This is a genomic window from Brucella anthropi, from assembly GCF_046630315.1.
GTDB classification, from domain to species: Bacteria; Pseudomonadota; Alphaproteobacteria; order Rhizobiales; family Rhizobiaceae; genus Brucella; species Brucella anthropi_A.
In genome coordinates this window covers 1-113,686 of the sequence record NZ_LQBD01000037.1, presented here as the reverse complement: position 1 = coordinate 113,686, position 113,686 = coordinate 1, and the positions used below count along the sequence as shown (strand labels likewise).

Below are 113,686 nucleotides of genomic sequence, written 5' to 3'. Positions count from 1 at the left end.
CGCGGTTTCGAGCGCACTCCAGAGCCAGCGTGCCGTTGGCCCGCCAAGCGCCAGGTCCGGGCAAAGGCGCGCGATCTCCATATTGCGTGTGAAGCGTGCGGGGTCGCTGGTCAGCGGGTTGCCTGCAAAGGGACGCGAAGCCAGCCTGCGCCCGCCGGAGGCATAAATTCGCCCGAGGCCGAGCCACCGAAAGGCAGAAGCGATGCGGCGCACATTGTCGTCGCTGAGTTTTTGCCCATCCAGCCCCATGAAGGGCGCACAAAGCACCATGCGGCTGATGCGCGATGTCAGCCGGCCCATCGATGCAAGCGCGACCAGCGCACCGGCGGAATGGCCGAGAATGTAAAAGGGCGGCGGGCAGTCGGGAAGCGCGATCTGCTTGAGGATAAGGTCAAGGTCATCGGAATAGTCGTCGAAACTGCGCACATAGCCGCGCTGACGATCCTTCAGCAGCCGGTGTGAGCCACCCTGTCCGCGCCAGTCGAAAGTCACGACCGCAAAGCCGCGTGCGGTCAGCTCGGTCATGGTTTCAAAGTATTTTTCAATGAATTCGTTGCGCCCCTGAAGCAGGATCACCGTTCCCCGTGTCGGCCCCGTTTCGGGTTTCAGGATGGCATAGCGCAGGGTCTTGCCGTTCATCGCTTCCAGCAGCCCGGCTTCTATTGCGTGCGGAACGGGGTTCGCATCGGTTTCGAAAAGCAGTTCCGACATCCGATTGCGTGGCCTTTCTGTTTCAGATTGTCATGAGCGCTGTCAGCATAATGCGGCAATTGATGATAAAAAGTAACCGGAAGTTCGATTGCGAACTTCCGGTTCAGAGAACAGCCGTGCAAGGGACGTTACGCCGGCTGGTCTGTTGGGAAAGGGTGCTTAATAACCGCCGGGACGACGCTCGCCGACGATGCGGCCCGAATAGGCATCGACCATGAGGATGACACGGCGACCGCTGGGGCGCGTGGCGCGCACGAAATAGGTATCGCGGTTCAGGCGCATATCGCCGACATCATAGCCGCGGCGTTCCAGCGAGCGGGCGATGCGGCGCGGCCCCATGACGTCGCGGCGGGCATAGCCGTCACCCCAGCCGGGCCTGTGATCGGGGCCGCCATCCCAGCCGGGGCGGGGGCCTGGATAGGGACGCGGCGGGCGGTAGCCATCGTCGTCATAATATTGAATCTGAACGCGCAGGCCGCTATCGGCTGCAAGGGTTGGTGTCGCAAGGCCGGTCGCGACGGTGGCAAGTGCGGCAAAAGCCAGAACAGCTTTTTTCATAACCGTGATCCTTCATTGAACCCGCTTTGCAGCGGACATGGGGGGACATTAGCCCCAAGCGGCTGAACGCTTGCCAAAGATGATGTTCATTTTGGGTTCATTGTGCGGCCTGTCCCCAAAATGTAGGCCGCTACTGATCAGGAGTTGTTACGCGGCGTGACAGCGCGTGTTTTTCACTCTTCGCCGCCAGCGGGCTTGAAATAAAAACGCTCCATTCCCAAATGAGTTTTGCGGTCGCCTGAAAGGGGCCGTCGGCATCAAGGAATTCGCCAGAAGGGAATTTCGCCGCCGTGTATGGTCCCGAAAGCGCCCGGCGCTCTTCGAAAAAGACCATGCTGAAACAAGCATCATGTCGCTCTAAAGGAGGGCTAATACATGCGTCACGTCGATTTTTCCCCGCTCTATCGTTCCACGGTCGGTTTCGATCGGCTTTTCACCATGCTTGATACGCTCGCTTCGCCGGAGGGCAACCAGTCCTATCCGCCGTATAATATCGAGCGCACGGGTGAGAACACCTATCGCATCACCATGGCGGTCGCGGGTTTTTCCGAAAGCGAACTCGAAATCGAGGCTCATCGCAACCAGCTGACCGTCAAGGGCCAGAAGGCTGATGAAACCGCATCCGATGTGGGTGAAGTGCTTTATCGCGGCATTGCCTCGCGTGCTTTCGAGCGCCGCTTCCAGCTTGCCGATTTCGTTGAAGTCGCGGGTGCGAGCCTCAAGAACGGGCTCCTGCACATCGACCTCAAGCGCGAGATTCCTGAACAGATGAAACCGCGCAAGATCGAAGTCACCAAGGCTGGTTCCGACAGCGCCCAGCAGATCGAGGCGAAAACCGCACACTAAATCCGGTTGATCGTGAATAAGAAAAGGCGGCGCTTTGAGCGTCGCCTTTTTGCTTCTGCGGATATCAAGGCGTGTCAGGCGATCATGTCGCCGAAACGGTCCACTTCTTCTTCCGTATTGGCGAAGCTGGTGACAAAGCGGGCGAATATCTCGCCCTCGCCGATGCGGTCCACTTCCGCATGGGGCGGGTTCCAGTCATAGAAGACTGCGCCCGCATTGCGCAGGCGGTCATAGACCGACTGTTTCATGATGGCGAAAACCTCGTTTGCTTCCGGCTTCCAGGCAAGCCGCATCTGGCTCGATGCATGGATGTGGCTGGCAAGGCGTGCGGCAAGCCCGTTGGAATGGCGGGCGAGGTCACGCCAGAGATCGTCCTGCAGATAGGCGTCGAACTGCGCGGCGATAAAGCGCGTCTTGGAGAAGAGCTGCGCCGCGCGCTTGCGGATGAAGGGCAGGTCTTTGGCGCGGGCCGGATCCATGAAGACCAGCGCCTCGGCGCACCAGCAGCCGTTTTTCGTGCCGCCGAAGGAAACAATGTCCACGCCGAGTTTCCATGTCATTTCGGCTGGCGTCATGTCCAGCGAGACAAGCGCATTGGCAAAGCGCGCGCCGTCCATGTGCAGCGGCAGTCCGGCATCGCGGCAGATCTGCGAAATGGTGGCGATATGCTCCGGCTGGTAAAGGGTGCCCACTTCCGTCGCCTGGGTGATGCTGACGGCCATGGGCTGGCCCGCATGAACGAAGGCGGGGTTGAAGCGCTTCAATTCGCGTTTCAGAAGCTCGGGATCGATGCGGCCCAGCGCGCCGTCGATCGGGTGGAGCCGTGCGCCGCCGGTGAAATATTCCGGCGCGCCGCATTCATCCTCGATCACATGCGCCTCGCGGTGCACCAGCGAAACGCCGCCCGGACGGTTGACGCTGGCCAGAGCCAGCGAATTGGCGGCCGTGCCGGTGCCGACGAAGAAAACCGCCACTTCACGCTCGAACAATTCGTTGAAGCGCTGCTCCACCCGCTTGTCGATCTCGCTTGCGCCATAGGCCGCCGCAAAACCGGCCGCATGCAGCGAAAGGCTTTCGGCGATTCTGGGATGGGCGCCCGCCCAGTTGTCTGAAGCAAAATGCACGTGTTCCTCCGGATGGGTTGAATGGGCTGTCGCACAGCCGATGTTTCTATAACCTGTCTGACAGAAGCGGTTAAGGCCCGGCTTGCGCGAAAAATGTCATCAGACTGCCTATTTTTTAAGCAATCCGGCGGCGGGCAAAAGCGTGCCAAACTGACGCAAGGGCGCTTAAACGCAATTAAAAGCCAGCAAACAGAAGGGTTTCGACATTTTATTACCGAAGTTGCCGAGAAAAATTGCGTTTCCATCTTGTGAGGCAATTTGAATTCTGTCATACGTAATTAGGACAGCAATACTGTCCAATTAGACGCTGATGCGATCGGAAAGCGATCAACGCTCTTCGTAAAGTTTCAGAAACAGGCGCCGGACTGGCAGGCACATGGCCTGACGGTAACGGCGCTCCGACTGCGACAGGGAGAATTCTGGAGCGCCGGTTCCGGCGGACGGAAACTGTCTGTCAGAAGCCTGATGAGAATAGGCGCCAAACATCGTTCCCCGGCGGCTTCCCGCCCCTGCGGAACCTCGTCCAACGCCTTGTCGATAAGGCTTTTCATAGAATGAACACACCTGCGGGATGGTTGTCACGTCATCCCGGTATATACTGATCGCGCACCTCATGATGAGGGCCAAACGGAGGGAATGACGATGACGCATTTGACGCCATCTGTATCGAATGTGGTTTCTCACAACGGTCAGAACGAAGCGATCAAAGCTGCGACGACGACTTCCACCCGAACGACGCGAAAAACGACGGCGGCGGGTTTGCCCGCAGCGCAAGGTCTTTACGATCCGCGCAACGAGCATGATGCATGCGGCGTCGGCTTCATTGCCCATATGAAGGGCAAGAAGTCGCATGAAGTCGTGGAGAACGGCCTCAGGATGCTGGAAAACCTCACCCATCGCGGCGCTGTCGGCGCCGATCCGCTGATGGGCGACGGCGCGGGCATTCTGGTGCAGATCCCGGATCGGTTCTTTCGCGAGGAAATGGCGCGTCAGGGCATCGACCTGCCGCAGCCGGGGTCTTATGGCGTCGGCTATATCTTCATGCCGCGCGACCCGGACCTGCGCGCCCATGCGGAAGAGATCGTCAAGGAAGTGATCGCCGCCGAAGGCCAGACCTTCATCGGCTTCCGTGAAGTGCCGGTCGACAATTCCTCGCTTTCCAAGGCTCCGCATATCGCGGCCACCGAGCCGTTTCACATGCAGGTCTTCATCGGGCGCAGCCCGATGCTGGAAACCGATGATGATTTCGAGCGCCGCCTGTTCGTGCTGCGCAAGGTCATCTCCAACCGCATCTATCAGGAGAATGACGGCGACGATAAGGGGTTCTATGTCGTGTCCATGTCGGCCCGCACCGTGGTCTACAAGGGCATGTTCCTGGCCTATCAGGTCGGCGCCTATTACCAGGATCTGAAGGACCCCCGCTTTGAAAGCGCGGTGGCGCTGGTGCACCAGCGTTTTTCCACCAACACCTTCCCGTCCTGGCGTCTGGCGCATCCATACCGCATGGTCGCGCATAATGGCGAGATCAACACGCTGCGCGGCAATGTCAACTGGATGGCGGCGCGTCAGGCTTCGGTCGATAGCGAACTGTTTGGCAACGATATTTCCAAGCTCTGGCCGATTTCCTATGAGGGCCAGTCGGATACGGCCTGTTTCGACAATGCGCTCGAATTCCTGCATCAGGGCGGCTACAGCCTTGCGCATGCCATGATGATGCTGATCCCGGAAGCATGGTCGGGCAACAAGCTGATGTCGGACGAACGCCGCGCGTTCTACGAATATCATGCAGCGCTCATGGAGCCGTGGGACGGCCCCGCCGCTGTCGCCTTCACCGATGGCCGCCAGATCGGCGCGACGCTGGACCGCAACGGCCTGCGCCCAGCCCGTTACATCGTGACCGATGACGACTTCGTCATTCTGGCGTCCGAAGCGGGCGTCCTGCCGGTCGATGAAAAGAAGGTCGTCAAGAAGTGGCGTCTTCAGCCGGGCCGCATGCTGCTGATCGACATGGAGGAAGGCCGCATCGTCTCCGATGAGGAAATCAAGTCGCAGATCGCCCAGAAGCACCCCTACAAGCAGTGGCTCGCCAACACGCAGCTCATTCTGGAAGACCTCAACCCGGTCGAGCCGCGCGCGCTGCGCAAGGATGTGAGCCTGCTCGACCGCCAGCAGGCTTTCGGCTACACGCAGGAAGACACCAAGTTCCTGATGGCGCCGATGGCGACCACGGGTCAGGAAGCCATCGGCTCCATGGGCACCGATACACCGATTTCGGCCATGTCGGACAAGTCGAAGCTGCTTTACACCTATTTCAAGCAGAATTTCGCGCAGGTGACCAACCCGCCGATCGATCCGATCCGCGAGGAACTGGTGATGAGCCTTGTCTCCTTCATCGGCCCGCGCCCGAACATTTTCGATCTCGTCGGCACCTCGCGCCGCAAGCGTCTGGAAGTGCGCCAGCCGATCCTCACCAATGGCGATCTGGAAAAGATCCGCTCCATCGGCCACACGGAAGACCGCTTCGACACCAAGACGCTCGACATCACCTATAATACGGGCGAGGGTGCTGCGGGCATGCATGGCGCCATCGAGCGTCTTTGCGACCGCGCGGAAGCGGCCGTCCATGGCGGCTACAACATCGTCATCCTGTCCGACCGCCAGGTTGGGCCGGATCGCATTCCGATCCCGGCTCTGCTGGCAACGGCCGCCGTGCATCATCACCTGATCCGCAAGGGGCTTCGCACCTCGGTCGGCCTCGTGGTGGAATCGGGCGAGCCGCGCGAAGTGCATCATTTCGCCTGCCTTGCGGGCTATGGCGCCGAAGCCATCAACCCCTATCTCGCCTTCGACACGCTGCTCGACATGCATCGCCGCCGCGAATTTCCGCCGGAAGTGGACGAGAACGAAGTGGTCAAGCGCTACATCAAGTCCATCGGCAAGGGCATTCTCAAGGTCATGTCCAAAATGGGCATCTCGACCTACCAGTCCTATTGCGGCGCGCAGATTTTCGATGCGGTCGGCGTCAGGACGGATTTCGTGGACAAGTTTTTCTTCGGCACGGCCACGACCATCGAAGGCGTTGGGCTGGAAGAGATCGCGGAAGAGACCGTGCGCCGTCACACCGATGCGTTCGGCAACGATCCCGTTCTTCTGACCTCGCTCGAAGTCGGCGGCGAATATGCCTATCGCATGCGCGGCGAAGCGCATATGTGGTCGCCGGATGCGGTGGCCAAGCTGCAACATGCGGTGCGCACGTCGAACCCGGAAACCTTCACCGAATATACGAGGATGCTCGACGCCAAGTCGTCGCAGGCCAAGACCATTCGTGGCCTGTTCAATATCCGCTTTGCTGAGGAGCGCGGCCTGAAGCCCGTTTCCATCGACGAGGTGGAGCCGGCCACGGAAATCGTCAAGCGCTTCTCGACCGGGGCCATGTCCTTCGGCTCGATCAGCCGCGAGGCGCATACCACGCTGGCGCGGGCGATGAACACCATTGGCGGCAAGTCGAACACCGGCGAAGGCGGCGAGGAGCCGGATCGCTTCTATCCGCTGCCGGACGGAACGGCGAACCCGGAACGCTCCGCCATCAAGCAGGTGGCATCGGGCCGTTTCGGCGTGACGACGGAATATCTGGTCAATTCCGATGTGATCCAGATCAAGGTCGCGCAGGGCGCAAAGCCCGGCGAGGGCGGCCAGCTTCCGGGCCACAAGGTCGATGCGACCATCGCCAAGACCCGCCACTCGACGCCGGGCGTCGGCCTCATTTCGCCGCCGCCGCACCACGATATCTACTCCATCGAAGATCTGGCGCAGCTCATCTACGACCTGAAGAACGTCAATCCGGTGGCCGATATTTCGGTCAAGCTGGTGTCGGAAGTGGGCGTGGGCACGGTTGCGGCGGGTGTCGCCAAGGCGCGCGCCGACCATATCACCGTGTCGGGCTATGACGGCGGCACGGGTGCCTCGCCGCTCACCTCGCTGAAGCACGCCGGTTCCCCATGGGAAATCGGCCTTGCTGAAACCCATCAGACGCTGGTCCTGAACGGGCTTCGCTCGCGCGTGGCGCTTCAGGTCGATGGCGGCTTGCGCACCGGGCGCGATGTGGTCATCGGCGCGCTGCTGGGGGCCGACGAGTTCGGTTTTTCCACCGCTCCGCTGATCGCGGCCGGCTGCATCATGATGCGCAAGTGCCACCTGAACACCTGTCCGGTGGGCGTGGCGACGCAGGACCCGGTTCTGCGCAAGCGCTTCAAGGGCACGCCGGAGCACGTCATCAACTTCTTCTTCTATCTGGCCGAAGAAGTGCGCGCGCTTTTGGCTTCCATGGGCTTCACCAGGCTGGAACAGATCATCGGCGAGACCGAGCTTCTGGAAAAGCAGGCGATGATCGACCACTGGAAGGCGAAGGGGCTGGATTTCAGCCGCATCTTCTACAAGCCGGAAGCCGAGAAGCATGAAATCTACTGGACCGAGCGCCAGCATCATCCGATCGACGATATTCTGGATCGCAGGCTGATCGAATTGGCCGCGCCAGCGCTTGAGGAGCGTCAGCCGGTCAGGATCGACATCGATATCAAGAATGTGGATCGTTCCGCCGGTGCCATGCTCTCGGGCGAAGTGGCCAAGCGTTTCCGTCACAAGGGCCTGCCGGAAGACACCATCGCCGTTACGCTTCGCGGCACGGCTGGCCAGTCCTTCGGTGCGTTCCTCGCTCGCGGCATCTCGTTCGAACTCATCGGCGACGGCAATGACTATGTCGGCAAGGGCCTTTCGGGCGGCCGCATCGTGGTGCGCCCGCCGGAAGACACGCGCATTGTCGCCGAGGATTCGATCGTCGTCGGCAACACGGTTCTCTACGGCGCGCTTGAAGGCGAGTGCTATTTCCGTGGTGTCGCGGGCGAGCGTTTCGCCGTGCGCAACTCCGGTGCGGTCACGGTTGTCGAGGGCGTGGGCGACCACGGCTGCGAATACATGACCGGCGGCGTGGTTGTCGTCATCGGGCAGACGGGTCGCAATTTCGCGGCGGGCATGTCGGGCGGCGTCGCCTATGTGCTCGACGAGGAAGGCGATTTCGCCCAGCGCTGCAACATGGCGATGGTCGAACTGGAGCCGGTGCCGGAAGAAGACGACATTCTGGAAAAGCTGCATCACCATGGTGGCGATCTCATGCACAAGGGCCGTGTGGACGTTTCCGCCAACATGACCCATCATGATGAGGAACGCTTGGTGCAGCTGATCGCCAACCATCTGCACTACACAGGCTCGACACGGGCGAAAGACATTCTCGACAATTGGGAAAGCTATCGCCCGAAATTCGTGAAGGTCATGCCGGTGGAATATCGCCGCGCTCTGGAAGAGATGGAGCGCATGCAGATCGGTGTCGCGGCTGAGTAAGAGCCATCGTTAAAACGCGGTGCTTGTGCGCCTGGGATGGCGCACGGCACCGCGAGCCTCGCACAGCGAGAGGAGAATAATATGGGTAAGGTAACTGGTTTTCTTGAAATCGACCGGCAGGTGGCGAAGTACCAGCCGGCGTCGGATCGTATCCGCCACTTCCGCGAATTCACCATTCCGATGACGGATGGCGAGGTGCAGAAGCAGGCCGCGCGCTGCATGGATTGCGGCATTCCGTTCTGCCATGGGCCGACGGGCTGCCCGGTACACAACCAGATCCCGGACTGGAATGATCTCGTCTATAACAACAATTGGGATCAGGCGATCCGCAACCTGCATCTGACCAACAATTTCCCGGAATTCACCGGCCGCATCTGCCCCGCACCATGCGAGGAAGCCTGCACGCTGAACCTTGAGGACACGCCGGTTGCGATCAAGACCGTGGAACAGGCGCTGGGCGATAAGGCTTATGAACTCGGCCATATCGTGCCGCAGCCTGCCGCCAACAAGACCGGCAAGTCTGTTGCCATCATCGGTTCCGGTCCGGCTGGCCTTGCGAGCGCGCAACAGCTTGCGCGTGCGGGCCACATGGTCGATGTCTATGAGCGCGAAAGCCGCCCCGGCGGGTTGCTGCGCTATGGCATTCCCGATTTCAAGATGGAAAAGCACCTGATCGACCGCCGCATCGCGCAGATGGAAGGCGAGGGCGTGCGTTTCCATTGCGGTGTCAATATCGGCATCGACAAACCTTTGCGGGGCTTGCTCGATACTTATGACGCGGTGCTTTATTGCGGCGGGTCGGAAACCCCGCGCCCGGCGGGCATTCCCGGCGCCGATCTCGATGGTGTCCATGATGCCATGCCCTATCTCGTGCAGCAGAACCGCCGCGTCGGCCGTGAAAACATAGAATCCGTCGCTTGGGCTTCGGCTCCGATCCTGGCGGGCGGCAAGCATGTCGTGGTTGTCGGCGGCGGCGATACGGCATCGGACTGCGTGGGCACGGCTTTCCGTCAGGGCGCGGTCAATGTGACCCAGCTCGACATCCGCCCGCAGCCGCCCGAAAAGGAAGACAAGCTCAGCGTCTGGCCCTATTGGGCGACCAAGATGCGCACCTCTTCCAGCCAGGCGGAAGGCGCATCGCGTGAGTTTCAGGTGGCGACGCTGGAATTTATCGGCGAGGATGGACGCCTGACCCATGTGAAGTGCTGTCAGGTGGATGAAAAGCGCAAGCCGATCGCCGGAACGGAATTCTTCATCAAGGCCGATCTCGCCTTCATCGCCATCGGCTTTGCCGGCCCTGCGGAAGACAGCGTGGTGAAGGAACTGGGTGAGAAGCTTGAAATCGCCACCGACCGCCGCGGCTCCCGGTCCGTCAAGGCGAATGACCGCGATTATCGCACCAATGTCGACAAGCTCTATGCGGCAGGCGATATCCGTCGTGGCCAGTCGCTGGTCGTCTGGGCGATCCGTGAAGGCCGTCAGGCGGCCCACGCCATCGATGCCGACCTGATGGGCAGTTCGGTTTTGCCCCGCTAAAGCGGTTCCGGTTAGAGCGGAATCGCTCGGACCGCTCTAACTATTTGTTTTGTCGCATTTGCCTCATTCCGGTGCGCCAGCGTCGTAATCCCAGGCGCAAACTGGACGTAAAAGCCCGGCACGAAGCCGGGCTTTTACGTTTGATGTCGATCTCAACCCCGGCTGCGTCGCACCTTCATCACCAGATAGGCGATGGCGAGAAGCACGAACCACAATGGCGTTACTTTCAGCGCCATCGCTGTATCCTGTTCCTGCGCCAGCGCCCAGAGAATGAAGGCGAAAAAGGCGAAGACCATCACAGCGGCCGCCCGTCCGCCGGGCATCTTGAAGGTGGACTTTTCATGCAGGTCGGGGCGTTTGCGGCGATATTGCAGGTAAGACGCCAGAATGATCGACCAGATGAAAATGAACAGAAGTGCGGAAATCGTCGTGACGATGGTGAAGGCTTCCATGATGCTCTGTCCGGCATAAAGCAGGGCCACGCCCGACAGCAGGAAGATGCAGGAGAAAAACAGCGCGTTGACCGGCACGTGGCGCTTGTTCAGCCTGCCGAGGGCCTCGGGCGCCAGCCCCGACGTGGCAAGGCCATAGACCATGCGCGAGGTCGAGTAAATGCCGGAATTGGCGCTCGACGTGGCCGAGGTCAGCACAACGAAATTCACCACCTGCGCCGCGATGCCGAGGCCGGCAAGCGAGAACATGGCGACAAACGGGCTCGAATTCGGGTCGACTTCGTTCCACGGGATCACGGTGATGATGACGAAGAGCGCACCCAGATAAAAAAGGACAACGCGGATCGGGATCGAATTGATCGCCCTTGGCAGATGCCGTTCAGGGTCCCTGGTTTCGGCTGCGGCCGTACCCACCAGCTCGATGCCGACAAAGGCGAAGACCGCGATCTGGAAACCCGCAACGAAACCGAGGAAGCCGTTCGGGAAAAAGCCGCCATGGTTCCACAGATGCGCGACCGAAGCCCGCGTGCCGTTGGGAAGCGTGAAGCCGGTGGAAAGCATGTAGACGCCGGTGGCGATGAGCGCCACGATGGCGACGATCTTGATGAGCGCGAACCAGAATTCGATTTCACCGAAATTGCGCACGGTCGGCAGGTTGAGCGCCAGCAGCGTTGCGATGAGGCCGAGGGCCGGAATCCACAATGCCAGATGAGGGAACCAGAAGGAAACATAGCCGGAAACAGCCACCACATCGGCCACGCCTGTCACGATCCAGCACAGCCAATAGGTCCAGCCGGTGAAGAAATGCGCCCAGGGGCCGAGATAGTCGCCCGCGAAATCCGCAAAGGAGCGGTATTCCAGATTGGACAGCAGGAGTTCCCCGAGCGCGCGCATGACGAAGAACAGCATGAAGCCGATGATCGCATAGACGAGCAGGATCGACGGTCCGGCCAGTGAAATGGTCTTGCCCGACCCCATGAAAAGGCCGGTGCCGATGGCCCCGCCGATGGCGATCAGTTGCAGATGCCGGTTGGACAGGTTGCGTGCAAGATGGGGTTCCTCCTCCCGATGTGGATCGACAGAAGGCTTTGATGCAATATTCATTCAAACGCCTCTTGTGTTTGGCAGACGGTGCCTTCTGATAGACGATGCGAACGCTTCTGTGAACAGTGCTGAATGTAGCAATTGGAATCATATCCAGTAGTGAAGTTCACTATGCTGCTGCGCTACTGATAATTGAACAAACTATTGTATTACTATTTATCGGGTGTTTGCACACTGCGCGGCCAGGTAAAATCGTCGGCCCGACCAGGCGATGGTTTGCTCTCGGGCCGATCGGCGCGCGGCGTATGCGGACGGGCTGAAAGGCTGCCGCCCAGCAGGACGCCGCTCTCATCCCTGTCGATGTCGCGAATGCTGACCGGAGCCACGCGATCGACCGGCTTTGACGGATCATGCGCGCCTGCCGCCGGCAATGGCTGGCCTTCTTCCTTCGCGCCGCCTAGATAGGCGCGGAGCGGCTTTTCCGCATAAAAGGCAAGCTTGCGCTTGCCTGCCGAGGTTATGTTGATGCCGTCATTGCCGCGAAGACGCGCCGTCTGGCCGTTGATATCGAAGCCGGTCTGGGTGAAATTTCCGTCCTCATCGACAAAACCGTCCCAGACATCGGCAAATTTGCCGCCTGCTTTTTCGGTGGCCGTGCGGTAGATTTCATTGAGCGCCAACATATCCTGCGACATGCCCTTGGGGCGGAAAGGCGGCTGGCCGATCCACACCAGCGGAAAATGCCGGTCGTTGACGGCCTTGATGAAGGCGGCGACGCGCTTTTGATATTCCGCGTTCCACTCCGGCGACCGGGGCGGCAGGCTTGTGTCCTTTTCGGTGATCGCCTGCCGGTCGTTGGCACCGATCATCACCACGACGGCAGCCGGTTTTTCCTCGTCCAGTATGTTGCCGATATTGGCCGGCCAGTCGAAATGGTCGTTGCGCACAAAGCCGGAAGAACCGTTTATCCGGGAAATGACCTTGAGGTCGGGGTCCGCCGCAAAGGCGACATCGAGACCTTCGGCCAGTCCGTTGCCGATGAAGTCCCCGACGACAAGTATCTTTTTGGCATCCGGCTTTTTCTCGACGAATTCCACCGCAGGGCTTGCCGCGGGCGGTGGCGTCGGGCGTGAAGCGGGAGAGGCAGGCTTGGAGCGCTTTGCCTTTGGCCGGGCACGTTGCGGGGTGGCTTGCTCATTCTGGCGCTGGGGCTGCGCCTGCCGCGAACCGAACAGGAGATCGAAAAGCGTGCGCGGACGTTCCTGTGCGAAGGCCGTGGCGACGCCTGAAAACAGCAACGCTGCCACCGCCAGCATGACGCCAGCAGCTTTCGCCAGCCGACTACCCATAATTCGATTTTCACGCATCCGTCCTGCCTTCATGGCCGGTATATTAGCTTGGCAATCCGCAAAAACAAAATGGGGCGCACTTGATCAGAAGCGCGCCCCATTTGATCTGCTCGATGATTTAGCGTCGACGCAGAACCGAGAGAACTTCCTTGCTCGGATGGCCGTCCGGCTGGAGGCCGTTGCGCTGCTGGAAGGCTTCGATGGCCGCACGCGAGGTCGCGCCGATCTTGCCGTCAATATTGCCGTCATAATAGCCGAGCGCTTTCAGATGCGTCTGCAATTCCAGCCGCTCGTTCATGGAGATCGGCGTGAACGGACGGTTCCAGTCCTGCCGCAGACCCTGATAGCCGCCGATGCGATCCGCCAGCAGGCCGACGGCCAGGGCATATTTGTCGGCATTGTTATAGCGCTTGAGCACGAAGAAGTTCTTCGTCATCAGGAAGGCCGGTCCCTGACGGCCATCCGGCACTTTCAGCGTTGCCTTCTCGTTGGGATCGGGGAAGGCGCGGCCATTGGCGCGCACGAGGCCGATCTGCTGCCATTCGGCAATCGAGAGTGAGCCGGACGGAAATTTGCGCCCCGCCGGAAGCGCCACTTCATAGCCCCATGTGCGGCCCGGCTGCCAGCCGTTGCGGTGCAGGAGATTGGCCGCCGTGCCAAGCGCATCGGGAACCGAGTTCCAGATATCGCGCTTGCCGTTGCCGTCCACGTCGACGGCATAGGCCTGGTAGCTGGTCGGGATGAATTGCGTGTGGCCGAGCGCGCCGGCCCAGGAGCCGGAAAGATGGCCGCGATCGATATCGCCGGTCTGGAGAATCTTCATGGCGGCAATCAGCTGCGTGCGGCCATATTTGGCGCGGCGCTGATCGGCATAGGCAAGGGTGGCCAGCGAGCGCACGGCATCGCGCATCACGTCGTCGCGCTTGAGGATCTCGCCGTAATTGCTTTCCATCGACCAGATGGCGAGCAGAATATTGCGATCGACCGAGAAACGCTGCTCGATGCGCTGGAGCCACGGACCCCATTTGCGCGCCATGCCCTGTCCGACCGAGACGGAATTCTCGTTCACACGGTTATCGATATAGTTCCAGACAGGCTCGGTGAATTCGGGCTGGTAGCGGGCCTTTTGCAGCACGACCGGGTCCGGCGCATCGACGCCGCGAAAGGCGCGGTCGAAGGTCGACGGCGCAACGCCGGCCTTTATGGCGACCGGACGGAAGCTTGCGACCCACTGGCGGAATTGCGCGTCGGCCAGCGCCGCCCCAGTCGTCAGCGTTGAGGCGAGCACGGCAATCGCAACCGTTGCAGCCGCTTTCAGCTTCAGCGTCTGGCTCACCGTGAATGGAAATCGCAGCATTCTGTGTTTCCCTTCTGCAATCAAATTCAGCCGATACCGGCGCGTTTCCCTTCGATCTGGATTCTGCCTGCCCTGGATTGCATTCATCAATTGATACCATCCTGTGTTGAATAAGGGCCAGCGGAAATTTCCGGATCGAACTGTTGAACGTTCAAATTAGAACCTGTCGGTTAGCAATTGGTTTACCATCGCGGTCCTGTCTCGAAATTTGCCGGAAGTTTCGAAAAATTTTTGAATCAAGCAACATTAAGGCCGGGTCATCGAATGTGATGGGATGGAGCCCGCAATTTCGTCGTTCCTTAATGAAAAGGCCTTATTTGAAATTCAGTCGTTTCAATGCTTTGATAGAAAATCTGAAATAGTGAAATCGAGGAGAGGAATGAGTTCGATTCGAAAAATTCGCAAGGCCGTCTTTCCTGTCGCAGGTCTTGGCACCCGCTTCCTGCCCGCTACCAAATCCATCCCCAAGGAAATGCTGACCGTGGTGGACAAGCCCGTCATTCAGTATGTGGTCGATGAAGCGCGTGAAGCCGGTATCGAACATCTGATTTTCGTCACTGGGCGCAACAAGGCGGTCATTGAAGACTATTTCGATGCGCAGGTTGAGCTTTATTCCACGCTTGCCGAGCGCGGCAAGACGGCGGAACTGGAGCATCTTCAGGATATCCAGCCGCAACCGGGCACGACCAGCTTCACCCGCCAGCAGGTGCCACTGGGCCTTGGCCATGCCGTCTGGTGCGCGCGTGAACTCGTCGGCGACGAGCCTTTCGCTCTCCTTTTGCCGGACATGGTCATGCAGTCGAAGAAGGGCTGCCTGAAGGAAATGGTCGAGCTCTATGAAAAGACCGGCGGCAACGTGGTCGCCGTGCAGGAATGCGACCCGGAAGAAGCGCATAAATACGGCATCGTCGGCAAGGGCGAAGCCATCGGCAGCGGTTTCGAGATCACGCAGATGGTCGAAAAGCCCGCCAAGGGCACGGCGCCGTCCAATCTCTACATCAATGGCCGCTATATCCTGCAGCCGGAAATCTTCGAGCTTTTGAGCAAGCAGGAAAAGGGTGCCGGCAACGAAATCCAGCTGACCGATGCCATGCTTAAACTCGCCGATGCGCAGAAATTCTTCGGCTTCAACTATCAGGGGCTGACCTTTGACTGCGGTTCAAAGGCTGGCTTCATCGAGGCCAATGTTGCCTTCGCGCTGTGGCGCAACGATATCCGTCCTTCGGTCGAAGGCTCGATCGGTCATCTTCTGAACACCATCAAGCCTGCCTGATAAAATTGATCCGCATTTCCGTCGCGCCCCCTGCAAAGGGGGCGTTTTTTTACGCCTGTAGCATTTTTTCCGTGAAAATTGCTTTTTTAGTCGATGACAATAGGCATTTGGCCTAGCATATACCCCAAAAAGTGTGAAACAGCTTTCATGCGTAATTACTAAAATAGGTTCCTCTCCTTCAGAAGGAATAAAGCATGCAGGAATTCCAGCAGACGATGGGTGCAGGCGCGCTTATCTCGATAGCGGTTGGTGCTGTTCTATTATTGCTTTTGCTCATCATTCGGTTTCGTGTCCATGCCTTCGTGGCGCTCATAATCGTCAGCCTCTTAACCGCGCTTGCCACCGGCATTCCGGCGGGCAATGTACTGACGACAATCACGTCGACCTTCGGATCAACCCTTGGCGGCGTCGCGCTTCTGGTCGGTCTTGGCGCGATGCTGGGCCGGTTGCTCGAAATATCAGGCGGTGCGCAGGCGCTTGCTGACGATCTTATCCAGCGGTTCGGTGAAGCGCGCGCGCCCATGGCGCTTGGTATCGCGTCGCTCATCTTCGGCTTTCCGATCTTCTTCGATGCGGGGCTGGTTGTCATGCTTCCGGTCGTCTTCACCGTCGCGCGACGCCTCAAGGGAAGCTTGCTTCTCTACGGCATTCCGGTCGCCGCGGCCTTTTCGGCGATGCATGTTTTCGTCCCGCCGCATCCGGGTCCTGTGGCCGCATCCGAGCTGTTGGGTGCTGATGTAGGGCTTCTCATTCTTGTCGGCATCGTCGTCGTCATACCCGTCTGGTTTATTGCCGGGCATCTTTTCGGCGCGTGGATCGGCAAAAGGATCAACCTTCCGGTCCCCGACAGTTTTGATGCCGGGAAGAATGTGGAAAAGGTCGTGAACCCTCCGAGTTCCAGCCTGGTGATCTTGCTTCTTCTGCTGCCGCTGGTTCTCATTTTCATGAATACGGGTCTCGATTTTGCCCGCGCGCAAGGCTGGGTCAGCGCCGATGCCAACTGGTATCAGCTGGCGCGGATGATCGGATCGACACCGGTTGCGCTTTTGATTTCGGTGCTGGTGGCCTCCTATGTGCTGGGTCCGCGGCGCGGAAGAGACCTTGCCAGCGTCGAACGTATTCTCGATTCGGCGCTTGGTCCGGTTTGTTCCATCATCCTGATTACCGGCGCGGGCGGAATGTTCGGTGGCGTGCTGCGTGCTTCAGGTATTGGCGACGCCTTATCGAATGCGTTCGCCAATACAGGATTGCCGGTCATCGTGGCGGGCTTCCTGATCGCAACGATACTGCGTGTGGCGCAGGGGTCGGCGACGGTGGCGTTGATTACTGCCGCCGGGCTTATCCAGCCTGCCGTTCAGGCTGCGGGATATCACGGGCTTGAGACTGCCGCAGTGGTGATCGCGCTTGCCGCAGGGTCGGTCATGCTGTCCCATGTCAACGATTCAGGCTTCTGGCTGGTCGGACGTTTCTTCAACATGGACGTCAAGACGACGCTGAAAACCTGGACCGTCATGGAAACCCTTATCGGTCTTCTTGGGTTCGGCTTCGCGTGCATTCTGTTCTGGCTTGCTTGAGCTGGTCGCAAAACGGCATCCCGAAAGGGGTGCCGTTTTCTCTATTCTAGCGCTGAACCTTCACGCCGAGATAGACGCTGTTGGCAGTATATTCGCGGTCGGAAATCCTGCTCGTCAGGAATTCGTGACGCAGGCGCGCATCCAGTCCGACGAAGCGGTTGATCCAATAGGTTGCGCCGATCTGCGCGCCGATCGTGTAGTCGGTCCCGGTGCCATCCTTGTTTTGCCTGATATTTGCATCCAGCCGCCCGTTGAGGCTGAGGTCGGAGCGTATCCGATGCGTCACATCGAGGCTTGCCAAATGCAGGAGCGATCCGGCAATGCCCGGCGTGGTCGATGTGTCCACCATCGTCTGGGCAAAGAGATGCACATCGGTTCCGCGCAGCGGCGACCAGTTGAGCGCGGCATTGACCGACGGGCCGCTGACATTGCCAAGACGGGAATCATCGCTGTTGGCGCGCAGGTAGCCGGCGGCAAATTCTCCGTTCAGCTTCTCGCCCATGTCCAGCTTCATGCCGCCGCGCAGGGCAAATTGTGATCCGCTGCGCTCATAACCGTTGCTGTCCACTTTCTCATCGAAGATGCGCCTGCCAAGCTCGACTTCCGCGAAGGGCTTGATCGCCGGGGACAGGGTAAAGCCGCCGCGCAGCGTAATGCTGGCATAGGTGTTGTCGCGGTCCTTCTGGGTGACGGTGCCGCCGGAAGACAATTCCGCGTCGCCATAGAGATTGTGTTCCATGCGTCCGGTGGCGCTGCCGAAGAGCAGGCCCATGTCGCGTTCGACGCCGAGAACTCCATTGAATGTGTGCACCAGAGGCCGCTTCAAGGCACCCACCACGCCGTTGGGGCTTGAGGCGCTTTCACGTCGCAGCTGGTAGCCGGCTCCGGTGTTCACGGTCGTCTGGTCGCCGAGATCGAAGCGAAGCCTGCCCTGAATGTTCACCTGCGGTTCGGAAACATCCTCTCCTGAAATGGATTTGGCCCAGGTTCCGGATGCATCGAGCGTGGCCTGATGGCTGGCCCAGTCCGACTGCGCATTGAGCCGCAATGTGGTTTCGTTGAGAACGGCGCTGGACCCGGTTGCGCTGTTGTCGCCATTGGTGGTGGCGCGGATACCCTGTTCGAGCGACGGCCGCAGGATGAACGAGCCGGTGCGAATGCCGATGGGCGCGAACGGATCGGCTTCCTGCGTGACGGGGCGTCCCTGCTCGGGCGATTGACGCAGGTTTTCGCGCTGTGCCTTGCCTGTTTCCTCGCGGGACTCGGCATTGATCGAACCGACGCGCATATTGTCGGGCTGCCGGGGCTCGCGCTCCTGCGGCAACGGGAGGGCGCGGGGCGGTTGCGTTGCTGCTGCCGGGTTTGCCGCCGTGGCGGTTTCAGGCGGGGTGTAGCTGTCATCGGCGGTTTCGCCTGTCGCGTCATCATAGCCGGGCGCGGCAAGTCCGCGATTTGCAAGCGTTTCCGGCGAGGAGGCGGACAGAACGTCCTCGACAACGCTGCCGCGCAGATAGGTTTCCTGGGCAAGGGAAGAGCCATGGCTGATTGCCATCGCCACGCCCGTAGCGAACAGGCAACGCAGCCTGCGGGCAATGGGCGTCGAACCGCCGGATGGGGCCTTGGCAAAAAGCATGTCGTGTTTTCAAACCGTCGCAACGTGGTGGATGAACGGTAAAGGCACATGGTTAATTCTTGGTTGCTGTTACAGAACTGGTTGTCCAACCATTGCACAAATGTTTGGACAACCGGCTGCGAAGAAGTTAACCCTTGCCGCCATGGAAAAGCTCGATCAGATCATCCCTCCGGCAGACGCGGAAGCGGCCATCGCTTCGGCGTTGCGCACCATAAGGACCGAGAATGCAGGCCTCCTCGCGCTGGAAGATGCGCTGAACGATGGCCTTTCCGGTCCGTTTGTCGAAGCGGTGAAATGTATCGTCGCCTCGCGCGGGCGGCTGGTCGTTACCGGCGTTGGCAAGAGCGGCCATATCGGCTCCAAGCTTGCCGCCACTTTCGCCTCGACCGGCACGTCGGCATTCTTCGTTCATTCGGCGGAAGCCAATCACGGCGATCTCGGCATGATTGGCCGCGACGATGTTATATTGGCGATCTCATGGTCGGGTGAAACGGCGGAACTGAAAGGTATCGTCAACTATTCGCAGCGTTTCCGCATTCCGCTGATCGCGATTACCGCAGGTGAGAATTCGGCGCTTGGCCGCGCGGCGGATGTGGTGCTGCTCCTGCCGAAAACGGCTGAAGCCTGCCCGCATGGTCTGGCGCCGACGACCTCGACCATGATGCAGCTGGCCATTGGCGATGCGCTGGCAATCGCGCTTCTGGAAGCGCGCGGCTTTACACCGAGCGACTTCAAGACGTTTCATCCCGGCGGCTCGCTTGGGGCGAGCCTCATTCATATCCGCGACATCATGCATCGCGGCGAACGGCTTCCGCTGGTGAAGACCGGCACATCCATGCCGGATGCGATGAAGGTTCTGGCGCAGAAGAGCTTTGGCTGCGTGGTGGTCGTCGACGATGGCGGCGATCTGGCAGGCATCGTCACGGATGGCGACATCTCGCGCAATCTGAGCCGCAACCTCGCGGCACTGGCGGTCGATGATATCATGACGCGCAAGCCGAAGACAGTGGACCAGAACATGCTGGCGACTGCGGCGCTCAACACCATCAATGAAAATCACATCGGCGCGCTGATCGTGGTCGAAGCCGGACGCCCGATCGGGCTTGTGCACTTCCATGACCTGTTGCGGATAGGCGCGGCGTGATAGGGAGTAAGGGAGTAAGGGAGTAAGTTAAAAAATAACTTGCTTTAGTTTATCCGATTCTTTCACATTCCCCTATTCAGCGACTTCAATCTCCAGCGTAACCGGATCGAAAGCGATCACGCGGACTTCTGTTCCCATCGGCAGGTCGGGTCCTTTCACACGCCACATCGTATCGTTGATGCGGATGCGCCCGCGGCCATTGAGGATAGGTTCCGTCAATGTGGCGCGCTGGCCCACCAGTTGCTCACCGCGACGGTTGAGCAGGGGTTCGTCAGCATCGCTGCTGCGCGAGCCGAAGAAGCGGCGTCCCGCCAGCACGAAGATGACGGCGAGAACCAGAAACACGACGGTTTGAAACTGCCAGCCAAACCCCGTTGGCGAAGACAGGAGAAAGGCGAGCGCACCCGTCACCAGTGCCGCAAGCCCGAACCAGATGAAGAAAAAGCCGGGCGCCATAAGTTCGAGAATAAGCAGGATCAGCCCGAAAACGAGCCAGTTCCAGATACCGAGATCGGACAGAAACGCGATAATCATGGCTCCCTCTCTTCTTATCCTAACGCATTATCCTGCGCATCGAAGCGGGATCAGAAATCAGTTGAGTGGACTGATTTCCCCGCGTAGGCGCTTCGCACTTTTGGCTCGAAAATGCTCTAACGCCCCGCAGGCGGTACGCTGCGCGCGCGGGAAGGGGGCGGCGACTGCGGCGCCGGATCGGCTGGCCTGCTGCCATCGCCAAAAACCTCCCTGGCAATGGCGCCAATACCGCCGAGCGAACCGATGAGGGAGCTGGCCTCCAGCGGCATCAGCACGACCTTCTGGTTCTTGGCGCTGGCAATATTGCTGAGAGCTTCCGTATATTTCTGCGCAACGAAATAGTTCAGTGCCTGCACATTGCCGTTGGCCACGGCTTCGGAAACCATGGTCGTGGCCTTCGCTTCCGCTTCGGCGAGGCGTTCGCGCGCTTCCGCCTCGCGTCTGGCTGCTTCCAGCTTGCCTTCGGCTTCGAGGATCTGGGACTGCTTCTGGCCTTCGGCGCGCAAAATCTGAGCGTTGCGGTCGCCTTCCGCTTCCAGAACCTGCGCGCGCTTGTCGCGCTCGGCCTTCATCTGCCGCGCCATCGAAGCAACGATGTCTTCCGGCGGATTGATGTCCTTGATTTCCACGCGCGTCATCTTGATGCCCCAGGGATGGGCTGCTTCATCCACCACCCGCAGCAGGCGATCATTGATCGCATCGCGGTTCGACAGCAGCTCATCGAGGTCCATCGAACCCATGACCGTGCGAATGTTGGTCATGGTCAGATTGAGGATCGCATATTGCAGGTTCGCGACCTGATAGGCGGCCTGCGCCGCGTTCAGCACCTGATAGAAGGCAACGCCATCCACGCCCACAATGGCATTGTCGCGGGTGATGACTTCCTGCGTCGGCACATCGAGCACCTGCTCCATCATGTTGAGGCGCGCGCCGATGCGGTCGAAAAAGGGCACGATCAGGTTCAGGCCGGGATTGAGCGTGCGCGTATAGCGACCGAACCGCTCCACCGTATAATTATAGCCCTGCGGCACGGTCTTTATGCCGGCAAATAGCGTCGCCAGAACCAGTGCGGCCAGAATGAGCAGCGTGATATCGAAACCGGTCATTGTCTTTCCTTAAGGCAATAAGGCAGTAGGGCAATAAGGCAGTAGGTGAATTCTAGCACAGATCAGAACATACTGCCTTACTGCCCTATTGCCCTACTGCCTTCAATCTACACCCAACCCTGCAATTCGCGGCGCACCAGTGTCTCGATGACCTTCATGCCGTCTTCGCTGTCGTTGAGACAAGGAATATGGCTGAAATTCTCGCCGCCATTTTCCAGAAATTCCTCAGCGGCCTCGTTGCCGATTTCGTCCACCGTTTCCAGGCAGTCGGCAACGAAACCCGGATTGAGAACAGCCATCGATTTGACCCCGTGCTTGGCCAGTTCCTCCACCGTTTCGTCGGTATAGGGCTGGAGCCATTCCTCCGGCCCGAAGCGCGACTGGAAGGTGGAGCGGAGCTGGTCTTCCCCAAGGCCGAGGCGCTCGCGCAGAAGCCGCGTTGTTTCCAGACATTGCTGTCGGTAGGGGTCGCCCTTGTCCGAATAGCTCTTGGGAATGCCGTGATAGGAAGCGAGGATCACTTCCGGCTTGAAGGACAATGTTTCCAGATGCTTCTCGATGGAGCGCGCCAGCGCCTCGATGTAGACGGGTTCCGTTTCATAGGACGGCACGATGCGCACCGCCGGCTGGAAACGCTTCTTCATGAGTGCTTCGAAGAACTTGTCGTTCACCGTCGCCGTCGTCGTTGCCGAATATTGCGGGTAGAGCGGGAACATGACGATCCGCTCGCAACCTTGCGCCAAAAGGCGGTCCGTCACGCTTTCGATGGAGGGCTGGCCATAACGCATCGCCCAGTCCACGACCACATTGGGATATTCGGCAAGCGCCGTGGCCAGCTTTTCGCCTTGCGCGCGGGTATAGGTCCGCAAGGGAGATTCGTTTTTCTCGCGGTTCCAGATGCGGTCATAAAGCCTGCCGGACCGTTTCGGGCGGGTATTGAGCACGATGCCGTAAAGGATCGGATACCAGATGAGGCGCGGCCATTCGATGACGCGACGGTCCGAGAGAAACTCGGCCAGATAGCGGCGCATCGGGCCATAGCTGGTGCCATCGGGCGTGCCGAGATTGACCAGCAGAACGCCGACCTTCGGCAGCTTTGCCTTGGCCTGCGGCTTTATTGTCTGACTGGGCTTTTTCTGCCGTTTATCCATCTCGCTCATCTTCCGACTCCTGTTCAGCCGGAAAACTAGAGAAAAAAAGACAAATTACAATCCTGACAATTGCGGATAGCCCAATTCTGGCGGCGCGGATGTTTTCCGCGCCGTAAACAATTGAAATTCACACACTATACAGACTGGTTATCCTGCGGCTTTGCGTGCCAGCGAGAAGCGAGAACCCGACGACGACGTGCAGTTGAGCTGCGTTGGCGAGACGAGCGCGCAGTTCACTTTCGACGACGTGCCGCGCACGATGGAGCGCATGTCGATTTCGACAAGCTGCGGCGACTGGTAACGATAGTTGCCTTCGGCCAGCTTCTCGTTCGTGTCGGTGGCGCGGGTTTCGAATATGCCGCCGTTGAAGGAGGAGACAATGCCGTTTGGATCGACCCAGCTGCCTTCGATGCCGGCCGGGGTGCGGGAGACGACCGGGACATTGCCGCCGCCGGGGCCAGTCGTTTCACACGCGGCCAACGCCAGCGCCATGACTGCAAGGGGGGCAATGATGCGGAAGCGTTTCATATCCATGCTCTCCATTGGTGCATTTCCGTGCCGCAACATTGGGGCGCCTGGCATCGGAAATGCGTAAAGTCTGGTCTTTGGAGCGGTATCAACGATTCCGTGCCGATTGGGACCGCTCGGGGGTTGATTAGTTTGATGTATGGAAACTTACACGAAAACAAGCCCTCAATGTGAGGATTAAGCGATTGTTGCGAAACTGCCGCAATGAAAACTGCCCGGCCTAGCCGGGCAGATGTTTCAGCGCACCAGAATATTGCGGAATTGCCACGGGTCCTTGGTATCGATGTCTTCCTTGAACAAATGGCCGCGACCTTCCAGCGGGGTCCAGTCGGTGTAATAGCCGTTTACAGGGCCGAGATATTGCATCTGGACTTCAAGGCAGCGGCGGTAGTCCATTTCATCCGTCTCGACGATGCCGCTCTGCGGATTTTCCAGCGCCCAGACCATGCCCGCCAGCACGGCCGAGGAGACTTGCAGGCCGGTTGCGTTCTGATAGGGCGCAAGCTTGCGCGCTTCCTCGACGGTCAGTTGCGAGCCGTACCAATAGGCATTCTTGTCATGGCCATAGAGCAGGACGCCGAGCTCATCGCTGCCATCGAGAATTTCATGCTCTTCCAGAACGTGCTGCACCGGCTGCGCACGGCCCGCAGCGCCGAACATTTCATCAAGCGCCAGAATGGCATCATTGCTCGGGTGATAGGCGTAATGGCAGGTCAGGCGGAAGTCGAGCTTGCCCTTCTTGTCGCGCAGGGTGAAGAAATCGGCGATGGAGATTGCTTCATTATGCGTGACCAGCAGGCCATATTGCGCGCCGAGCGTCGGGCACCAGGTCCGGATACGGGTATTGCCGCCGGGCTGTTCAAGGAAAATCGCGGCCTTGCTGCCCTTTTTCTGCTTGCGGGCGTTCTTGGGCATCCATTTTTCATGGCTGCCCCAGCCAAGCTCCGCCGGTTGCAGGCCCTCGGCGATGAAACCTTCGACCGACCATGTGTTCCAGAACGTGTTGAAAGGCTTCGGTTCCTTTGCGCGCTGGGTGTCGCGTTCGGCGATATGAATCCCCTTGACGCCGGCCTTCTTCATCAGTTTCGCCCAGCCGTGACGATCATCGGCGGCCGGCTCGGTGAAATCGAGCTTCAATTCGCTCGCAAGATCGACAAGCGCTTTCTTGACGAACCACGAGACCATGCCCGGATTGGCGCCGCAGCAGGAAACGGCGGTCGGCCCGCCGGGATTCTTGCGCTTTTCGGCGCGAACCGTTTCGCGCAGCGCATAATTGGTGCGCGAGGCATTGTCGGCTTTTTCATCGAAATAGAAGCCGAGCCAGGGTTCCACCACGGTATCGATATAAAGCGCGCCATGCTCGCGGGCGTAGCGCATCAGATCGAGCGATCCGGTATCGACCGAAAGATTGACGATGAAGGGCTGGCCTTCGGTTTCCTTCAGGAGGGGCCCCAGAACCTTCTTGTAATTGTCTTTGGTGATCGCTTCCTTGAGGAAACGAATGCCCTTGTCATCGAGGATCTTGCGGTTGGCTTCGCTCGGATCGATCACGACCATGCGCGATTTGTCGAACCTGAAATGACGTTCAATCAGCGGCAGGGTACCGCGCCCGATCGACCCAAAGCCGATCATGATGACGGGGCCGGTTATCTCACCATAGACTTGCCATTTCGCTTTCGCCATTTTCTTCCTCTTGAGAGCCGCAAAATTGCGGTGTCGGGCCATTCGCATCCCGGTTTAGAGCATTTCCGGCAAAAGTGCGAAGCGGTTTTGCGTCGGATAATGCGCGGGGAACGATAACACAACTTCATGGAAAGAAAGAAACGTCACAAGCCCATGACATCGATACATGTTTAACGCATCCTGGCTTTTCAGGCCTCGATGAGCTTGGCCCGGATCATGCCGCGCAGCGAATTGCCGACGAGAATGCTGCGCGCATCCTTGAGCGTATCGACGGTCACAATACCCTCCTCAACGACATTGTTGTCCAGCAGTTCGCGGCGCAGCACCCCGTCGAGAAGACCGCAGGAAAGCGCCGGCGTCGTGCAGGTTGTCCCGCCGACATCGAGAAATATCGACGTGATGGTCCCCTCGCAGACCTCGCCGCGCTCATTGAGCAGGATGACCTCATCGATTTCCGCCGGAGAATATTCCTCGCGCGCGGCGATATAGGCCTGCCGCCTCGTCGTCTTGTGGCGCAGCAGGGGATCGCTGTGATCGAGATGCGTGCGTGCAATTGCGATCCGCCAGATCGTTTGGGACGGCAGCGCTTCGTAAGGAATGCTTGAGACCGTGGCGATACCATCCGGCGCGAGCGTCAGGCGCAGCTTCAGCGCCTGTTCGCCGGTGCCGCTTTCGGCAATCTTCTGCCGCACCGCCTCCATGTCGCAGGCAAAGCCCAGTTCACGTGCGGAATTCTCAAGCCGCGCCATATGCAGATCAAGGCGCAATACGCCCGACAGCGGCTCCCAGCGCATGGTTTCGATCAATTGATAGTCCGGTTCGATCACGATTGCCCCTGCTCCGTCTGGCTGGATAGAGCTGCGAACCGTGCTTTCAGAAGACATTCCTCGTACTCCGCTTGTGCCGTGGAATCGAAGACCACGCCGCCCCCTACATTGAAGATTGCACGATTTTCACCCAGAAGCGAGATCGTGCGAATGGCAACGTTGAAACGCATGCGCCCGCCGGGCTCGATCCAGCCGAGCGACCCGCAGTAAATGTCGCGCGGTCCGGTTTCCAGCTTGCGGAGGATTTCCATGGCGCTGATCTTGGGCGCCCCGGTGATGGAGCCGCACGGGAAAAGGGCCGCGAAGAGCGCGCGCAATGGCAGGTTTTCCCTCAGCTTCGCCCGCACGCGGCTGACCATCTGGTGGACGGTGGGATAGGTTTCGATGCGGAAAAGTTCCGGCACGTCGAGTGACCCCACTTCGCTGACGAGCGAAATGTCGTTGCGCAACAGGTCCACGATCATGCGGTTTTCAGCGCGGTTTTTCGGATCGTTCAGCAGAAACTGCCGGTTCCGCTCGTCTTCTTCGGGCGTCGCGCCGCGCGGCATGGTGCCTTTCATCGGATGGGTTTCAATCCATCCGTCGCCATCGACCTCGAAGAAAAGTTCCGGCGACCGCGACAGGATGATCGGCCCGCCCCAATGTCGCGATAAGTCGCAATAGGTCGCGTAGCGGACCGGCTGGCGTTTCGCGAGCCTGTTGAACAGGACCAGCGGATCGCCGCCCCATTCGGCATGGATCGGAAAGGTGAGATTGCCCTGATAGCAGTCGCCTTCGCGCAAATGCCGGTGCAGCCGCTCGAAGCGCGGGGCATAATCCTCGAACGACCATTGTGCGACGGGATCGCGCAGAAAGGTGGCGTTATCGCTGTCGCGCAAGGGGAGTTGCCCGTCGGACGGGCCGTCGAACACGCCGAAACAGAGCAGAGGCGCCTTGCGGCCTTCCGGCAAAAGCGGCTTCAGCTTCGGTTCCAGCAGATAGCCGGCTTCATAGGAAAGATAGCCCGCGAGCCATTTTCCCGCCTCGTGCGCCGCTTGCATCGCTTCCCATGCGGGTTCGAACGCGTCCGGCGTGTCGGCACGGATAATCGTTAAGGGGGCCGCGAAAAGCACGTCGCGGCCCGCCTTGTCGTCCCGAAAGAGAATAAGCGGTTTGTTCCCCGGCCGGGTCACGGCTTTTGCTCAGTCTTCCATGGCTTCAAGCTCGTCGATGATGCCTTCGATCACCGACAGGCCCTTGTTCCAGAATTCCGGATCGCTCGCATCCAGACCGAAGGGCGCAAGCAGTTCCTTGTGATGCTTGGTGCCGCCAGCCTTGAGCATGTCGAAATATTTCTGCTGGAAGCCCTTTTCCGAGTTCTGGTAGACCGCATAGAGCGAGTTCACCAGGCAGTCGCCGAAAGCATAGGCATAGACATAGAACGGCGAATGGATGAAATGCGGGATATAGGTCCAGAAGGTCTCATAGCCCGGATTGAGATTGACGGCATCGCCAAGGCTTTCGCGCTGCACATCCATCCAGATTTCGCCGATGCGCTCCGAGGTCAGTTCGCCCTCGCTGCGCTCGGTATGGACCCGGCGCTCGAACTGGTAGAAGGCGATCTGGCGCACGACCGTGTTGATCATGTCCTCGGCCTTTTGCGCCAGCATGGCCTTGCGCTCGCGCTTGTCCTTCGTCGCGGCCAGAAGCGAGCGGAAGGTCAGCATTTCGCCGAATACGGACGCCGTTTCGGCAAGCGTCAGCGGGGTGGATGCCATCAGCGCCCCCTGACCGCCTGCCAGAACCTGATGCACGCCATGGCCAAGCTCGTGGGCCAGCGTCATCACATCGCGCGGCTTGCCCATATAGTTGAGCAGCACATAAGGATGCGCGGACGGCACGGTCGGATGGGCGAAGGCGCCCGGCGCCTTGCCGGGGCGCACGGCTGCGTCGATCCAGTTCTTATCGAAGAAGTCTTTGGCGATCGCGGCCATTTCGGGCGCGAAATTGCCATAGGCCGAAAGCACGGTTTCGCGCGCCTCATCCCAGGAGATCAGCGCCTGCGGCGTTTCCGGCAGCGGCGCGTTGCGATCCCAGTTTTCAAGCTTTTCAAGGCCAAGCCACTTGGCTTTCAAGGCATAATAGCGGTGTGAAAGGCGGGGATAGGCGTCTTCCACCGCCTTGGCCAGCGCGTTCACCACTTCCCGCTCGACGCGGTTGGCAAGGTGGCGGCTGTCGGCGATGTCCTGAAATCCGCGCCAGCGGTCGGAAATTTCCTTGTCCTTGGCAAGCGTGTTGGTAATCAGCGTGAAGGTGCGCAGATTGGCCGCAAAGGTCTTTGCCAGCGCTTCAGACGCCTTTTTGCGCACGGCGCCATCGGCATCCTGAAGCATGTTCAGCGTCGGCTCGATGCTGAGTTCCTCGCCGTCGATTTCAAAGCGAAGACCCGACATGGTTTCATCGAACAGCCGGTTCCAGGCGCTATAGCCGGTGATCGACTTTTCGTGGAAAAGCTGTTCCAGCCTGTCATCGAGCTGGTAGGGCTTGTCCATGCGCAGATCGGTCAGCCACGGACGGTAATGGCCGATGGCCGCATCGTCGCTCATCGCCTTTTCAAGCACGGCATCATCGATGCGGTTGATCTCCAGGCTGAAGAAAATGAGATGGGTGCTGGCATCCGTCAGCTTTTGCTGCACATCGCCGAAAAGCTTCATGCGCTTCGGATCGGTCGTGTCGCCATAATAATAGAGGCCGGCGAAGGAGCCGATACGGCCCATCAGTTCGTCCAGAGCCTCGAATTCCTTGATCGCATCGGCAAAATTGCCGCCATTGGCCCTGGCGGCTTCATCGCCAAGCCTGCCCTTCCAGCGTTGCTCGAACGCGGCCGCGTCCTTCATGGCCTTTTCGATGTCGCTCTTCAGCTCCGCGCTGTCCGCAGACGGATAAAGATCGCCGAGGTTCCATTCCGGCAGGGCGCCGAGGCCGGTGTTTTCTGCGGCCGCAGCGTCACCCGCCGGTGCATGAAAGGCTTGGTTGAAGAAAACGGATTCTGAAAAGCGGGTCATGAACATTCTCCTGAAGCATTTCCGGCAAAAGCGTATAGCCGCCTGCACCGGATCATGCATATAAACAAAGAGATAGAGCGTTTCCACGTTTCCCTGCCCAATCGGAACCGCTCCATGAAGCTTCTTCTCGCATGTCTTGCCAGGATCGCCAAGAGGTGGCAAAAGCACTTCGGATATTTGTGATTGCTTGCCGGCGAAATACTTCACGGAAACAGGCTGAACCTGGCGGCGGGTTCAGGATACAATTTTGTGAATGGGATACCAAAGCACATTTTAGTAGCTTGCATTCGTTAAGGGCTTGGCCCCAAATGGCGCGCCTGGAATATGAGAGCCTGAATCAAAAAGCGGCAGGCCGTGGCGAGAATGGTGATTTTCGAGTACCGGAGCGCAATGTACTTGAAGTACATGAGCACTGGAACTTGAGACAAAGCGCCATTTACAGACCGGCATGGCGACTTTTGGAACAGGCTCTGAGACATTTAAACTGTTTAAATATTGCGGGCGCGGGAACTCCATAGGTTGATGATAGCTGTTCATGGCAACGCGCATACTCATAGCGGATGACGATCCGATTCATCGACGCAATCTGGAAGAGATAGTCATGCGCATTGGCTATCGGACCATCCTTGCGGATGGCGGCACCAGCGCGCTCGGTTTTGTAAGCCAGCGCAAGGACATCGTCCTGATGCTGCTCGATCTGGCCATGCCCGATATGGACGGGCTGACCGTTTTGCGGCGCATGCGCGCCGCGGGCGATGCCGTGCCTGTCATCGTTCTCGTTCAAAATGACGATCTTCGGCCGGTTTTGCAGGCCATGAAGCTTGGCGCGGTCGATTTCGTGACCAAGCCGGTCGCTTCCGAACGGGTGCAGGTTTCCATCGCCAATGTCTTGAAGATCGATGCGCTGACGCAGGAAATCCGCCGTGCCCGGTCGTCCCTGAAGGCACATCTGGCGCTTTCCGACATGGCCACCAAAAGCCCGGAAATGGAGCGGGTCGCCGTTCTGGCGCGTCGCGCCTCGGCGCTGGACGCGCCGCTTTTGATCGAAGGCGAGCCCGGCAGCGGCAAGGAAACGCTGGCGCGTGCCATTTGCAGCGGCGGCGCGCGCTGGCGCGGCCCTTTCGTCACCGTCGATTGCCGCACCCTCACGATGGAGGATGCCGATGAGATTTTCTTCGGCGTTTCGACCGCACGGCGCGACCGCCGCGACAACGACGCGCTGCGAAGCCTTGGAAAGCTGGCCGAAGCCGATGGCGGCACGCTTTTCCTCGACGAGGTGGGCGCGCTGCCGCGCCATACGCAGATCAAGCTTTTTGCCGCCATGCAATCCGGCCAGTTCGAAACCGGTGGGAGCGGTGAGCGTACCCTTTCCAATGCGCGCATCATGGCGTCGAACAGTAGGCCCCTGGCCGATCTGGTCCATATGGGGCGCTTTCATGCCGGGCTTTACCATCTGCTTGGCTCTTTTGCCGTGACCATGCCGCCGCTGCGCAACCGTCTGGAAGATATTCCCATCCTGCTGCACCAGTTCATGATGCGTTATGTCAGCGAGGAGCGGATGGGGCACATTACCGGCATCACCACCTATGCGCTGGAAAAGCTGAAGGCTTATCATTGGCCCGGCAATGTGCGGGAACTGAAAAATGCCGTTTATCGGGCTGTGCTTCTCTGCGAGACTGGCGAACTGACGGCGGCGGATTTCGCCCAGATTCGTGCGGGAGCGGAGGCTGCAAGGGCGGGGCAGCAATCCGCCCGGTTCAATCTTGTCGATCACGATCCGGGCATGAGCGGCTCGACGGGCGTGTTCAGCGGGGTTGACGGGGCAGGCGAGGTGCGCACGCTTGCCGCCGCCGAGGAAGAAATGATCCGCTTCGCGATCGCGCATTATGACGGCCAGATCAGCGAGGTGGCCCGGCGTCTGGGCATCGGGAGAACCACGCTTTACCGGAAGCTGAAGGAATATGGCATCGATGTGGCGTCGATTTCCGGCAAGGGCATGGGGATCGAGGAGGAAGGGGGAACCACCCCCTTCAACCGCATCGCCGGATGATGGAGACTGTGTAACCGTTTGAATTTTAGTTGTTTATAATAGAATTGCTGTCACCTGTCGCAGGTGCTGTTGCGGATTGAAGACTGTTAATAATTTTTTTACCATGACGAAAATAGATGCGCGTGTGTGGCTTTTTTGCCATGGTGTCTCCTCATTTGTTGTTCACTAAGCGTCCATTAACCATTAAATCCGACAATCGGAGATCAAGCGGAACCGGGACGCGGTCTTTTTGTGGCACCACAAAGAAAGTCTCGAGGAATGCCTGGAGAATGCCTCTGAGGGCGGGAAAACGGTAAGGCGATACGATTCGATGAACAGCATATCGACCATTAAGGCGCGCTTTGCGAAGGTCTGGACCGGGGTGAAGGCCAGGATGAAGGTCTCTGCATCCATGCCGTCCGCCCTTGCCGCCGCTGCGGTTTTCATGGCGCTGTCTCCTTCGCAGGCTTCGGCTGAAACCCGCTCCCTCAAGCTTTATTACGTGCACACCGGTGAAAAAGCGGAAATCGTCTTCAAGAGAAACGGCCGTTTTGATCCCCAGGGCCTGAAGAAACTGAACGTCTTCCTGCGCGACTGGCGCCGCAACGAACCGACCAAGATGGACCCGCGCCTGTTCGATCTGGTCTGGCAGGTCTATCGCTCCACCGGATCGAGCCAGTATATCACCGTGGTTTCCGCCTATCGCTCACCGGCCACCAACGCCATGCTGCGTTCGCGTTCGGCCCATACCGGCGTTGCCAAGAAGAGCCAGCACATGCTTGGCCGCGCGATGGACTTTTTCATCCCCGGCGTTCCGCTGGCGAAGCTGCGCGGCATCGGCATGCGCTATCAGATCGGCGGCGTCGGCTATTATCCGCGTTCCGGTTCGCCCTTCGTCCATATGGATGTCGGCAATGTCCGCTCCTGGCCGCGCATGAGCCGCCGCGAACTGCTTGCGCTCTTCCCCGATGGCAAGACGGCGCACCTTCCCGCGGATGGCAAGCCATTGCCCGGTTATGAGCAGGCATTGGCCATGATCGAAAGGCGCAAGGCCAGTGGCGGCGAGATCCTGATGGCCAGCAATTCCGCGCCGCGTCGCAGCAAGAGCCTGTTTGGCGCGCTGTTTGGCGGCGGCGCCGATGAAGACGAAGATAATGGCGATGTGAGCGCCCCGCCGGCAACAGCGCGTCCGGCGCGTGCAACGCCTGTTCGCCAGGCTCCGGCGGCGGTTCCGGCAGCGCCGGTCCAGCAGCCGCGTGAAACCATGGTTGCCGCCCTGCCTGCCCGTGAGGCACCGGTGCCGATGCAGGCGCCGCGCCCCGAAGCCGGGCTTGATGCCCAAGCTCAGGCCCAGGCACAAGCTCAAGCCGCAGCACCGGCTGTCGCGCTCAATGTTCCGATCCCGGCCCGCAAGCCGGCAATGGCGCCGCAGGATGCCGTGGCGCTTGCCGCAGCCGAACCTGCCGCCGATGCGGCCGCCGCCGCCCGCGCTGCGGTGGATGCGAACACGGTACAGGTTGCCGACGCCGGTACGCCGTCGCCGCTGATGAATGGTTTTGTGCCGATCCCGTCGGCTCGCCCGCAGCTTGAGGCCGAGAATGTACAGCTTGCAGCAGCCGTGATCCCTGCGGCGCGTCCGGCACGCCCCGGTGAACATGCAAGTGAACAGGCGAGCGAGCAGCCTGCCGCAAGCGGTCAGGATGCGATTGCCGCTCTGGTCAACAACGAGGAGGCTGCATCGACACAGCTTGCCGATGCGGGCAATGCGGCTGTGCCGCAGCCGGGCGAAACGGCAGCTTTCCCGCTGCCGAAGGAAGCGCCGCGTGGCAACACGCAGCTTGCCATGCTGTCGAAGAAGGATGAGATCGGCGAACTGATCGCACCGCCTGCCGACGATGATTACGACAGCAGGCTGGTTGCAGATGCCGTACCTTCGCAGGCCCCGGAAAATCCGGCAGCCGCCGCGCCTGCGGCTATCCGCAAGCGGGTCGCGGCAATCGGCAAGGCCGCTGAAACCGGCGTCCGCACCACGGCAAAGGGTGCGCGCCATGTGGCCAAGGCCCAATCCAGACCGCGCGTGGTCGTCCAGCCGGCAGCGATGCCGACTTCGGAAGTCGCCATGTCGACGGAATCCGTCTCCAGAGCCGTACCGGCAACCAATCCGGTTCTCCGCAACGATGCGCTCCGCTCGGCACCGGCGATGGTTTACACGGCAGGTTTCCAGCGCGGCAACCTGCCGACCGAACGCGCCAACCAGTTCAGCGGCAATGCCGTTACCTTCCTGACGGTGGCGAAGTTTACCGAAACCAACTGATTGCCGGACAAACGCACATCACAAAAGGGGCCTCGAAGGCCCCTTTTTGCATTCCCGTCCGGTCTGGTTCAGCTTTGCAGATCCGCTGCCTCGCGTGCAAGATCGGTGATTGCATCCCAGTCGCCCGCCTCAACGAGTTCCTTCGGGGCCACCCAGGAGCCGCCGACGCAGACAACATTGGGCAGCGACAGGTAGTTGCGGGCATTGGCAAGGCTGATGCCGCCTGTCGGGCAGAAGAATGTCCCGGCCAGCGGTGAGGACAGCGCCTTCAGGAAGGATGCGCCGCCAGCCTGTTCGGCGGGGAAGAATTTCAGATGGGTATAGCCTTCTTCACGCAGCGCCAGCATTTCGCTCGGCGTGATGGCGGCAGGCAGAAGCGGGACGTCGCTGTCATTGGCTGCGGCGACGATATATTTCGTCGCGCCGGGGCTGACGATGAAACGCGAACCCGCCTTCGCCGCATCCTCATATTGCCTGGCGTTGAGGATCGTGCCTGCGCCGACGATTGCTTCCGGTACTTCATCGGCCACCGCGCGGATGGCCTCAAGCGCTGCCGCCGTGCGCAAGGTGATCTCGATTGCGGGCAACCCGCCCTTGGCAAGCGCGCGCGCCAGCGGGACAGCGTGTTCCACCTTGTCGATCAGCAGAACCGGAATGACCGGCTGGCCTGTCATGATGGGAACGAGAAGATCGGTTTTCTGGGGCATCGGCTTGCTCGGCTGTTGAGCGCATATCGTTGATGGCATGCGCGGCTTCAGGACAAAGGAATGGAGCACCGATACAATCAGGGTAAAGGTGCGCCGTCCATATAAATCGATTTAAGTCCCCTTCTGCGGTTTGTCCACCACCGAAGGAGGCGTGTTCATGCGATCTTTCTAGAACTGTCGCATTGCTTTTGCCAGCATTGATAGGCGTCTGCCATGCGCTTGTCATATGCGTTGCGGGCAAAAGCCGGGCCATTGTAGCGGCGGGCGAATTCGCTCCAGTTGCAGGCTTTCAGCACGTCGAGAAGCTCGGCCTTTTCGATGAAGCGCAGCATCAGCCGGACCTGACCGGCAACCGATCCGCGTGCTTCCACCACAAGGTCGTCGACGGTGCGATAGCCAAGCCATTCCCAGTGGGCGCCCATGACCTGACCGAGCCCCCAGGAGGTGGATTCCAGGGCCGCCCTCTTGCTCAAGCCCATGGCGCGTTCAAGCAGGAGCCAGCGCGCGGCCTGCGATTTCGGGTTGCGTATCCGCCCGGCCACCGGCGCCGACAGGCCGTTGCTCCGCGCATGATCGCGCAGGCGGCCGGAGAGCCTGCGGTCGAAATAATGCCCTTCAAACCGGATGGCCGGTTCCTTGCCTCCGTTGATATCGAACAGCGCACGCCCGCCGCTTTCCACTTCCGCAATCGCCAGCAGAGCCGCCGGATCAATCTGTGCCGCATTTGCCATTGCCGTCAGGGCTGCAATGGTTTGGCTGTCGAACATGTATTTCTCCTCGAAAAGTTGGTCTTCGAGGCGGATTGTGATGCGACTTGGCTGCATGAGGATAAAGTTGACTTGAATTCGCCCCTTGCGAGGGTTAGTTGCGGGTTGAATTTTCAAAGAAGACAGAACCGATGAGTAATTTGCCTTTCACCGTTGCCGCCCTTTATTGCTTTGCGCCGCTCCCGCAATATGAAAGCCTGCGTGAGCCGCTGGCACAGTTGTGCTGCGCCAATGGCATCAAGGGAACCTTGCTTCTGGCGGCGGAAGGCATCAACGGGACGGTCGCGGGCAGCGCGCAGGCGATTGAAAAGCTCGTGCAGCATATCACCGCCATTCCGGGTCTGGCCAAGCCGGAACTCAAATATTCCCATGCAAGCGAAATGCCGTTCCATCGCATGAAGGTGCGGCTGAAGCGCGAGATCGTCACCATGGGCGTCGAGGGCATCGACCCCTTGAAAAGCGTTGGCACCTATGTCGCGCCGCAGGACTGGAACGCGCTCATCGCCGATGAAAATACGGTCGTGGTCGATACGCGCAACGATTATGAATATGCGATCGGCACTTTCGAAGGGGCGATCGATCCGCAGACCAAAACCTTCCGGGAGTTTCCCGAATGGGTCGAGCAGAACCGCGACAGGCTGGAAGGCAAGAAGATCGCCATGTTCTGCACCGGCGGCATTCGCTGTGAAAAGGCGACGGCCTTCGTCAAGGGCCTCGGTTTCGACAATGTTTTCCATCTCAAGGGCGGCATCCTGAAATATCTGGAAGAAGTGCCGCGCGAGCAAAGCATGTGGAACGGCGAGTGCTTCGTGTTCGATGAGCGCGTGGCCGTGGGGCATGGGCTTGCCGAAAGCGACGTGGAGCTTTGCCGCGCCTGCCGGCGTCCGCTCACGCCGGAAGACAAGCTTTCGCAATTCTTCGAGGAAGGCGTTTCCTGTGCCGGTTGCTATGATGAGCGCACTCCGGAAGATCGCGCCCGCTATGCCGAGCGCCAGAAGCAGGTGAAGCTTGCCGAGAAGCGCGGGGCGCACAAGCATATCGGCAGCTGATGCCGCATGCCCCTCATAGGGCTGGTCAAACGGATTTCACCGCATTATGGTGGCGCTGGTTGCGGAACGATCTGAATTCGTTGCGCAATTTTGGGCGGCTTTTGCATGGGCGCCCGTGCATCAAGGGTTTGACGGCATCCGGGTCGCGTTTGCCTCCATCACACCCATCATCGCAAGTCGGAGCATTCGGAATTGCCAATGCTCGCACAGGAATGGCGCCGGTTTTCCGGCGGATGATGGATTTGTCCGTGGCTTGCGGACATTATGGAGGATATTCATGAAGAAACTCATCGCTGCATGTCTCATCGCGGTTGCCGCCGGTGCCGCCTCGGTTGCGCACGCGGCCGAAAAGGTGACTGTTTTCGCTGCCGCCAGCATGAAGGACGTGGTCGAGGCGGCAGCCAGACAGATAAAGGCCAGGGACGGCACCGAAGTGGTGGCGTCGTTTGCCTCTTCGTCGGTTCTGGCCAAGCAGATCGAGCAGGGCGCTCCGGCGCAGATTTTCATTTCCGCCGATCTCGACTGGATGGATTATGTCGAAAAGGCCGGCCTGATCGACAAGGCCTCGCGCAAGGTCATTGCGGGCAATGCGCTGGTGATCGCAACGCAGAAGGATGCGCCGAAGGGCGATGCCAAGGCGCTTCTGAGCGCGGGTCGTTTTGCGATGGGGGACCCCTCGAATGTCCCGGCAGGCAAATATGGCAAGGCGGCGCTTGAAAAGCTCGATATCTGGAAGGATGTCGAGAAAAATGCGGTCTTTACGGAAAATGTGCGCGTTGCGCTGCAATATGTCAGCCGGGCCGAAGTGAAGGCGGCAATCGTCTACGCCTCCGACCGTGCGGCAGCGCCGGAACTGGTCGAGGCCTATCGCTTCCCGGCGGATAGCCATGCGCCGATCCTCTATCCGGCGGCGCTTGTTGCGAAGAATGAAACCGATGCGGCCAGGGCTTTCCTCGCTTTCCTTGAAAGCGATGCCGGTCAAACCATTATAAAGGACAAAGGTTTTGTGGGCGCTGCGGAGGCTGCCGAATAAATGATAGAAGGCAATATCTGGCAGATCGTGTCTCTGTCGCTCCGGGTTGCCGGGATAGCCATCATTGTCGCCCTGCCGGTTGCCTTTGTCGTTGCGTGGGTTCTTGCCCGGTTCCATTTTCCGGGCAAGGCGCTCATGCAGGCCATCGTCACCATGCCGCTGGTCCTGCCGCCGGTGGTGACGGGTTATCTGCTGCTGATCCTGTTCGGGGCGCGGGGCGCGCTTGGCGCGCCCTTGCAGGAATGGCTGGGACTTTCCTTCGCTTTCCGATGGACAGGGGCCGCGCTTGCTGCCGGCATCATGGCCTTTCCGCTGCTTGTTCGCCCGATCCGGCTTTCGATCGAAGGGCTTGATCGCGGGCTTGAGGAAGCGGCCCGCACGCTGGGCGCGAACCGGTTGACCGCCTTTTTCACCGTCATTCTGCCGCCGCTTCTGCCGGGCATTCTGGCGGGCGCCGTGCTTGGCTTTGCCAAGGCGCTGGGCGAGTTCGGCGCCACGATCACCTTTGTTTCCAACATTCCGGGCGAGACGCAAACGCTTTCGCTTGCCATCTATGCCCTGTTGCAAACGCCTTCAGGCGATGCCGAAGCCTTCCGCCTGATCGCCATATCCGCCGCCATTTCAATAGCCGCCGTGGTGCTTTCCGAATGGTTGCAGCGCAGGCTTGCGGGAGTAGCGAAATGAGCGGGCTTGCAGTTTCCATTACCGGCCGCAACGGCGCATTCGCCATCAAGGCTGATTTTGCCGCCGACTGGGGCGTCACCGCCTTGTTCGGCCATTCGGGCGCGGGCAAGACGACGCTTCTGAAAATGATCGCCGGAACGCTCCGCCCGCAAAGCGGGCGCATCGCGGTTGGCGATTTCACGCTGTTCGATGCGCAGATGGGCATAGACTTGCCGCCGGAAAGGCGCCGCATCGGCTATGTGTTTCAGGAAGCGCGGCTTTTCCCGCATATGAGCGTCAGGCGCAACCTGACTTATGCCCGCTGGGCAGGCCGCAGGCAGGCCACGCGCAGCTTTGACGAGGTGGTGGCGCTGCTTGGCATCGAGCCTCTCCTCGACCGGCGACCATCCACGCTTTCCGGCGGCGAGCGCCAGCGTGTCGCCATCGGCCGCGCGCTTTTGTCCGATCCTGCCCTTCTGCTGCTCGATGAGCCGTTATCCTCGCTGGACCATGCGCGCAGGCAGGAAATATTGCCGTTCATTGAAAGGCTGCGCGATGAAAGCCGTGTGCCGATTGTCTATGTGAGCCATGAAATCGATGAGGTGGCGCGGCTTGCCGACGAAATCGTGCTGTTGTCCGCTGGCCGGGTGGCGGCCAGCGGGGCGGCGGCGGATGTCTTTCCGCTGATCGACGCGGAGGGTGAAGGCGGCGGCGTGCTGCTGGAAGGCACGGTTTCGGCCTATGATGCGCGCTACAAGCTGGCGGAGATCGACCTTGGCGGAGCCTCGTTCCAGCTTGGCGACGCGGGGCTGAAACAGCATATGCATGTGCGGCTGCGCGTGCGCGCCCGCGATGTTTCGATTGCGCGCAAAGTTCCGCAAGCCATCAGCATCCGCAACCTCCTGCCCGTCACCGTGACGGGTATCGAGGCGGGCGAGGGGCCGAATGCGCATGTTTCGCTCGATTTCCGGGGCCGTCGCCTCGGGGCGCGGCTGACGCGGCGCTCGGTGGACGAGCTGGCCTTGCGCGCCGGGGACGAGGTGGTGGCGCTGGTCAAGGCGGTTTCGGTCGATCGGGCGGCGATCCGGGAAAAATGACGCGGGGAGAATAATCCGGTTTCGGCCCGGCGGGTTTTATGCTCCTGTTGCCCGGTTGGGAGAAGATGCATGACTGATTTGCAGAACTGGACGCCGCGTCCAAAGCCGCAACGCAAGGCACTTGAAGGCCGCTATGTGCGGCTGGAACCGCTGGACCCGGAAAAGCATGGGGACGGGCTTTTCGCCGCCTCCTCGGTGGACGATGCGGAGCGGCGTTTTACATGGCTGTTCGAAACGCCGCCCGCAACGCGCGCGGAATTGGAGCCATGGCTGGAAAAGGCGTCCACAAGCGACGATCCCCTGTTTTTCGCGGTGATCGACAAGGCAAGCGGCAAGGTTGCCGGGCGGCAGGCGCTGATGCGCATCGATCCGGCAAATGGCGTGATCGAGATCGGCAGCATCTATTGGGGGCCGCTGATTGCGCGCAAGCCCGCCGCCACGGAAGCGCAGTTTCTGTTCATGCAGTATGTTTTCGACGAGCTTGGCTATCGCCGTTATGAATGGAAGTGCCACAATGAAAACGGGCCTTCCAAGCGCGCGGCTGAACGTTTCGGCTTTCAGTTCGAGGGGATTTTTCGCCAGCATATGGTGGCCAAGGGCAGGAACCGCGACACGGCATGGTTCTCCATCCTCGACAGCGAATGGCCCGCGTTGAGAAAAGCCTATCAGGCATGGCTTGCGCCGGAAAATTTTGATAGGGACGGCCAGCAGAAGAAAAGGCTGGAGGAGTTTCGTGATCGTGGCTGACGGCAAGAAGAGCAATCCGGCAATCGCGGCCGCCATCATCCTGATCGGCTTCGGGGTGCTGGCCTATTTCGTGCCCAGCATCATGCTGGCGCTGGGCGAGCGCTCGCAGGTCGCGGCGATCATTTTCCCGATTGTCTTCGTCCTGGGCTTCTTCGCGATTTTCTGGCTGCGCTCGAAGCGGCAGAACAGGGATTAGCCCACCAGCGCGGCACTGAGCAGCAGCGCGCCCGTCAGCGCGATGAACAGCGCGGCGATAACTTCGATTGCCGCTTTCAGGCGGCCCGACATGGCCTTGCTGCCCGCAAAGCGCAGGGCCGTGTTCTTGGCGGTGACGGCAAGCGTGGCGAGAACGGCCACGGTGATGAATGTGCCCAACGCCATGGCAAAGACCGAGAGCAGCCCGCCCACCATCAGGCCGTTCAACAGCGCGAAAGTCAGCACGATCAGCGCGCCGGAGCAGGGACGCAGGCCGACCGAGAAAATCGCGGACCAGGCCGTCTTCCAGTTGAAATCATCGCCGAGCCTCGACGGATCGGCAATATGGGCATTGCCGCAGGCGGCGCACAGGTCGCCTTCACCGATGAAGACGTGATCGGCTGTAGCCGTCGCGGGCTTGTAATTGAGCTTGACCGTGCCGCCGGTCGCCGCCGCGCGGGTGGCTTGCGAAATACTGCCCTGCCATGCCGGGCCGCAGGCCATTGCCGGTTCGGGCGTTGCGGCGAAAAGCGACGCGGCGGGGCCTGCATCGTCGCGCTTCCTGAAAAGCTGCGGCAGTTTGCGCGCCAGAAGCCACAGGCCGAAAAACAAGACAAGCGCAAAGCTTGCAATTTCCATGGAACGGGCGGTCCGGTCCATGGAAATGCCGGTCCCGCGCAGCAGGAACCATGCGAGGCCGACAACGGCAACCGCCATGATCGCCTGCAAAAGCGATGAAATGAACGACAGGACAATGCCGCGCCGAAGCGCTGTTTCATTGGCGATCATATAGGAGGAAATCACCGCCTTGCCATGGCCCGGCCCTGCGGCGTGGAAAATGCCGTAGATGAAGGAAAGCCCGACCAGGACCGAAGCCTGCCACGGGTCTTCGCGCATGGCTTTCAGCGCGGTGGTCATGGCGAGATAGAATGTGCGCTGCTGCTCGTTCATCCAGAGGATGATATGCGCGAAAGGCCCGGTCGGCTTCATCGCCACCTCATTGGCGCCAATGCCAAGCGATGACTGTGCATGGGCCTGCGCAATAACCATCATAAGGCAAAGGGTCAGAAGGAAGGGCGACGATTTCCGCATCAGTTCGGCTTTCCTTTCGGCGCACAGTCGATCTCAAGACGGGTGGCGAAGATTTTCGACATGTCCGTGCCCGCCGGATCGTTGAAAAAGGCATCGGTCAGCGTCGCCTGGTTCTGGGCCAGCGCCTCATCCGGGTCGGGCCGCACGACCCTGGAGGCGCAGCCCGCGGGCAGGCCCTTCACAACCAGATCGCTGTCATTGGTGTAATCGATGGCCGTATAGAAAGTGGGATCATAGACACCGAAGCTGACCTTGTGGCCGGGTGCCAGCTTCAATGGCTTTTCGGGCTTGCTTGTAAAGATGATGATGAGGCGGTTGTCGGCGAAATCTGCGGCAAGATCGGTCGGCTTTGCCATTTTCACATCCTTGCCGTCTTCCAGAACGGTCTGGAAATATTTGAACTCGGCGATCGAGCCGTTGATGACATGGGCAAGGTCGGCCAGTTCCTGCCTGTCGAGTTGCAGATCGCCCTTCTTGTCGAATTCCATCAGAACGGTGGAGGAGAAAACGTCATCGAAACGCCAGACATGCGCAAGCTGCTGCACGGTGCCGTCGGGGGCGATGGAAAGTTCCAGCCGCGCTTCGGCAAAGACATGCGGATGGGCGAGCGCGAGCGTGGGCAGGCATCCCGCCGGCAATGCAATTGCGGCAGACCGGATGAAACCACGCCTGAGCCAGGACAAAACCACCATCGTAAATTCCATCAGATAACGCTTATGCCCGAAGACGGCAAAAGTGGGACGCACGCGCATTTGCGCGCAGGCGATCATATTTTTCTGGATGCGCTCAGTTCCCGCTCCCTGAACCATTGGGTCAGAAAATCGACCAATGCCCGTATTTTCGCGGGCAGGTAGCGCCGATGCGGATAGACGGCATAGATGCCGCCATCCTTGACGATGAAATCGTCCAGACAGGCCACCAGCTTGCCGCGCTCGATCTCCTCTTCGGCAATGAAGGCCGGCAGCATGCAGAAACCAAGGCCTGCCAGCGCGGCGTTCTTGGTGGCGACAGGGCTGTTCACCTCGATGGGACCGTTGACGGGAACGGTCATCATCGAGCCGTCGGTATTGCGGAAATGCCAGTTGTTGCGCGAGCGTGCATTGGTGTCGATGATGCAGGGACGCCCGGACAGGTCTTCGGGCCGTTCCGGCTTGCCGACGCGGGCGATAAGCTCCGGCGCGCCGCACAGGATGGAATGGAACGGCGACAATCGCTTTGCGATGAGAGACGAATCCTGCAAGCGCGTGATGCGGATCGCAAGGTCGAAACCTTCTTCCACCAGATCGACGAAACGGTCGTCCAGCCGCACATCGAGCACGATTTCTGGATGGGCGAGGCAGAAATCGATCAGCGACTGGCCAATCACGGCATCGGCGAACGTGCGCGGCGCGGAAAGCTTGATGCGCCCGCGTGCATCCGAACTCGTTTCACTGACGGCATCTTGCAACGCATCGATCTCGCGGATGATTTCGACCGCGCGGTGATAATAGGTGTGCCCGGCCTCGGTCAGCGAGAATTGCCGCGTGGTGCGGTTCAAGAGGCGCGCGCCAAGCTCGTCCTCCAATTCGCGCACATATTTGGAAAGCAGCGCCTTGGAGCGCCCGATCTTTCGCGCCGCGGCGGAAAAGCCTTCCGCCTCGACCACGTCGATGAAGGCGCGCATACGTGTGAGGGTGTCCATGGTCTAGTCTCGCTTCCCGATGATATTTCTGGCCAGTGCGATCAGCGCCCGGTCGCTGCCGCGTGGCCCGATGAAGGAAATGCCGAAAGGTGCGCCCTGCACCTGCCCCAATGGCAATGTGATTTGCGGCAGGCCGGAAAGCACCGAAAGGCAGAGCAGGCGCAGGGCCTGTTCGCGATAGGCCTGCAAGGTCTCGAAAGGCTCTTTTGCCAGCGGCGCCGCACCCGGTACGCTCGGCAGCGCCAGAACGGCGCTGTCACCGATGATGTTCTCCAGTTCTTCCGTGAAGCGGGCGCGCCGCGCGCGCTGGCTTGCAACCATATCGGCGGTGATCGCCGCGCCGAAAGCGAAGCGGTCGGCAACGCCGGGGCCAAGCCTTCGGTCGCCGGAGGATATCCAGTCGCCATGCGTCGCCCATGCTTCCGCGCCCTGGATCTGGCGGAAGGCGAGATACAGTTCGTCAATGGAAAGCGTCGGCTGGCTTGCCGCCCTGAGGCTCGCAAAATGCGGGCGCACTTCGGCAAACATGGCGCGATAGGCATCGGTTTCGTCCTGGCCGAGCAGAAGCTGCTCCAGAACCGGCATATAGAGAAGCTGCGTCAGGCTGAATTTTCGCGCGTCGTCGCCAAGGAGAATGGCGCCGACGCGGCCGTAAAGGTCGATATCGCGCGCAAACCAGCCGATCGTGTCGAGCGAAGGCGCCAGCGGCATGATGCCTTCGAGCGGAATGCGGCCATGCGTGGTGCGCAGGCCAATCAGGCCGCAAAAGCTTGCAGGCGCGCGGATGGAGCCGCCCGTGTCGGAGCCGAGCGCTATGTCGGCAAGCTTGCCCGCCACCGCGGCAGCCGAGCCGGAGGAGGACCCGCCGGTCACGCGGTCGGGTGCCGCCGGATTGATGGGGTGGGGGAAATGCGAATTCTGGCCCATCAGCGAGAAGGCCAGTTCATCCGTCTGGGCCTTGCCGATAAATTCGGCCCCGGCGGCAAGCAGCTTTTCCACCACCGGGGCCGATTTTTCGGCGATGGGTGATTCGGCTTCAATCTGCGGATTGCCGCATCCGGTCACCATTCCGGCGACGTCATAAATGTCCTTGACGGCCAGCCTTTCGCCTTCAAGCGGCCCGCCGGATGCGTGAACGGGCGGCTTTTCAGCTTTTGCGATGATGGAATTGAAGGAATCGAAACGGGCCATTGTTCACAACATGAAGCGATTAACGGGTTGTTTACGCTCTTTCGAGGCGTGTCTGCCCCCAGAATGTTTCACTTATATTGAACAATGGCAAGCACGCCGTTCAATCGAATTCCGGGAAAAATAAATTCTCCCCGGCGCAATATTTGTCATTGAATGGTCACGACTTTGCGCTTATATCGCGCTTGCCCAAAGTCGCACGTGCCTGTGGGTGTCCGCCGATCCTCGAATGGTGAGGAATTCGGTACGGTACCTGGACCTAACCGCTCCAGTCGATCTGATGGCCAACCGCCAGATCGAGGACATCTTGAAGCAACGACGGTGCGGGCCTTTCTAGTGTCTTTCGGCTGTCCAAAAGCCGAAATTACTGAAGAGGCACACCTTCATTGCCAGAAGTGCGGATGCGGTTCTCCAATTCCAATCCAAGGCAGACAAAGCGGAGTAACGCGGATCTAGCGTTGTTCCATCGCCGCATGAGTTTTCGCGTGACATCAGCACCTCCAAAGGCTGGCCTCACGGCGGATGCGTTCATGCACACTTTGTCCCCATACAAACGGCACAGACAAGCCGTGCGGGAGAACGACCATGGCAACGCAGCGTATCATCGATTTCCTCAACACCCGCCGTCCGGACGGTCCTTGCCTCGTCGTCGACACCGACGTCGTGCGCGACAATTATGAAAGCTTCGAGAAGGCTTTGCCCTATTCGCGCATCTTCTATGCGGTGAAGGCAAATCCCGCGCCGGAAATCCTGCGCCTGCTGGCCTCGCTCGGCTCCTGCTTCGACACCGCTTCGGTTGCCGAGATTGAAATGGCGCTGGAAGCTGGCGCCACGCCGAACCGCATCTCCTATGGCAATACCATCAAGAAGGAGCGCGATATTGCGCGCGCCTTCGAGCTGGGCATCCGCCTTTATGCGGTCGACTGCGTGGAAGAAGTGGAAAAGGTTGCGCGCGCCGCGCCCGGCAGCCGCGTGTTCTGCCGCGTGCTGACGGATGGTGAAGGGGCTGAATGGCCGCTGTCGCGCAAGTTCGGCTGCGTGCCTGCCATGGCCATCGACGTTCTGCGCCATGCAAAGTCGCTCGGCCTCGATTCCTATGGCGTGTCGTTCCATGTCGGCTCGCAGCAGACGGACCTCACCGCCTGGGATCGCGCGCTCGGCGACGCGGCATCGGTGTTCCGCACCCTTGCCGATGAGGGCATCGTTCTGCGCATGGTCAATATGGGCGGCGGCTTCCCGACCCGTTACCTCAAGGATGTGCCGACCGCTCAGGCCTATGGCATGGCGATCTTCGATGCCTTGTCCCGGCATTTCGGCAACCGTATCCCGGAAACCATCATCGAGCCGGGCCGCGGCATGGTCGGCAATGCCGGCGTCATCAAGACCGAAGTGGTTCTGGTCTCGCGCAAGGCGGACAACGACAATGTGCGCTGGGTCTATCTCGACATCGGCAAGTTCGGCGGTCTGGCCGAAACCATGGACGAGGCGATCCGCTACCAGATCGTGACGCCGCATGACGGCAGCGAAACCGAACCATGCGTGCTGGCCGGCCCGACCTGCGACAGCGCCGACGTGCTTTATGAAAAGACGCCGTATCCGCTGCCGCTCTCGCTGACCATCGGTGACGAAATCCTCATCGAAGGCACGGGCGCCTACACCACCACCTATTCGGCGGTGGCGTTCAACGGCTTCGAACCGCTCCGATCCTACGTCATCTGATCATTCAGACTTGGCATGATCCTGAAAAGCGGCAACCGGTTTTCGGATTAGATCATAGCTTTAAAAGTCCCGAATGATCCTCTCAACTCGCCCGGTGCTGCAAGGCGCCGGGCGGCGTGTGCTGCTGCCGCCTTGCGGGGATAGATGTCATGAACGCGACTTTGGACATTCAGAAAAATATCGACACCTTCATCGTTCCGGCTTTCACAATCGCTGGTGAAGCGCTGGAGCATATGCTTGCGCGCGAAGCGCTGCTCGACCGCGCGATGGGCGAGGGCCGCCGCCGGAAATCGTCGGAAAAGCTGCGTCGCGGCCGTCTGCCCGCCGATGGGCTGGCTTTTGTGGCGGAAGGCGCGGATGCCACGCTTGCAGGCACTGTCCGGCTCTGGAATGTCCATGCCGGGCTTGATGGGTTCGGTTTCCCGGTGTCCGCGCTGCTGCTCGGCCCGCTGGCTGTCGATCCGTCCCATGCCGGTTGCGGTATCGGTTCAGCCTTGATGCGCCATGCGATCAGCGAAGCGCGGCGGCTCGGCCATGGCGCGATCCTGCTCGTGGGCGACCCGGAATATTATGCGCGCTTCGGCTTCACCGCGGAAAAGACCGGCCAACTTGCCATGCCGGGCCCTTATGAGAAGCGGCGCTTTCTGGCGCTTGAGCTGAAGCCCGGCCATCTTGACGGGGCGCAGGGCATTTTGCGTGCCAGCGGACGCAAGGTGCCGCGTGTCGAGGTCCGTTTGCGTCAGTCTGCGTGATGCTGAACAAGTAGGCCGTCCGCCTCTGCGGGCGGCGCTCGCTCCGCCGCGAGGATAAGCATTTTCTTGCGCTATCCTTGCAGGAGTTGCATCTCGCCTTCCTGGCCGTCTTTCCCTTCCAGTTTTGTTGCCCCCATGTCGATGCGAGTCGACATCAGACAGCATTGTTAACTGTTGCAAAAAAGACACTATCATGGCGTTTGTGCCGTTTTTGTGTCCCGGATTCGCGGTAAGAACCCCGCAGAAGTTTCCTGTAAAAGCCGAGGAATAGTGGTTTTACCGTTGAATCTAATAAAGATTCTCGAAAAATAATATTCGATTCCCTCAATTAAGTGAGTCAATACTTAGTATTGCTGGATTGCTGACCAAGAATATTGTCGTCGATGTAATGACAAATTTAAGTCAAGGAGTCGACATAATGAATATAAATAGAGAAATAAGAAATAATGATGATCTCCAGCGGGGCGCGCATACGAATAGAAGTGGTGTATTTTCTTGCGGAAAGTCTTTTGTTTTTTATGCGTTTGCTACGGCTGTTTCTATAGCTGCACTTTCTGCCGCGTCTCCAGATCTGTTTTTGACTTCTGCACATGCAGCAGAATGGGGTCAGAGCGGCAAGGGCGGCGATGGCGGACGTTCGCAGAAAGATCAGAAGGACGGCCGGCCCGGAACGCCCAGCCGTGACGGGAAAGGCGGACAGGGCGGTGCCGCTGGCGGCGGGCAGCTTGGCGGTGCGGGCGGAAACGCCGGTGGCAATAGCTTGCCGGCAAGTGGAACAATTGCCGGTGGAGCAGGCAACGTCGGAAATCCGCAATCGGGATGTTACGACTGTATCAACAGAGGCGGCGGCGGTGGCGGCGGCGGCGGCGCGGGCCTTGCCCTGCAAAATCAGAGCGGTGAAAGCAGCGCAACCGTAACCGGCGGTGCTGGTGGTGCCGGGGCAAATACCTGGGGGTCTCTCGGCGGCGGCGGCAATGGCGGCGCTGGTGGGGCCGGTCTGGATCAATCGGGCGGACAATACACCAATAAATCCACCATAACCGGCGGTCTTGGCGGTGCTGGCGGCATAGCCAACCCGCAGGCGGAGACCCAAAAATGCGGTACGATCGACTGTTTCGGTGGAACCGGTGGTGCCGGTGGCGCCGGTGCGGTGGTTCACGATGGCGGGCAGCTCATCAACGAGAAAGCCATTCTCGGCGGCGATGGCGGCAAGGGCGGTACATTGGTCGGCCATAAAAATGGCGGCGACGGCGGTGACGGCGGTAATGGCGTCGAACTTGGCAGTAAAAGCATACTCAACAATCGCGGCGCGGTTACAGGCGGCAAGGGCGGACAGGCCCGTTCCAGCAACGGTGTCTCTGTGCCGGGCGGCACGGATGGTGACGCGGGCATCGGCGTTTATGTGAAAGGCGATGACGCCAAGATCATCAATGAAACCAAAGGCGTTATCTCGGCGGGCGGTACCAGCCCGTCACAGGGACAGGCGGTGCGCATCGAAGGCAACAACAATCTTTTTGAAATGTGGAAAGGCTCCACGACCAATGGTTCGGTTGAAGCCGTTGGTCAGAACAACGGCATCGGCCTTGGCGGCACGGAAGATCAGGACTTCGATCTGTCGAAGATCGGCACGGAATATAAGGGTTTCAACCGTCTGGAAAAGAACGGAAGTTCCATCGCGACCGTCACTGGCAAGGGCACCTATACGGGTGAAACCACCATCAATGAAGGAGAATTGAAGCTTTCCCAGGATGGAAATCTGGAAAGTTCTTCCGGGGTCAAAAACAACAGCCGGTTCGATATCAGCACCATTGATGGCGACAGCACGAAGATCCAGAGCCTGAGCGGCAACAATGCCGGTGCTGTGGTCAACCTTGGGGGCAAGGAATTGATCATCACCAATGGGAGCGGCACCTATGCCGGAACACTTGTGGGCGATGAGAACAGCGGGTTCGTTGTCGACACGGGCCACGAAACCCTGACCGGCGACAATTCCGGCTTCAAGGGCAACACGACCGTCAATCCCGGCGGCGAACTGACGATTGACCAGAAGCTCGGCGGCACAACCGAGATCAAGGAAAACGGCATATTGAGCGGTAACGGAACGCTGGAAAATCTGATCAATGGCGGCAAGCTTGTCGTTGGCAGCGAAAATGGCTTCGCGACCAAAACCATCAATGGCAATTATATCGGCAAGGGCGGAACCGTCGTTTTCAACACGCAGCTTGGCGATGACAATTCCCCGACCGATCGTCTCGATATTCGCGGAAACACGTCTGGCCAGACAAATGTGAAGGTCAACAATCGTAACGGGCTCGGCGCGCAGACGGTAACAGGCATCCGCCTTATCAGCGTTGGCGGTCAGTCCAACGGGACATTCGACCTCAAGGGCGATTACCAGATCAATGGCCAGGATGTCATTGTTGGCGGCGCATATGCCTACCGGCTGAGAAAGGGTGGCGAAGGCGGAAAGCCGAGCGACTTCTACCTGACAAGCCAGCTGAAGGATAAGCCGCTGCCGCCTCCTCCTCCGCCCCCATGTGAAGAGACCGGAACATGCCCGCCGCCTCCGCCTCCGCCTCCTCCTCCGTGTGAAGAAACCGGAACATGTCCACCCAACCCGAATCCCAATCCCAACCCAAATCCCGGCCCTAACCCGAATCCAGAACACGTCTATGCTGCGACTGTACCGCTCTACACCGCCTATACACAGGCCCTGCGGACCTTCAATGCGCCGACCTCGTTGCAGGAGCGTGTGGGCAACCGCTACTGGACCGGCGCCAGCGCACGCCAGATCGCCCAGGGCGATGGACCCGGCGCGGGAGAGGTTGTGCCGGAGCCGGGCGTAACCACGGCGCTGACGGATTATGGCCTGTTCTGGAGCAAGGTTTCCGGCAGTTATGGGCGGCTTGCCCCGTCTGACAGCTCCACCGGTAACACGGCGAATGTCGATACATGGACCTTCACGGCCGGTGTGGATAACCAGCTTTATGAAAATGAGGCCGGTCGTTTCATCGGCGGTGTCTGGTTCGAATATGGCCGCATCAACACGCGGGTAAGTTCTCCTTACGGCGATGGTGAAATCAAGGCCAATGGCTATGGCGGCGGGGTCTCGCTGACCTGGTATGGCGATAATGGCTTCTATGTCGACGGGCAGGGAAAGTTCACCTGGTACAAGAACGACATGGATTCCGATCTCATAGAGCGCACCATTGCCGATGGCGCGAAAGGCTTTGGCTATGCCGTCAGCCTTGAGACCGGAAAGCGCATTGCCATCAATGAGCATTGGTCATGGACGCCGCAGGCGCAACTTGCCTGGTCGTCGTTGCGCATGGACGATCTGACGGATGTTTTCAATGTTACATCGAACTTCGGACGTCAGAACGACCTCATCGCCCGTCTGGGCATCAGCGCCAACCATGCCAATAGCTGGCAAGGCGCGGACGGATATACCCGGCGGACAAGTTTCTACACCGGCGCCAATCTCTACCAGTCGCTGGTGCAGGATGACAGCAATGTGGCCATTTCCGTATCCGGCCGTCCTGATTGGGTTAGCGCCATTGTTGATCCGGGTACGACCGGCAAGACGTGGCTCGGCATCGGTGCTGGCGGAACTTACAGCTGGCATGAGGACAAATACAGCATCTTCGGCAATATCAATGCTGCGAGCAGTACCAGGAAATTCGGTGACAGCTACACGCTTTCGGGAAATGTGGGCTTCAGCGTCAAGTGGTAGGTTCAAAGCGATGCAATGCCGGAGGATTTCAGACTTGAACTGACCGGCTGAATTGCTTCAACAAGGAAAGAAGCCGGCGGCGGCGACGGGATGGCACCGACAACGCCTTCCCGTCCTTGCCGCGGGCCTGTCGATGTCAGGAGAGGCGTAGCAGCCGCCCGAAATTGCGGACGGCGGTGATTGCAACGCCTGCGAGGAAGCCGGCAATCAGCCCGGCAATGACGATCAGCTTGCGCGATGTGCCAGCCGGATCAAGCGGCGGTCGGGCTTCCGACAAGACCCTGACATTGGCCGTGTTGAGGCCTTCCTGTTCGCTCGTCTCGCGCGAGCGCAGGAGGAAGGCTTCGTAGACCGAACGCCGCGCCGCGGCCTCGCGTTCAAGTTCACGCAGTTTCACCAGATCGCCGCTATTGTTTGCCTGTTGTGATTTCAGTTGCGCCAGGCGGGCGGTCAAGTCTTTTTCCTGCTGTATGGACCGGGCAACCTCGACTTGCAGCGAGGAACGGATGCGCCGCAATTCGGCGTCGATGTTGCCGAGAACCGTGCTGGCCTGCGACTGCGCCTGGATGAGCGCCGGATGGCGGGGGCCAAGCTGGGTGGACAAGCCGTTTGCGGTCTGGCGGGCCTGCGCATATTGTGCGCGCAAGGCTGTCAGCGTGTTGGAACGCAGGTCTTCCGGCAGGGTTCCCGACAGCACGCTGTCGGATGTGGCGCTGTTCAGCACCTGCACGCGCGCCTGTAGCCGCATGGTTTCGGCGCGCTGGTTGGTCAGCTGGTCGTTGAGCCGCGTCAGGTCGTTATCGCTGATAAGCTTGCCGTCCACATTGACCAGATCGTGCGAGGCGCGGAAATCCGCCGCCGCACGCTCTGCCTGCTCGACGTTTGCGCGCATAGCGGCAAGCCGGTTCGACAGTTCGTCCGAGGTGCGCCGCGCGGCATCGGATTGCAGCGAAGCAAGCTCGCTCTGGAAAACGGTGCTGATCGTGTTTGCGAGCGAGGCCGATTTCTGCGCATTGCGGGTTTTCACCGAGATTGAATAGATGAAGGTCTTGGCGTCGCGGCCAATGGCGATGCTCTTGCGCAGATTGTCGAGAACGCGGGTTTGCAGCGCCTGGCTGTCGCCCGCCTTCCGGGGCGACAGCATATGCCTGATCTGCGCAAACAGCCCGGCAATGCCGGTCGGAACCAGCGTGCCGTTGAATTCCGGGTCCTGGGTCAGGTCGGTCTTGTCGATCACCTTCAGCAGCACGCTGCTGGAATCGATGATCCGCGCCTGGCTTTCGGCAATGGCCAGCGACGCATCGGTCGGAAGCTGTCCCGGCGTCAGTTCGTTTCCGACGGTCTTGATATTGCGCGGATCGACCAGAATATCGGTCGAGGCGACATACATCTGCGGCAGGGACAAGGCATAGAGCGCGGCAACCACACCACCCAATATCGTGCTGACCAGCAGGAGCCGGCGCGATCCCCGCAGCACGTCAAGCGCGATGCGCGGGTCGATCAGCGGTTTCCACTCGGCATCCGCTGCCGGTCTGTCAATGACAGGATGCTCGCGCCCTATCGGCTCAGGTGCCGGAACAGGCATGTCCGCCATGGCCTTGCGGCGTGCGCGCTCCTGAACCTTGCGTTCCAGTTCCGCCTCGATCAGCGCGATGCGTCTTTGCAGTGCGGCGACATCCGCCTCATCCGGCTCTTCTTCGGGTACGGTTTTTGCCGTTTCCTCCACGCCATGGTCGTGCTGGCGAAAAAATGCCGCGCGCTCATCCGGCGTTGTGGGCGGGGTCCATGGCGGCGCGGCCTCGTTGTCAGGACGGCCAGTCGGGGGATTGGTCGGGCGAGCGGCCGGGCGACTGGCTGGGCGGGCGTCGGAAAATGCGAGAAGAGGTTTTTCAACCCCTGCCTTTCTGCGCTCCTCTTGATCGCTCATTGCCGAAATCGCCCGTATCTGTAAGCCGTTACAACTGTTTCCAGCCGCTGTTTTGAAATCCCGATGCCGGGCCGCAATCCGGTCGGCCCGCATTTGAACAGCGAATGTAATTTTTTATAGAAAACAAAACGTTAAAATAATGTCGGCGCGGGCCGACAAATGCCGGCCTCGTTTATTTTAGCCTTTGCTTTCTCACTATTTGCGCTTGCAAAGAAGAGTTTAAGTCTTTTTAGCTAAATCTGCATATTGCGCGCGCCTTTCAACCGACCGGCAGGCGCGCCAGACCATGATGGATGAGGCTCCCTGTTGATAGCGAAAGCGCTGCGGAAACTGTCAGGCAACAATGCCGGAATGGTGCGGGATTATCTGTCCCTGTTTTCCGGCTCCGCTGGCAGGCTTGTGGTCTCGCTCGTCTATTTCATCGCGCTTGCAAACACGCTGCCGACCGGTGATTTCGGTCTGTTTGCCACCGCGTCCGGAACGGGCGTGGTTTTGTCGCGCATCGTTTCGCTGGGCTTCAGTTCACCGCTTTACCGCATATCGACGGTGAAGCCGCGCCTGCTTGGCGTCTATACGGCGGGTTTTCTCGTCGCCATTCTGGTTTCCCTGCCGCTTTTCGCGCTGGCATCGTGGCTGGTCTATGCCGTCTTTTTCAGCCGCGATATCTCCTTTCTGCCTTTTGCCGTGGTGGTGTTTGCCGAAGCCCTGCTCTGGCGCTCGACGGAAATCGTCATCATCGTCAATAATGGCCTACGCCGGTTCGGCATATCGGCGGGGCTGGTGATTTTCGGGACGGCGACGCGCGCCGTGGCCGCGGTCCTGTTCCTGTGGCTGGCGAGCGCTCATGACATCGCCCATTGGGCGTGGTGGTATGCGGCGGCCAATGGCGTGGCGCTGCTGACGGCGCTGAAATTCTATCCCTCGATCCGGCTTCGTTTCAGGCCCGCGCTTTACATGCGGCGGCTTTCCGATGCGATTGCGGTGATGGGGGCCGAACTGCTGTTCTATATCCAGGCCGAACTCGACAAGATTCTTGTGCTGACCGTCGGCGGGCCTGCGACGGCAGGCCTTTATGCCATCATCATGCGGCTTGTCGATCTCACGGCCCTGCCGGTGCGATCCTTCAACATGATGCTGGTGCAAAAGCTCATGCGCACGCCCGACATGCTGTCATCGCTGCGCATGCGCGCCGGGCTGGAACTTGCGGTCTTTGCCGTCTCGGTGGCCGGTCTTGGCGCGATGGCCGTGTTCCTGCAAATCTTTCCGAACGCGCTCGGTTCAAGCGTTGCGCCGATTGTCGGCCTGCTGCCGCTGGTGCTGCTGGTGCCGGGATTCCGCAATCTCATCGAATACCAGACCGAAATTCTCTATGCGCGCGGCCAGTCCGGCCTCCGGACATTGAGCATGGTGCTGATGACCGCCGCCAAGGCATTCTTCGTCTGGCTGCTGCTTGTGAACTATGTCGATAATCACGACTGGATTTTCGGGCTCAATATCGTGTTTGGCGGCCTTTATCTGCTGTCGCTGATTTTCACCTATACGAGCATCCGTTTGCCGGCTAAACGAGTTTGAGGTTCAGGCTGCGATAATCCGCCGGATGTCGTCGACCGAAAGGCCGAGAAAGGACTGCATGCCGATGGCAACCTGATGCGGCTCCATTTCGGCGATGAAGGTGCGGAATTCCGCCTCGCTCGGCGGCGGCGCGAACCATTGCATCCGGCACAGATCATGCGTGTCGGCGTAATGGCCGGCGCCCCCCAGCACGTCATCGACATAGCGGCCATAGATGAAGCACTCGGAAAAACGGCGTATATTGCCAAGGGCCGCCACCCAATGCTGTCCGGTATGGGCCTCGATCCTCTGGCACATGGAAATCACGCTGTCGCGCCGCCAGGAGACGAGCTGGCCGATATAGTCGTTCAGCCCGCTTTTGCCGTTCTCGATACCGAGCAGCTTGGCCGCGTTGGCGGCCCAGACCGGGTGCTCCGGCCATTCGGGATTGGCAAGCGCATTGGGCCGCACGAAAAGCCGGAGCTTTTCGCCATGCCAGAGCGTGCCGCAATCGAAGGGACGCAGAAAGGCCGTGTCGGAATCCGTATAGAGAAATCCGTCTTCCTCCACCGCACCGGCAAGCGCGATGCGGCGCAACTGCTGCACATGCCAGCCGCGCAGCGGCTTGGTCCTGAGCGAAAGCCAGACCCGCCTGCGCCAAAGATAGGTCGGGTCCCAGAAGGCGTGCAGCCAGGACGGCAGCAGATCGCGCTCATCGATGATGACGCGCTTTGCGCTTTCCAGTTTGCGGAACAGGGCGACATCCTTGCTATCGACAAGGATATAATGCTTCGTGAAGCCGCCGACATAATTGTCGATGGTCTCGCAAAGCAGCTTGCAGCGCTCGAAATCCTGGTCCCAGCTGGCTGTGACGATTGCGGTCTTCACCGGGATGCTCCCATTATCCAGCCTTTGGCGACACGCCACAGAAATACGGGATTGCCGATCAGATAGCGCTTTGCCAGCCGTCGCGGTTCCTGCAACAGCCGGTGCACCCATTCCATCTGGAGCTTGCGCACCCATTGCGGGGCGCGCTGCACGCGGCCCGTATGCAGATCGAACAGCGCGCCGACCGCGCTTGCGACCGTGCAATGTTCCGCCGTGATGTGCTTGTCGATGAAGAGTTCCTGGCGCGGCACGCCCATCGCGACGAGCAATATGTCGGGATGAAAATCCTTGAGCTGACCGAGAATGCCGTCGAGATCGGCAGGCTTGAAGAAACCGTCGGAAATGACGCGATAGTCATGGCGCGGGATCTGCTGCTTGAAAAGCTCTGCCGCATCGGCGGCAACGCCCGGACCGCCGCCCAGAAGGGCGATTTTCAGCGGGTGCTTCATGTGTTCCATCAGGCCCGGAATGAAGTCCGTTCCGTTGAGATTGGCGGGGAACCGGCTGCCATAGGCAACCTTGCTGGCAATATCGACGCCCACACCGTCCGGCAGGATCAGGAAATCCTCCAGCGCGGCGCGATAGTCCGGGTCGGTATCCGCAATGTTGGAATTATTGGCGTTGAGCCAGCCCTGTTTCATGAACCGGCCTTCATTGATGCGGTTCTCGAAGAAGGCAAAGGCGCTGCCCCAGTCGAAACAGGCGACCTTTACGCCCAGAATATTCCGGTAGGTGACATTCTCGCTATGCATCATGCCTGGTCCGTATTTTTCTCTTCGCCATGAAGCGCGTGCAGGCCTCTGGCAACCGCGCGGTCCATGCCTTCGATTTGTGATCCTGTAAAGGCTTTGCCGTCCAGTCTCTGGCGATCCCCCGATCTTATCCGCCCAATCCGTTCGACAATTGCCGCCGCGAAGGCCTGCGGGCCGTCGGCAATGGTGCAATTGCCCGGAATTTTGCTGATGCCGCGCACGGAATGCGCCGTGGCGACGCTCGGCATGCCCAGTTCGAACGTCTCGATAGTCTTGAGCTGAACGCCGGTTCCGGCCCGACTGATGAGCGGCACAAGCGCGCCGCTTTCCACGAATTCGGTCGCATCCGGCACCTTGCCGACGAAATTGACGCCTGACCCCGTGCTGGACCAGGCTGCAACCAGATCGGCAGGCGTGTTGCCTGCAATCGCGATGGAAATATCGGCGGGGAGATGCGGCTTGACCGCGCGCAGAAACCATTCGAGCCCGATGCGGTTCGGATGCCATGTCCATGTGCCGATGAGGGCAAGATCGTATTTGATGGGGCGCTGCTGCGCGGCTTGCGCACCGCCGGGCGTGACAAGCGGCATGGTGGCGAACCGGTCTGGACCAAGCCCCAGCGCCGGGCCGTCATCCTCGGCAAAGGTGAAGGTGAAGCGTGCCTTTGCACTCAGCCGGTTTTCCAGCCCCTTGAGAATGCGGGCTTCGCGGGCAAACAGGAACTTCTGGATGAAGCTTCCGGCATCGGCGGCATTTTCCTCCGCCGAGCGATATTCCACATTATGCGCCACGAAGAGCGACGGCCTGTCGTTGAACATGTCTTCAAACGCACCGGGCAGGGTGACGCCATTCAGCACATAGGCATCGAACGGGCCGATCCGCTTGATGGCTTCGCGCAGTTGCTGCGCCGGTATCACGCGCAATTTCGCCGATGAAACCGTGAGGCCGGTCAGGAAGGATTTCAGCACCCAGCCGATCTTGCGCTTGAGGCCGGCGCCTTCGGTGCGCACCTCCACCTCGCCCAGAACGACGGTATCCGCCGCATCGACCTTCAGCCCCGGCCATGTGAAGCCGAGCACAGTCACTCTTGCGCCGGCGCGGCGCAGGCCATCGACCACGGCGGCATTCGCCACTTCATAGCCGGTGGTCGGCACGCCATGGGGGACAATCGACGTTACGAAAACCAGGTGCGGGGACGGCAATTCAACTCCTCGACATTGCTCTGACTGTTTGGTTTACACGCATCTTACCGAAAACCGTTTCAAACTTTTCGGGATGCTTTATGATAGTTTTGGCCAGTGTTTATAGCCATGCGGTGAACTTTTCTTTAAATGTTTTTCAATAATGGCGGATAAACAAATATAGAAGTTCGAAATATCCGGTAGCGTTTATGTCTGATTTACCTAGTCATATAGAAGTAATTGCTAAAACACCGGGACTTCGTTTCGATGAAATCGAAGTCGTGGTCACGCTGCCGACGTTTCGCCGCCCGGAGCATGTGATCCGCACGCTCGACACGCTGAAAGCCCAGGTCACGAGCCGCCGCTTCGCGGTCGTGGTGATCGAGAACGAGGCGGAAGACCGGGAAGGCGCCAAAGTTGCGGCGCCGCAGTTCGAGGCCGGTAACTATACCGGCATGCTGATTGTGGAATCCCATCGCGGCAACTGCAACGCCTATAATGCGGGCTGGCTGACGGCGATGACCTATTTCCCGAATTTCAAATATGTCATCGTCATCGATGATGATGAACTGGCCGATCCCGCCTGGATCGAAAACATGGTGGCGACCGCAGAGCGTTATAGAGCCAGCCTCGTCGGCGGTCCGCAACATCCGATCTTTGAAAAGCCGGGCGCGGAAAAATGGGCAAGACACCCGGTTTTCCTGCCGCATTACAACAAGACCGGCCCCGTTCCGATCATCTATTCATCCGGCAATCTGTTGATCGCGCGTCCGGTGCTGGAAGCCATCGGCTATCCGTTCATGGACCTCAAGTTCAACTTTACCGGCGGCGGCGATTCCGATTTCATCAATCGGTCGCGGGCCAGGGGCTTCCAGATTGCCTGGTGCAATGAAGGCATCGTCCGCGAGACCATTCCGGCGCGGCGGCTGGAAAAGGACTGGATCACCGCGCGCGGTTTGCGCAATGGCGTTCTGTCGACGCTGATCGAACAGCGCCAGCGCAAGGACGAGCCTTTCGGTCAGGTCCGCGTTTTTCTGAAAAGCCTCGCCCTTCTCGGCTATTCTCCGATCAAGGCGCTGCGGCGCGGTTTTGCCGCGCGTTTCGTGCCGGTCGGGACCTATTTCATCCATATCGGGCTCGGCCGCGTCATGGCCCATTTTGGATATTTGAATGAGCAGTACCGCAACCCGGACAAGAACTGACACCCGTTCCGATGTTGCCGCGCAAACCGGGATGCGGGCGACAATCCGCACGATTGCGCTCGTTATCGCCACGATAACATTCTGCATCCTGCTGGTTTCGTTCCGTCCGTTCAATCCGCTGGGTGCGGCGGCGGATGGCGACGCATCGGGCGGCGATACGATCAACCAGCTTGGTTTCGGTTGCCTCGGCGCGGTGGCGCTTCTGTCGCTTGCGATGTTCGCCGATCCAAAAAAGGTGGTCAGGATCGTCAGCCCCGGCTGGCTGCTGATGTTTGCCTTCCTGTTCGCCTCGGTTTTCGCAAGCCCCGATCCGGCGACGGCCATGCGCGGCGTGCTGTTGACGATGATCGGCATTCTGACCGTCATCGCCGTTTTGAGCCTGCCGCAGGATGGCGACGCCTATTCGGTCATGCTGGTCACGGTGGCGTCAATCGTGATTTTCATTTCCTATGCGGGCGTCCTCCTTCTGCCCAATCTCGGCACCCACGGCGCCGATGCGCTGGAACCGCAAAACGCCTATCTCTGGCGCGGCGTGTTCACACACAAGAACATTGCCGGGCCGGTCATGGCCGCCTTGGCCTTTGCCGGTGTCTATCTGTGGCGGCGCGGCTGGCGGGTGAGCGGCTTTCTGATTGCCATTTCCGCCTTGATCTTCGTGTCGCAGACCGGATCGAAAACCACGGCGGCACTGGTGCCGCTCGCCATGCTGCTGGTGATCGGCCCCGGCATTTTCGGCCTTCGTTTTCTGGCGCCGGTTGCGGTCTTCGCGATCCAGTTTCTGCTTGCGCTTTTTACCTTCGGCACGGTCCTGTTCGAGCCGATGCATCAGCTCGTTCTGCAACTGGACGTGGATCCCACCTTTACCGGGCGCACCTCCATCTGGGCCTTTGCGGTGGAAGCGCTTTCGCATCGCCCATGGACCGGCTTCGGCTATGAAAGCTTCTGGGGCACCCCGCTCGTGAAAGAGGCGGCGAACCCCTATTATCTCGATTGGGATGTGCGCGGCATCGTGCATGGACATAATGGCTATCTCGATATTGCGCTATCGATGGGGCTTCCCGCGCTGGTTTGCGCCATCCTCGTCATCATCGTCATGCCGCTCATCAATTATGCGCGGTGCCGTCCGGTGCGCGAAAATCTTCTGCTTGCCGATTTCTTCCTGATGATCGTGTTCTTCGGAACGTTGAACGCGATGCTGGAAAGCTTTTTCTTCCGCCGCATGGACCCGGTCTGGCTCACGCTCATCTTTGCGATCTTCGGCCTCAGACTGACCGCGAAAATCATCATCCCAAAAAGGTAGTCGGAGCCACTTCATGAATATCGCAATCGTCGGGACCGGGTTTGTTGCCGATTATTACATGACCACGCTGCGCAATTATCCTGAACTGAAACTGCGCGGGGTCTATGACCGGTCGCCCGAACGGCTGAAAGCGTTCTGCGCGCATTATGCAGTCAGCGCCTATGACAGTTTCGAGGCCCTGCTGGCCGATCCGGACGTGGAGATCGTCGTCAATCTGACCACGCCCGAAAGCCATTTTGAAATATCCCATGCAGCGCTTTCCGCCGGAAAGCATGTCTATTCCGAAAAGCCGCTGGCGATGAATTACGACGATGCGGAAGCGCTGGTCGCTTTTGCACGGCAATCCGGCCTCACGCTCGCGGCGGCTCCGGCCAATGGCCTCAGCGAGGCCTATCGTCTGGTCGCAAGCGTGATCAACGGCATCGGCATGCCGCGTCTGGTCTATGCGGAAATGGAAGACGGCCCGGTATTTCGTGACAAATGGTCGAGCTGGCGTTCGCAGTCGGGCGCGCCATGGCCGGGCCTGCACGAGTTCGAGATCGGCTGCACGCTGGAACATGCGGGCTATGCGCTGTCATGGCTGGTGTCGCTGTTCGGCCCGGTCGAGAGCGTCTCGGCATTTTCCGCCATAACCTTTCCCAACAAGGGGCCGGGAACGGAACATCTGCGCATGGCGCCCGATTTTTCGGTCGGCTGTCTTGTTTTCAGGTCGGGGCTGGTGGCGCGCCTCACATCCGGGCTTGCCATGCCGAAGGACCGCAGCCTCACGATCGTTGCCGACAAGGGCTCGATTGTGGTGGACGACCTTTGGGATAACCGCTCTTCCGTCCGGCTGGAACGGACGGAGGAAAAGCGCCGTTTTCTGGTGCGCCTGTTCGGCATTCTGGAAATGCGCATCGGCAGGTTTCTCGCATGGAAACCGGCTGTCGGCAAAAAGCTGTCCTATCCGAAGGCCGATAAGCGGTCGCTGCCGATGTATCCCTCGCAGATCGATTTCGTGCGCGGCATTGCCGATCAGGCCCGCGCCATCCAGACGGGCGACAAGGCATTCTTTTCGGGCGATGTGGCGCTGCACATCACTGAAATCGCTCTTGCCTTGAACAATGCCGGCGAAAACGCACAGCCGTACAGGATGAGAAGCAGCTTTTAACCTTTCGACAGCACCTTGCGGACAATATCGGCAACGGCGGCGCTATGGTCGAGCGGCATGGTGGCATTGGATATCTGGCCGCGCAGCACCGCATCGCGCACTGCTTCGGCCTGAAATTGCAGCCCATTGCCGGAAAAGGCATAAGTCTCGATCATGCGGCCCGGAAGCGGCAGGCGGTTCATCACCTTGCCGATAAAACCCTTGCCGCCATTCGGCCCGAGCGACGACCGCGCGGCAAAGGCGGAAAACAGGGTCAGCCTCTGGGCTTTCAGAAACGGCGCATGGATCAGGATCGTGCCTCTGCTTCCCTCGATCAGCATGCGATTGTCACCGTCGCGGTCGAAGCCGCAGGAGAGGCTGGCCGTGGCGTCCGGCCAGCCAAGCTGAAACTCCGCGCGCATGTCCACACCGCTTTTGGCGCGCTGCCAGCGGCCATCGACATGATCCGGCAGGCCCAGAAAATACAATGCCAGCGAAACCGGATAGACGCCGAGATCGAAAGCCGCGCCGCCGCCAAGCTCGGGGCTGAAAAAGCGGCTTTGCGGGTCATAGGCGCGGATATAGGACAGGTCGGCCTCGATGCGCGTCACGGTGCCGATGCGGCCGCTATCGATATGTTGTTTGACCGCCTGGATCGCGGGGAGAAAACGGCTCCACATCGCCTCCATGGCAAAGACATTCTTCGCCTTTGCCGCCGCCTCGATCTGCCGGACGCCACCGGCATCGAGCGAGAGCGGCTTTTCGATCAGGCAGGCTTTGCCCGCCGCAATTGCCTGCATGGCCTGCAACACATGCATGGCGCTCGGCGTCGCGATATAGACAGCGTCAATATCCGCGTCGGACAGAAACTCGCCTGAATCGCTGAATGCCTTGTCGGCGCCGATGCGTCGGCGAAACGCCTCGGCGGTCGCAGCCGCCCGCGAGCAGACCGCGGCAACGCGCATGCCGCTGCTTGCCTGAATATCGGCGGCAAAGGCGGCGGCTATCGTGCCCGTGCCCCATATGCCCCAGCGAAAATCCGTTTTTTCCTGCCTGTCGCGATTCACGTGCCTGCCCCGCCAGCTTCATGATAATGCTGTATAACCCATGTCATGCGGCTGGCGAAGTTCCTTATCCTGTCAGGAGGGGCCAAAGGGGCGAGGCTTGCGCGGCGAAGGCTGAAACAGGTGCAAAATGCGTGAAATAGAGGTTTTTTGGAGGGCTTAACCGATTTAACAGGGCGCTTGTGCAGGCAAAACTGGTGATTTTCGTCATGGCGGGTCTATCAACTTTGCGTCATGTGCCCTAGATCATCCCACACTGGAATATAGATTGACCGTGCAGCCGCCGAAATCGGCTGCCGCCTCCGGTTGATCGGTTGCATTTGCGAAGGGCATAAAATGGAAAAAGCAGATATCGGAATGGTCGGCCTTGGCGTCATGGGCTCCAACCTGGCGCTGAACATCGCCGAGAAGGGCTACACGGTTGCCGTCTATGACCGCGATGAGCCCGTGCTGAAAGCCTTCGTCGAAAAGGCAGGCCCGCTGCGCGACAAGATCATTCCTTGCCCCACCTTCGAGGATCTGGCCGCCAATATCCGCAAGCCGCGCCCGATCATCTTCCTCATCAAGGCTGGCAGCCCCGTCGATACGGAAACCACCCGCCTCAAGGCCTATCTTGAGAAGGGCGATATCATGATCGATGCCGGTAATTCCGATTACCGCGACACGGTGCGCCGCCTGAAGGCGCTTGGCCCCAACGACCCGACCTTTGTCGGCATGGGTGTTTCCGGCGGTGCGGAAGGCGCGCGCCATGGCCCGTCGATGATGGTCGGCGGCACCGAGGAAGCCTATGAGCGCATCGCGCCGATCCTGCTTGCCGCCGCCGCCAAATACAAGGGCGAGCCCTGCTGCGCGCTGGTCGGGCCGGACGGCGCCGGTCATTTCGTCAAGACGATCCATAATGGCATCGAATATGCCGATATGCAGATGATCGCCGAAATCTACGGCATCCTGCGTGACGGTCTTGGGCTTTCGGCCCCGGCCATCGGCGATGTGTTCGAGAAGTGGAACCAGGGTCCGCTCAACTCCTATCTGATCGAGATCACCGCCAAGGTGCTGAAGGCAACCGATCCGGAAACCGGCAAGGCGATGGTCGATGTGATCCTCGACGAGGCCGGTCAGAAGGGCACCGGTCGCTGGGCGGCCATCGAGGCGCAGATGCTGGGCGTTCCGGCAACAGCCATCGAAGCCGCCGTTGCCGCCCGTTCGCTGTCCTCGATGAAGGCCACGCGTGAGCTTGCAGCAAAGGCCTACAAGCCGGGACCGCGCAGCCTCGACATTTCCGATCAGGCAAAATTCCTGGCCGATCTGGAGCAGGGCCTGCTTGCGGGCAAGATTGCGGCCTATGCTCAGGGTTTCGCGGTGATGGAAGCCGCCTCGCAGGAGCATGGCTGGAACATTCCGCTTGCCGAAACGGCGCGCATCTGGCGTGCGGGCTGCATCATTCGCTCGCAGCTTCTGGACGATATCGCCCATGCCTTCGAAGACAGCGAAAGCCGCAACCTGCTGCTGGCGCCAGCCTTTGTGGAGCGTATGAGCAAGGCTTCCAGTGGGCTTCGCCAGATTGTCGCCAAGGCAGCACTTGCTGGCCTGCCTCTGCCAGCGCTCGGTTCGGCGCTCAGCTATTTCGACAGCTTCACGCAGCCGCTCGGCACCGCCAACCTCATTCAGGGCCAGCGCGATTTCTTCGGCTCGCACGGCTTCAAGCGCATGGATAAGGACGGAGATTTCCACGGCCCTTGGGGCGAATAAAATTCGCTGTCATTGAAAAAAGCCGCCTTCGGGCGGCTTTTTGATTTAGAGCATTTCCAGCAAAAGTGTGAAACGGTTTTGCGTGAGGCAAATGCGGCAAAACAAACAGTTAGAGCGGTTCCGGCGATTCTGTTAAAACAGGAAACGCTCTAGTCCGCCAGCACCAGCAGATCATGCGAGGCGAAATGCACCGTCACCTTGTCGCCGCGCTGCGGCGGCGGCTGGGTCGGATCGTTGAACGTGTCGAACGACAGGCGGTTTTTGCCCAGCGCCACACGTGTGCGGATGACGGAGCCGAGGAAATGCACGTCCTCGATGGTCGCTTCCAGCGAGGTATCGTGGCTCTTGCGCGCTTCGAGGCTCACCGCTTCCGGGCGCAGGGCCAGCGTCAGCGACTTGCCCTTCGGGTGATGGTCGAGCTTTTCCTGCACGGTGATGGTGCGCCCGTCGAGATCGATGCTGTTCTGGCCCGGTTCGCTGACCGAGGCTTCCAGCATATTGAGTGTGCCGACGAACGACGCCACGAAGCGTGATGCCGGGCGGTTATAGATGTCGAAGGGCGAGCCGATCTGGTCGGCGCGGCCTTCATGCATGACCACGATGCGGTCGGAAATCGACAGCGCCTCTTCCTGGTCATGGGTGACGAAGACGGTCGTAATGCCGAGCTTTTGCTGGATGGCGCGGATTTCCTCGCGCAGGGAAATGCGGATTTTCGCATCCAGCGCCGATAGCGGCTCGTCGAGCAGGAGAACCTGCGGCTTGGTGGCAAGCGCACGCGCCAGCGCCACGCGCTGCTGCTGGCCGCCGGACATCTGATAGGGATAGCGATCCGCCAGATGGTCGAGGCGGATGAGGCCCAGCATTTCCTTCACCGTGGCGTCGATTTCCGCCCTTGGCTTTCCGGCAACGCGCAGGCCGAACGAAACGTTCTGCGCCACCGTCATGTTGGGAAACAGCGCATAGGCCTGAAACACCATGCCGATATTGCGCTGGTTGGGTTTCAGATCGACCACATCCTTGCCGTTGATTTCGATGGCGCCGCTGTCGGGCCTCTCGAAACCGGCAATCATGCGCAGAACGGTTGTCTTGCCGCAGCCCGATGGGCCGAGAAAGGAGACGAATTCGCCCTTTTCCACGGCGAGGTTGAAATCGTGGACGACGGTATTGGCGCCGAAGCTCTTTTTCAGGTGCTTGATATTAAGAAAAGCCATGAATTTTACCCGGCATTTGTCTTGAATTTATTGAGGCGCGAAACGAGTTGCAGCATGATGATGCTGAGCCACGTTATGCCGAACGAAATGATCGCCAGTGCCGACGGTTCATAGGCGCGGTTTGCGCCGACGAGTTGCAGATAGGGACCGAAGGCGGGACGGTTCAAAAGCGATGCCAGCGTGAATTCGCCGATGACGATGGCGAATGTGATGAAAGCCCCGCTCATCACGCCGGAAATCACATTCGGGAAAATCACCTTGAACATGATGCGGCCCCAGCCCGCGCCGAGGCTTTGGGCTGCTTCCGTGAGCGTATTGACGTCGATGGTGCGCATCGCCGTATCGACGGCGCGGTACATATAGGGCAGCGACAGCGTCATATAGCCGAACATCAAGAGCACGTCGGTTGCCCGCGTCGATGCGGTGAACGGCAGCCATGACGACGAGTTGTAGATGCGCAGGTAGCCGAACACGATGACGATGGCCGGAATGACCAGCGGCATCAGCGTGATGAATTCCATCACGGGGCGCAACTGCGGCAGGCGCAGGCGCACCCAATAGGCTGTCGGCACCACCAGCAGCACGCCGAAGATGATGGTCAGCAGGCCAAGCACGATCGAATAGCCGAAGGTGGCCTGGAAATTGGGATCGGAGAACACCACCCGATAGGCATCGAAGGAATATTCGCCGCGCCGCATGCGCAGCGAGAATTCGAACGTGCCGATCAGCGGCACGACAAAATAGATCGCGCCGATCAGGAAGGCGATCCAGGCCCCGATCTTCTGGGCATTGAAGCCTTTCTTTTTCATCGTTGCCACCTCTCGGCGCGCATGCGCAGCCAGATATAGATGAGGTTGGAAATGCCCGTAATGACGATCATGCCGAGCGCCAGCGCATAGCCGAGATTCTGGTTATGCAGCACATCGCCGCGGATCTGCGCATAAAGCAGGATCGGCACGATGTTGAGCGAGGAACCCGTCAGAGCATAGGCGGTTGCAATCGCGCCGAATGCATTGGCAAACAGCAGAAGCGTCGTGCCGAGCAGGCTTGGCCACAGGATCGGGAAGGCCACCATGCGCCAATATTGCGCGGTGGTCGCGCCCAAAATGGATGAGGCTTCCCGCCATTCCTTTTTCAGCCCGTCGAGCGCTGGCGTCAGGATCAGCACCATCAGCGGTATCTGGAAGAACAGATAGGTCAGCGTCAGGCCGAAGAAGGAGAGAAGGTTGAAGCCGGTCGAATAGAGATTGAAGCCGAACCATTCCCGGAGCAGGATCGTTACAAAGCCGGTTCGCCCCAGTGTCGCCAGAAAGGCGAAGGCCAGCGGCACGCCCGCGAAGTTGGACGCCACGCCGGAAAAGGTCAGCACCGTCGGGCGTAGCCATGCGGGCAGGTTGCCGAGAACGACCGCCCAGGCCAGAAAGAAGCCGATGATCGCGCCGCCAATGGCCGATGCCAGGCTGACCTTGATCGATATCCAGTAGGCGCTCATGATCTGCGGCTGGAACAGATCATGGATGTTCTGGAGCGTGAAATTTCCGGCGGGGTCCTGGAAGGCGCCGATGATGAGATACATCGTCGGCCAGATCAGGAACAGGATGGCGAAGATGAAAAACGGTGCCACGCCAAGCCAGGATAACGGAAGCTGGCGCTTGCGCACTCCGCTGGTGGGGGCTGTTGTTTCGGCTACTGAACTCATGCGCTCTTTCTTCAGAGGGATGCCTGCCAGAACAGAATCGTCGAACCTGCGCTTGAGCGATTGCCGTTGAAGGAACCGCAAGGGCCTGCGCTGCCGATTTGTCCTGGCGCATTTCCCGGTGATGAAGATCGCCTCTCACCGGGATGCGAAGCCGTTTCGACAGCGCGCCGGGCTTGAAATCCGACGCGCTATCCGTTTGATGCGGCAGACGCGCTTACTGAACGTTTGCGCCCACGACGCTGTCCCATTCCTTGGTGATCGTGGTCTGTGCGGCCTCGATCTGTTCGATGGTCGGGAAGATCGCCTTTTCATAGGCATCCGCCGGCGGCAGCTTGTCCAGCAGTTCCTGCGGAATCTTGCCGGCCTTCGCCATGGCGTTGAAGCGGATCGGGTGGCAATAGCCCTTCAGATAGCCAAGCTGGCCTTCATCCGAATAGATATGCTCCATCCACAGCTTCGCGGCATTGGGATGCGGTGCGTAGGCGCTGATCGCCTGAACATAGACACCGGCGATGACGCCCGACTTCGGAATGATGGTCTCGACTTCCGGATTGCCGTTCAGCGTATCGCGGTCGGCAAGGGAATTGTAGTCCCAGCGAATGACGATCGGGGTCGAGCCCTGCGCCAGCGAGGCGGCCTTGCCGATGACCGGAACGAAATTGCCGTTGGCGTTCAGTTCCTTGTAGAATTCGAGGCCCTTCTTGCCTGCGGCTTCGCCCGGTTCCGCACCGCGGGCGATGCCGGCGGCATGAACAGCGAGAATGGCCTGTGCGGACACGCGCGGATCGCCCGCAAGCGCGACGGCATTGGCATAATCGCTCTTGAGAAGGTCTTCCCAGTCCTGCGGGGCATCCTTGACGATGTCCTTGTTCACCTCGAATGCGAGCACGCCGTAATAATCGCCATACCAGTGCCCTTCCGGGTCCTTGGCGCTGTCGGGGATTTCGTCCCAGGTGGAAACCTTGTAGGCCTGCGTGAGGCCGTCCTTCTTGGCCGAGGTGCCGAAGGCAAAGCCGACATCGATGACGTCCGGCGCCTGCGGGCCCTTGTTGTTCTTGTTGGCCTTGATGGCTTCGATTTCATCGCCCGAACCGGCGTCCGGGTTCAGTTCGTTGACCTTGATGCCATATTTGTCCTTGAAGGACTTGATGATGTCGCCATAGCCGCACCAGTCATGCGGGAGCGCGATGGTCGTCAGTTCGCCTTCCGCCTTGGCGGCGGCGATCAGTTCGGCTGACGGTTCGGCAGCGGCGATGGAAACCCCGGCAACGGCAATCGCCGTCGAAAGCGACAGCAGACGCGCTGTATAGCTAAGCATTGTTTGACTCCCCTGTTTAAGGTCCGGCGAACGCCCCCGGTCGATTCCGGTGCTCGCGCAAATCCCGATACCCGCCCGACATGACGGTTGGATGACAGTTTGTGGTTTGTCACACACTGTCAGCGGTGGAAAGTGAAACACGTTTTCAGGGACTTAGCAATTCATCCCTTCGCGGGAACAGCATTTTTATGACAGGAAATGTGACAGCAAATTCGCCGCTGTCATAATTCTGCACAATGCTTTTCCCTGCGCGACAAGGGTTTGTCCCATCGCGGCATCCCTGTCGGATATGGCGCGTAAACGAAAATTTCCGAAAGATGAGCGAACCGTCAAGGGTTTCGTATGAAGCTGGAAGGGTGAAGGGCTTAATGCCCCCCACCGCCTCCACCGGCAAGCTGTTTCGGCTTGCGCAGCATGATGGCGCAGACGGCAAGCGAGCAGAACATCATCGTCAGAATGAAGAACACATCGATGAAGGAGAGGAGCGTCGCCTGCTGGCGCACCATGCCGGAAAGCTTGGAAATGGCAATGGAGGCGCCGTCCATGCCTGCGGCATTGTATTTCGCCGTCAGGTTGGCAATCATCTTTTCCGCCTCGGCATTGCCCCAGCGGACATGCTCGGCCAGGCGCTCATAATGCATGTCGCCGCGCCGCGTCAGGATCGTGTTGATGACGGCAAGGCCGACCGCGCCGCCCAGATTGCGTGTCAGGTTGAAAAGCCCGGATGCATTTTTCAAAAGGGCGGGGGGGAGCGTGCCGAGCGCCAGATTGTTGATCGGCACCATGCACAGCATCAGCGAACAGCCGCGCAGGATTTGCGGCAGCAGCAATTCATTGAAATCCCAGTCGGCGGTAAGGCCCGTCACCAGCCACGTGCCCGCGGCAAAGCCGAGAAAGCCGATCATCATCATCAGGCGCGGGTCCATCCTGTTGGACAGGAAACCGGCAACCGGCGCGGTGAAGAACATGGCAAGGCCGCTGACGAACAGCGCTTCACCGATCATCAGCGCATCATAGCCGCGCACCATGCTCAGATAAAGCGGGTAGAGATAGGTAAGCCCATAGAGGCCGACCCCCATCACGAAGGAGAACAGCGAGCCGAATGCGAAATTGACATTCTTGAAGGCGCGCAGATCCACGATGGGCTGTTCCGCCGTAAAGGCGCGGTAGAAGAAGACGATGCCGCCAATCGTCATGAGGATGGAAAGCAGGAAGATCGCGTCGTCCTGAAGCCAGTCGTTGCGCGGGCCTTCCTCCAGCACATATTCCATCGAGCCGAGGAACGCGGCCATGCCGATAAGGCCCCACCAGTCGAACTTGTTCAGAAGCGAACTGTCGCCTTCGTCGAAGTCGATGAGGTTCCAGGCCGCGATGGTGACGAGAATGCCGGGGCCGACATTGACCAGAAACAGCCAGTGCCACGAAAAGGCATGGCTGAGATAGCCGCCGATGGTCGGGCCGATGGTGGGCGCGAGCGTGGCCACGAGGCCGATCATCGGCGAGACGATGGAACGCTTGGACGGCGGGAAGATCGTGAAGGCGGCCGCGAAGACGCTGGGGATCATGCCGCCGCCGATGAAGCCCTGAATGGCGCGGTAGACGATCATCTGCTCGATATTCGTCGCCGTCGCGCAGAGCATGCTGGCGAGGGTGAAGCCCGCGGCCGAAAAGGTGAAGAGCACGCGCGTCGACAACAGGCGCCCAAGGAAGCCCGACAGCGGAATCATGATGACTTCCGCGATCAGATAGGACGTCTGGACCCAGGAGATTTCATCGGAACTGGCGCTGAGGCCCGCCTGGATTTCCGCAAGCGATGCCGAGACGATCTGGATGTCCAGGATCGCCATGAACATGCCGAACACCATGGCCAGAAAGCCGATGGCCTTCTTGGGGTCGATGCGGTCCTCTGCCGGGGTCAATGGCCCCATCGTCGTGTCTGCGGCCATGACGGCGCACTCCGGAATGGAAGAGAAAGGCGGCGCGAAATCCGTTTCTTCGCGCCACCATCTGTGATTTCACGTCAGGCCCCGAGGGGCCGTCCGCCGACTTGTCAGTCGGCCTTTTCGTCAGGCGCGGTGCGCGTATCGATATCGACCACGACACTGAGGCCAGCGCGGATCTTGCCCGATTCCAGCGCTTCCTTCGGGATCGTGATGCGCACGGGAACGCGCTGCACGACCTTGGTGAAGTTGCCGGTCGCATTTTCCGGCGGCAGCAGCGAGAACACCGCCCCCGAAGCCGGGGAGACGGAGGCGACCTTGCCGTCGAACTTCGCGCCGTCGATGGCATCGACATAGATATGCGCGGTCTCGCCGGTCCTGATATGGGCGAGCTGCGTTTCCTTGAAGTTCGCGTCGATATAAAGCGCATCGACCGGGACAAGCGCGGCGATCTTCTGGCCCGGCGAGACGAGGTCGCCCTTCTTGCCGGAAAGATTGCCGATCACGCCGTCGAACGGCGCGCGCAACGTCGTGAAGGAAAGATCGCGGGCAGCCTTGTCGCGAGCAAGTTCCAGCGATTTCATCGTGCTCTCGGCTTCGCTATACTGGGCGTCGAGCACTTCGATGTTGGCCTTGGCGGAAGCGATCTGCGCGTCGCTGCCGGCGACCTTGGCGCGGGCCTGGTCGAGCGAGGACTGCGCGGTGTCGAGTTCGGCCTGGGCGACAAACCGTGTTTCATGCAGCTTCTGCACGCGTGCGATCGTGTTCTGCGCATTGGTCAGGATCGCGCTTGCGGCCTGCCGGTCGGCATTGGCCTGCTGGAGCATGGCCTCTGCGGCATCGGTTTCCGCCTTGATGCGGATGAGCGTCTGCTTCTGGGTCGCAAGCTTCGCTTCCGCCTCATCGAGCGCGATCCTGTAATCGCCCGCATCGAGCTGGAAGATCACATCGCCAGCCTTGACGTGCTGGTTGGCGACCACCGGGATATTTTCGATATAGCCGGTAACTTTCGGCGCGATGGACGCGATGTCGCCCTGCACATAGGCGTCATCGGTCGAAACCATGAAACGTCCGACCGTCCACCAGTCATAGGCGTACCAGAGGCCGCCAGCGACGGCGACCGCCAGAATGCCAGGAAGCAGGACACGTTTGCCGAAGCCCTTCTTCCTGCCGCCCTTGCTGGCGGTTTCCCTGGATGCGGCTTCCTGCGGGCCCGGCAATGTGTCGGGCTGGGCTCTCTCGTTCAGCGGCGCCTCATTCGTCGCCGGCTGGGTTGCCGAAGCGAAATTCCTGGCATTGGGGAACGGATGAATATCGGCCTTATCAACGGACTTCGGGGCGGACATAGGGGAAACTTTCTCGACATCCTTCAGATTGAACCGCTCGGTTCGATGTTGACATAAATCAATAAGATGCGCATATCAAGAGCATATCGAACCGCTTGGTTCGAAAAAAGTTAAGAGTCTCGTGAAATGAAACCCGATCGCAACACCAAGGCACCAACCGATACGATGATGCATGACGATGACCGGCATGATGGAAAAAGCGTCAGCCAGGCCGGTGACGGCAAAGCGTCGGGTTGCGAAACGGAGTGCGGTCGCACGCGGCTTGCCGCCGGTCAGGACCCTGCCAAACGCCGCCAGATACTGGAAGGCGCGCAGGATGTGTTCCTGCGCATGGGGTTCGATGCCGCCAGCATGAACGACATCACGCGCGAGGCGGGCGTGTCGAAGGGCACGATCTACGTTTACTTCAACAGCAAGGAAGATCTGTTCGTCGCCTTGTGCGAGCATTATCGCGATACAATGTTTCGTGAACTGATCGAGAAACTCGACAAGGGGTTCAACTCGCGCGAGGAGCTGACCGATTTCGGCATTGCGCTGGTGACGCTGATAACGTCATCGACGGCCGTGCGCGCGCAGCGCATCGTTCTGGGCGTCAGCGAGCGCAAGCCCGAGCTTGCCGCCCGGTTTTACGAGCGGGGGCCCAAGCGCAGCCTTGTCCTGATGGCGGAATATCTCGGCGACATGATCCGGAAGGGCGAGCTGAAGCCCTTCGATCCGGAGAAAATGGCCTATCAGCTTTCCGATCTTTTTCTGTCCGGCCTCTACAGGCCCCGCCTGTTCGGCGCACTGGCCGAGCCGCCGCCGGCCGAAACGATTCGCAAGAATGTGGAGTCGGCTATCGATTTTTTCTATCGCGCCTATGGGAAAGATCAGTAAAGTGTTCTGAAAGAGAACAGTTGATTTTTTACAAATCGATTTAGCAGTTTTGTTTCATCTTTCGACCCACAAAATTCATAAGAGAGCCTTAATTTCTGCATTGTTTTTGTGTGTAAGGGGTTGCAATCCATTAATTGCGGGTTGCCAGACCCTATATTTTTTATGTCACTTATAAACGATTGAAAAGTTCTGGGGCTACGATTCGCTTATATTTCTCCGGGGGCGATGAAGTAATCTTCGAGCTTGAGTACCAAGGATATTATAGAAATGACACTCGATCTCATTCATTTTCCGAATTACAAAAAGACCTTCTTTGGAACAGCCTTCCAAAGTGAAACCCTTGCTCTCCTGACGCGAATTCGCGATGAGATCGGTTGCCGTTACATCCTGCACACCTATCGGGGGCGGATGGGCGATTGCATGAAGACCAATTCCTCCGACCTGACGGTGGTGATGACGGTTCCGACCAATTGGGCCGCGCGTTACTCCACCAAGAACTATTTTGTCATCGATCCGATCTTTCAGGACGATGCGCCCTATTTTCAGAACGATGCGAGCGGCATCGTCCGCGATTTGCAGGAGGATGCCAATACATGCCCGGCGGTTGCGGAACTGTTGCAGGACGCGGAGAAGCACGGGCTCGGCAATATTTTCATCGCCGTGTCGGCGCGCAGCCAGAAGGGCGCGGTGGGGTGCACCCTGTTCAGCTTCGAGATCGGCGCGGAAGAGGATCGCGAGCAGTTCGTGGCCAAGCTTCGTCCGCGCCTGTTGAGCCTGTCGGGGATCATCCATTCGGCGCTGTGCGGCTGCAAGGATGTGGCGACGGTGGCAAGCCTTCTGACGCCGCGTGAAATCGATTGCCTGCGCTGGGCCGCAAACGGCAAGACCGACGGAGAGATTGCAGAAATCCTGAGCATCGCGCGCTGGACCGTCGTGACCTATCTGCAAAACGCCAAGATCAAGCTCAACTGCTCCAACCGCACTTCAGCCGTCGCGACAGCGTTGTCACTCGGCCTCATCGAAATGCCGGAAGTGCAGCATCTGGTTTGATTTCAGCCGCATCGCAGTGATTTGAACATGGACACCGGATGTCTTGCGCATCCGGTGTGCGAGGGTTGCCTGCAAGCCGCCCCGCTGTCAGGCCCGTATTCTCAGCGGCAGGCGCGCGGCGTCGAATGCATGGGCAAGCCTTGCGGTGTTTTTGGCCGGGTCTTCATCCGCTTCCTCGAAGGCGATATGGTTCAGTTCCACAGCGGCGGTCTTGTCGGTCAGCGTCAGGCGGAAATAGGCATAGACGCCCTGATTGCGAAACTCCATGTCGAGCACGATGGCGGGCGGCGACTGCCAGTCGCAGCGATATTCGCCGCCATGGCCGAGTTCCAGCGTGCCGGGAAAGAAGTAGAGCTCGGTCGCCGAACTGACGATATCGGCAATATTGGCAAAGAGCTCGCAGCGTATGAAGGCGATGTAATCCGCCGGATCGACCAGGCGAAGATCGGCCGCGACCTCGCGCAGGTTTTCGGCAATGATCGCCTCGCGTTCGTTCGAGAATTGCAGGCTCTTCATCGCTTCACCGCCGATCTGGAGGAACTGTTCGCAAATACATGAATTCATGGCCGTCCATCAATGGATTGCCTGCCGCGCATTGATAACCCGGATCAGTTCGGCCACGGCCTTGTAGAATTCGGGTGCAATCATCTGCTCGACATTGACCTGTTTATAAAGAGCGCGCGCCAGCTGAACATCCTCAAATATAGGGATGGAATGCTGCGCAGCAATCTCTCTTATCCTGAGCGCGATCAGGTCCTGCCCCTTTGCAACGACGACGGGGGCGGCGTCCTCATTGGGCCTGTAACGCAGTGCGACGGAAAAATGGGTCGGGTTTGCGACGATCAGCGTTGCCGTCGGCACGGTGTTGATCATGCGGCGGCGGGCGCGGTCGCGGCCGAGCGAACGCAGGCGCGACTTGACCAGCGGGTCGCCTTCCGACTGTTTCAGTTCGTCCTTGACCTCCTGGCGCGTCATGCGCAGTTCCCGCCGCCAGTGAATGCGCGACCAGGCAAGGTCGAAACCGGCAATTGCGGTAATGGCCAGCACATTGGCGACGAGCAGGCGCACCATGTTCTCGCGCAGGAATTCCGGCAAGGCGCTGGGGTCGGTCGCCACCGCATCGGTAAACAGGCTGTTGCCGTTGAAGAAGACGATGAAGACGATGACGCTGGCGGCGAGAAACTTTGCCAGCGATTTGAGAAATTCCACCTGACCGGCGCGCCCGAAAATCCGCTGCCATCCCTTGAGCGGGGATATGCGCGAGGCTTGCGGGCGGATGCGTTCGCCGACGAAGCGCGGCGCATTCTGGAAGGCGGAGGCCGCGATGCCCGCAAGCGGGATGATGATGAACACCGGCACCAGGGCCGCGCCGACGGCAAGCGCCAGCACGCCGAACAGGCGGCTTGCATCTTCGGCGCTGTTCAAGAGCCAGTCCTCGGGGCGGTCGATCAACTCCCGCAGGAAGACGGCGAGCTTCGTGGTGGCGGGTCCGGCGACAAAGACCACGATAATCAGAAAGGAAGCGATACCGGCGAGGATCGGCGTTTCGCGGGAAAAGGGCATATTGCCCTTTTCCAGGGCGTCGCGGATCTTCTGCTCGGTCGCTTCTTCTGTTTTGCTTTCCTTGTCAGCATCATCGGCCATGGGGCACCGAAATCAGGACTAGAGCATGATTCCGAAAAGTGGGAACCGGTTTTCGGATAAAATCATGCTCAAACAAAAAGCTTGGAGCGGGATGACGATTCAACTTGAAACCATCCCGCTCTAAGCTTCGCTGGCGTCGAGGGTGATGATGCCGCGCTCGGACAGGTCGATGGCGATGCGGGCGATCGTGCGGCGCGCATCGGCAATGTTTTGCGCGGTGATATTGCCCTGTTCGGCGCCAAGCTCGGTTTCCACCATGCGGCGTCCACGGGTCGAGAGCGAGGAGAGAACCAGTTCCTGAAGCCTTGTGTCGGCCCCGCGCAGCGCGGTTGCGATCTGCTCAGTCTGCACCTCGTCGAAGAGCAGCAGGCGCGCGCGCTGCGACAGGCGCTCGATATCCTCGAAGGTGAAGAGCTTGGCCTTGATGCGGTTGAGATCGTCGCGGTTGAGGTCTTGAAGGCTTGCCATCAGTTCTTCCATCTCGCTTCTGTCGAGCTGGTTGAAGATGTTGGCGATCTGGCCGTGATGCGCCTTGACCGGACCGGCATCGCTGCGGCCCAGGAGATCGCGCCGCAGCACGTCTTCGAGAAGTTCAGCCGCTGCCGGCTGCACATTGCCGATATGGAGCGAGCGCTGCACAACGGCATTGCGCAATTGCGGCGGCAGCACGACGAACAGGCGGGCGGCAAGGTCGGACGGCAGCTTCGACACGATATAGGCGATGATCTGCGGATGCTGGTCGGTCAGATAGGCTTGCAGGCTTTCCACCGGCAGGCGTGCGAGCTGCACCCAGACCGATTCCTGGACAAGCTGCGGCTGGACGCGGTCTTCCAGAACCGCATCGACCTCTTCCTGCGGCAGCGCTTCGCGCAGCAGGCCCTCGAAGCGCTGGGCAGCTTCCGAAACCGGCGCGCCTTCGGCAAAGGAATCCTCGAACTGCTTGACGAGCTGTTCGAAATCGAGCGGGGAAATCGGCTCCAGCGTGCGGGCATGACCGGCAAGCTTGCGCAGGTCCTCGGCATTGAAATGCTTGAGAAGACGCGCGGCGGCAGGCCGCCCGATGGCAACGAGGATCGCCGCCGCCTTTTGCGGGCCGGTCAGCGTATCGATGAGGCCGGTCGCGCTGCCTTCCATGTCGTCCGCAAGCGCCTGCTGTTCGTTGTCGGCCATGGTCACGTCCGTTACTTGCCGATGATTTCGGTGAGGCTGACACCGAAACGCGAGGAATCATCTTCGAGAACGATCACCTCGCCGCGCGCGATGACACGGCCATTGACCACGATATCGACCGGATCGCCGATCTGCTTGTCGAGCGTGATGACAGCGCCGCGACCAAGCTTCATCAGATTGGCGACCGGCATGGTCGTGCCGCCCAGAACCACCTGCACATCGACGGGGATGCCCATGATGAGTTCGAGATTGGGCTTGGATGGACCCTTCTGGGCGCTGCGCGGCTTTTCCTCACGCAGTTCCTCAATGGCTTCGTCCAGTTCCTGCTGCATGTTCTTTTCCTTATTGTCCGCGCTCATGCCTGGCCTGCAATCTCAACCGTTGCCTTCTTGACCGCGCGGCGCACGAAAACCGGCAGCGCGTTCTTTTCCTTCGGCAGCGATTGTTCGGTGGCGGTCGCGATCCTGTCTTCGCTGCGCGCGCTATCGGCGACATTGCGCGCATGGCGGATGTCGCGGGTGAGCGCCTTGCGCAGCCGGGTCAGCTCCTCGATTGCCTCTTCCATTTCGCGGCGCACGCGCTGCGTTTCGGCAAGACGGGCCTCAAGCTTGCTGTTTTCGTCGGCCAAAGCAGTGCCAAGATCGGTGCGCTCGCTCTGGATCGCCTTGACGGCGCGCTCCAGCCCGTTGGAGGCGGCAGCAACGCGCAGCGCCAGCACCTTGCCAAGCTTGATCGTCTCGTTGGCCTTGCGGCCCACCACGATGAGGGCGGCAAGCGAGGCAAGAGCCATCAATGTCGAAAGCACATTAGCCAGCAACAAGCTCATCGATGAAATCCTCTTCCTGATTGACCGGGTCGCCGACTTTGACTGTGAAATGAATGCCCGATTTGCCGAGCGTGCATTTGAAAAGCTGCTGATCGCCCGCGCGCAGGCGCACCTGCTGCATGGCGTCGGCGGGCAGTTTGAGAACCTGACCGATTTCCAGCATCGACAGGGCATCGAGCGTCATCGATCCCTGCTGGATAAAGGCTTCGAGCTCGATGCGGGCGCGGCTGACTTCGTGGCGCATCTTCTTTGCCCAGCTCGGATCGGCCTGATCCAGCGGGCGGCGCAGAACGGCCGCCACGGCATCCTGCATCGGCTTGTGCGTGCTGCGCGGCAAAAGCAGGTGCATCCGCCCGGTCTTGCCCGCGGCCGTGACATCGATGCGGCAGGAAAAAAGGCGCGAGCGCTCGAAATTCTCACGGTCGAATTCGGCGGTATCGATGCATTCACCGGCGGCAAAAAGCCTCTGTCCGGTTCCGGCAAAGACCTGATCTAGCGAACCGGCAAGATGACCGGCCAGAAGCGCGGCAATCTTCTGTTCCAGCATGCCGAAAGGCCGGTTGGCATCGACGGAGCCCATATTGCCTTGGGCACCGAACATCGCTTCGATGACGGAGAAGACGAGTGCGGCATCGGCGGCCACATAAAGCGTGCAGCCCCATTGCTCGGCCTTCAGCGGCGCAATGATCGCGGCCCGGTCGAGAATATCGCCAAAGGCGGCATCGTCGGTGCCTTCCACCTGTCCGGCCTCGATCTCGAAAGCGGCGGCGCTGCCCTGTTTCAGCCGGTCGCAGAAATGCGTCGCGGCATCCTTGAACACATGGGCAAGCGATTTCAGGTCGTCGCCCGAAAGGCCCGCCGCGCGCAGCAGGTTTTCGGCCAGAACATCGTTTTTGCGGTTTTGCCCCAAAGCAGTCATCTTATGCCGCCTGCTGGGTCGGCGCGCTTGCCATGGTTTCCTGCTCGACCACATCGATGGTCGGGCGATCATAGGCGGAGATGGTCTTGCGGCCATATTCCACGGCGATCTGCGGCAGGGAGCCGTTCATATAGGCGAGGAGCGTCTGCTTGACGACGATATAGAGACGATTGTTCTTCTCGCGGGTGGACTTGATCTTGTTGGCGATCGGACCGACGACACCGTAGGAGAAGAAGATACCGGCAAAGGTGCCGACAAGGGCCGCGCCGATCAGATGGCCCAGCACTTCCGGCGACTGGTCCAGCGCGCCCATGGCCTTGATGACGCCGAGAACGGCGGCGACGATGCCGAGCGCGGGCAAGGCTTCCGAGATCGTGACCATGGCCTGATAGGGCTTGAGCTTGTCGCGCGCGATGGTGCGGATTTCCTCGTCCATCAGCGCCTCGATTTCATGCGAGCGCACATTGCCGACGATGATGAGGCGGCAATAATCGCAGATGAAATTGGTGAGGTCCTCTTTCTTCAAGACGCTCGGATAGGCCTGGAAGATCGACGATTCCTTGGGATTGTCGATATGCACTTCCACCTCATTGCGCGACTTGGCCCTGAGTTCGCGCATCAGGCTGTAAAGCACGCCCAGAACGTCGAGATAGTCGCGCTGCTTGGGGACCGCGTTGGTGAACGCTTCCATACAGGCGCGGCCCGTGTCCTTCACGAGCGAGAAAGGGTTGGCGATGAAGAAGGTGCCAAGTGCGGCCCCCAGAATGATCACGAATTCCCAGGGCTGGATAAGCACGCTGACATGTCCGCCCATGGCGATAAAGCCGCCCAGCATACAGCCCAGTGTGATGACAAGACCGACAATAATGCCCAAAGCTCGTGACTCCCGTACATTCTCTTTGCCGGGAACCTAAGCGCTGCGCCTTGCGCGAACCTTGTCTGGGGCAAGCCAGCTTTGGCCAGCTTTGGCCAGCTTCGGACAAGCTTGGCCTTTCATAAAGGTTGAAATACCGGAAGGGGGTCATGCGCATGGTCGATACAATGACGAGCTATCGCCTGATCGCGTCGGATATGGCGCGGTCGTTGCAGCGTGTTTCGAAGGAACCGATGGTGGAGCGGGAAACCGCCTACTATAAGGAGAATATCGGCAAGGTGAAATCCATCGACGATTTCATGGCCGACAGCCGCCTTTATAATTACGCGATGAAGGCGTTCGGTCTGGAAGACATGGCCTTCGCCAAGGCGTTCGTTCGCAAGATATTGACGGAAGGCATCAAGAGCGACGATGCCATGGCCAACAAGCTGACCGACAAGCGCTATAAGGAGTTTGCCACCGTCTTCGATTTTGCGGGCAAGGGCGCGGAGGCGACCGACAGCACGGCGGCGCAGCAGGGCGTGGTGGACAAATATCTTCGCCAGACGCTGGAGACGGAAGCCGGAAGCCAGAACGAGGGCGTGCGGCTGGCACTTTATTTCGCGCGCAAGGCGCCCACACTCACCAATGCCTATGAAATCCTGGGCGACAGGGCGCTGGTGTCGATGATCCAGACGACCTTCGGCTGGCCATCCTCGATATCCAATGCCGATATCGACAAGCAGGCGAAGATGATCGAGGACAAGATCGACTTCACCAAGATGTCCGATCCCGATTATGTCTCGAAGCTCATTTCGCGCTTTACCGCCATGTATGAGATGAACAATCCGACCGCGAGCAGCCCGGCCTCGATCGCCTCCCTGCTTCTGGGCGGAACGTCCTCCGTCGGCATTTCGATGGATATCCTCAGCACCTTGCAGAACTTCAAGCCGGGCGGGCGCTAGGCGATGCAGAACAATTCGATCTATGTCGGGCTTTCCTCGCTCATCACGCTGGAACGGCGGATGGACGCCATTGCCCATAATGTCGCCAATGTTTCCACGGTCGGTTTCCGGGGCGAAGGCACCAAGTTCGACACCATCGTTTCGAGCAAGGCCAGCGACGATGTGAGTTTTGCCACGGCGGGCAAAAGCTTCATCCGCACCGAAGCAGGCCCGATGATCAAGACCGACAATCCGCTGGATGTCGCCGTCAAGGGCGATGTCTGGATGTCGATCTCCACGCCGCAGGGGCAGGTTTACACCCGCGACGGGCGCATGAACATGCTGCCCACGGGCGATCTCGTTTCCGTCACCGGCCATCCGGTTCTCGATGTCGGCGGCGCGCCGATCGTGCTCAATCCGGCTGGCGGCGCGCCGAAGATTTCAAGCGACGGCGCGATCTACCAGAATGGCGCGCAGATCGGCGCCATCGGCCTCTACACCATCCCCGCCGATGCGGACCTCACCTATGCGGGCACATCCGGCGTGATACCCAACAAGCCTGCGCAGCCCGTCATGGACGACAACAGCGTGGGCGTCGTGCAGGGCATGATCGAGGGATCGAATGTCGATGCCATGACGGAGATGACCCGCCTTATCAGCGTGAGCCGCGCCTTCGAACAGGTCAACAACCTGTTGTCGCAGCAGGAAAGCACCGTCTCTGAAGCGATCAAGACGCTGGGCTCCAGAAACGGATGACGCCGGACCTGCCGCTCTCGCGTCTTGCCGCCTTTGCCCGCCAGCAGTCGGCGGCGCATAAGCCGCTCACCGGCATCGGCGGAACGGTGAGCGACGTGTCGCGTTCGGCGATTGCCGTGCGCGGGCTTTCGCGCGAGGCGCGGCTGGGCGATGCGGTGGCGATCCACGCGCAAGGCGGCCAGAGCCTTGCCGAGATCATCCGCGTTGCCGACACGCAGGTGCTGGTAAAGCCCTTTGACGACCGTATCATTCCCGCGCTCGGGGCTGCGGTTTTCGAGGAAGGGCCGCTCAGAATCCGCCCGGCGCCGGAATGGCGCGGGCGTGTCATCAATGCGCTGGGCCAGCCGATTGACGGAAAGGGCGCATTGCAGCCAGGCTTGCGGCCCATGGCGTCGGAGAGCCTTGCGCCCGCAGCCCTTCGCCGCGCGCGGGTGGACCGGGGTTTGCGCACTGGCGTCAATGTCATCGATATTTTCACGCCGCTCTGCTTCGGCCAGCGTATCGGCATCTTTGCCGGTTCGGGCGTCGGCAAATCGACGCTGCTTGCCATGATGACGCGCGCGGCAGATTTCGACACGGTGGTGCTGGCCTTGACTGGCGAGCGCGGACGCGAAGTGCGCGAGATGCTGGAAGAAACCATGGCCGGCCACCTCGACAAGACCATCACGGTGGTCGCGACGGGCGATGAAAGCCCGATGATGCGTCGCCTCGCGCCCAACACGGCGACGGCCATTGCCGAATATTTCCGCGATCTCGGCCAGAATGTCCTGCTGATCGTCGATTCCGTCACGCGCTTTGCCCATGCCGCGCGCGAGGTGGCGATTGCGGCGGAAGAGCCGCCGGTTTCGCGCGGCTATCCGCCAAGCGTCTTCAGCCAGTTGCCGCGCCTTCTGGAGCGCGCGGGACCGGGTATCACGGAAGCTGGCGGCAGCATCACCGGCATCTATTCCGTGCTGGTCGACGGCGACGATCATAACGACCCGGTTTCCGACACGATCCGCGGCACGTTGGACGGCCATATCGTGCTCGACCGGGCGATTGCGGCGCAGGGGCGCTTTCCGGCGGTCGATATTCCGGGTTCGGTTTCGCGCCTTGCAAAGCACAACTGGACGCCGGAACAGCGCAAGCTGGTCAACCAGTTGCGAGCCATGGTCGCCCGTTTTGAGGAAACGCGCGATCTGCGCGCCATCGGCGCTTATCAGAAAGGCCATGACGGTCTTCTGGACCAGGCGGTCGATCTCGTGCCGCGCATTTACGACGCCTTGCAGCAATCGCCGGAAACCGGCTTATCGGACGATCCCTATAACGACCTTGCCGCGGCACTGCGCGGCGACAGACAGGCGCAACACGCATGATAACGGGCTTTCGCAAGACAAAGGAAGAAAAACTCCTTGCAGACCTGACGGCGGAGGTGGAAGCCGCCGCACGGCAGGAGGGCATGAAGAAACCGCAGAGCAAGGTGGACCGCTATCTGAAGATCGCGGCCATTACGCTTGCTGCCGGAAGCGCGATGCTGCCTTTCGTCACCTATCTTCAGCGCGCCGATCTGGGTTCGCCTGAAAAGGCCGAGCGCAAGATCATCGATCCGCTCGACCGTTCCGAGCAGAAGACGGTGCGCCGCTTCCCGTCCTTCCGTCCGTCGGAACAGGTCGCGCCGAATGCGGATGTGGACGACACGATGACGGGTTCCGTCATGTCGAACGGCAAGGGGCTTCCGGGAACCGGCACGGGCAATGGCGGCGAGGGAGGCGGGGAAGGGCAGGCATTCCCCAAGCCGGTTTTCGCGCTGCGCGAAGTCGTGGGCGGCATGGCGATGATCGAGGATTCGTCCGGCTACTGGTTTGTCGAGAAAGGCTCGCTGCTGCCCGATGGCAGTCACCTTGTTTCGATCGGCCGTGGGGCTGGCACCTGGCAGCTCACGACATCGTCGGGCGATGTGATTGAAATGCGGAGGTAAGGCAGTAGGGCAATAAGGCAGTATGTTAAGGGAATAGGGGAATAAGGGAGTAGGGGAGTATGTTTTGGTTGCGCATGACCGCGACCACCATATTCTTCACTGCCCTACTGCCCTACTGCCCTACTGCCCTACTGCCCTACTGCCCTACTGCCCTACTGCCCTACTGCCCTACTGCCCTAACCCGCAAGCTTGACGCAAGTTCCGGCCGTTAAGTTAACCAACGGTAAAGGCGGGACACTCCATGAGCTCCATTCATCTTTTCGATCTGGCGGCAAGGCAGGCACAGTGGTTGTCGGTGAGACAGGCCACCGTCGCGGGCAATGTCGCCAATGCGAACACGCCGGATTTCCGCGCGCGGGACGTGCAGCCCTTCGCGGATGTGCTGGACAAGACGCAGCTTACCATGGCTGCCACCAGCCCCCTGCATCTGGAAGCCGAGGCAGACGGGATCGCGGCCGCGCGCCTGCGCCCCGACGACATCACCGAGCAGACCCATTCCGGCAATACGGTCGATGTCGAACAGGAAATGATGAAGGCCGGTGAAATCGCCCGCGAATATTCGCTCAACACAAGCATCGTCAAGGCGTTCCATCGCATGATGCTTTCGGTCGCGAAGGGTTAGCCATGTCTTCCGATGCCCTGCAAAGCACATTGAAGATCGCAGCCTCGGGCCTTTCGGCCCAGTCGACGCGCCTGCGCATCGTTTCCGAAAATATCGCCAATGCGCAGTCCACCGCCAAGACCGCCGATGCCGATCCCTATCGCCGCAAGACGGTGTCCTTCCGTACCGAGCTGGAGCAGGGCACCGGCGCTGCCGAAGTGCGCATCGCCGAGGTCGGCAAGGACACATCGCCCTTCATCGAACAATATGAGCCAAGCCACCCCGCAGCCGATGAGCGCGGCTATGTCCGCTATCCAAACGTCAACATGGTTGTCGAAATGGCCGACATGCGCGAGGCCAATCGATCCTATGAAGCCAATTTGCAGGTTGTGAGGCAGGCTCGTGAGCTGATCTCCATGACCATCGATCTCCTGAGGAACACATGATGTACGACTCGATCATGAGTATTTCGGCGCGCAATGCCCTGTCGCGCCTGTCGGAAACCGTTGCCGAAAAGGGCGTGGGGTCCACTTCAGCGCCGCAGGCCGTTCCGGCCGCTCCGGGCGCCTCGTTCGGCGAAGTCCTGTCGCAGATGACGGATTCCGTCGGCCAGAAATTGCAGGCGGCGGAGGCAACCTCCATTCAGGGCATCAAGGGCGATGCGCCGGTGCGCGATGTGGTCAGCTCCGTCATGGAAGCCGAACAGTCGCTCCAGACAGCCATCGCGATCCGCGACAAGATCGTGCAGGCCTATCTCGAAATCAGCCGCATGCCAATCTGATTTACGGCAGCTAAGGATACGCCATGAAAGCCCTGACGATTGCCGCCACCGGCATGAACGCCCAGCAGCTCAATCTGGAAGTGATTGCCAACAATATCGCCAATATCAACACGACCGGCTTCAAGCGCGCGCGGGCTGAATTCTCCGATCTTCTCTATCAGTCCGAGCGCACGGCGGGCGTGCCCAATCAGGCAAACCAGGCCATCGTGCCGGAAGGCGCGCTGGTCGGCCTTGGCGTGCAGACGGCGGCGGTGCGCAACCTCCATATTCAGGGCAGTTTCAACCAGACCGGCAATCCTTACGATGTGGCGCTGACCGGGCGCGGCTGGTTCCAGATCCAGAGCCCGACGGGCGAGACGCTTTATACCCGCGCCGGCGCATTCAACAAGAATGCCGACGGCCAGCTCGTAACGCTCGACGGCAATCCGGTCGAACCGGCCATCACCATTCCGCCGGACGCCATCGAGGTGACGATCACCGATACGGGACAGGTTTTCGCCAAGTTGCAGGATCAGGTCAATCAGGTCGATCTCGGCCAGCTTACCCTTGCAAACTTCACCAATGAAGCAGGTCTGGAGCCGCTCGGCGGCAATCTCTACCGCGAGACGGAAGCATCCGGCGGGCCGCTGGTCGGCGTTCCGGGCGATCCCGGCTACGGCGCGATCAAGCAGGGCTATCTCGAAGCGTCGAATGTCGATCCGGTGAAGGAAATCACCGATCTCATCACGGCGCAGCGTGCCTATGAAATGAATTCCAAGGTTATTCAGGCCGCCGACGAGATGGCGGCAACCGTGTCGAAGAACCTGCGCTGACGGTGATGGCGATGGACTGTGTGAAGGCGATCTTTCAAAAGAAAAGGCTGGCTCTTGCCGGTGGCTTTCTGCTGGCGGCAATGGCTGGCGCCGGTGCGGCGGACCGCATCGCTTTTGTCGTGCCTTCGGCCACCGTCTATCCCGGCCAGATCGTGAGCGACACCGCGCTTCTGGAAAAGCAGTTCTTCATCAGTGCGCCTGCGGCAAGCCAATATGTGCTGTCGCCCGATCAGGCGGCGGGCAAGGTGGCGCGCAAGACGCTGCTTCCCGGCAAGCCGATCCTCGTTTCCGCATTGGGCGAGCCGTCGCTGGTCACGCGCGGCGTTCCCGCGCCGCTGGTCTTTACCGCCGGCACGTTGACCATAACCGCCATGGGCACACCGCTCGAATCCGGTGCGGCTGGCGATTTCATCAAGGTTCGTAACGTCGATAGCGGCATCATCGTGTCTGGCACGGTGCTGGCCAATGGTCGTATTCAGGTGGGGATGCAGTGAGAGCCTGTTCCAAAAGTCGCCATACCGGTCTGCAAATGGCGCTTTTCTGCGTTCCGGTGCTCATGTACGTTCAGTACACTGCGCTCCGGTACTCGAAAATCACCATTTTCGCCTCGGCCTGCCGCTTTTGGATTCAGGCTCTGCGAAAGACTTGCGCCGCCCTTATCACCGCCTTGGCACTCATTTTTCAGCCGGTCGCAGGCCTTGCGGATGAATCGGCCAGGAATGTGCGCGAATTCGGTTCCGCCGTGGATGCCGATGCCGATTGGCTTGGCGCGGGCGGCGATCCGTCGAAAATGGCCTATGCCGAGCTTGGCCGGGGCAGCGCGGTTGCGCGCCTGAAGGATATCGCCACCATTCAGGGCGTGCGCGAAAACCAGCTTGTGGGCTATGGTCTTGTCATCGGCCTCAAGGGCACGGGCGACAGCCTGCGCAATTCGCCGTTTACAGAGCAATCCATGCGCGCCATGCTGGACAATCTTGGCATCAGCGCGCCGCGCAATTCCACCCGTTCGAAAAATACCGCAGCCGTCATCGTGACCGCCAATCTGCCCGCCTTTGCCGGTGCCGGTTCACGCATCGATGTGACGGTGTCGTCGCTCGGCGATGCGACCTCCTTGCAAGGCGGCACGCTGGTCATGACCCAGCTCATGGGCGCCGACAACCAGATTTATGCCGTCGCGCAAGGCAATATGATCGTCTCCGGCTTTTCGGCGGAAGGCGAAGCCGCAAGCGTGACGCAAGGCGTGCCGACTTCCGGGCGCATCCCCAATGGCGCGCTGGTCGAGCGCGAGGTGGCGGGCAGTTTCGGCAAGGACAGCGAAATGATCGTCGAACTGCGCGATCCCGATTTCACCACCGCCGTGCGTGCCGCCGATACGATCAATGTCTTCGCCAAGCGCCGCTATGGTCGCGGCGTGGCGCTTGCGCGCGATGCCAAGACGATCCGCCTGTCGCGTCCGAAGAATGTGCCCGCCGCGCGTTTCCTCGCAGAGATCGAGGGCCTGCCGATCACCACCGATGAAGTGGCCCGCGTGGTGGTGGACGAGCGGACCGGAACCGTCGTCATCGGCGAGAAGGTGCGTATTTCCAAGGTCGCGATCAGCCATGGCAGTCTGACGGTCCGTGTGACGGAAACGCCGATGGTCGTCCAGCCGGAGCCGTTCAGCGACGGCGAGACGGCGGTTGAGCCCAACACCGATATCGCCGTCAACCAGCAGAATGCCAAGATCGGCATTCTCACCGGCGCCAATCTCGAAAATCTCGTGAAGGGCCTCAATCAGATCGGCGTCAAGCCGACCGGCATCATCGCGATATTGCAGGCAATCAAGACATCCGGCGCACTTCATGCGGAACTGGTGGTGCAATGATCATGGCGCATAAATTGATCCGGTTCGGTTCGGCGGCGGCGCTGCTTCTGGCGGCCTCCGTTCCCGCTTTCGCCGATCCGCCCGCGCTTGGCAATCTCGACGAAATCCGCAAGTTCTGCGGCAATATCGACGATCAGGCGGCGGATGCGCGCTATGCCTTGCAGGCCAGGCAATTGACCGAGCTGAAGGCCGATGTCGAGGAGCGGATGCGCGCGCTTGAGGAAAAGCGCCGGGAATATGAAATGTGGCTGAAGCGCCGCGACGAGTTCGTCAGCAAGGCACAGGATTCGCTGGTCGACATCATCTCGAAGATGAAGCCGGATGCGGCGGCGGCGCAGATGGCGCTGATCGGCGACGAAGCGGCGGCGGCCTTGATCCTCAAGCTCAATCCGCGCGTATCCAGCATCATCCTCAATGAAATGCCGCCGGAAAAGGCGGCCAGGCTTGCCCGCGTCATCGTCGGCTCGCAGCGCACCTCGACCGCGCCGCAGCCTGTGAAGGATCAGCGCGCCGCGGCGCAGACCGGGAATACGGTGCAATGAAGAACAGCATGAACAAAGCGACCCTTGCCGCAGCGATACTGGTCCTTCTGGCCGGTTGCGCCACCAAGCCCGAGGAGATCGGTCGCGCGCCCGACCTGTCGCCGGTTGCGGCCCATCTCGGCATGGAAAACAATCCGCAGTTCAACGGCTATCCGGCTCGCCCGAGCAAGGCGTCCTATTCGCTCTGGGACCAGCGCTCGACCAATTTCTTCAAGGATCCGCGCGCGGCGACGCCGGGCGATGTGCTCACCGTCATCATTTCCATCAACGACCGCGCCAATCTCGACAACAAGACGGACCGTGAGCGTGTGTCGAAGGGCATTTACGGCGCGGGCGGCTCGTTTGCGACCAGCAGCATCACGGGCGCTGCGGCGGGCGGCGACATGGATGCTTCGGTCAACACCCATTCCGACAGCAAGTCGAAGGGCAAGGGCACCATCGAGCGCAGCGAGGATATCCGCCTGCAAATTGCGGCCATCGTCACCGACACGCTGCCGAACGGCAATCTCATCATCCGCGGATCGCAGGAAGTGCGCGTGAACAATGAATTGCGCGTGCTGAACGTCGCCGGTGTCGTGCGCCCGCGCGATATTTCCGGCAACAACACGATTTCCTACGACAAGATCGCCGAAGCCCGCATCTCCTATGGCGGGCGCGGACGACTGAGCGAGATTCAGCAGCCGCCTTACGGCCAGCAGATTCTCGATCAGGTTTCTCCTTTCTAAGGCGCGCCCGGCATGAGCGACACGACGGCAACGGAGAAGGACGGCAAGGCGAAGGGTTCCCTGACGGCGCTGCTTACGGCTGTCGCGGTCCTGACCGTCATCGCGGGCGGCGGCGGCTGGTATCTGGGCGGCATGATTTCCGCCGATCAGCGGGCATCGGCCAGATCTTCCGGCAGGGAAGACAAGCCGAAGCAGGGCGATTTCGAATCGCGCGCCATCGGCACTGTCGTGCCCTTGCAGCCGATTGTCACCAATCTCGGCATTCCGCAGAACACCTGGGTGCGTCTTGAAGCGTCGCTGGTGGCAAAGCCGGGCCATGAAATTCCGGCGTCGCTGGCGGCAAGCGTCGGCGACGATTTCCTGAGCTTCCTGCGCAGCGTCAATCTCATGCAATTGCAGGGCGCGGCGGGTCTTGCCTATCTGCGCGCCGATCTGGAAGAACGCGCGCGCCTGCGTTCGCAGGGCGCGGTCGACCGCGTCTTCATCTCGGCGCTGGTGGTAGAATGAAGAAGCTCCTTGGCCTCGGCGTCGTCCTGACGCTCGCTCTCACGGTGTCCGCTCAGGCGCAACAGGCGCTGACGCTCGACAACCTGCTTCCGGCAGGCAGCGGGGCTGCGAGCGGCCAGATCGTGCAGCTGTTCGGGCTTTTGACGGTGCTCTCCATCGCGCCCGGCATCCTCATCATGGTGACGAGCTTCACGCGCTTCGCCATCGCCTTTTCGCTTTTGCGTTCGGGGCTTGGCCTCCAGACCGCGCCTGCCAGCATGGTGATGATCTCGCTTGCCCTGTTCATGACCTTCTATGTCATGGCGCCCGCCTTCGACCGGGCATGGAACAATGGCGTGCAGCCGCTGATGCGCAATGAAATCACGCAGCAGGCGGCTTTCACCGAAATTTCCCAGCCTTTTCGTGAATTCATGATGCGGCAGGTGCGCGACAAGGACCTGCGGCTCTTTGAAGATCTCGCTGATCCGTCGTTCCGCACTGGCGATGACGGCATTGTCGATTTCCGCGTGCTGGTTCCCGCCTTCATGATTTCGGAACTGCGGCGCGGCTTTGAAATCGGCTTCCTGATCGTGCTGCCATTTCTGGTGATCGATCTCGTTGTGGCAACGCTCACCATGTCCATGGGCATGATGATGCTGCCGCCGACTGTGATCTCGCTGCCATTCAAGATTCTGTTCTTCGTGCTGATCGACGGCTGGAATATTCTGGTCGGCAGCCTGATACGATCCTTCGCCTGACCCATTTTGGTACGCTTCGGGCGGTCTGCCCCAAAATTCTTTGCCAGAATCCGCCAAACCGTTAAATTTTAACGGAATAAATTAGCCTTTCTTTAATGTTTGGGTTCTAACTCTCGGCTCATGGTGGGTTTCCGCGCGTTACGCGGCAACAGGCATGATGCCGCTCCACCATGCCGGTAATCCAAAACCCGGCCTGTCCCTCAGATTGTTTTTCCCAAGGGGCAAAAAACTATGGCTAGCATTCTCACAAATTCGTCGGCTCTGACCGCTCTCCAGACGCTTGCTTCGACCAACAAGTCGCTGGAATCGACCCAGAACCGCATCTCGACCGGCCTTCGCATTGGCGAAGCTGCGGACAATGCTTCTTATTGGTCCATCGCAACCTCGATGAAGTCCGACAACAAGGCCAATTCGGCTGTTCAGGACGCTCTCGGCCTCGGCGCTGGCAAGGTTGACACGGCTTACACCGCGATCAACGACATCAAGGACCAGGTTGACGAAATGAAGAAGCTTCTGGTCAGCGCACAGGGCGCCAGCCAGGAAGACCAGAAGAAGATTGCGACGCAGATTTCTGCAATCCAGTCGCAGATCAAGTCCTCGGCAACCAATGCCAACTATGCAGGCTCCAACCTGCTGGTCAATGACGGCACTGCCACTTCGGACCTGAAGGTCGTTGCTTCGTACAACCGCACCGGAAACAGCGTGACGATCGATACGGTCAACGTTGCCGCCACCAAGACGCAGGTTTTTGGAGCGACCACGACCGGTGGCGTAACGACGGTTGACTATACCGCAGGTCTGGCCAAGGACATCGTTGCTACGGCCTTCTTCGATCCGAGCACCGCAGCACTGAATGATGCGGCGATCAAGACGGCTCTGGGCCAGGTGGAAACCGCCCTTAGCGCCCTCACCACCGGTGCAGCAGAACTCGGCGCCGCCAAGTCGCGCATCGACACGCAGAAGAGCTTCATTTCCAAGCTCAGCGATTCGGTTGAAAAGGGCGTCGGCACGCTGGTTGACGCTGACATGAACAAGGAATCGGCACGTCTGTCGGCCTTGCAGGTTCAGCAGCAGCTCGGCGTTCAGGCTCTGTCGATCGCCAACTCGTCCAGCCAATCGATCCTGTCGCTGTTCCGCGGCTAATCCGGGTCACAGCACGGGCGCCGGGTTGCCGGCGCTCGCGAGTTCTCAGGCAAATCAGGGGTTCGCATCCGAACCGGCCTGATCGGATCGGATGTGTTTGGGCGGAAAACGGGGCGCGGGATTTATTCCGCGCCCCAATTCTTTTTCCTGCTTCGGAAGCACCGAGGTCATCAGCCGCCACTTTCGCGCAAGCTTCGCGGGCTAGTTTGCATCCATCATGATGGCGGTGGTGTCGATGCAGCAGAATTTCCAGCAATTGATCGAACAGCTCAAGGGGACGCTCGGCAAGCTCGGCGCGCGAAAACTCGCGGCGCTTGGGCTGGTGGGCGCAGCACTCATGGGCGCGATCCTCTATACGAGCATCTATCTCGGCCGCCCCTCCTATGAGACGCTCTATGTCGGCCTGTCGCGTGATGATGTGAACCGCATGGGCCTCGCGCTCGGTGAGGCAGGCATCCCCTTCGACGTGAAGGCCGATGGCTCCTCCATTCTCGTGCCCATCGGCAAGGCGGAAAATGCCCGCATGTATCTGGCCGAAAAGGGCCTGCCGACCTCCAACAATGCCGGTTATGAGCTGTTCGACAATATGGGGTCGCTCGGCCTCACCTCGTTCATGCAGGAAATCACACGCGTGCGCGCGCTCGAAGGCGAAATCGCCCGCACCATCCAGGCCATTCGCGGCGTGAAAGCCGCCCGCGTCCACATCGTTCTGGCCGAAAAGGGCTCGTTCCGCCGTGGCGACCAGAAGCCGTCCGCCTCGGTGGTCATCCGCGCCGAAGGCGGTTTCGCCGCCGAATCCGCCCAGTCCATCCGCCAGCTGGTCGCCGCCGCCGTACCATCGCTCGATGCTTCTGCCGTCACCGTTCTCGACACCAATGGCCGCCTGCTGGCCTCGGCGGGCGAAGCGGCCAATGGCGCAGCCCTCATGACCGCCTCGCTGGAACAGCAGGTTGCAGGCAATGTGGATGACAGCATCCGCAAGGCGCTGGCGCCCTATCTCGGGCTTGGCCATTTCCAGACCAGCGTTCAGGCGGTGCTGGATACGGATCGCCGCCAGATCAGCGAGACGATCTTCGATCCGGAATCCCGCGTGGAGCGGTCCGTACGCGTTGTCCGTGAAAGCGGCGATTCCCGCAACAACCGCAACGACAACGCAACCGGCGTGGAACAGAACATCCCGCAGGAAGAAATCCAGAACCGCAACGGCGAAAGCTCGACCGAAAAGACCGACCGCCGCGAGGAGCTGACCAATTACGAAATGAACAGCAAGACGGTTTCCACCGTCAGCGACGGCTATGCCGTCAAGCGTCTGTCGATTGCCGTGGTCATCGACCAGGCGCGGCTTCTGGAAACCGCTGGCACCACGCCGCCGCCCGCCAATTTTGTCGACCAGCAGATCACCAAGATCCGCGATCTCGTTGCCACCGCCGCCGGTCTCAACGCGGATCGTGGCGATGTCATCAATGTGACGGCGGTGAACTTCCTCGATCCCGCCGGTGCCGATATGGAGCCGGTTTCCACGCCTTGGACCGATACGGTGCTTCGCCAGAGCGGCTCCTATGTCAATGCGCTTGCCATTCTCGCCGCTGTCGGGCTCCTGATCTGGTTCGGCCTGCGTCCGCTGCTGCGTGACCAGAATGCCAGGCCGACCGGAACGGAAGTGGCTGTCCGCGAGCCGGGCGAAGTGGCGATGCCGAATTTCATCGGCGGCCAGGCGACAGGTGAGGGCGTGCAGGCCGTCATTGGCGGGCCGGAAGCCTATGCCGACCAGATGAAGACCAGCCTCAGCGATCTTCGCCAGCGCATGCGCATGCCCGCAAAGCTGCGTCTGGAACAGATGATCGACATGGATGAGGAGCGCGTCGCCGCTGTTCTCAAGCAGTGGATTCACGAAACCGCCGCGAGCCGTGAGGCCCAACCTGTAAAGGCTTCGATCATGCCGGAGCTTGAGGCGGCCTGACGATGAGCGCACTTTCGCTTAGCCGTTATCTTCCTGATTTTTCGACCCATCATATCGAGGATGAGGCGGTCGAGATCATTGCCGCTCCGGTGTCGCCGAAGCCGCTGAAAGCGCAGGCCGACGATGATGGCGTGGAACGCCGCGTTTCGGCGGAAGACGCAGCGCTTGCCGAACAGGCGGATGTTGCCGCGATCATTGCCGGCGAGGAAGCAAAGCGCGCCGCATTCGAGGCCGGGCGCGAGGATGGCCACCGGGAAGCAGAGGCGCTTTACGAGGCCGAGAAGGCGCGGATTGTCCGCGAGCATGAGACGGAAATCGAGACGCTGCGCGCTGCCTTCTCGCGTGAGCAGGCTTTGTTGCTGGCGGGCAGCCTGACCGATGCCCTGAGCGCGCTGGAGCGCAGCTTTTCCGGCCAGATCGCCGAAATCCTGATGCCCCTGCTGGCGGAAAAGATGGAGCGCGAGGCGGTCGCGGAATTTGCGCGGCGCATTGCGGCGCTGGCGCTTGATGGCGAAGCGCCGGAGATTTCCGGCCCTGCCCGGCTGATCGCGCCGCTGCGGGATCATGCCGCCCTGCTGCCGTCCGGCTGCCGGTTTTCGGAAACCGCGGCGGACGAACTTTCCTTTTCCTTTGGCGAGCGGATGCTGGAAACGCGCATCGCGCCGCTTCTCGACGAATTGAAGGCTGCGGTCCAATGAGCATCGATCCCGAAACCAGGCGTGAGATCATCATTGTTCGCCGTGGCGGCGACGACGACCATGACAGCCATCATGGCGGCGTGTGGAAGATCGCCTATGCCGATTTCATGACGGCCATGATGGCCTTCTTCCTTGTCATGTGGCTCATCAATGCCGCCAATGAGGAAACCAAGGCGGCGGTCGCAAGCTATTTCAATCCCGTCAAGCTGATGGACCGGCATTCGAGCCCCAAGGGTGTGGAGGATGTCGAGGAAAAAGACGGCAAGGTGCGCTATGAGAGCGACCAGAAGGTCGAAAACAGCACCAAGGTCATCAATGATACCACCGTCGCGCCGGTGAGCGAGCAGGAAGAGCGCCAGCTTTTCCGCGAACCCTATGCGGTGCTGTCGGAACTCGCCCACGAAACCGGTGTGTTGCAAAACCAGTCCACCAAGGGCGATGGCGGCATGGCGCAATCCGGTCCGGCGACGGGTGCGGAGGGCGGCGAAGCCTATCGCGATCCGTTCAGCCCGGATTACTGGTCGAGCAAGGCGGTCGAGGACCTGACCCCGCCCGATGCGGCCCCCGCCACGCCGCCCAGGCCGGAAGCAGCCCAGCCGAAACCGGAGGAGACTGCAAAGCCCGCAGAAACACAAGCGCGGCTGATTGCCGACCTGAAAAAGGCGGCGGAAGGCGAAACCGCGAAGGAAAGTGCCGAGGCGAAGAAGGCCGAGCCCATGCCCGATGTGACGGTCGTTCCGGTCGATGGCGGCGTGATGATCCAGCTCACCGACAAGATCGACTACGGCATGTTCACCATCGGATCGGCCAGGCCGGATGCCCGCGTGGTGCAGATGCTGGAGCGCATTGCGCAGGTGATTGCGCGCCAGCCGGGCGAGGTCATCATCAGCGGGCACACGGATGCGCGCCCGTTCAAGAGCGCGACCTATGACAATTGGCGCCTGTCCTCGGCGCGTGCGCAGATGGCCTATTACATGCTGGTGCGCGGCGGGCTTGACGAAAAGCGCGTGCTGCGCGTGGAAGGCTATGCCGACCGCCAGCCCAAGAACAGCAACGATCCGAATGCGGCTGAAAACCGCCGCATCGATATTTTCCTCAAGTCCGCGCCATGAAGCAATATGGGAAGCGGTTCGCCACGCGCTCACTTCTGGCATGGGTCGCGGGCTTCGCCCTGCTGGGGGCGGCCTGTCCGGTCCTTGCGCAAATGCAGGCACCGGCTGAAAGCCGCGCGCTGCCGGTGCTGGAACCCTACAAGCTCGTGCGTTCGCTGCGCATGTTGCAGGATCAGGTCGTCGCCGGAAAGCCGGAAGCGGTGGTGATGCTGAACAAGCTTCTGGGCTTTGTCAGCGCGGATATGGGGCGGGCGCCGAACGAGGTCTGGAACAATCCGGACAATATTTATGCGGCGATCATCTACCTGTTCAATGGCGGCAATCCGGAAGCCGTGCGCAAGGTTCTGGCCGACCTCAAGACGGATGCCGTGCCGCCGGAACTGGTCAAGGGCGCATTGGCCTATGCTTCCGGCCAGACGATTGAGGTGGTGAAGCTTTTTTCGGTTCCGCTGTCATCGGATGTTCCGGCGGAACTGAAGGCATCCATCGTGCTTGTCACCGCCAGCCAGATGACCGCCTTCGATCCGGCAACGGCCCTGATGCGGCTCGATCAGGTGCGGCTCGATGCGCCGGGCACCCTGTTCGAGGAAGCTGCAATCCGCCGCTCGATGCCGATCGCGGCCAAACTGGGCGACGCCGAAAAGATCAGGCTTCTTGCGCGCAACTATTTCCAGCGCTTTCCGCGTTCGCCCTATATGCGTGATTTCATGGCGCAATTTGTCGATGCGGCGCTGAAACTCAACGACCGTATCGGCAATGCGGAACTGGCAAGACTGATCGGCGCGGCTGATCCGGTGATGCAATATTCGCTCTATCTGCAAATCGCGCGCGGCGCGCTTGTCGATGGGCAGACGGAGCGGGCGCGGTTCATGTCGGCGGAAGCGAAAAAGCTTGCCGACAGGCTGAAAGCCGACCCGACCCGCGCCAATCTCTATGCGGCGGCAAGCGATGTGGCGTCGGATTCGGCGGGCAGCGCGCTGCGCGAACTGTCGCAGATTTCGCCCGAAAAATTGCAGGAACCGGACCGAAAATTGCTGAAGGCCGCTGAAGCGGTCGGCACGGTTGTTACCCGCACGCCGGACGCATTGCCGCCCGCAAAACCCGCCCTTACCGAAAGGGATGTGCCGCCGATGGCCGTGGCGCAATCGCAAAACGGCGCGGCGGAAAAGCCGACTCCAACTCCGTCCGCCGTCAACCAGAAACCGGTCAAGAACCAGCCGGAAGACGATTTGCAGAAAACGATGGAAGATGCGCGGCGCAAGCTTGCCGAGATCGATGCCCTGCTAGGAAAGACCGTTCAATGAGCATTGATATTCTGCTGAATTCCACCAGCCGGCTTGCCTCGCTTGCGAGGAATTCCGGCCCTTCCGAGGCAAAGGCTAAGGGCGAGGGAGAGGATAATTCCGATCCGGCAAAATTGTTCAGCGCACTTCTCGAAAAGCCGCAGGGCAAGGTTGAGAAGAAGGACGAAAGCGAAGCCGAGAGCAGTGCGGATGAGGCGGATGTGAAGGCGGAGGAAGGGGCGAACCCGCTCGCCGCATTCGCCTTGCCGCAAAATCTCCTTTCTTTGGCCGTTCCGTCGCCTGATTTGAAAGGGGCAAATCACAATTTTGCCACGGGAAATATCGCGAAAAATGCGGAAAATGCCCCCGATCCACTTTTTGCCTTAATCAAGGATATCGACCCGAAACAGGTCGAGGGGCAGGGCGGTGAATTGCCTGCTGCACGGGTTGGCGAGAAGAAGAGCGTCGTTCAACCGACCGCACCGGCAAGTGCGAAAACCGATCAGCCGATCAATCAGGATGGGCCGAAGGCGACCGGCGAAAGGCCACCTGAAAATCCGGCGGACGATCTCGCCAGCCTTCTCAAAACGGACAAGCCGCAGCAGCCTTCGGGGCAGATGCCGGACAGAACCGATATCCAGCCGCAGCCGACAGCAAGGGGCAATGCGCCCGCCGACGTGAAAGCGGCCACCGCGCCATCGCAGGCAGCAACCCGGATTGCCGACATTCAGGTGGTTTCGGAACGCAGTTTCGGCACGGTCAAGACCTTGCAGATCCGGCTCGATCCGGCGGAACTCGGGGTCGTGACGGCGCGCATCCGCGTCGCGTCGGAAGGGGTTGAGGTGCATCTTGTCGCCGACAAGACCCATGCGGCGGAAGCGCTCGCCGCTGATCGCTCCATGATCGAAAAAGCCCTGAAAACGGCGGGGGTCGCGGACGACGCGAAAATTTCGGTGACTGTCGCGGACCGCAATGCGGCAGGCGCGGTGCAGCAGGCGCAGGCGTCGCAGACTGCAACGCAGCAGCAGGGATTTGACGGGCGAAACGGCGCACAGGCGGGTTTCATGGGCGGTGAGGGCAGGCGGAATGGCGAATCCGGTCAGGCAGGACGCGAGCGTTCGGACATGCAGGCCGCGCAGGAAAGCGGGAACGGCGCTCCTCGCGACGATGGCCGCAGCCGCGGCCTGGTTGTCTGACGGCAATCCGGCCCGCGCAGAAAATATCTGTGAGCGTGAAATGCACCGGGCATCCGCCCGCTATGATGTCCCGCTCGGCATTCTCTATGCGGTCGGGCTGACGGAGACGGGCCGCAAGAATTCCCTGCAACCCTATGCGATGAACATCGAAGGGCGAGCCGAATTCATGCCGTCGCAAATGGCGGCGGTGAGGCGTTTCGATGAGGTTCGGGCCGAGGGCGCGAAACTGATCGACCTCGGTTGCATGCAGATCAACTATTATTATCACGGCAAGGAATTTCCATCGGTCGCCGCGATGCTGATGCCAAGCCGCAATGTCGATTACGCGGCCCGTTTTTTAAAGCAGCTCCGCCAGCGCGAAGGCAACTGGACGATGGCGGTTGCGCGCTATCATGCGGGGCCGAACAACGACCCCGCCCAGAAGCGTTATGTCTGTCGCGTGATGACGAATATGGTCGCCACCGGCTTTGGAAACTGGACGCCTGCGGCGCGAAGCTTCTGCGCGGGCTGAGCCGGAATCCCGGAAAATTTTACAGGTTGCAAGAGAGTGTCTGGTGCACCCATCTTGCGGGCGCTCAATCACAGATTGCGGGGTGTCGCGCAGGCTGTTTTAGCGGCTAAAATTTTAAGCCCTTGTAAAGAATCGTAAAACTTCGTGAGCCGTTAACAGCCGGTTAACCCTCTTCGGCCTAAAGGGGGCGGAGCGTTGCAATCAATGCGATTCCATTAAAATTAGTATATACTAAAAAGCCTCCCAATATATTGTGGGCAATTAATTGCCATTGTTGCCGATTCCTTGCCCCAGCTATTGCTAACGTGCTTGGGCTAACATATTGATTCGGAAGGTGGGGCCGATGATTGTTGTCGTAGACGACAGAGATATAGTGACTGAAGGATACTCTTCCTGGTTCGGTCGCGAAGGCATCACGACGACGGGTTTTACCCCTACCGATTTCGATGAATGGGTGGAGAGCGTTCCGCATCAGGACATCCTGGCGGTGGAGGCTTTCCTGATTGGCGAATGCGCGGACCAGCATCGGCTTCCGGCGCGGATTCGTGAGCGCTGCAAGGCGCCGGTGATCGCCGTCAACGACCGCCCGTCGCTGGAGCATACGCTGGAGCTTTTTCAATCAGGCGTTGACGATGTGGTGCGCAAGCCGGTGCATGTGCGCGAGATCCTTGCGCGCATCAATGCAATCCGCCGCCGCGCTGGCGCGTCCGCCGCGTCCAGCGACAGCGGCACCGAGCTTGGCCCGATCCGTGTTTTTTCCGATGGCCGCGATCCGCAGATCAATGGCGTCGATTTTCCGCTGCCGCGCCGCGAGCGCCGCATTCTGGAATATCTGATTGCCAATCGCGGCCGCCGCCTGAACAAGGCGCAGATTTTCAGCGCGATCTACGGCATTTTCGACAGTGAAGTCGAGGAAAACGTCGTGGAAAGCCACATCAGCAAGCTGCGCAAGAAGCTGCGTGAGCAGCTGGGTTTCGACCCCATCGATTCCAAGCGCTTTCTCGGCTATTGCATCAATATCGAGTAATATTGCTGCATCTGCCGCAATTCCCAGTCTTGCGATTTCAAGCATGGTCCCGGTTTTCGAAATCGCTTCGGTCCCCCCAGTAAAGGCGTAAAAAAACGCGAGGCTACAGTTTCACGCAAGCGTGGTTCTTTAGGCTTGTCGCGGATGAGTGGGTCGGCGCGCCGGTTCCACCGCCCGGTTTTACGGATTCCAGCGTGAAAGCCCGACTTTTCGGCTGGTGCTACAACGATTCAGGAGCTGCCAATGAGCCTCTACGGTATGATGCGGACGGGTGTTTCGGGAATGAACGCGCAGGCCAACCGCCTGTCGGCGGTCGCTGACAACATCGCGAATGCAAGCACCGTCGGTTACAAGCGCGCGGAAACCCAGTTTTCCTCGCTCGTTCTGCCCAGCACCGGCGGGCAGTACAATTCCGGCAGCGTGCTGACCAATGTGCGTTACGGCATTTCCGACCAGGGCGGCATCCGCTCCACATCGTCGACGACCGACCTCGCCATCGATGGCAACGGCTATTTCGTGGTGCAGGGTGCGGACGGCTCCACCTTCCTGACCCGCGCGGGCTCCTTCGTTCCCGACAAGAACGGCAATCTGGTCAATTCAGCCGGCTATTATCTTTTGGGCGCAGGCCCCAACGATCCCGCCGGCGCGCTGACGACGGCCGGTTTGAACATCATCAATGTCAACAGCGCCGCCTTGCCGCCGCAGGCCAGCACCTCGGGCAATTTCACGGTCAATTTGCCGTCTACCGATCAGGTTCCGGCAGCGGGCGAGTTCAATCACAAGACCTCGCTGATCTCCTACAACGACAAGGGCGAGAAGATCACGCTCGATGTCTATTTCACCAAGACCGGCGCGGATGAATGGAGCGTCACCGTCAAGAATGCCGCCGACAATGCGGTGGTGGGCGGCCCTTCCACGCTCACCTTCGATCCGGCGACGGGCACGATGACGTCCGCGGGCGGCATTGCGGTCGATCTGGCGCCTTATGGCGGCCAGAGCCTCAACCTCAATCTGGGGGCCTCGACCCAGCGCGCCGGTGATTACACGATCTCGCAGGCGCAGATCAACGGTCAGGCGCCATCCGCCGTCAAGGGCGTGGATGTGGCCAATGACGGTTCGGTCGTCGCCATCTATGAAAACGGCACGCAGAAGGTGCTGGCGCGCATTCCGCTGGCTACTGTCGCAAGCCCGGACCGCATGACGGTGGTGAGCGGCAATGTGTTCCTGCCCAGCGCGGAATCGGGCGATGTCCGCCTCGGTTTTCCGCAAAGCGAAGGCATGGGCAAGGTCATGTCCGGCACGCTGGAGGAATCCAACGCCGATATCGCGCAGGAGCTGACCGACATGATCGAGGCGCAGCGCAGCTATACCGCCAATTCGAAAGTCTTCCAGACCGGCTCCGAACTGATGGACGTGCTGGTCAATCTGAAGAGATAAATCAAGGTGTTCCGGGCGTTCCGGGGCGGGCAGAGGCTCTCCCCGGAATGGCCGTCAATCCGCTCCGCGCCGGCCACGGGCTGCGGGGCGGGCGCATGGGGCAGGTTCCGTTCAGGCGGGATGGGGGTTCCAGGCAGATGTTTCAGCCGTGTTTCCGGGGGGAAAGCCACTTGATACCCCACCGGGCATACACTTGTAGGATGGGGGTAAGATGTCGCTTAGTTCTGCGCTTCTGACGGCCAAAAGTTCGCTTGCGGCAACGTCCAAGCAGACCTCCGTTGTCTCCCGCAATATTGCGGGCGCCAACGATCCGGATTATTCCCGGCGCACCGCGTCTCTCGTATCGGGGCCTTATGGCTCGCTTTACGTCGGGATCAGCCGGTCGGCGGATGAGGCCATGTTCAACAAGTTCATCCAGTCGAACAGCATGGCGTCTTCCTCGTCCATCCTCGCGGGCGGGCTGGACCGCCTTTCGTCGCTTTATTCGGCGGACAAGTATTCCGGCTCGCCATCGGCCCTGATCGGCGACCTGCGCGATGCGCTCCAGACCTATGCCGCCGCGCCATCCAACAGCACGCTCGGCGACAGTGCCGTATCCACGGCGCAGTCGCTTGCCAATGCGCTCAATGCCGGGAGCAGGCAGGTTCAGGCATTGCGCAACGATGCAGACAGCGAGATTGCGGATTCCGTCGCCAATATCAACGATCTTCTCGCCAAGTTCGAAAAGGTCAATCAGGAGATCGTCGGCGGCACGCGCGCCAATCGCGATGTTTCCGACTATATGGATCAGCGCGATGCGATCCTGAAGCAGCTTTCCGGCGAGATCGGCATCACCACCATGATGCGCGGCGACAATGACATGGTCATTTTTGCCGAAAACGGCGTGACATTATTTGAGACGACGGCGCGCAAGGTGAGCTTCGAACAGTCGACCGTTCTGGCGCCCGGCATTGCCGGCAAGGCGGTGCTGGTGGATGGCGTGCCGCTCAATCACGAGACATTCGACCAGCCTTATGGCACGGGGCGTCTCAGCGGCCTGCTGCAACTGCGCGACCAGATCGCCCCGCAATACCAGATGCAGCTCGACGGGATTGCGCGCAATCTGGTGTCGATGTTCGCGGAAGGCAATGACGGGCTTTTCGTCTGGGCTGGCGCGCCGGGCGGGCCGGAAAATGCCGGGACGATCCGGGTTTCGTCGAGCTTCGTAACATCGCAGGGCGGCAGCCCGACCAAGCTGCGCGACGGGGTCAATGGCCAGTTCAATCCTGATGGCGCCGCCGGTTTCAGCGATCGCCTGCGCGCGCTGAACGAGGCCTTTTCCGAGCCGATGGCATTCGATCCGGCAGCGGGTCTGTCCGCCAGCGCCAGCCTGACGGATTACAGCGCCGCGTCGATCAGCTGGCTTGAGGGCAAGCGCCAGAAGGCCAACAGCGAATTCTCCTATAATGCGACGGTCGCCACCCAGGCGGATGCCGTCCTTTCCAATGCCAACGGCGTCGATATGGACACCGAAATGGCGCTGCTTCTCGATCTTGAACATTCCTATCAGGCATCGAGCCGGGTGCTGACCACGATCAGCGCAATGCTCGACGATCTTCTCAACGCGGTGTGAGGCCAATGAAAGCGCAATCGATTTCCACATTTGGCGCAACGTCGGCCCTCCGAGCCCTCGTGGCGAAGAACAAGGCCGAGATGGTGAAGGCGCAGCAGGAAGCGACCACGGGAACCGTGTTCGATGTCGGCCTGGCGCTGGGCGCGAAGTCCGGCCAGACCATATCCTTGCGCAAGGAATATGACCGGCTGAGCGTGCTGACCGACATGAACAAGCTGGTGCAGCAGCGCATGAATGCGACGCAGACCGCAGCCGGCACGATCATCGAGAACACGCAGACCTTTCTGGGCGACCTGACGGGCGCCAACAATACCGTCGAAAGCGCTGCCACCGTTGCCAAATCGGCAAAATCCATTCTCAATTCCGTCACCGGCCTGCTCAACACCAGCTATAATGGCGAATATATCTTTGCCGGTGTGAACACCGATGTGAAGCCGGTTGCCGATTATACCGAAGGCAGCGCCGCGCAGGCGGCGGTGCGTCAGGCGTTCCAGAACCATTTCGGCTTCGCCATCGACGATCCGCAGGTGGCCGACATCACCGGCGATCAGATGAAGGCCTTTCTGGAAGGCGATTTCGCCGACCAGTTCAACGATGCCAACTGGGCCGCGAACTGGTCGGATGCATCGGACACGGTCATCAAGAGCCGGATTTCGCCGACCGAAACCGCCGATACGTCGATCTCGGCCAATGCCGAAGGTTTCCGCAAGACGATCATGTCGGCGGTCATGGTGGCCGAATTTGCAACCATCGGCCTCAACAGTCAGGCTTTCGAGGCGCTGACCCAACAGGCCATGCAGACCACGACGAGCGCGATCACCGAAACGACCTCGGAGCAGACGACGCTCGGCCTTGCGCAGGCGCGCACCAAGGCCGCCACCACGCGCATCGCGGCGCAGCAGAAGATCCTGAACCAGTCTGTCCTCAATCTGGAGGAAGTCGATCCTTACGAGGCGGCAACCCGCGTGAACGCGCTGAAGACGCAGATCGAAACGTCCTATTCGCTGACGGTTCAGCTGCAGAATATGAGCCTGCTCAACTATCTCAGGTAGTTGGAATGATCAGGACGGACGCAGCATGATGCGAGCCCGTCCGAACTGATAGACGGAGACGCCATGTATCAGATGCGCTACGAAGATGTCATGAATGACGATATGGCGAGCGCCAGGGAACGCGAGCGGGCGCTGTTCGACCGTTCCATCGCGATGCTCGACGCGGCCAAGGCCAATGGAGCCGGCTCGCGCGAGGGGATCGACGCTGCCTATTTCACCACCAAGCTCTGGACCACGATCATCGACGATCTGGGGTCGGAGGATAACGTGCTGCCGAAGGAACTGAAGGCGGCGATCATTTCCGTCGGTATTTTCGTGCTGAAGGAAATCGAGCGCATCCGGCAGGGCGAAAGCAATGATTACGACACGGTAATCGAGATCACGCAGTCGATCCGGGATGGGCTTTGACATGGCGCCAAACGCAAAACCGGCCATTCGCCTTTCGCTGCGCGCGGGCGAGCGGATATTCATCAATGGCGCGGTGCTGAAAGCCGACCGCAAGGTTTCGCTCGAACTGCTCAACGATGCGACCTTTCTTCTGGAAAACCATGTTCTCCAGCCCGAAGACACAACGACGCCGCTGCGCCAGCTTTATTTCGCCGCGCAGATGATGCTGATCGAACCGGCCATGCGCGAAGAGGCGCACCGCACCTTCGCGCAGATGCTGAAGGGCATGTTCGCGACCTTCAAGGATGCGGAAATCCTCAATGCGCTGAAGCTGGTCGATGAGCTGGTCCATAACGGGCGCATCTTCGAGGCGCTCAAGACAATTCGCGCGCAATATCCACGCGAGGCCGGGCTGATGGGGCTGGAAAGCCCGGCTGTTCCCGTGCTCAAAACCCGGAAATCCGCGGAGGCAAATCCATGACCACGACACCGCCGATCGGCGCGAACACGACCAGCAACACCGCTGCGACCAACAGCAATTCGGCGGCCAACAAGGCCAGCGTCGATTATAATTCGTTCCTCAAGCTTCTGGTGACGCAGATGCAGAACCAGGACCCGACGCAGCCCATGGATGCGACGCAATATGTTTCGCAGCTTGCGACCTTCTCCAATGTCGAGCAGTCCGTCCAGATGAACAGCAAGCTTGAAACGCTGATCGCCAACACGTCGCTGACGCAGGCCGAGGGCTGGATCGGCCGCACGCTGACCAATGCCGATGGCAGCATATCGGGCGTCGTGAAATCCGTCACCATCCAGTCCAACGGGATGCTGGCCGAACTGGAAGACGGCAAGACGCTGATGATCGGCCAGGGCGTCAGGATCAGTTAGGACATGGTGCGGTGAACGAGGCCGACGCGCTTGATATCGTCAATTCCGCCATCTGGACCGTGCTCATGGCAAGCGGCCCGGCGGTGCTTGCCGCCATGCTTGCGGGCATCGGCATTGCGCTTTTCCAGGCGCTGACGCAAATCCAGGAAATGACCTTGACCTTCGTGCCGAAGATCATCGTCATTTTCGTCGTTCTGGCGCTCACCGCGCCCTTCGTCGGCGCGCAGATCAATTCCTTTACGCTGCTCGCCTATTCGCGCATCGAAAAGGGGTTCTGATCGCCGTCACAGGTCGCAGGACATGACGACCGAAAGCTGCGTGAAGCCCAGCCGGTGAAACAGCGCATGCGCGCGTTCATTGCCGAGATTGCTTTCAAGAAACATCTTTTCGATGCCCGCAAGGCGGCACTGATCGCGCACCCATTGCAGCATGAATGAGCCGAGCCCTTGGCCGCGATGGTCGCTGCCGACCAGCAGGTCCTCCAGTATCGCATAGGGCCGGTCGGCATCGGGCCGCGCCGTCAGAAAGGCGATGCCCGCCAATGCAGGGCCGGTTCTGGCGGTGACAAGGCGAATGCCCGGCGACCTCTCATTGCCGCGCCCTTTGGCCTCGATGGCGAGATCGGCAATCTTCCGGTGCAGATCGGGGCTCCATCTTTGGGCGTCCAGCGCACGGCCCCACTGGATATCCGTATGGGAAATATAGGTCGATCCGGCATTGCGGGCGAAAAACGCGGCGATTTCATCCGGGTCGGGCGCGCCGTCATACCAGCCGAGTGAAACTGTCTCGTCAGGCTGTCGGCGGCTGCTCACGCATCTGTCCATGATCGGTTCTTTCAAATAAGCGCAGTGTTCGCGCGAGCGGCAGAACCGTCAACGCCAACTCCTTGGTGGATATTTCAGAAGAGCCTTGGGTTCTCCCGCGCAGCCTCGCGCAAGCTTCGCAGGCTAAGGTCCGCTTTGTAACAGGAGACGGATGTGCAGCAGGCAGCGGCTAAACCCTTCATGAAAAGCGGATTTCTGACCGGCAGCGATATGGGGCTGGCGGTTGGCATCATCATCATCCTGACGGTGCTTTTCCTGCCTGTTCCGGCGGTCGTGCTGGATATCGGCCTGGCGTTCTCGATCGCCTTTTCGGTCCTGATCCTGATGGTGGCGCTGTGGATTCAGCGCCCGCTCGACTTTTCCGCCTTCCCGACGGTGCTCTTGATCGCCACCATGATGCGATTGTCGCTGAATATCGCGACGACGCGCGTGATCCTCACCCACGGCAATGAAGGCTATCTCGCCGCCGGTCATGTGATCCATGGCTTCTCGCAATTCGTGATGGGCGGCGATTTCGTCATCGGCCTGGTGGTTTTCTGCATTCTCATCATCGTCAACTTCCTTGTCATCACCAAGGGCGCGACACGTATCGCGGAAGTGGGCGCGCGCTTCACGCTCGACGCCATTCCCGGCAAGCAGATGGCGATTGATGCCGATCTCTCCTCCGGCCTGATCGATGAAAAGGAAGCGCAGCGCCGCCGCCGCGAGCTGGAAGAGGAAAGCTCCTTCTTCGGCTCCATGGACGGTGCTTCCAAATTCGTGCGCGGCGATGCGATTGCGGGCCTCATCATCACGGCGGTCAATATTTTCGGCGGCATCATCATCGGCGCCACCCGCCACGACATGGATATCGCGCATGCAGCCGATGTCTTCACCAAACTGTCGGTGGGCGATGGTCTGGTCACGCAGATTCCGGCGCTGATCGTCTCGCTCGCCGCCGGTCTTCTGGTGTCGAAGGGCGGCACGCGCGGCTCCGCCGATCAGGCGATCTTCGGCCAGCTTGGTGCCTATCCGAAGGCGCTTCTGGTCGCGGCCATGCTGCTCTTCGTCCTCGGCATCATGCCGGGCCTGCCGGCCTTCCCCTTCTTCATGCTGGGCGGCGCGATGGCTTTCATCGGCATTGCCGTGCCGCGTCGTCAGGCGCGCCAGCGCGCGGCGGAAGCAAGCGAAGCCGGCAAGAAACAGCGCGAAGCGGAAGAGCAGGAGCGCAATTCCGTCAAGGCGTCGCTTGAAACCAACCAGATCGAGCTTTGCCTCGGCAAGCAGCTTTCCGCCCGGCTGATCGCCTCGCAGCAGGAACTGGCGCACCGTGTCAACAAGATGCGCCGCAAGTTTGCGCAGGAATACGGTTTCGTCATCCCCGAGATCAAGGTCACGGACGATATCGCGCTGCCGCCGAAAAGCTATCGCATCAAGATACATGGCACGGCGGTCGCCAGCCACGAACTGCGCGTCGGCGAAACGCTGGTCGTGCTGGGCGAGCGTCCGATCCCGTCCATACCGGGCGAGGAAGTGCGCGAACCGGCCTTCGGCATGCGCGCTTATTCCGTGCCGGAAACCTTTGCGTCGGACCTGCGCCGCGACGGCTACATGACCGTGGACAATCTCTCGGTCCTGCTGACGCATCTGAGCGAAATCGTGCGCAACAATCTGGCCCAGCTTCTGTCCTACAAGGATATGCGCATTCTGCTGGACCGTCTGGGGCCGGAATATCGCAAGCTTCTGGAAGATATCTGCCCGTCGCATATTTCCTATTCGGGCTTGCAGGCGGTGCTGAAGCTTCTGCTCGCGGAGCGCATTTCCATCCGCAACCTGCATCTGATCCTTGAAGCCATCGCGGAAATCGCGCCGCTCGTCCGCCGCCCGGAAATGATCGTGGAACATGTCCGCATGCGCATGGCGCAGCAGATTTGCGGCGATCTGTCCGACAATGGCGTGCTGAATGTTCTGCGCCTCGGCAATCGCTGGGATCTCGTTTTCCACCAGAGCCTCAAGCGTGACGCCAAGGGCGAGATCGTCGAATTCGACATCGATCCGCGCCTGCTGGAACAGTTCGGCACGGAAGCTTCCGCGGTCATCCGCAAGCATTTCGACAATGGCGAGCGCTTCGTGCTGGTGTCCTCGCCGGAAGCGCGGCCCTATATTCGCATGATTATCGAGCGCCTGTTCGCCACACTGCCGGTGCTCTCCCATGTCGAAATTGCCCGCGGCGTGGAGGTGAAGTCGCTCGGTGCGATTTCCTGACCGGGAGAGAACCCGTTGCCTGTCGCACAACTGCCGCTCAACGAAATCATCCTGGCCGCCGTTCTGGCGTTCTGCCGCATCGGCGCATGCCTGATGCTGATGCCGGGGCTTTCGAGCGCGCGCATTCCGTTGCAGGTGAGGCTCTACATCGCTCTCGCCTGTTCCTTCGCGGTTCTGCCGCTGGTGCTGCAACGCATCGTGACCGTTATCGATGCCGGGCAGCCGTGGACCCTGTTCCGCCTGATGGCGAGTGAAATGTTCGTCGGCGCGGTGATCGGGATTCTGGCGCATATCTATTTCTGGGCGCTGCAATTCATGGCCAGCACGATGGCGGTTTCCGTCGGCTATTCCGGTTCTCCCGCCGATGCCATCACGGAAAGCGAACCGCAGGCCACGCTTGCAACCATCGTCACTTTCAGCGCGCTGTTCCTGTTCTTCGTCACCGACATGCATCTGGAAATTTTTCGGGCGCTGCTCAATTCCTATGTCGCGATTCCCGTTGACGGGCAGTTCCGACCCGATGCGGCGATGATCGACTTCACCGATGCGCTTTCGGCGGCCTTTCTGGCAACGCTGCGCATCGCGGCCCCTTTCATCGTCTTTGCGATTCTGGTCAATTTCGCCATCGGTCTCGTCAACAAGCTGACGCCGACCATCCCGGTCTATTTCGTGTCGATGCCGTTTGTGCTGGGGGGAGGCTTGCTGGTGGTCTATTTCATCCTGCCGGAACTCCTGCGTTTCTTCACCCACGAAACGGCGACGCAGTTGCGCGCGCTGTTTTGAGGCTGGCCATGACGAACCCGCGCAATCTGAAAAAACTCATCGAACTGCAAAAGCTCGGCAGCGCCCGGCTGGAGCAGGCGCTGGCCGCCGCCAATGCGCGCAAGGGCGCGCTGGATGAGGAGCGCGCGGCGCTGATCGCCATGCAGGATCGCCGTTATGACGGCGATGCGCTCGATATCGATCCATCGCTGCTGATCCGGCGTCTTGGAAACAATGCGGCCGAATCGCAGCAGCTAGAACAGCGCCTCGATGGGCAGCGCAAGGCGCTGCTGCAGGAGCAGCGGCGGGTCGGCTTGCTGGAAGATCGCCTGACGGACGCGGAAAATGATCGCGAACGGCGCGAGCTTTCCAGCCTGATCGAGGAATTTATTAGCCGGAAAACGACAAACCGCCCGCAAAACCCTGATTGAGCGCAAAATCGAGGCTGAACGCACGCACAAGTTTCAGTCAAGTTTGGCCCATTATGGTGCACATAACAAACAAGGAGTGATGCATGGCGATCAACCCGCCGTCAGATCTGGTGATGGACGTGGCGCGCGCCGCCGATCCGCAAGCCTATCGCATGGCGGCGGAACGGTTGAGGACGCCGTCCGCATCGGGCACCATGGTGGCTTCGGCCGCCGGTGGCCTGACGCGGGATGGTTTCACCAGCTTTTCCGACAGTCTTGCGGCTGGGGTCAGCGTGCGGCCGGATGCGCAGAATGCGGCCAATCCGGCCTATCGCAAGTTCGAGGCCTTCATGCTGCAATCCTTCGTGCAGTCGATGTTCACCAGCGACACGACGGCGACCTTCGGGAAGGGGATTGCCGGCGAATACTGGAAGTCCATGATGGCGGAAGCCATGGCAAACAAGATGGCGGATGGCGGCGGTGTCGGCATTGCCAGGTTGCTTGAGGCACAGGCGGCGCGCAACGGGCGGGCAGAAGCGCCGACGACCATGGCGCTGGGAGATGTGATCCATAATCTGGGAGACCAGGTGAGCGAAAATGCCGTGTCGAAGGACATTGTGCATGGTTTCGAACGCAAGCTCATTCAAAGGCAGCTAGAGCATGTCTCCCAGGAGCGGGACCCGGTTTCCGGGTAAAGGCATGCGCAGGAATAAACAGCCAGGGCGGTTTTGACGGCTTACTGAAACCGCTCCAGCCAATAACAGCGATAAGGACAGTGCGCGGCTGATTGGCCCGCAACCACAAGATTCGCCAGCTTCATAATTGAGGACCCCGAAATGACCGAGACAAGCTCTGAAAACAGCCTGCCGCAAGAGGATTCGCTGATCGTCGCCGCGACGCGCGAACCCGGTCAGGTACTGGCAGAGGAAACGGCCGAAAACCCCACATTGAAACCGGTCGTGCGGGCGATCCAGCGTCTGGAAGATGTCATCGACACCGAAACGCGGCTTCTGCTGGAAGGCGGCAATCCCGATCTTGCGGAAATCAACGCCCGCAAGAGCCGCGGCCTCTACGATTTCAACAAGGCGATCAAGAAAGCGGCCAACGCTGCCGAACCGGCGACGATGAAGCGGCTTCAGCCGCTGCTGGACAGCCTCAAGCAGAAGCTTGAGAAGAATTGCGAGGCATTGCAGCTGCATCTGCGCGCCGTCGGCGAACTGGCCGACCTCATTCGCGGCGCGCTGGAAACGCAGGAAGCCGACGGCACCTATTCCATGCAGAGCGTGAGGCTCGGTCACGCACGATGATCCGCATCCTTGCCATCGGTCTTTGGATCTGCGCCGTCGCCTTCGGCTCGCTCTTCCTGGCGGTTCGCCAGAACGCCGCATCGTCGGATGGGGCGCAGGCCGCAACCGGCGGTTTCGGCGGCGTGGATTACGTCAAGACGGATGTGATGAGCGTGCCGATCATCGTAAATGGCAGCGTCGCCGGTTATGTGGTGACGCAGCTTGTCTATACGGTCGATTCGAACATCCGCAAGAAGCTGACCGTGCCGCTCGAATTCTTCATCAGCGATGAAATCTTCCGCAAATTCTATGGCAGCTATTCGGATACGAAAGAGGTCGAGAAGGTGAGTTTTGAGGATGTGCGCGCCTCGATCATCACCGACTTGAATGCGCGGTTCCCCGAGCCGGTCATCAAGGACCTGCTGGTCGAGCAGTTCAACTATATTTCAGCCGAAGAAATCCGCGCCATGAACATGCGCGGCACGCCGACACCGACCGCGCCGGCCAAACAGGCCGCGGAGAAACAGGCGAGTGTGGAGCCCGCCGGTCACAGCGAATAATATTTGCCTGCAAGCTGGGCGAGGCGCTCTTCGTCCAGCGGCGTGACCGCCGGGTCAGCCACAAGCTCCACGCCCATTTCGCGGCCATTGCGCCAGGCGACACGGGCGAGAAGCGCGCGGCCATAATAATCGTCGAACAGCCAGAAACGTTCGGGCAGGGTCGGGACTTCGACCGTTCTCAGCTTGGCGCCATGGGGCGCGATATCGCTGAACTGGCATTCGATGATGAACCGCCCGTCGAGACCCACGATCTTTCCCGAGCGCAGCCTTGTGCGCTGCCTCTCTTCCCTGCGACGTTCGTGGGATGGCTTAACCCGTGCCATATCAAAATCTTACCTGCTGTTCCCCTCCCATCAGTCTAGCAGGTTTCGATTGCCGATGCGTTATTTTTTAAGCCGGGATTGTGCGGACATGGTTACCTTGAACAGGTTCCTGTGTGTCAGTGCTCGCCGCAGGCTTCGCAGAGGCCGCGCAGTTCCAGTGTCGTCTTGCGCGATGTGAAGCCGTTCTGGAGGCTCCACGCGCTGACGAGATTTTCGATTGCCGCGTCGGAGAATTCCGTCACCTGACCGCATTTCTCGCAGATCGCGAAGGCCACCAGGCCCTGCTGATGGCATTGCGGATGCGCGCAGGCAACAAAGGCGTTGAGGCTTTCGAGGCGATGGATCAGCCCATAGTCGAGCAGCTTTTCCAATGCGCGGTAGACCTGCAGCGGCGCGCGGAAACCGTCATCGCGCAACTGGTCGAGAATCGTATAGGCGCTGAGCGGCCCGTCCGCCTTGGACAGGACGTCGAAAACCAGTGTCTGATTGCGGGTCAGATCCTGCGGGGCGTGATGGTGGTGATGCGTGCTCATTGTCCAGCGATCCGTTTCGGTGATGCTTGTTCCCTTTTATGTAGGGGTAGCAGGCTCAAAATGAAAATGGCAAGCGCCGCGACCACGATGGACGGGCCGGACGGCGTATCGAAATGAATGGAGCCATAAAGTCCGCCGATCACCCCGGCGGCCCCGATCAGTGAGGCGAGAACAGCCATCTGCTCGGGCGTGGAGGAAAAGCGGCGTGCGGTTGCTGCCGGAATGATGAGCAGCGAGGTTATCAGGAGGATTCCGACGATCTTCATCGCGATGGCGATGACGATGGCGAGCAACAGCATGAAGACGATGCGCGACAAAGCCGGGTTCATGCCTTCGGCGCGCGCTATATCCTCGCTGACGGTGGCGGCGAGAAAAGGGCGCCACAGCCAGGCCAGAACCGCCAGCACAAGCAAGCCCCCGCCATAGATGAAGGCGATATCCATCCGCGACACGGCCAGAATATCGCCGAACAGGAAGGACAGGAGGTCGACGCGCACCCATGTCATGAAGGCGACGAGGACGAGGCCAAGCGACAGCGTGGCATGGGACAGGATGCCGAGGAGCGAATCCGCCGACAATGTGTGGCGGCGCTGCAAGAGCAGCAGAATGGCCGAAATCGCCACAGCGACCGCGAAGACGCCGATCATCAGGTTGATGTCGAAAACAAGCGCCAGCGCCACGCCAAGAAGCGCGGAATGGGCCATGGTGTCGCCGAAATAGGCCATGCGCCGCCAGACGATGAAGCAGCCGAGCGGGCCGGTGGTGAGCGCCAGTCCGACACCGGCGATGATGGCGCGGGTGAAGAAATCGTCAAGCACGGCGCGCGCTCCCTTCGTGATGATGTTCATGCTCATGATGATGGCCGTCATCGGCATGGCAGTGATCGGTCACGGAACCATCGGCATGCAGCACGCGCCCGTCAGGCAGATGGGTGTGATCGTGGCGGTGCTCATAAACGGCAAGCGGCCCGACGGCCCGGCTGCCGAACAGCCGCATATATTCAGGGCTTGCCGTCACATCGCGCGGTGTCCCGCTGCAACAGACATGGCCATTGAGGCAGATGACGCGGTCGGTCGCCGCCATGACCAGATGCAGGTCGTGCGAGATCAAAAGCACGCCGCAGCCCGTATCGTCGCGCAGCTTCGCGATCAGTTCGTAGAGTGCGGCTTCGCCGGAAAAATCGACGCCCTGCACCGGCTCGTCCAGCACCATGAGATCCGGCTTGCGGGCCAGCGCACGCGCCATCAAGGCGCGCTGGAATTCCCCGCCCGACAGGTTGGCGATCTCGGCCTTTGCAAGATGCGGGATGCCCACCACGTCGAGTGCGGCCGCAATCTCCTTGCGGGAAAGGGGGCCGGTCAGCGTCATCAGGCGCTCGACGGAAAGCGGCAGCGTGCGGTCGATATTGATCTTCTGCGGCACATAGCCGATGGTGAGGCCCGGCGCATGGATCACGCTGCCTTCGTCCGGCTTCAGGATGCGCAGCGCCATCTTGGCGGCGGTGCTTTTGCCCGCGCCATTCGGCCCGATCAGGGTCACGATCTCGCCGCGCTCGACAATCAGGTCGACATTGCGCACGAGCCAGCGTCCGTCGCGATAGACGCCGGCGCCTTTCAGTTCGATCAATGTTTCCCGCGCCTTTCCGGCGGGGAGGGCGGTCTTCCTGCTCATCTGTTCCGGGCTTTCGCTGCCTGCATGTTCTCGTCCCCCGCCTGGATGATCCGCCGCTGCGATTTTTTCCAGAATGGGGGTTGCCTCACCTTATGACAGACGTTATAGCATTACGCAACTGACGTAATAAAATAACATATCGCTTGAATATGATGCTCTTCATCAATCGTAGACGAGAGAGACAATGAAACATCTCCGCTCCCTCCTTCTCGCCTCGGCTTTTTTGGCCGGTATGGCAAACGGTTCACTGGCCGCAGAACGCGACGGCGTCGTGGTGTCGATCAAGCCGCTTCACTCGATCGTTGCGGCGGTCATGCAAGGCGTGGGCAAGCCGAAGCTGATCGTGCAGGGCGCGGGTTCCGAGCACACCTATAGCCTGAAGCCCTCCGATGCCGACGCAATCGAGCACGCCAAGGTGATTTTCTGGGCCGGCCCGTCGATGGAAACCTTCCTCGACAAGCCGATCGATACACTCGGCGAAGGCGCGACAGTCGTCGCCCTTGGCGAAGCGGACGGCCTCACCCGGCTGAAGTTCCGTGAAGGCGGCCCGTTCGAAGCGCATGATCATGACCATGGCCACGAAGGTCACGACCATGCCGCCGAAGGCCCGGAAGGCGGACACGGGCATGAGCATGGCCATAATGAATATGATCTGCATTTCTGGCTCGATCCGCAGAACGGGAAGGTCCTGGCGGCGGATATCGCGAAGACGCTGGCCGAAACCGACCCGGAACACGCCGCCCAATATGAAAAGAACGCGAAGGACTATGGCGAAAAGCTCGACGCATTGACCAGGGACGTCGCAAGCGAACTGGCGCCGGTCAAGAACAAGCCGTTCATCGTCTTCCATGATGCCTACCAGTATTTTGAAAATCGCTTCGGTGTGAAGGCGGCCGGCTCGATCACGGTCAGCCCGGAAAAGGCGCCGGGGGCAGCGCGCATCAAGGAAATTTACGAGAAGATCAAGTCGCTTGGCGCCGTCTGCGTGTTCTCCGAACCGCAGTTCGAGCCGAAGCTGGTGAAGACCGTGATCGACGGGACGGACGCCAAAACCGGCGTTCTGGATCCTCTGGGAGCGGAATTGAAGGACGGTCCCGACCTTTATCCGCAGCTCATCCGCAATCTGGCGGATTCCCTGAAGGGCTGCCTTTCGAAATAAGGAAACAGTTGCGGCCGCTTGCCCCCCTCTCTGGATGCCTCCGTATCCAGAAGGCGGTCGCAACTGCGCCGGGCTGCCTCTGCTTTAACGAGCGGGCAGTCCGGCACGATTGACCCGACATCAATCCGTCGCTGGAGCTTGATCGAAGCGGCATCAGAAATTCATTTCGACGCATATTGGGGCGGTTTCGACCGCCCATTTTCGCTACTCGTAATGTAATGATACAACATACGGAGATTGGCATGCGTCGCTTTGCGAAAACACTTCAGGCCGGTGCCGTTCCGGCTTTTCTTGCCCCGGCGGTTGCGGATACGCCTGGCGCATGATCCCATTGATCCTCGCTTCATTCCGGTCGGATCATGCCCTGTTCCGGCTGCAATGCCATATTCACGGCCTTGCTGTCGGCCAGCGTTCGATGATCCAGAACGCTGGCGATGGCCTCGCGCACATCGAGCATCATCTGGCGCACCTCGCATTCGTCCTCATCGCAATCGTCGCAGGGGCGATAGTCCGTCTTGCTGGCGCAGGCGATGGGAGCAAGCGCGCCGTCGAGCGCGCGGATGATATTGCCGATGGCGATCTCGCTGGCCGGGCGCGCAAGGCAGAAACCGCCTCCCTTGCCCTTGCGGCTCAGAACAAAACCGGCATTGCGAAGCTCGGTGAAAATATTGTCGAGAAACTTGCGCGGTATATGGTGCTTTTCGGCGATCTCACTGGCGGAAACCAGTTGTCCATCCGTAATACCGGCCAGATGCACCATGGCTTTCAGGCCATATTTGCCCTTTTTCGTCAGCATGCCACCCCTGTGGAGCATTTCCTCAAGGAACGGAAACCGGTTTCCGTCCGGAAATGCGTGAAAAAATACGCAATACACGCCGCCAGCCAAAACCGGCGCCGTTTCGCAAGATCAGGCCATAACCCGTCTATAAGAAGTTAGGGGGTAAACCGGGCTGCGACAAGCATTATTGCCATCCGCGCTCAATCGCGTCCGTTCGCCAGCAAGGCAAGCGATAATGCGCCCTGCAATGCATCGCCGCGTGCCGGTCGAAACAGTTCGCGATAAGGCAGAAAAGGCAGCGCTGCATAGGATGAGGCAAGGCCGCCGGTCAGGCTGAACCGTCCGAGCTTTTCCATGCCCAGCCGATCCAGGCCGCGGGCAATATAAGCGCAGGCGCGTTGCAGGATTGCAAGGCCGCACGCATCGCCCTTCCGCGCATGGTCGAAAATGATAGGCGCAAGCGCGGCATAGTCCGCCGCCGTCGCCGTGCGCGAGAAGGCGATGATCTGGCGCATGTCGTCGCCGAAACGGGCCGTTATGGCATCTACAAGCGCTGTGCGTTCGGCCATGCCGTCGAGGGCAAGCAGCGTCTCCTCCAGAAGTTCGCGGCCAAGCCGCGCCCCGCCCGCATGATCGCTCAGCATGAAGCCGCGCCCGCCGACAATCTCGAAAGCATCCCGCTCCCGTCTGACGAAGACCGACCCCGTGCCAAGAATGACGATAGCGCCGTCTTCCCGGCCGAGCGCGCCGTGCAGGGCGGTAACGGCATCGGAAACGATCTTCACCTTGCCGAAGGGCAGGCCGTGTTCCACGCGGTCCTTGTCGGGCAGCGCGTTGGCGCCCGCGAGCCCGAATACGGCATATGTTTCGTTCAGGAGAGAGACATCCAGCCCGGCATCATGCACGGCCAGCGTCGCCGCGTGCATGATATTGTCCAGTGCCGTGGCCGGATCGGCGCTGATATTGGCCGGGCCGCTTCCGCCCCGGCCAAGAAGCTCCCCATTGCTGTGGGCAAGCAGGGCCCGGCACCCGGTGCCGCCGCCGTCGACCGCCAGAATATAAGGCATAGGCTTCATGCTCATTCATCCAATTGTCATGCCGGGTGTCATGGATTCGTCGCATCTGTTCGAATCGCCAGTTTTCCCGGTTGAAATCTGGTTAAAAAGGACCATATTGTCTGTGGAAAGAAAATTCCTGAATTTTTACGAAACTGCGTTGACAGTTTTGGTTTGTGGGGTCTATATGGCGCCACAACGAGGGCGGCGGCGCCGCAAGCGGCAGGCTGATGCGTCCTTGGGGTTGGTTGAGCGAGTTGAGCTTTAAGGGTTTTGACTGGTTTGGCTGACGGCCTTGACGGGGTGATTATCCTGTTGAG

106 protein-coding genes and 2 pseudogenes (1 of these 108 cut by a window edge) are annotated in these 113,686 nt (G+C 60.1%); 61 read left to right on the top strand and 47 right to left on the bottom strand.

The features are described 5' to 3' along the window. From AVM02_RS17325 to AVM02_RS17315, 3 genes are all read right to left on the bottom strand, one after another. Positions 1-711: the 5' portion of an alpha/beta fold hydrolase gene (locus AVM02_RS17325; protein WP_411508156.1), read on the bottom strand. Its footprint begins 282 nt before the window's first position; only the first 711 of its 993 coding nucleotides appear in the window; its start codon is at positions 709-711; its stop codon lies off the left edge, out of view. Between the two features lie 159 nt (positions 712-870). Beyond that, the gene (locus AVM02_RS17320; RefSeq protein ID WP_411508155.1) at positions 871-1,269 is read right to left on the bottom strand and encodes an antifreeze protein; all 399 of its coding nucleotides are present in this window, start codon (positions 1,267-1,269) and stop codon (positions 871-873) included. Positions 1,270-1,399: 130 nt separating this feature from the next. Beyond that, complete coding sequence (locus AVM02_RS17315) at positions 1,400-1,603, bottom strand: hypothetical protein (RefSeq protein WP_411508154.1); 204 nt, start codon at positions 1,601-1,603, stop codon at positions 1,400-1,402. A gap of 41 nt (positions 1,604-1,644) precedes the next feature. Between AVM02_RS17315 and AVM02_RS17310 the strand changes: the two genes are divergently transcribed. Continuing rightward, on the top strand, positions 1,645-2,115 hold the full coding sequence (locus tag AVM02_RS17310) for an Hsp20 family protein (protein WP_411508153.1): 471 nt from the start codon (positions 1,645-1,647) through the stop codon (positions 2,113-2,115). Positions 2,116-2,189: 74 nt separating this feature from the next. On the opposite strand, the gene AVM02_RS17305 is transcribed toward AVM02_RS17310, so the two are convergent. Further along, positions 2,190-3,239, bottom strand: coding sequence for a threonine aldolase family protein (locus tag AVM02_RS17305; protein ID WP_411508152.1), 1,050 nt, complete (start codon positions 3,237-3,239; stop codon positions 2,190-2,192). Between the two features lie 21 nt (positions 3,240-3,260). On the opposite strand from AVM02_RS17305, the gene AVM02_RS17300 reads away from it, so the two are divergent. The 3 genes from AVM02_RS17300 to AVM02_RS17290 all read left to right on the top strand — a co-directional run bounded on the left by AVM02_RS17300 (position 3,261) and on the right by AVM02_RS17290 (position 10,169). Next, entirely contained in the window at positions 3,261-3,491 is a 231-nt protein-coding gene (locus AVM02_RS17300) for a hypothetical protein (RefSeq protein WP_411508151.1), read from the top strand. 390 nt (positions 3,492-3,881) lie between these two features. Next, complete coding sequence (gene gltB / locus AVM02_RS17295; RefSeq protein WP_411508150.1) at positions 3,882-8,633, top strand: glutamate synthase large subunit; 4,752 nt, start codon at positions 3,882-3,884, stop codon at positions 8,631-8,633. 81 nt (positions 8,634-8,714) lie between these two features. Next, the gene (locus AVM02_RS17290; RefSeq protein ID WP_411508149.1) at positions 8,715-10,169 is read left to right on the top strand and encodes a glutamate synthase subunit beta; all 1,455 of its coding nucleotides are present in this window, start codon (positions 8,715-8,717) and stop codon (positions 10,167-10,169) included. Positions 10,170-10,321: 152 nt separating this feature from the next. On the opposite strand, the gene cycA is transcribed toward AVM02_RS17290, so the two are convergent. The 3 genes from cycA to AVM02_RS17275 form a co-directional block, all read right to left on the bottom strand. Continuing rightward, positions 10,322-11,725: a D-serine/D-alanine/glycine transporter gene (gene cycA, locus AVM02_RS17285; protein ID WP_411508148.1), complete on the bottom strand. Its 1,404-nt coding sequence runs from the start codon at positions 11,723-11,725 to the stop codon at positions 10,322-10,324. A 152-nt stretch (positions 11,726-11,877) separates the two neighbouring features. Then, on the bottom strand, positions 11,878-13,032 hold the full coding sequence (locus AVM02_RS17280) for a DUF459 domain-containing protein (protein WP_411508147.1): 1,155 nt from the start codon (positions 13,030-13,032) through the stop codon (positions 11,878-11,880). Between the two features lie 100 nt (positions 13,033-13,132). Beyond that, entirely contained in the window at positions 13,133-14,371 is a 1,239-nt protein-coding gene (locus AVM02_RS17275; protein WP_411508146.1) for a lytic murein transglycosylase, read from the bottom strand. A 379-nt stretch (positions 14,372-14,750) separates the two neighbouring features. Between AVM02_RS17275 and galU the strand changes: the two genes are divergently transcribed. Together galU and AVM02_RS17265 are read left to right on the top strand one after the other, a co-directional pair. Next, positions 14,751-15,644, top strand: coding sequence for a UTP--glucose-1-phosphate uridylyltransferase GalU (galU, locus tag AVM02_RS17270; protein ID WP_411508145.1), 894 nt, complete (start codon positions 14,751-14,753; stop codon positions 15,642-15,644). Between the two features lie 194 nt (positions 15,645-15,838). Continuing rightward, a complete protein-coding gene (locus tag AVM02_RS17265; RefSeq protein ID WP_411508144.1) occupies positions 15,839-17,218 on the top strand; it encodes a GntP family permease in 1,380 nt (459 codons plus the stop codon). A gap of 46 nt (positions 17,219-17,264) precedes the next feature. Here AVM02_RS17265 and AVM02_RS17260 read toward each other — a convergent pair whose 3' ends face one another. Then, a complete protein-coding gene (locus tag AVM02_RS17260; RefSeq protein WP_411508143.1) occupies positions 17,265-18,851 on the bottom strand; it encodes an outer membrane beta-barrel protein in 1,587 nt (528 codons plus the stop codon). Positions 18,852-18,993: 142 nt separating this feature from the next. Between AVM02_RS17260 and AVM02_RS17255 the strand changes: the two genes are divergently transcribed. Beyond that, positions 18,994-19,995 (top strand): SIS domain-containing protein, encoded by a 1,002-nt coding sequence (locus AVM02_RS17255; protein WP_411508211.1) that lies wholly within the window; start codon positions 18,994-18,996, stop codon positions 19,993-19,995. Positions 19,996-20,067: 72 nt separating this feature from the next. Here the strand turns inward: AVM02_RS17255 and AVM02_RS17250 are convergent, their stop codons facing one another. The 8 genes and pseudogenes from AVM02_RS17250 to AVM02_RS17215 form a co-directional block, all read right to left on the bottom strand. Beyond that, positions 20,068-20,529 carry an NfeD family protein gene (locus AVM02_RS17250; RefSeq protein WP_411508142.1) on the bottom strand — a complete coding sequence of 154 codons (462 nt, stop codon included), beginning with the start codon at positions 20,527-20,529 and terminating at the stop codon, positions 20,068-20,070. A 116-nt stretch (positions 20,530-20,645) separates the two neighbouring features. Beyond that, complete coding sequence (locus AVM02_RS17245; protein WP_411508141.1) at positions 20,646-21,635, bottom strand: SPFH domain-containing protein; 990 nt, start codon at positions 21,633-21,635, stop codon at positions 20,646-20,648. Between the two features lie 107 nt (positions 21,636-21,742). Then, positions 21,743-22,738, bottom strand: a pseudogene (gene hemH, locus AVM02_RS17240) (ferrochelatase); the annotation flags it as partial. Between the two features lie 195 nt (positions 22,739-22,933). Further along, a complete protein-coding gene (gene omp10, locus AVM02_RS17235) occupies positions 22,934-23,314 on the bottom strand; it encodes an outer membrane lipoprotein Omp10 (protein ID WP_411508210.1) in 381 nt (126 codons plus the stop codon). A 237-nt stretch (positions 23,315-23,551) separates the two neighbouring features. Then, complete coding sequence (locus AVM02_RS17230; protein ID WP_411508140.1) at positions 23,552-24,997, bottom strand: homospermidine synthase; 1,446 nt, start codon at positions 24,995-24,997, stop codon at positions 23,552-23,554. Between the two features lie 188 nt (positions 24,998-25,185). Continuing rightward, entirely contained in the window at positions 25,186-25,881 is a 696-nt protein-coding gene (locus AVM02_RS17225) for an aminotransferase class IV family protein (protein WP_411508139.1), read from the bottom strand. Further along, a complete protein-coding gene (locus AVM02_RS17220; RefSeq protein ID WP_411508138.1) occupies positions 25,821-26,996 on the bottom strand; it encodes an aminodeoxychorismate synthase component I in 1,176 nt (391 codons plus the stop codon). The genes AVM02_RS17225 and AVM02_RS17220 overlap by 61 nt, the downstream gene beginning before the upstream one ends. Positions 26,997-27,005: 9 nt before the next feature. Continuing rightward, positions 27,006-28,868 carry a M3 family oligoendopeptidase gene (locus AVM02_RS17215; protein ID WP_411508137.1) on the bottom strand — a complete coding sequence of 621 codons (1,863 nt, stop codon included), beginning with the start codon at positions 28,866-28,868 and terminating at the stop codon, positions 27,006-27,008. Positions 28,869-29,403: 535 nt separating this feature from the next. Here AVM02_RS17215 and AVM02_RS17210 point away from each other — a divergent pair. Together AVM02_RS17210 and AVM02_RS17205 are read left to right on the top strand one after the other, a co-directional pair. Next, the gene (locus AVM02_RS17210) at positions 29,404-30,918 is read left to right on the top strand and encodes a sigma-54-dependent transcriptional regulator (RefSeq protein ID WP_411508136.1); all 1,515 of its coding nucleotides are present in this window, start codon (positions 29,404-29,406) and stop codon (positions 30,916-30,918) included. A 310-nt stretch (positions 30,919-31,228) separates the two neighbouring features. Continuing rightward, entirely contained in the window at positions 31,229-33,211 is a 1,983-nt protein-coding gene (locus tag AVM02_RS17205) for a DUF882 domain-containing protein (RefSeq protein WP_411508135.1), read from the top strand. A gap of 68 nt (positions 33,212-33,279) precedes the next feature. Here the strand turns inward: AVM02_RS17205 and AVM02_RS17200 are convergent, their stop codons facing one another. After that, positions 33,280-33,918: a 2-dehydro-3-deoxy-phosphogluconate aldolase gene (locus AVM02_RS17200; protein ID WP_411508134.1), complete on the bottom strand. Its 639-nt coding sequence runs from the start codon at positions 33,916-33,918 to the stop codon at positions 33,280-33,282. 155 nt (positions 33,919-34,073) lie between these two features. Continuing rightward, on the bottom strand, positions 34,074-34,685 hold the full coding sequence (locus AVM02_RS17195) for an N-acetylmuramidase family protein (protein ID WP_411508133.1): 612 nt from the start codon (positions 34,683-34,685) through the stop codon (positions 34,074-34,076). A gap of 131 nt (positions 34,686-34,816) precedes the next feature. Here AVM02_RS17195 and AVM02_RS17190 point away from each other — a divergent pair, with 131 nt between their 5' ends. The 6 genes from AVM02_RS17190 (at position 34,817) to AVM02_RS17165 (ending at position 39,470) form a co-directional block, all read left to right on the top strand. Next, positions 34,817-35,734, top strand: a complete 918-nt coding sequence (locus tag AVM02_RS17190; RefSeq protein WP_411508132.1) for a rhodanese-related sulfurtransferase — start codon at positions 34,817-34,819, stop codon at positions 35,732-35,734. A gap of 277 nt (positions 35,735-36,011) precedes the next feature. After that, positions 36,012-36,767, top strand: coding sequence for a molybdate ABC transporter substrate-binding protein (modA, locus tag AVM02_RS17185; RefSeq protein ID WP_411508131.1), 756 nt, complete (start codon positions 36,012-36,014; stop codon positions 36,765-36,767). Further along, positions 36,768-37,451 (top strand): molybdate ABC transporter permease subunit, encoded by a 684-nt coding sequence (gene modB / locus AVM02_RS17180; protein WP_411508130.1) that lies wholly within the window; start codon positions 36,768-36,770, stop codon positions 37,449-37,451. After that, positions 37,448-38,527: a molybdenum ABC transporter ATP-binding protein gene (gene modC / locus AVM02_RS17175; protein WP_411508129.1), complete on the top strand. Its 1,080-nt coding sequence runs from the start codon at positions 37,448-37,450 to the stop codon at positions 38,525-38,527. The genes modB and modC overlap by 4 nt, the downstream gene beginning before the upstream one ends. A gap of 69 nt (positions 38,528-38,596) precedes the next feature. After that, entirely contained in the window at positions 38,597-39,274 is a 678-nt protein-coding gene (locus AVM02_RS17170) for a GNAT family N-acetyltransferase (RefSeq protein ID WP_411508128.1), read from the top strand. After that, positions 39,261-39,470: a hypothetical protein gene (locus AVM02_RS17165; protein WP_411508127.1), complete on the top strand. Its 210-nt coding sequence runs from the start codon at positions 39,261-39,263 to the stop codon at positions 39,468-39,470. The genes AVM02_RS17170 and AVM02_RS17165 overlap by 14 nt, the downstream gene beginning before the upstream one ends. Here the strand turns inward: AVM02_RS17165 and AVM02_RS17160 are convergent. The 4 genes from AVM02_RS17160 to AVM02_RS17145 all read right to left on the bottom strand — a co-directional run bounded on the left by AVM02_RS17160 (position 39,467) and on the right by AVM02_RS17145 (position 43,433). After that, positions 39,467-40,561 (bottom strand): nickel/cobalt transporter, encoded by a 1,095-nt coding sequence (locus AVM02_RS17160; RefSeq protein WP_411508126.1) that lies wholly within the window; start codon positions 40,559-40,561, stop codon positions 39,467-39,469. The genes AVM02_RS17165 and AVM02_RS17160 overlap by 4 nt on opposite strands. Next, positions 40,561-41,265, bottom strand: a complete 705-nt coding sequence (locus AVM02_RS17155; protein WP_411508209.1) for a DUF1007 family protein — start codon at positions 41,263-41,265, stop codon at positions 40,561-40,563. The genes AVM02_RS17160 and AVM02_RS17155 overlap by 1 nt, the downstream gene beginning before the upstream one ends. A gap of 62 nt (positions 41,266-41,327) precedes the next feature. Continuing rightward, positions 41,328-42,242 (bottom strand): LysR family transcriptional regulator, encoded by a 915-nt coding sequence (locus AVM02_RS17150; protein ID WP_411508125.1) that lies wholly within the window; start codon positions 42,240-42,242, stop codon positions 41,328-41,330. Between the two features lie 3 nt (positions 42,243-42,245). Next, positions 42,246-43,433, bottom strand: coding sequence for an amidase (locus AVM02_RS17145; protein ID WP_411508124.1), 1,188 nt, complete (start codon positions 43,431-43,433; stop codon positions 42,246-42,248). A 582-nt stretch (positions 43,434-44,015) separates the two neighbouring features. Here AVM02_RS17145 and odc2 point away from each other — a divergent pair. From odc2 to AVM02_RS17130, 3 genes are all read left to right on the top strand, one after another. Continuing rightward, the gene (gene odc2 / locus AVM02_RS17140) at positions 44,016-45,149 is read left to right on the top strand and encodes an ornithine/lysine decarboxylase (protein ID WP_411508123.1); all 1,134 of its coding nucleotides are present in this window, start codon (positions 44,016-44,018) and stop codon (positions 45,147-45,149) included. A 149-nt stretch (positions 45,150-45,298) separates the two neighbouring features. Next, entirely contained in the window at positions 45,299-45,901 is a 603-nt protein-coding gene (locus tag AVM02_RS17135; protein ID WP_411508122.1) for a GNAT family N-acetyltransferase, read from the top strand. Positions 45,902-46,478: 577 nt separating this feature from the next. Further along, a complete protein-coding gene (locus AVM02_RS17130) occupies positions 46,479-49,634 on the top strand; it encodes an autotransporter outer membrane beta-barrel domain-containing protein (RefSeq protein WP_411508121.1) in 3,156 nt (1,051 codons plus the stop codon). 136 nt (positions 49,635-49,770) lie between these two features. Here the strand turns inward: AVM02_RS17130 and AVM02_RS17125 are convergent, their stop codons facing one another. Then, the gene (locus AVM02_RS17125) at positions 49,771-51,561 is read right to left on the bottom strand and encodes a GumC family protein (RefSeq protein WP_411508120.1); all 1,791 of its coding nucleotides are present in this window, start codon (positions 51,559-51,561) and stop codon (positions 49,771-49,773) included. Between the two features lie 306 nt (positions 51,562-51,867). On the opposite strand from AVM02_RS17125, the gene AVM02_RS17120 reads away from it, so the two are divergent. Continuing rightward, entirely contained in the window at positions 51,868-53,133 is a 1,266-nt protein-coding gene (locus tag AVM02_RS17120; RefSeq protein ID WP_411508119.1) for a lipopolysaccharide biosynthesis protein, read from the top strand. A 3-nt stretch (positions 53,134-53,136) separates the two neighbouring features. On the opposite strand, the gene AVM02_RS17115 is transcribed toward AVM02_RS17120, so the two are convergent. Genes AVM02_RS17115 through AVM02_RS17105 form a run of 3 tightly spaced genes read right to left on the bottom strand, consistent with a single transcriptional unit; the run spans position 53,137 to position 55,954 of the window. Then, entirely contained in the window at positions 53,137-54,000 is an 864-nt protein-coding gene (locus tag AVM02_RS17115) for a DUF6492 family protein (protein WP_411508118.1), read from the bottom strand. Next, the gene (locus tag AVM02_RS17110) at positions 53,997-54,755 is read right to left on the bottom strand and encodes a WecB/TagA/CpsF family glycosyltransferase (RefSeq protein WP_411508117.1); all 759 of its coding nucleotides are present in this window, start codon (positions 54,753-54,755) and stop codon (positions 53,997-53,999) included. The genes AVM02_RS17115 and AVM02_RS17110 overlap by 4 nt, the downstream gene beginning before the upstream one ends. Then, entirely contained in the window at positions 54,752-55,954 is a 1,203-nt protein-coding gene (locus AVM02_RS17105) for a glycosyltransferase (protein WP_411508116.1), read from the bottom strand. The genes AVM02_RS17110 and AVM02_RS17105 overlap by 4 nt, the downstream gene beginning before the upstream one ends. Before the next feature lie 188 nt (positions 55,955-56,142). Here AVM02_RS17105 and AVM02_RS17100 point away from each other — a divergent pair, with 188 nt between their 5' ends. Genes AVM02_RS17100 through AVM02_RS17090 form a run of 3 tightly spaced genes read left to right on the top strand, consistent with a single transcriptional unit; the run spans position 56,143 to position 59,585 of the window. Then, on the top strand, positions 56,143-57,135 hold the full coding sequence (locus AVM02_RS17100) for a glycosyltransferase family 2 protein (RefSeq protein WP_411508115.1): 993 nt from the start codon (positions 56,143-56,145) through the stop codon (positions 57,133-57,135). Next, positions 57,104-58,435, top strand: coding sequence for an O-antigen ligase family protein (locus AVM02_RS17095; RefSeq protein ID WP_411508114.1), 1,332 nt, complete (start codon positions 57,104-57,106; stop codon positions 58,433-58,435). The genes AVM02_RS17100 and AVM02_RS17095 overlap by 32 nt, the downstream gene beginning before the upstream one ends. Positions 58,436-58,448: 13 nt before the next feature. After that, on the top strand, positions 58,449-59,585 hold the full coding sequence (locus tag AVM02_RS17090; protein WP_411508113.1) for a Gfo/Idh/MocA family protein: 1,137 nt from the start codon (positions 58,449-58,451) through the stop codon (positions 59,583-59,585). Here AVM02_RS17090 and AVM02_RS17085 read toward each other — a convergent pair. Continuing rightward, the gene (locus AVM02_RS17085; protein WP_411508112.1) at positions 59,582-60,631 is read right to left on the bottom strand and encodes a Gfo/Idh/MocA family protein; all 1,050 of its coding nucleotides are present in this window, start codon (positions 60,629-60,631) and stop codon (positions 59,582-59,584) included. The genes AVM02_RS17090 and AVM02_RS17085 overlap by 4 nt on opposite strands. 333 nt (positions 60,632-60,964) lie before the next feature. On the opposite strand from AVM02_RS17085, the gene gndA reads away from it, so the two are divergent. Further along, on the top strand, positions 60,965-62,377 hold the full coding sequence (gene gndA, locus AVM02_RS17080) for an NADP-dependent phosphogluconate dehydrogenase (protein ID WP_411508111.1): 1,413 nt from the start codon (positions 60,965-60,967) through the stop codon (positions 62,375-62,377). Between the two features lie 149 nt (positions 62,378-62,526). Here gndA and AVM02_RS17075 read toward each other — a convergent pair whose 3' ends face one another. The 6 genes from AVM02_RS17075 to AVM02_RS17050 all read right to left on the bottom strand — a co-directional run bounded on the left by AVM02_RS17075 (position 62,527) and on the right by AVM02_RS17050 (position 69,891). Continuing rightward, positions 62,527-63,588 carry an ABC transporter ATP-binding protein gene (locus AVM02_RS17075; protein WP_411508110.1) on the bottom strand — a complete coding sequence of 354 codons (1,062 nt, stop codon included), beginning with the start codon at positions 63,586-63,588 and terminating at the stop codon, positions 62,527-62,529. A gap of 5 nt (positions 63,589-63,593) precedes the next feature. Next, on the bottom strand, positions 63,594-64,397 hold the full coding sequence (locus AVM02_RS17070) for an ABC transporter permease (protein ID WP_411508109.1): 804 nt from the start codon (positions 64,395-64,397) through the stop codon (positions 63,594-63,596). After that, on the bottom strand, positions 64,394-65,287 hold the full coding sequence (locus AVM02_RS17065; RefSeq protein WP_411508108.1) for an ABC transporter permease: 894 nt from the start codon (positions 65,285-65,287) through the stop codon (positions 64,394-64,396). The genes AVM02_RS17070 and AVM02_RS17065 overlap by 4 nt, the downstream gene beginning before the upstream one ends. 214 nt (positions 65,288-65,501) lie before the next feature. After that, positions 65,502-66,605, bottom strand: a complete 1,104-nt coding sequence (locus tag AVM02_RS17060) for an ABC transporter substrate-binding protein (RefSeq protein ID WP_411508107.1) — start codon at positions 66,603-66,605, stop codon at positions 65,502-65,504. Positions 66,606-66,970: 365 nt separating this feature from the next. Then, positions 66,971-68,551 (bottom strand): DHA2 family efflux MFS transporter permease subunit, encoded by a 1,581-nt coding sequence (locus AVM02_RS17055; RefSeq protein ID WP_411508106.1) that lies wholly within the window; start codon positions 68,549-68,551, stop codon positions 66,971-66,973. A 104-nt stretch (positions 68,552-68,655) separates the two neighbouring features. Further along, complete coding sequence (locus AVM02_RS17050; protein WP_411508105.1) at positions 68,656-69,891, bottom strand: HlyD family secretion protein; 1,236 nt, start codon at positions 69,889-69,891, stop codon at positions 68,656-68,658. Between the two features lie 165 nt (positions 69,892-70,056). Here AVM02_RS17050 and AVM02_RS17045 point away from each other — a divergent pair, with 165 nt between their 5' ends. Beyond that, the gene (locus AVM02_RS17045; RefSeq protein ID WP_411508208.1) at positions 70,057-70,767 is read left to right on the top strand and encodes a TetR/AcrR family transcriptional regulator; all 711 of its coding nucleotides are present in this window, start codon (positions 70,057-70,059) and stop codon (positions 70,765-70,767) included. 267 nt (positions 70,768-71,034) lie between these two features. Then, positions 71,035-71,817: a helix-turn-helix transcriptional regulator gene (locus AVM02_RS17040; protein WP_411508104.1), complete on the top strand. Its 783-nt coding sequence runs from the start codon at positions 71,035-71,037 to the stop codon at positions 71,815-71,817. Positions 71,818-71,904: 87 nt separating this feature from the next. Here AVM02_RS17040 and AVM02_RS17035 read toward each other — a convergent pair whose 3' ends face one another. The 7 genes from AVM02_RS17035 to motA form a co-directional block, all read right to left on the bottom strand. Beyond that, positions 71,905-72,333 carry a hypothetical protein gene (locus AVM02_RS17035; RefSeq protein ID WP_411508207.1) on the bottom strand — a complete coding sequence of 143 codons (429 nt, stop codon included), beginning with the start codon at positions 72,331-72,333 and terminating at the stop codon, positions 71,905-71,907. A gap of 57 nt (positions 72,334-72,390) precedes the next feature. Then, positions 72,391-73,461, bottom strand: a complete 1,071-nt coding sequence (flhB, locus tag AVM02_RS17030) for a flagellar biosynthesis protein FlhB (RefSeq protein ID WP_411508103.1) — start codon at positions 73,459-73,461, stop codon at positions 72,391-72,393. Between the two features lie 120 nt (positions 73,462-73,581). Continuing rightward, on the bottom strand, positions 73,582-74,631 hold the full coding sequence (locus AVM02_RS17025) for a flagellar motor switch protein FliG (RefSeq protein ID WP_411508102.1): 1,050 nt from the start codon (positions 74,629-74,631) through the stop codon (positions 73,582-73,584). 11 nt (positions 74,632-74,642) lie between these two features. Beyond that, positions 74,643-74,990: a flagellar motor switch protein FliN gene (gene fliN, locus AVM02_RS17020; protein ID WP_104756701.1), complete on the bottom strand. Its 348-nt coding sequence runs from the start codon at positions 74,988-74,990 to the stop codon at positions 74,643-74,645. Further along, on the bottom strand, positions 74,987-75,457 hold the full coding sequence (locus tag AVM02_RS17015) for a BAB2_0123 family type IV secretion system effector (RefSeq protein WP_411508101.1): 471 nt from the start codon (positions 75,455-75,457) through the stop codon (positions 74,987-74,989). The genes fliN and AVM02_RS17015 overlap by 4 nt, the downstream gene beginning before the upstream one ends. After that, complete coding sequence (locus tag AVM02_RS17010) at positions 75,438-76,376, bottom strand: FliM/FliN family flagellar motor switch protein (RefSeq protein WP_411508100.1); 939 nt, start codon at positions 76,374-76,376, stop codon at positions 75,438-75,440. Before AVM02_RS17010 ends, AVM02_RS17015 begins: the two co-directional genes overlap by 20 nt. Position 76,377: 1 nt before the next feature. Next, on the bottom strand, positions 76,378-77,250 hold the full coding sequence (gene motA, locus AVM02_RS17005) for a flagellar motor stator protein MotA (RefSeq protein WP_411508099.1): 873 nt from the start codon (positions 77,248-77,250) through the stop codon (positions 76,378-76,380). Positions 77,251-77,405: 155 nt separating this feature from the next. On the opposite strand from motA, the gene AVM02_RS17000 reads away from it, so the two are divergent. The 29 genes and pseudogenes from AVM02_RS17000 (at position 77,406) to fliQ (ending at position 102,039) form a co-directional block, all read left to right on the top strand. Further along, entirely contained in the window at positions 77,406-78,194 is a 789-nt protein-coding gene (locus AVM02_RS17000; protein ID WP_411508206.1) for a DUF1217 domain-containing protein, read from the top strand. Positions 78,195-78,197: 3 nt separating this feature from the next. Next, on the top strand, positions 78,198-78,929 hold the full coding sequence (gene flgF / locus AVM02_RS16995; protein ID WP_411508098.1) for a flagellar basal-body rod protein FlgF: 732 nt from the start codon (positions 78,198-78,200) through the stop codon (positions 78,927-78,929). Continuing rightward, complete coding sequence (gene fliI / locus AVM02_RS16990; protein ID WP_411508097.1) at positions 78,926-80,284, top strand: flagellar protein export ATPase FliI; 1,359 nt, start codon at positions 78,926-78,928, stop codon at positions 80,282-80,284. Before flgF ends, fliI begins: the two co-directional genes overlap by 4 nt. Further along, positions 80,281-80,886 carry a hypothetical protein gene (locus tag AVM02_RS16985; RefSeq protein ID WP_411508096.1) on the top strand — a complete coding sequence of 202 codons (606 nt, stop codon included), beginning with the start codon at positions 80,281-80,283 and terminating at the stop codon, positions 80,884-80,886. The genes fliI and AVM02_RS16985 overlap by 4 nt, the downstream gene beginning before the upstream one ends. 241 nt (positions 80,887-81,127) lie before the next feature. Beyond that, positions 81,128-81,508 (top strand): flagellar basal body rod protein FlgB, encoded by a 381-nt coding sequence (gene flgB, locus AVM02_RS16980; protein WP_411508095.1) that lies wholly within the window; start codon positions 81,128-81,130, stop codon positions 81,506-81,508. Between the two features lie 2 nt (positions 81,509-81,510). Further along, positions 81,511-81,933 (top strand): flagellar basal body rod protein FlgC, encoded by a 423-nt coding sequence (gene flgC / locus AVM02_RS16975; RefSeq protein WP_411508094.1) that lies wholly within the window; start codon positions 81,511-81,513, stop codon positions 81,931-81,933. Further along, positions 81,933-82,268 carry a flagellar hook-basal body complex protein FliE gene (locus tag AVM02_RS16970; RefSeq protein ID WP_114216411.1) on the top strand — a complete coding sequence of 112 codons (336 nt, stop codon included), beginning with the start codon at positions 81,933-81,935 and terminating at the stop codon, positions 82,266-82,268. Before flgC ends, AVM02_RS16970 begins: the two co-directional genes overlap by 1 nt. Positions 82,269-82,291: 23 nt before the next feature. After that, positions 82,292-83,080, top strand: a complete 789-nt coding sequence (gene flgG / locus AVM02_RS16965) for a flagellar basal-body rod protein FlgG (RefSeq protein ID WP_411508093.1) — start codon at positions 82,292-82,294, stop codon at positions 83,078-83,080. A gap of 11 nt (positions 83,081-83,091) precedes the next feature. Beyond that, entirely contained in the window at positions 83,092-83,574 is a 483-nt protein-coding gene (gene flgA / locus AVM02_RS16960) for a flagellar basal body P-ring formation chaperone FlgA (protein ID WP_411508092.1), read from the top strand. Positions 83,575-83,609: 35 nt separating this feature from the next. Beyond that, the gene (locus AVM02_RS16955) at positions 83,610-84,944 is read left to right on the top strand and encodes a flagellar basal body P-ring protein FlgI (RefSeq protein WP_411508091.1); all 1,335 of its coding nucleotides are present in this window, start codon (positions 83,610-83,612) and stop codon (positions 84,942-84,944) included. Further along, positions 84,941-85,486 (top strand): MotE family protein, encoded by a 546-nt coding sequence (locus tag AVM02_RS16950; RefSeq protein ID WP_411508090.1) that lies wholly within the window; start codon positions 84,941-84,943, stop codon positions 85,484-85,486. Before AVM02_RS16955 ends, AVM02_RS16950 begins: the two co-directional genes overlap by 4 nt. Then, positions 85,483-86,211: a flagellar basal body L-ring protein FlgH gene (gene flgH, locus AVM02_RS16945; RefSeq protein WP_411508089.1), complete on the top strand. Its 729-nt coding sequence runs from the start codon at positions 85,483-85,485 to the stop codon at positions 86,209-86,211. Before AVM02_RS16950 ends, flgH begins: the two co-directional genes overlap by 4 nt. A 12-nt stretch (positions 86,212-86,223) precedes the next feature. Continuing rightward, a complete protein-coding gene (locus tag AVM02_RS16940) occupies positions 86,224-86,718 on the top strand; it encodes a flagellar basal body-associated FliL family protein (RefSeq protein WP_411508088.1) in 495 nt (164 codons plus the stop codon). Beyond that, entirely contained in the window at positions 86,715-87,455 is a 741-nt protein-coding gene (fliP, locus tag AVM02_RS16935; RefSeq protein WP_411508087.1) for a flagellar type III secretion system pore protein FliP, read from the top strand. The genes AVM02_RS16940 and fliP overlap by 4 nt, the downstream gene beginning before the upstream one ends. A gap of 231 nt (positions 87,456-87,686) precedes the next feature. Next, complete coding sequence (locus tag AVM02_RS16930; RefSeq protein WP_411508086.1) at positions 87,687-88,598, top strand: flagellin; 912 nt, start codon at positions 87,687-87,689, stop codon at positions 88,596-88,598. A gap of 220 nt (positions 88,599-88,818) precedes the next feature. Next, positions 88,819-90,558 carry a flagellar basal-body MS-ring/collar protein FliF gene (fliF, locus tag AVM02_RS16925; protein WP_411508205.1) on the top strand — a complete coding sequence of 580 codons (1,740 nt, stop codon included), beginning with the start codon at positions 88,819-88,821 and terminating at the stop codon, positions 90,556-90,558. A 2-nt stretch (positions 90,559-90,560) separates the two neighbouring features. After that, positions 90,561-91,256 (top strand): hypothetical protein, encoded by a 696-nt coding sequence (locus AVM02_RS16920; RefSeq protein WP_411508085.1) that lies wholly within the window; start codon positions 90,561-90,563, stop codon positions 91,254-91,256. Continuing rightward, positions 91,253-92,368 (top strand): flagellar motor protein MotB, encoded by a 1,116-nt coding sequence (locus tag AVM02_RS16915; RefSeq protein ID WP_411508084.1) that lies wholly within the window; start codon positions 91,253-91,255, stop codon positions 92,366-92,368. Before AVM02_RS16920 ends, AVM02_RS16915 begins: the two co-directional genes overlap by 4 nt. After that, positions 92,365-93,609, top strand: a pseudogene (locus AVM02_RS16910) (chemotaxis protein); the annotation flags it as partial. The gene AVM02_RS16915 and the pseudogene AVM02_RS16910, both read left to right, overlap by 4 nt. A 59-nt stretch (positions 93,610-93,668) precedes the next feature. Beyond that, on the top strand, positions 93,669-94,847 hold the full coding sequence (locus tag AVM02_RS16905) for a flagellar hook-length control protein FliK (RefSeq protein ID WP_411508083.1): 1,179 nt from the start codon (positions 93,669-93,671) through the stop codon (positions 94,845-94,847). Further along, complete coding sequence (locus AVM02_RS16900; RefSeq protein WP_411508082.1) at positions 94,819-95,358, top strand: transglycosylase SLT domain-containing protein; 540 nt, start codon at positions 94,819-94,821, stop codon at positions 95,356-95,358. Before AVM02_RS16905 ends, AVM02_RS16900 begins: the two co-directional genes overlap by 29 nt. A gap of 343 nt (positions 95,359-95,701) precedes the next feature. Next, positions 95,702-96,385: a flagellar transcriptional regulator FtcR gene (gene ftcR / locus AVM02_RS16895; RefSeq protein WP_411508081.1), complete on the top strand. Its 684-nt coding sequence runs from the start codon at positions 95,702-95,704 to the stop codon at positions 96,383-96,385. Positions 96,386-96,628: 243 nt separating this feature from the next. Continuing rightward, positions 96,629-97,822, top strand: coding sequence for a flagellar hook protein FlgE (locus AVM02_RS16890; protein ID WP_411508080.1), 1,194 nt, complete (start codon positions 96,629-96,631; stop codon positions 97,820-97,822). Between the two features lie 211 nt (positions 97,823-98,033). After that, positions 98,034-99,434 (top strand): flagellar hook-associated protein FlgK, encoded by a 1,401-nt coding sequence (gene flgK, locus AVM02_RS16885; RefSeq protein WP_411508079.1) that lies wholly within the window; start codon positions 98,034-98,036, stop codon positions 99,432-99,434. 5 nt (positions 99,435-99,439) lie between these two features. Then, positions 99,440-100,486 (top strand): flagellar hook-associated family protein, encoded by a 1,047-nt coding sequence (locus tag AVM02_RS16880; protein WP_411508078.1) that lies wholly within the window; start codon positions 99,440-99,442, stop codon positions 100,484-100,486. Positions 100,487-100,549: 63 nt separating this feature from the next. Then, the gene (gene flaF / locus AVM02_RS16875) at positions 100,550-100,894 is read left to right on the top strand and encodes a flagellar biosynthesis regulator FlaF (RefSeq protein WP_411508077.1); all 345 of its coding nucleotides are present in this window, start codon (positions 100,550-100,552) and stop codon (positions 100,892-100,894) included. 1 nt (position 100,895) lies between these two features. Further along, positions 100,896-101,354 (top strand): flagellar biosynthesis repressor FlbT, encoded by a 459-nt coding sequence (gene flbT, locus AVM02_RS16870; protein ID WP_411508076.1) that lies wholly within the window; start codon positions 100,896-100,898, stop codon positions 101,352-101,354. Continuing rightward, positions 101,351-101,761 carry a flagellar hook assembly protein FlgD gene (flgD, locus tag AVM02_RS16865; RefSeq protein WP_411508075.1) on the top strand — a complete coding sequence of 137 codons (411 nt, stop codon included), beginning with the start codon at positions 101,351-101,353 and terminating at the stop codon, positions 101,759-101,761. The genes flbT and flgD overlap by 4 nt, the downstream gene beginning before the upstream one ends. Positions 101,762-101,772: 11 nt before the next feature. Then, positions 101,773-102,039: a flagellar biosynthesis protein FliQ gene (gene fliQ / locus AVM02_RS16860; protein WP_006469393.1), complete on the top strand. Its 267-nt coding sequence runs from the start codon at positions 101,773-101,775 to the stop codon at positions 102,037-102,039. A gap of 6 nt (positions 102,040-102,045) precedes the next feature. Here fliQ and AVM02_RS16855 read toward each other — a convergent pair whose 3' ends face one another. Continuing rightward, complete coding sequence (locus AVM02_RS16855; RefSeq protein ID WP_411508074.1) at positions 102,046-102,573, bottom strand: GNAT family N-acetyltransferase; 528 nt, start codon at positions 102,571-102,573, stop codon at positions 102,046-102,048. Between the two features lie 192 nt (positions 102,574-102,765). Here AVM02_RS16855 and flhA point away from each other — a divergent pair, with 192 nt between their 5' ends. From flhA to AVM02_RS16825, 6 genes are all read left to right on the top strand, one after another. Continuing rightward, positions 102,766-104,829, top strand: a complete 2,064-nt coding sequence (gene flhA, locus AVM02_RS16850; RefSeq protein ID WP_411508073.1) for a flagellar biosynthesis protein FlhA — start codon at positions 102,766-102,768, stop codon at positions 104,827-104,829. 15 nt (positions 104,830-104,844) lie between these two features. Beyond that, positions 104,845-105,612 (top strand): flagellar biosynthetic protein FliR, encoded by a 768-nt coding sequence (gene fliR, locus AVM02_RS16845; RefSeq protein WP_411508072.1) that lies wholly within the window; start codon positions 104,845-104,847, stop codon positions 105,610-105,612. Positions 105,613-105,620: 8 nt separating this feature from the next. Further along, the gene (locus AVM02_RS16840) at positions 105,621-106,022 is read left to right on the top strand and encodes a hypothetical protein (RefSeq protein WP_411508071.1); all 402 of its coding nucleotides are present in this window, start codon (positions 105,621-105,623) and stop codon (positions 106,020-106,022) included. A gap of 83 nt (positions 106,023-106,105) precedes the next feature. Further along, entirely contained in the window at positions 106,106-106,696 is a 591-nt protein-coding gene (locus AVM02_RS16835; RefSeq protein ID WP_411508070.1) for a rod-binding protein, read from the top strand. 141 nt (positions 106,697-106,837) lie between these two features. After that, the gene (locus AVM02_RS16830; protein ID WP_411508069.1) at positions 106,838-107,308 is read left to right on the top strand and encodes a flagellar protein FlgN; all 471 of its coding nucleotides are present in this window, start codon (positions 106,838-106,840) and stop codon (positions 107,306-107,308) included. After that, complete coding sequence (locus AVM02_RS16825) at positions 107,305-107,847, top strand: hypothetical protein (RefSeq protein ID WP_411508068.1); 543 nt, start codon at positions 107,305-107,307, stop codon at positions 107,845-107,847. Before AVM02_RS16830 ends, AVM02_RS16825 begins: the two co-directional genes overlap by 4 nt. On the opposite strand, the gene AVM02_RS16820 is transcribed toward AVM02_RS16825, so the two are convergent. From AVM02_RS16820 to AVM02_RS16805, 4 genes are all read right to left on the bottom strand, one after another. Beyond that, on the bottom strand, positions 107,835-108,170 hold the full coding sequence (locus AVM02_RS16820) for a PilZ domain-containing protein (protein WP_112592025.1): 336 nt from the start codon (positions 108,168-108,170) through the stop codon (positions 107,835-107,837). The genes AVM02_RS16825 and AVM02_RS16820 overlap by 13 nt on opposite strands. A 116-nt stretch (positions 108,171-108,286) precedes the next feature. After that, on the bottom strand, positions 108,287-108,703 hold the full coding sequence (locus AVM02_RS16815) for a Fur family transcriptional regulator (protein WP_411508067.1): 417 nt from the start codon (positions 108,701-108,703) through the stop codon (positions 108,287-108,289). Then, positions 108,700-109,557 carry a zinc ABC transporter permease subunit ZnuB gene (gene znuB / locus AVM02_RS16810; protein WP_411508204.1) on the bottom strand — a complete coding sequence of 286 codons (858 nt, stop codon included), beginning with the start codon at positions 109,555-109,557 and terminating at the stop codon, positions 108,700-108,702. Before znuB ends, AVM02_RS16815 begins: the two co-directional genes overlap by 4 nt. Beyond that, on the bottom strand, positions 109,514-110,374 hold the full coding sequence (locus tag AVM02_RS16805) for an ATP-binding cassette domain-containing protein (RefSeq protein WP_411508066.1): 861 nt from the start codon (positions 110,372-110,374) through the stop codon (positions 109,514-109,516). Before AVM02_RS16805 ends, znuB begins: the two co-directional genes overlap by 44 nt. A gap of 184 nt (positions 110,375-110,558) precedes the next feature. Between AVM02_RS16805 and znuA the strand changes: the two genes are divergently transcribed. Next, entirely contained in the window at positions 110,559-111,533 is a 975-nt protein-coding gene (znuA, locus tag AVM02_RS16800) for a zinc ABC transporter substrate-binding protein ZnuA (RefSeq protein ID WP_411508065.1), read from the top strand. 343 nt (positions 111,534-111,876) lie between these two features. Here the strand turns inward: znuA and AVM02_RS16795 are convergent, their stop codons facing one another. Both AVM02_RS16795 and AVM02_RS16790 read right to left on the bottom strand, forming a co-directional pair. Next, positions 111,877-112,329, bottom strand: coding sequence for an RrF2 family transcriptional regulator (locus tag AVM02_RS16795; RefSeq protein ID WP_411508064.1), 453 nt, complete (start codon positions 112,327-112,329; stop codon positions 111,877-111,879). 182 nt (positions 112,330-112,511) lie between these two features. Further along, positions 112,512-113,393, bottom strand: coding sequence for a BadF/BadG/BcrA/BcrD ATPase family protein (locus tag AVM02_RS16790; RefSeq protein ID WP_411508063.1), 882 nt, complete (start codon positions 113,391-113,393; stop codon positions 112,512-112,514). Positions 113,394-113,686 lie beyond the last annotated feature (293 nt).

Bases quoted from the DNA above. Each gene is read 5' to 3' on its own strand.
- AVM02_RS17300 (WP_411508151.1), top strand. From the start codon at position 3,261: ATGGGCTGTCGCACAGCCGATGTTTCTATAACCTGTCTGACAGAAGCG.
- flgA (WP_411508092.1), top strand. From the start codon at position 83,092: ATGGACTGTGTGAAGGCGATCTTTCAAAAGAAAAGGCTGGCTCTTGCC.
- AVM02_RS17260 (WP_411508143.1), bottom strand. From the start codon at position 18,851: ATGCTTTTTGCCAAGGCCCCATCCGGCGGTTCGACGCCCATTGCCCGC.
- AVM02_RS17155 (WP_411508209.1), bottom strand. From the start codon at position 41,265: ATGGAATTTACGATGGTGGTTTTGTCCTGGCTCAGGCGTGGTTTCATC.
- AVM02_RS17195 (WP_411508133.1), bottom strand. From the start codon at position 34,685: ATGTTCGACAGCCAAACCATTGCAGCCCTGACGGCAATGGCAAATGCG.
- AVM02_RS16950 (WP_411508090.1), top strand. From the start codon at position 84,941: ATGATCATGGCGCATAAATTGATCCGGTTCGGTTCGGCGGCGGCGCTG.
- flgK (WP_411508079.1), top strand. From the start codon at position 98,034: ATGTCGCTTAGTTCTGCGCTTCTGACGGCCAAAAGTTCGCTTGCGGCA.
- AVM02_RS16930 (WP_411508086.1), top strand. From the start codon at position 87,687: ATGGCTAGCATTCTCACAAATTCGTCGGCTCTGACCGCTCTCCAGACG.
- fliI (WP_411508097.1), top strand. From the start codon at position 78,926: ATGACGCCGGACCTGCCGCTCTCGCGTCTTGCCGCCTTTGCCCGCCAG.
- AVM02_RS16835 (WP_411508070.1), top strand. From the start codon at position 106,106: ATGGCGATCAACCCGCCGTCAGATCTGGTGATGGACGTGGCGCGCGCC.
- flgB (WP_411508095.1), top strand. From the start codon at position 81,128: ATGAGCTCCATTCATCTTTTCGATCTGGCGGCAAGGCAGGCACAGTGG.
- flgG (WP_411508093.1), top strand. From the start codon at position 82,292: ATGAAAGCCCTGACGATTGCCGCCACCGGCATGAACGCCCAGCAGCTC.
- AVM02_RS17215 (WP_411508137.1), bottom strand. From the start codon at position 28,868: ATGACCCGCTTTTCAGAATCCGTTTTCTTCAACCAAGCCTTTCATGCA.
- AVM02_RS16970 (WP_114216411.1), top strand. From the start codon at position 81,933: ATGTACGACTCGATCATGAGTATTTCGGCGCGCAATGCCCTGTCGCGC.
- odc2 (WP_411508123.1), top strand. From the start codon at position 44,016: ATGGCAACGCAGCGTATCATCGATTTCCTCAACACCCGCCGTCCGGAC.
- AVM02_RS17035 (WP_411508207.1), bottom strand. From the start codon at position 72,333: ATGAAGAGCCTGCAATTCTCGAACGAACGCGAGGCGATCATTGCCGAA.
- AVM02_RS17170 (WP_411508128.1), top strand. From the start codon at position 38,597: ATGACTGATTTGCAGAACTGGACGCCGCGTCCAAAGCCGCAACGCAAG.
- AVM02_RS16830 (WP_411508069.1), top strand. From the start codon at position 106,838: ATGACCGAGACAAGCTCTGAAAACAGCCTGCCGCAAGAGGATTCGCTG.
- AVM02_RS16985 (WP_411508096.1), top strand. From the start codon at position 80,281: ATGATAACGGGCTTTCGCAAGACAAAGGAAGAAAAACTCCTTGCAGAC.
- AVM02_RS16890 (WP_411508080.1), top strand. From the start codon at position 96,629: ATGAGCCTCTACGGTATGATGCGGACGGGTGTTTCGGGAATGAACGCG.
- AVM02_RS17125 (WP_411508120.1), bottom strand. From the start codon at position 51,561: ATGAGCGATCAAGAGGAGCGCAGAAAGGCAGGGGTTGAAAAACCTCTT.
- AVM02_RS17025 (WP_411508102.1), bottom strand. From the start codon at position 74,631: ATGGCCGACAACGAACAGCAGGCGCTTGCGGACGACATGGAAGGCAGC.
- AVM02_RS17065 (WP_411508108.1), bottom strand. From the start codon at position 65,287: ATGAGTTCAGTAGCCGAAACAACAGCCCCCACCAGCGGAGTGCGCAAG.
- AVM02_RS17090 (WP_411508113.1), top strand. From the start codon at position 58,449: ATGAATATCGCAATCGTCGGGACCGGGTTTGTTGCCGATTATTACATG.
- AVM02_RS17255 (WP_411508211.1), top strand. From the start codon at position 18,994: ATGGAAAAGCTCGATCAGATCATCCCTCCGGCAGACGCGGAAGCGGCC.
- flhB (WP_411508103.1), bottom strand. From the start codon at position 73,461: ATGGCCGATGATGCTGACAAGGAAAGCAAAACAGAAGAAGCGACCGAG.
- modC (WP_411508129.1), top strand. From the start codon at position 37,448: ATGAGCGGGCTTGCAGTTTCCATTACCGGCCGCAACGGCGCATTCGCC.
- ftcR (WP_411508081.1), top strand. From the start codon at position 95,702: ATGATTGTTGTCGTAGACGACAGAGATATAGTGACTGAAGGATACTCT.
- AVM02_RS17045 (WP_411508208.1), top strand. From the start codon at position 70,057: ATGATGCATGACGATGACCGGCATGATGGAAAAAGCGTCAGCCAGGCC.
- AVM02_RS17230 (WP_411508140.1), bottom strand. From the start codon at position 24,997: ATGGCGAAAGCGAAATGGCAAGTCTATGGTGAGATAACCGGCCCCGTC.
- AVM02_RS17070 (WP_411508109.1), bottom strand. From the start codon at position 64,397: ATGAAAAAGAAAGGCTTCAATGCCCAGAAGATCGGGGCCTGGATCGCC.
- AVM02_RS16880 (WP_411508078.1), top strand. From the start codon at position 99,440: ATGAAAGCGCAATCGATTTCCACATTTGGCGCAACGTCGGCCCTCCGA.
- znuB (WP_411508204.1), bottom strand. From the start codon at position 109,557: ATGAGCATGAACATCATCACGAAGGGAGCGCGCGCCGTGCTTGACGAT.
- znuA (WP_411508065.1), top strand. From the start codon at position 110,559: ATGAAACATCTCCGCTCCCTCCTTCTCGCCTCGGCTTTTTTGGCCGGT.
- AVM02_RS16815 (WP_411508067.1), bottom strand. From the start codon at position 108,703: ATGAGCACGCATCACCACCATCACGCCCCGCAGGATCTGACCCGCAAT.
- AVM02_RS17010 (WP_411508100.1), bottom strand. From the start codon at position 76,376: ATGACTGCTTTGGGGCAAAACCGCAAAAACGATGTTCTGGCCGAAAAC.
- gltB (WP_411508150.1), top strand. From the start codon at position 3,882: ATGACGCATTTGACGCCATCTGTATCGAATGTGGTTTCTCACAACGGT.
- flgD (WP_411508075.1), top strand. From the start codon at position 101,351: ATGACCACGACACCGCCGATCGGCGCGAACACGACCAGCAACACCGCT.
- AVM02_RS17265 (WP_411508144.1), top strand. From the start codon at position 15,839: ATGCAGGAATTCCAGCAGACGATGGGTGCAGGCGCGCTTATCTCGATA.
- AVM02_RS17310 (WP_411508153.1), top strand. From the start codon at position 1,645: ATGCGTCACGTCGATTTTTCCCCGCTCTATCGTTCCACGGTCGGTTTC.
- flgH (WP_411508089.1), top strand. From the start codon at position 85,483: ATGAAGAACAGCATGAACAAAGCGACCCTTGCCGCAGCGATACTGGTC.
- AVM02_RS17245 (WP_411508141.1), bottom strand. From the start codon at position 21,635: ATGACCGGTTTCGATATCACGCTGCTCATTCTGGCCGCACTGGTTCTG.
- AVM02_RS17290 (WP_411508149.1), top strand. From the start codon at position 8,715: ATGGGTAAGGTAACTGGTTTTCTTGAAATCGACCGGCAGGTGGCGAAG.
- AVM02_RS17055 (WP_411508106.1), bottom strand. From the start codon at position 68,551: ATGGCCGCAGACACGACGATGGGGCCATTGACCCCGGCAGAGGACCGC.
- AVM02_RS16805 (WP_411508066.1), bottom strand. From the start codon at position 110,374: ATGAGCAGGAAGACCGCCCTCCCCGCCGGAAAGGCGCGGGAAACATTG.
- AVM02_RS17315 (WP_411508154.1), bottom strand. From the start codon at position 1,603: ATGGTCTTTTTCGAAGAGCGCCGGGCGCTTTCGGGACCATACACGGCG.
- fliN (WP_104756701.1), bottom strand. From the start codon at position 74,990: ATGAGCGCGGACAATAAGGAAAAGAACATGCAGCAGGAACTGGACGAA.
- fliF (WP_411508205.1), top strand. From the start codon at position 88,819: ATGGCGGTGGTGTCGATGCAGCAGAATTTCCAGCAATTGATCGAACAG.
- AVM02_RS17250 (WP_411508142.1), bottom strand. From the start codon at position 20,529: ATGATTATCGCGTTTCTGTCCGATCTCGGTATCTGGAACTGGCTCGTT.
- AVM02_RS17275 (WP_411508146.1), bottom strand. From the start codon at position 14,371: ATGCTGCGATTTCCATTCACGGTGAGCCAGACGCTGAAGCTGAAAGCG.
- AVM02_RS16915 (WP_411508084.1), top strand. From the start codon at position 91,253: ATGAGCATCGATCCCGAAACCAGGCGTGAGATCATCATTGTTCGCCGT.
- AVM02_RS17095 (WP_411508114.1), top strand. From the start codon at position 57,104: ATGAGCAGTACCGCAACCCGGACAAGAACTGACACCCGTTCCGATGTT.
- flaF (WP_411508077.1), top strand. From the start codon at position 100,550: ATGTATCAGATGCGCTACGAAGATGTCATGAATGACGATATGGCGAGC.
- AVM02_RS16955 (WP_411508091.1), top strand. From the start codon at position 83,610: ATGGCGCTTTTCTGCGTTCCGGTGCTCATGTACGTTCAGTACACTGCG.
- cycA (WP_411508148.1), bottom strand. From the start codon at position 11,725: ATGAATATTGCATCAAAGCCTTCTGTCGATCCACATCGGGAGGAGGAA.
- modA (WP_411508131.1), top strand. From the start codon at position 36,012: ATGAAGAAACTCATCGCTGCATGTCTCATCGCGGTTGCCGCCGGTGCC.
- AVM02_RS17050 (WP_411508105.1), bottom strand. From the start codon at position 69,891: ATGTCCGCCCCGAAGTCCGTTGATAAGGCCGATATTCATCCGTTCCCC.
- AVM02_RS17040 (WP_411508104.1), top strand. From the start codon at position 71,035: ATGACACTCGATCTCATTCATTTTCCGAATTACAAAAAGACCTTCTTT.
- flgF (WP_411508098.1), top strand. From the start codon at position 78,198: ATGCAGAACAATTCGATCTATGTCGGGCTTTCCTCGCTCATCACGCTG.
- AVM02_RS16790 (WP_411508063.1), bottom strand. From the start codon at position 113,393: ATGAGCATGAAGCCTATGCCTTATATTCTGGCGGTCGACGGCGGCGGC.
- AVM02_RS17015 (WP_411508101.1), bottom strand. From the start codon at position 75,457: ATGAGCTTGTTGCTGGCTAATGTGCTTTCGACATTGATGGCTCTTGCC.
- AVM02_RS17000 (WP_411508206.1), top strand. From the start codon at position 77,406: ATGGTCGATACAATGACGAGCTATCGCCTGATCGCGTCGGATATGGCG.
- AVM02_RS16795 (WP_411508064.1), bottom strand. From the start codon at position 112,329: ATGCTGACGAAAAAGGGCAAATATGGCCTGAAAGCCATGGTGCATCTG.
- gndA (WP_411508111.1), top strand. From the start codon at position 60,965: ATGGAAAAAGCAGATATCGGAATGGTCGGCCTTGGCGTCATGGGCTCC.
- AVM02_RS17205 (WP_411508135.1), top strand. From the start codon at position 31,229: ATGAACAGCATATCGACCATTAAGGCGCGCTTTGCGAAGGTCTGGACC.
- AVM02_RS17100 (WP_411508115.1), top strand. From the start codon at position 56,143: ATGTCTGATTTACCTAGTCATATAGAAGTAATTGCTAAAACACCGGGA.
- AVM02_RS17160 (WP_411508126.1), bottom strand. From the start codon at position 40,561: ATGCGGAAATCGTCGCCCTTCCTTCTGACCCTTTGCCTTATGATGGTT.
- AVM02_RS17060 (WP_411508107.1), bottom strand. From the start codon at position 66,605: ATGCTTAGCTATACAGCGCGTCTGCTGTCGCTTTCGACGGCGATTGCC.
- AVM02_RS17190 (WP_411508132.1), top strand. From the start codon at position 34,817: ATGAGTAATTTGCCTTTCACCGTTGCCGCCCTTTATTGCTTTGCGCCG.
- AVM02_RS16905 (WP_411508083.1), top strand. From the start codon at position 93,669: ATGAGCATTGATATTCTGCTGAATTCCACCAGCCGGCTTGCCTCGCTT.
- AVM02_RS16940 (WP_411508088.1), top strand. From the start codon at position 86,224: ATGAGCGACACGACGGCAACGGAGAAGGACGGCAAGGCGAAGGGTTCC.
- AVM02_RS16900 (WP_411508082.1), top strand. From the start codon at position 94,819: ATGGCCGCAGCCGCGGCCTGGTTGTCTGACGGCAATCCGGCCCGCGCA.
- modB (WP_411508130.1), top strand. From the start codon at position 36,768: ATGATAGAAGGCAATATCTGGCAGATCGTGTCTCTGTCGCTCCGGGTT.
- flhA (WP_411508073.1), top strand. From the start codon at position 102,766: ATGAAAAGCGGATTTCTGACCGGCAGCGATATGGGGCTGGCGGTTGGC.
- AVM02_RS17110 (WP_411508117.1), bottom strand. From the start codon at position 54,755: ATGATGCATAGCGAGAATGTCACCTACCGGAATATTCTGGGCGTAAAG.
- AVM02_RS16840 (WP_411508071.1), top strand. From the start codon at position 105,621: ATGACGAACCCGCGCAATCTGAAAAAACTCATCGAACTGCAAAAGCTC.
- flbT (WP_411508076.1), top strand. From the start codon at position 100,896: ATGGCGCCAAACGCAAAACCGGCCATTCGCCTTTCGCTGCGCGCGGGC.
- fliP (WP_411508087.1), top strand. From the start codon at position 86,715: ATGAAGAAGCTCCTTGGCCTCGGCGTCGTCCTGACGCTCGCTCTCACG.
- AVM02_RS17075 (WP_411508110.1), bottom strand. From the start codon at position 63,588: ATGGCTTTTCTTAATATCAAGCACCTGAAAAAGAGCTTCGGCGCCAAT.
- AVM02_RS17200 (WP_411508134.1), bottom strand. From the start codon at position 33,918: ATGCCCCAGAAAACCGATCTTCTCGTTCCCATCATGACAGGCCAGCCG.
- galU (WP_411508145.1), top strand. From the start codon at position 14,751: ATGAGTTCGATTCGAAAAATTCGCAAGGCCGTCTTTCCTGTCGCAGGT.
- AVM02_RS17320 (WP_411508155.1), bottom strand. From the start codon at position 1,269: ATGAAAAAAGCTGTTCTGGCTTTTGCCGCACTTGCCACCGTCGCGACC.
- AVM02_RS17145 (WP_411508124.1), bottom strand. From the start codon at position 43,433: ATGGCCCGTTTCGATTCCTTCAATTCCATCATCGCAAAAGCTGAAAAG.
- flgC (WP_411508094.1), top strand. From the start codon at position 81,511: ATGTCTTCCGATGCCCTGCAAAGCACATTGAAGATCGCAGCCTCGGGC.
- AVM02_RS17210 (WP_411508136.1), top strand. From the start codon at position 29,404: ATGGCAACGCGCATACTCATAGCGGATGACGATCCGATTCATCGACGC.
- AVM02_RS16820 (WP_112592025.1), bottom strand. From the start codon at position 108,170: ATGGCACGGGTTAAGCCATCCCACGAACGTCGCAGGGAAGAGAGGCAG.
- AVM02_RS17225 (WP_411508139.1), bottom strand. From the start codon at position 25,881: ATGTCTTCTGAAAGCACGGTTCGCAGCTCTATCCAGCCAGACGGAGCA.
- AVM02_RS17280 (WP_411508147.1), bottom strand. From the start codon at position 13,032: ATGCGTGAAAATCGAATTATGGGTAGTCGGCTGGCGAAAGCTGCTGGC.
- omp10 (WP_411508210.1), bottom strand. From the start codon at position 23,314: ATGAAACGCTTCCGCATCATTGCCCCCCTTGCAGTCATGGCGCTGGCG.
- AVM02_RS16920 (WP_411508085.1), top strand. From the start codon at position 90,561: ATGAGCGCACTTTCGCTTAGCCGTTATCTTCCTGATTTTTCGACCCAT.
- AVM02_RS17135 (WP_411508122.1), top strand. From the start codon at position 45,299: ATGAACGCGACTTTGGACATTCAGAAAAATATCGACACCTTCATCGTT.
- AVM02_RS16825 (WP_411508068.1), top strand. From the start codon at position 107,305: ATGATCCGCATCCTTGCCATCGGTCTTTGGATCTGCGCCGTCGCCTTC.
- AVM02_RS17150 (WP_411508125.1), bottom strand. From the start codon at position 42,242: ATGGACACCCTCACACGTATGCGCGCCTTCATCGACGTGGTCGAGGCG.